Genomic DNA, 113,305 nt, shown 5'->3' with positions numbered 1-113,305 from the left:
GGTCCCGGGCTGCTCGAAAGGCAGTGACGGCCGGTCGGTCGTGACTCCCTGCTCCGGGCGGCCGCTGTGGGATCCATTGCGTCATATGTACGCAGTGGTAGGGAATCCTAACGAGTTCTTGATGCCTGTCCCCCTATCGGAGTCCCGCTGTTGAGCAGGTGGCGCGGCTTACGCTCGCGCCGTGTTCAACGTGACAGCGATTCTCAAGCGGCTGGTCATCGGCCGGGCCATGCGCAGTGAGGAGCTGGGCGAGACGCTGCTGCCCAAGCGCCTCGCCCTGCCGATCTTCGCTTCCGACCCGCTGTCCTCGGTGGCTTATGCCACCCAGGAGATCCTGCTGGTGCTCACCCTCGGCGGGCTGGCCTATCTGCATTTCACGCCGTGGATCGCGGCCGCGGTCGTCGCGCTGATGACGGTGGTGGTGCTCTCCTACCGCCAGGTCGTGCACGCCTACCCGAGCGGCGGCGGATCGTACGAAGTCGCCTCGACGAACCTGGGCCCCTCCGCCGGCCTGGTGGTCGCCGCCTCGCTGCTGGTCGACTACGTGATGACCGTGGCCGTCTCGGTCGCCTCCGGGGTCGATAACGTCATCTCGGCCGTGCCCGCCCTGGTCGACCATCGGGTGTTGATGGCGCTCATCTTCGTCGCACTCCTGACCGCGATGAACCTGCGCGGCGTGCGTGAATCCGGCCAGACGTTCGCCGCTCCGACGTATCTGTTCATCGGCGGCGTGCTGATCATGGTCGGCACCGGCCTGCTCCGCTACCTGCTCGGCGACGCACCGGTGGCCGAGAGCGCTGCGTACGGCATCAAGCCGGAGCCCGGGGACGCGAACCTGGCGGGACTGGCCCTGGTGATGCTCGTCCTGCGCGCGTTCTCCAGCGGCTGTACGGCGCTGACCGGTGTGGAGGCGATCTCCAACGGTGTGCCGGCGTTCCGCAAGCCCAAGTCACACAACGCGGCGGCCACCCTGGCCGCGATGGGCATTATCGCCATCACCATGTTCGTCGGCGTCACCACCCTCGCCATCGTCGCCAAGGTGCACATCACCGACGATGCCTGCCGGCTCACCGGTCTGACCGGCGACTGCTCCTCGTACACCCAGCGCACCGTCATCGCCCAGCTCGCGGCCTCCGTCTTCGGCGGCGAGACCAGCGTCGGCTTCTACTTCATCCAGGCAGCCACCGCCCTGGTCCTGATCCTCGCCGCGAACACCGCCTTCAACGGCTTCCCGCTGCTCGCCTCGATCCTCGCCCAGCACCGCTATCTGCCGCGCCAGTTGCACAACCGCGGCGACCGGCTCGCCTTCTCCAACGGAATCCTGGCCCTGGCGATTGTGGCCGGTCTGTTGCTGTGGGCGTACAAGGCGGATGTCACCAGCCTCATCCACCTCTACATCCTGGGCGTGTTCACCTCCTTCACGCTCTCCCAGACCGGCATGGTCCGGCACTGGAACCGTGAACTGCGCACCGAGCCCGACCCCGCCACGCGCCGTCGGCACCAGGTGGCCAGGATCATCAACGCCACCGGCGCGGTCATCACCTGCCTCGTCCTGGTGATCGTGCTGGCCACCAAGTTCACCCAGGGCGCCTGGCTGGCGGTGCTCGCCGCGATCATCCTGTTCGTGATGATGCGGGGCATCCGACGTCACTACGACGCCATCGCGGCCGAACTGGCGGTCACCGACCCGCGCAGCGAGATGAAGCCGCCCTCCCGCGTGGTGGCCATCGTGCTGGTCTCCACCATCCACAAGCCCACCCTGCGGGCGCTGGCCTACGCCCGCGCCTTCAGGCCGGACCGCCTGGAAGCACTCACCGTCGCGGTCGACCGAGAGCAGGCCAACGCGCTCCAACGCCAGTGGGAGGACTACGAAATCCCGGTGCCGCTCAAGGTCCTCGACTCCCCGTACCGAGAGATCACACGGTCGGTCATGGAGTACGTCCGTTCCATCCGGCGCGACAGCCCGCGGGACGTCGTCGCGGTCTTCATCCCCGAGTACGTCGTCGGCCACTGGTGGGAGGCCCTGCTGCACAACCAGTCCGCACTGTGGCTCAAGAGCCGCCTGCTCTTCACCCCCGGCGTCATGGTCACCAGCGTTCCCTGGCAGCTCACTTCCTCCGCCCACGCCGACCACCCGGCCGCCCGTGCTCCTGGCTCGGTCCGCCGCGGAGAACCCGTCAAGCCCCACAAGAGCGAAGACATCAGCACACATCAGTAACCGGGCGGGCTTCAGTGACCGGGCCGCACCAGCAACCGGGCGGCTTCAGCAACGGGGCAGGCATCGGCTGAGCGACGTTCGTCGCTGCCGCGTGCGACGAAAGTGGGCCGTGGACGGCGGGGTTCGTTGCTTAGGGTTCGGGCGTGAACGCGTCATCGAAGTTCCGGGCCGGTTGGCAGTGGCTGGCGGCGCCCGAGTTGTGGTCGCGGCGGCGGACCGCCGGCGAGGCGGTGCTCGCGCTGGTGCTCGGCCTCATGGCGGCAGGAACCGAGGAACTGCTGGGCAGCGAGGGGCTGCGGCTGCTCGCCGTGGGAGCGGCGGCCGCGGTGCTGTCGCTGCTGCGGCGGCGGATGCCCGCGCCGGTGCTGGTGGTGACGAGTGCGCTGGCTTCGCTGCTGAACGGCTTCGCCCCGCTGCTGATGGTCGTGGGGTGGTCGGCGGGTCGCAGGATCGTGGGTGCCGGGCGGACGCTGGCGGCGTTCACCATCGCGTACGTCCTCTTTGACGCCATCGCGCTCCTGGACTCCTGGTCGCAGCAGGCACCGATGAGCCTCGTGCTGTTCACCACCCTGTACTTCCTGGCGACGACGGTCGTACCGGGTCTGGCCAGCCGGTACTGGACGCAGCGCAGGACCCTGCTGCATGCGCTGCAGCAGCGCAATGCCCAGCTGCTGCGTGAGCACGCGATGGTGGCCGGGCAGGCGCGGCTGCGTGAGCGGCAGCGGATCGCGCAGGACATGCACGACAGCCTCGGCCACCAGCTGGCGCTGATATCCGTGCACACCGGGGCGCTGGAGGTGGACCCCGAGCTGACGCTGCGGCAGCGGGAGGTGGTCGGGGTGCTGCGGGGCGCCTCGGTGACCGCGATGCATGAGCTGCGTGAGGTCGTCGGAATTCTGCGGGACGGGGTCGAAGGGCCCGCGCCGGTGGACGAGTCGGGGCGGTCCGCGCGCGGGACGGCCGGGATCGAGGGGCTCGTCGAGGCGGCGCGGGTGGCGGGGAACACGGTGGAGCTGCGGCGTACGGGCGAGGTGCGGCCGCTCGCCGCGGCGGCCGACCATGCGGCGTACCGCATTGTGCAGGAGGCGCTGACCAATGCGTACAAGCACGCTCCCGGCGCGCCGATCGGTGTGGAGCTGCGGTACGAGCCGGACTCGTTCGTCGTCGAGATCATCAATGGGGCGGCTGGGGGCGTGGCGCCGGGCGAGGTGGTCAGCGGCGGGCAGGGGCTGACCGGGCTGCGTGAGCGGGCCCGGCTGGTCGGCGGCATGGTGCATGCGGGGCCGGCTCACGGCGGGGGTTTCCGGGTGGCGGGGGTGCTGCCGTACGGGGTGGTGGAGGCGGCGCCGTTCGTCGCCGCGGAGGACGACTTCCGCCAGCAGTCGCCGATGGCCGCTCTCGGGAACGGTGCTCCGGTCATGGACTGGAGTGTCTCCGAGCGGGAGCTGGCGATGGCCGGCCGCGACCGGAGCAGGGGCGGCGGGTGGGCGCTGGGGTGCGGAATCGCGCTGGCGGCCCTGGTGGTGCTGGTGGTTGCCGGTATCTTCGGGCTGTTCTTCCTGGTGGGGGCGGCAAACAAGGGGATGATCGACCCGGAGGAGTACGAGCGAGTGCAGATCGGGGCGGACGAGGACGAGGTTCGCGACCAGCTGCCGAGCGGGGACACGATCGCGACGACCGGGCTGGCCGGGACGGGTCCGAAGGAGCCGGCGGGCTCTGAGTGCCTGGTGCTGATGTCCTCGGAGGTGGGGGACAACTTCGACACCGAGCCGGTGTTCCGGTTCTGCTTCAAGGGCGGCAAGCTGATCGAGAAGCAGACCTACGAGGTCAGCCGGTAGGCGGGGCGAGGCGCAGAGAGGCGCAGCGAGGCGCAGCGAGGCGCGGTGTGGAAGTGGGGGTGGATGTGACGGGGTCGCCGATACGGGTCGTCGTCGCTGATGACGAGCCGCTGATCAGGGCCGGGATCCGGATGATCCTCACCTCGGACCGCGGGATCGAGGTTGTGGCGGAGGCGGCGAACGGCCGTGAGGCGATCGATCTGGCCCGTTCGCACAGCGCCGATGTGGTGCTGCTCGACATCCAGATGCCGGTGATGGACGGGCTCACCGCGCTGGGGGAGCTGCGCAGGGCTCTCCCCGCGGCGCGGGTGATCGTACTGACGACCTTCGGTGAGCGGGAGAACGTACTGCGGGCGCTGGAGTGCGGGGGCGCGGGGTTTCTGCTGAAGGACACGGCGCCCGCGGAATTGATCCGAGCGGTACGGGCGGCGGCTGCGGGCGATGCCTATCTCTCCCCCGGCGCGACCCGGCATGTGGTGGACCAGCTGGCCTCGGGGCGGGCGGCGGCGCGCGGTGAGGAGGCACGGGCGCGGGTGGCAGGGTTGAGCGGGCGTGAGCGGGAGGTGCTGGCGCTGCTCGGGGAGGGACTGTCCAACGCTGACGCCGGTCGGCGGCTGCATATGAGCGAGGCCACGGTGAAGACGTACGTGAGCCGGATCCTGGCGAAGCTGGAGTGCGAGAACCGGGTGCAGGCGGCGCTGCTGGCGCGCGACGCGGGGCTGTGAGACTGGCTCGCGAAGGGGTACGGGGGCGGTGAGCGCTGGCTCGCGACGCGGTACGGGGCGGTGAGCCGGGGATGCCGATCAGGGGACGCTGATCGCCGGAGGCTCATCGCCGGATGCCGATCGGGCGCTCGTGAACGACGTTTCACGTGGAACATGCGTGTTCGCCGCTTCACGCGAAACGCCCGCGGAGGTGTATCCGTCCATCCCCCGCGGGCGCGCGTGTTCGGTCTGCGTGATCAGGCGGCGAGGCGCGCGGCCAGGTCCTTGCCCTTCTGGGCGGCCTCGTCCAGTGCCTTGGTGCGGGACGCGTCGGCGAGCGGTATGAGCTCGGCCATCTCCGGCCTGGAGCGAGCCAAAGTCAGCTCGGGGACGATGAAGTCGACCTCGGCACCGAGCATGCCGGTGAACACCTTCTCCAGGTAGTTCTGGACGAACTCGAAGTCCTCGCGCGGGGTACCGGGGGCGTATGAGCCGCCGCGGCTGGCGACGATGGTCACCGGGGTGCCGGCCACCGGGCCGTCGGGGACGCCCGCGTTGTGACCCACGACGATCACCTGGTCGAGCCATGCCTTGAGGGTCGACGGGATCGTGAAGTTGTACATCGGTGCGCCGATCAGAACGGCGTCTGCCGCGTTGAGCTCGGCGGCGAGCTCGGCGCGCAGTGCGTCGTCGACGCCCGCTGAGGCGGCGGCGAAGTCCAGGTGGGGCACGGGGGCGGCGGCGAGGTCACGGTAGACGACCTTGCCGTCGGGGTGCTGCTCCTGCCAGGCCTGGACGAAGGCTGCGGTGGTGTCGCGGGAGGCCGAGCCCTGGGGGAAGACGGCGGAGTCGAGATGCAGCAGCGTGGCCATGAGGTGCTCCAGGGGGTGCGTGTCACTGAAATTCCGTATGTACCTATGGATAGCATAGTCACTTATTTTTTGTAAGTCCCTTGTGCTGGCGCAGTACTCTGGGGGTATGGCTGAACGGGGCATGGCTGAACACAGCGAGGAAGCGTGCAAGAAGGTCGATGGGGGCATCACCCGCGTCTTCGAGCTGCTCGGCAAGCGCTGGACCGGGCCGATCGTCTCCGTGCTGATGCAGCACGCGGTGCATTTCGCGGAGCTGAGGCGGGCCATTCCGGGCATCAGTGAGCGCATGCTCTCGGACCGGCTGACCGAGCTGGGGGCGGCGGGGCTGGTTGTGCGGGAGGTCGACGAAGGGCCGCCGCTGAGGGTCGCGTACCGGCTGACCGAGGCCGGGGCTGCGATGGAGCCCGCGCTCAAGGAGCTGGCGCTGTGGGCGGAGACGCATCTGGGGCACACCGGCAAGAGCGGCTGCTGAGCCCGATCGGAGCTGCTCCCCACGTTGTCCACAGGGGGAGACGGCTGTCGGCCGGCAGCGGTACGGTCTTTGGCAGTTGATGTTGAAGTTGATGTCGTACGACGACGGGGGAGGCAGCGCTTCATGAGCGAGGCTGAGGCGGTGACGCCGGTGCAGCAACCGGAGTCGGGCGGTGTCGGGGCCGATGGCGGCAACGGGCGCATTCCGATGGTGGCCGGCTTTGCGCGGCGTACGGCGGCGGGGCCGGCCGGCGCTCCAAGTGCTGTGCAGTCGCCGAAGGAGAAGGGCAAGGCGCTGCGGGACCGGATCCCGCGGTCCTCGCACGACTCGCTGGTGCTCGCCGTGGAGCGGCCCGGCGCGATCCAGGCCGTCGAGGAGTCCAGCCGGGGCCGGGTGCCGGAGCTCACACCGATACGGGTGGGGCGGATGGCCGCCACGCCCTTCGCCTTTCTGCGCGGCTCGGCCGGGCTGATGGCCCATGACCTGGTGGGCACGCCGGTCACCGGGGTGAGCGCGCAGATCTGCGGTGATGCGCACGCGGCGAACTTCGGGCTGTACGGCGACGCGCGCGGCCGCCTCGTCATGGATCTGAACGACTTCGACGAGACCGTCGTCGGCCCGTGGGAGTGGGACCTCAAGCGGCTCGCGGTCTCACTGGTGCTGGCAGGGCGTGTGGCGGGTGCGGACGAAACCGTCTGCCGGGCGGCAGCGTTCGACGCTGTGGGCGCGTACCGGCGCACCATGCGGCTGCTGGCGAAGCTGCCGGCGCTCGACGCGTGGAACGCCATCGCCGACGAGGAGCTCGTTTCCCACACGGACGCGCGGGATCTGCTCGGCACCCTGGAGCGGGTCTCGGCGAAGGCTCGTAACAACACGAGTGCGCGCTTCGCCGCCAAGGCGACGGAGGAGTGCGGCGACGGCGGACGGCGCTTCGTGGACGCGCCACCGGTGCTGAGGCGGGTGCCGGACGCGGAGGCGGCGGCTGTTGCCTCCGCACTCGCGGAGTACCTGGCCACCGTGTCGGAGGACCGGCAGCCGCTGCTCGCGCGCTACACGGTTCATGACGTGGCCTTCCGGGTGGTGGGGACCGGGAGCGTCGGCACCAGGTCGTATGTGGTGCTGCTGCTCGACCACCGGGGAGAGGCACTGGTGCTCCAGGTGAAGGAGGCGCGGGCCTCGGCACTGCTGCCCTATCTGACGGCCGCCGGGTTCGCGGTCGCGGATGTGGAGCACGAGGGGCGCCGGGTGGTGCTCGGCCAGAAGCGGATGCAGGTGGTCAGCGACATCCTGCTGGGCTGGACGACGGTGGACGGACGGCCGTTCCAGGTACGGCAGTTCAGGAACCGCAAGGGCAGTGTGGACCCGGCGGCGCTCGCGCCGGACCAGGTCGACGACTACGGGCGGATGACCGGCGCGCTGCTCGCCAGGGCGCATGCGCACAGTGCCGACCCGCGGCTGATCGCCGGGTACTGCGGCAAGAACGAGGAGCTCGACGAGGCGGTGGCCGGCTTCGCCATGACCTACGCGGACCGTACGGAAGCGGACCACGAGGAGCTCCTGGCGGCGGTCAAGAACGGTCGGATAGCCGCTGAGCTGGGGGTGTGACGGGGTGCTCCGCCGCGCCCGTAGGCTGGACGGGTGACCCAGGATGCACCCGGGGGGCCGACGACCCGGAACGACGAAGAGCAGGACGCGCAGACGCGGCCCGAGGCCCGGCTGGCGAAAGCGGTGCGCGCGGCCGAGCAGGCGCTGATCGAGTTCGAGATCGCACTGGAGACGTTCCGGGTGGAGGTGGAGAACTTCTCCCGGCTGCATCACCAGAGGCTCGGTCCGATGTATGCGCGCCTGGACGAGCTGGACGCCCAGATCGCGGAGGCCCGGGCCGCCGCCACCGGCGACCCGGAGGATCTGCGCAAGGCGCAGGAGGCGCGGGCCATGGTGATGCCCATGCCCGGCGTCGACGAGCTCTTCCACGACTGGATGGATTCCGACGGCCTGTCCCCCGAGGCTGCCGCGATGCTGAACGATCAGCCCGTACGGGCGCCGAAGCGGGTGCGGCCGAGCGAGGAGGCACGCAAGCTCTACCGCGAGCTGGCGCGCAAGGCGCATCCGGATCTGGCCCAGGACGAGACGGAGCGGGCGCGGCGTGATGAGTTCATCACGCGGGTGAACGCCGCATACGCGCTCGGGGACGCGGCGATGCTGAAGGAGCTGGCCGAGGAGTGGGCGGCCGGGCCCGTGCCTCCGGAGCAGCAACTCAGCGAGAGTGAGGAGCTCTACGCCCGGCTCGAGTGGCTGTCGCAGCGCAAGGAGCTGCTGACCGCGGTCGCCCAGGAGCTGGAAGAGAGCGCGATCGGCGCCATGCTGCGGATGGCGCCGGACGACCCTGACCGGCTGCTGGAGGACATCGCCGAGCAGCTGCTGGCACAGGTCGCCGAGCGTGAGGCGGAACTGTCCGGACTGGTGGAGTAGGTTGCCTGAGGCTTTCCAGAAAGCCTCAGGACCCTGCAGCGTACGTACGAGAGAAGGCATGACCCATGAATTTCGCCCCGCTGCCCTCGGTGGACGTCGCGGCGGTACCGTCCGGCGGTCTGGTGCTGGACGTCCGGGAGAACGACGAGTGGGCGGCCGGGCACGTCGAAGGCGCGCTGCACGTCCCCATGAGCGACTTCGTGGCCCGCTTCGGTGACGTGACCGAGGCGGTTGCCGACGGCCGCCGGGCGTATGTGATGTGCCGCGTCGGCGGCCGGTCCGCGCAGGTCACGCAGTATCTGGTGCAGCAGGGCATTGACGCCGTGAACATCGACGGCGGCATGCTCGCCTGGGAGGGCGCCGGACGCCCGATGGTCACTGACAACGGCGGCCCGGCTTCCGTCCTCTGAGGTTCCCAGCTCGTACGCCGGTGAGCCGCTAGCCGAGGGGGTGGGCGGCCAGCAGGTCGCCGAGGGCCTCCTCATGAGCCGCGGCCGGACCGAGCGAGAGCTCGAGCTGCTTGGCCCATGCGTGGTAGCGGTGCAGTGGATAGTCGGTGTCCGCGCCGAAGCCGCCGTGCAGATGCTGAGCGGTCTGGACGACACGGCGTACGCCCTCCGAGGCCCAGATCTTCGCCACCGCGACATCGCCGGCCACAGGCAGCGGGCCGCCGACCCCCGGGCCATGGGGCGACGGGGTCAATCTCCAGGCCGCCTGCCAGAGGGTCGCTTCCATCGAGCGGAGATCTATATAGCGGTCGGCTGCCTGGACGGCGACGGCCTGGAACGTCGCGACCGGGAAGCCGAACTGCTCGCGCTTGCCGGTGTATGCACTCGTCATGGAGAGCACGCCCTCGCCGAGTCCGAGCGCGAGTGCGCAGGTCCCGGTGGCGAGGAGCTGGCGCAGCCATTCCCAGGCGCCCTCGGCGTCGATCAGTTCGCTGCTGTCGATCCGCACGAAGTCCAGGCTGACCTCGGCAAAGCGCTCGCCGCTGGTGGAGATCTGCTCGGCGAGAGCGAGGCCTTCCCGGTCCCGGGGGACCAGGGCGAACACGGCATGGCCTTCACCGGTGTGTGCCGGCACGGCGATCCGGTCCGCGGACTGCGCCCAGGGCACGCCTGTCTGCACGCCGTCGAGGACCCAGCCGTCCCTGTGCTCGCTGTCCCGGCGTGCGGTGACGGCGAGCTCGGCGGGGTCATGGCCGGTGCGGCCGTTGGCGCCGACGGTGAGCACCAGCTCGCCGCGGCCGATCCGGGGGAGTATCTCGTCGCTCAACTCCGCCCTGCCGTAACGCTCTACGGCCATGGCGACCGCGCTCGTCTCCAGCAACGGCACCCGTGCCAGCACCTTCGCGGACTCCCGCAGCACCAGGCAGAGCGCTATGGGGTCCAGGCCGGCCCCGCCGTGTTCCGGCGACAGAACCAGACTCAGCAGATCGGTGTCCGCGAGCTTGGCCCACAGAGGCCTGTCGAATTCCTCGGCCACCGCGCCCGGAGTGAGCGCGGGGCTCGGCACTCCGTCCGGCGCGACGCCCGAGAAGACCGCCTTGGCTGCCTCGACGGCCGCCTGCTGCTCCTCGGTGAAGGTGAAGTCCACTGCCTGTCCTCCCATGCACCGGCGCTGCCCGAATCCCTACCTGACGGACCGTCAAGATAGAACACGTTCTTGAAAAAGAACACAGCCCGGAAAAGGACAGGGCCTCGAAGTGAACGACAGCGAGGTCAGAGGCTCAGTGATTGTCGGTGGTCGTCAGCGGTCGAAGTCCAACTCCACTTCCGGTGTGGCCGGATGGGACTGGCAGGCCAGTACATAGCCCGCGTCGGTCTCCTCCGGCTCCAGCGCGAAATTGCGGTCCATGCGCACCTCGCCCGAAACCAGGAAGGCTCGGCAAGTGCCGCAGACCCCGCCCTTGCACGCGTACGGCGCGTCCGAGCGGCTGCGCAGCACTGTCTCCAGCAGCGATTCGCCTTCCTGTACCGGCCACTTGCCGGACCGGCCGTCGAGGGTGGCGGTGAGTGAGGCGCGGGCCGGGGCGGTCACCGACGCCGGAGCGGGCGCCGAGCCGTCGTCGACATGGAAGATCTCCTCGTGGATACGGCTCCGGTCCACGCCGAGCCCGCGCAGCGCGCGCTCGGCGCCCTGGACCAGGCCGAACGGGCCGCACAGGAACCAGCCGTCCACATCCGCCACCGGAAGCAGGGCCGGCAGCAGCCCGGTCAGCCGCTCCTGATCCAGCCGTCCGGACGGCAGACCTGACTGCTGTTCCTCCCGGGAAAGCACAGTGACCAGCTGAAAGCGGTCCGGGAAGCGGTCCTTCAGATCGGCGACCTCATCCAGGAACATTGTGGACGCCGCGGTGCGGTCGCTTCGTATCAGACAGAACCGCGCCTCCGGCTCCCGCGCCAGCAGCGTCGCCGCCATCGACAGCACCGGGGTGATGCCGCTGCCGCCGACGACCGCGGCGAAGTGCCCGGGACGCGGCGCGAGGAGGAACCTGCCCATCGGGGGCATCACCTCGACGGTGTCGCCCACGACGAGCTCCTTGAGCGCATACGTCGAGAACTCGCCGCCGTCGACCAGCCGGATGCCCACGCGCAGTACCGGATCACTGCCGGCCGGGGCGGCCGGAGCGCAGATCGAGTACGTACGACGGATCTCCTGGCCCTGCACGAGCCTGCGCAGGGCGAGATGCTGACCGGGGGTGTGGCGGAAGGTCTCCCGCAGCTCGGGCGGCACCTGGAGAGTGACAGCGACCGAGTCGTCCGTGAGCTGTTCGACCTCGCTGACCCGGAGCGGATGGAACATCTACAACTCCTTGAAGTGGTCGAAGGGTTCGCGGCAGGCGACACAGCGGCGCAGTGCCTTGCAGGCGGTGGAGGAGAACCTGCTGAGCAGCTCGGTGTCGGTCGATCCGCAGTGTGGGCAGCGCACGGAGAGAGTGAGCGGCACCGGTCCCTCCGCCGCGTGTGAGCGGGGTGGGGCTATTCCGAACTCGGCGAGCTTGCGCCGTCCTTCTGCGCTGATGTCGTCCGTGGACCAGGCCGGGGAGAGGACCTTGATCACCGAAACATCCGGTATCCCGTGGCTGTGCAACACCTGCTCGATGTCCGAGGTCATGGCCTCGATCGCCGGGCAGCCGGTGTACGTGGGGGTCAGCTCGACCTCTACCCTGCCGGGTCCGAGGATCTGGACTGCGCGGAGCACGCCGAGCTCCTCCAGTGTCAGCACCGGCAGCTCCGGGTCGGGCACGGAGCCGGCGAGCCTGCGCAGCTCGGCCTCGAGCCGCGTATCGGTCCCGGTGGGGGGCCTGGTTGTGGTCCCGGTCGAGGTTGCGGTTGTGGCCCCTGTCGCGGTCCCGGTCTCAGCTGTGGTCATCTCGGTCACCATGACGCCCCCGGATGGCTGCGATGCAGATGCTGCATCTCGGCAAGCATCCGCCCGAAGGACTCGGTGTGCAGACCCTGCCGTCCCGCGCCCGCCGACCATCCGCCGGACCGCGGCCCGTCGGGCACGGTGAGTGTCGCGCGCTCCAGGACCGCGGTGACGGTCTCGAGCCAGCTGTCCTGCAACGACTGCCAGTCGATGTCCAGCCCGTCGACCGGCTGGAACATCTCGCCGGTGAACCGCCACAGCGCGTCGCACGCCCGCTGCATCCGCTCATGGCTCTCGTCGGTGCCGTCACCGAGCCGCTCGGTCCAGTGCTCGGCGTGGTCCTGGTGGTACGCGACCTCCTTGACCGCCTTCGCCGCGAGCCCGGCGAACTCACTGTCCCCGGTCGCCAGCCGTCCATACAGCAGGCGCTGGTAGACGGAGAAGTAGAGCTGGCGGGCGATGGTGTGTGCGAAGTCGCCGTTCGGCTGCTCGACCAGCTGGAGATTGCGGAATGCCCGCTCCTCGCGCAGATATGCCAGCTCGTCCTCGTCCCCGACGAGGGAGAGCAGCACCCGCGCCTGGCCCAGCAGGTCCAGCGCGATATTGGCGAGTGCGACATCCTCCTCCAGCACGGGCGCATGGCCCGCCCACTCCCCCAGCCGGTGCGAGAGCACCAGCGCGTCGTCGCCGAGAGCGAGTGCCGCGGCATTCACCGTCGTGGTCACAGGTGCTTCACCCCTTCCGGGATCTCGTAGAAGGTCGGGTGCCGGTAGGGCTTGTCGCCGGCCGGCTCGAAGAACGAGTCCTTCTCGTCCGGCGAGGAGGCCGTGATCTCCGTGGACGGCACCACCCAGATCGAGACGCCTTCGTTCCGCCGGGTGTAGAGATCGCGGGCGTTGCGCAGGGCCATCTCCGCGTCCGGGGCGTGCAGGCTTCCCGCGTGGGTGTGGGACAGCCCCCTGCGTGAGCGGACAAAGACCTCCCACAGCGGCCAGTCGGTCGAGCTGTTCATGCCGTCGCCTCCCCGGGCTTCACGTGCTGTGCTTGGTGCTTCGTGGCGTACGCCGCGGCCGCGTCCCGGACCCAGGCGCCCTCTTCGTGCGCCTGGCGGCGCTGGGTGATCCGCTGTTCGTTGCAGGGCCCGTTGCCCTTGAGGACTTCCTGGAACTCGGCCCAGTCGATCGCGCCGAAGTCGTGGTGTCCCCGCTCCTCGTTCCACCGCAGATCGGGGTCGGGGAGGGTGAGGCCCAGGGCTTCGGCCTGCGGGACGCAGATGTCGACGAAGCGCTGGCGCAGCTCGTCGTTGGAGTGCCGCTTGATCTTCCACGCCATGGACTGCGTCGAATGCGCCGACTCGTCGTCCGGCGGGCCGAACATCATCAGTGACGGCCACCACCAGCGGTCCACCGCGTCCTGCGCCATCTCGTGCTGCGCGGGCGTCCCGCGGGAGAGGGTGAGCAGCAGCTCGTACCCCTGCCGCTGGTGGAAGGACTCCTCCTTGCAGATCCGGACCATGGCGCGGGCGTACGGGCCGTAGGAGCAGCGGCAGAGCGGCACCTGGTTGGTGATCGCCGCGCCGTCCACCAGCCACCCGATCGCGCCGACATCGGCCCAGGTCAGCGTGGGGTAGTTGAAGATCGAGGAGTATCTCTGGCGGCCGGCGTGGAGCTTGTCGAGCAGCTCCTCGCGGCTCGTGCCCAGCGTTTCGGCGGCGCTGTACAGGTACAGCCCGTGGCCCGCTTCGTCCTGCACCTTGGCCATCAGGATCGCCTTGCGACGAAGCGAGGGCGCCCGGGTGATCCAGTTCGCCTCGGGCTGCATTCCGATGATCTCGGAGTGGGCGTGCTGCGCCATCTGGCGCACCAGCGTGGCCCGGTACGCGTCCGGCATCCAGTCGCGTGGCTCGATGCGCTCGTCGGCGGCCACGGCGGCGTCAAAAACCGCCTCGTACGTATCCGCAGTCACTGCCGTCATCCGGGCCCCCTACCGACCGATCGTTCGGTTCATTGGCTTCAATGGTGAGTCGACGGCCCGTAGGGTGTCAACCCTGTGGATAACTGAGGTGGACCGATGGGGATCGGGGCGGGATGGACTCCTACGAGGACGAGGACGTCGAACGCGCCAGGAGCCTGAGCTCCGGGCCGCCGCCCGGAGACGCTCCCGAGCCCGCTGACCAGCCCGAATCCCTGACCGAGCCGGAGTCCGACCCCGAGCCGGACTCCGACCCCGAGCCGGAGTCCGACCCCGAGCCTGGGCCGCAGCCCCGGTACGAGTCCCAGCCCCAGTTCGAGTCCGAGCCCGAGAGCGCCCACACGAGTGGCATGGCGGCGCTCTCCCTCCCCTACCAGGTGGCCGCCGCCGTCTCGCTCGCGATCATCGGCGCCCTCGCCTGCGTCCACCTGGCCATGGTGTTTCTGCACGTCGCCCCTTCCAACACCGTGACCAAGCAGTACGGCGAGGCGGTCGACGGCTGGGTCTATCCCGAGTTCGAGCAGAACTGGAAGCTCTTCGCCCCCAATCCGCTCCAGCAGAACGTCGCCGTGCAGGTCAGGGCCGAGTTCACCGTTTCCGACGGCAGCCGCAGGAGCAGCGACTGGATCGACCTCACCGACGAGGACGGCGAGGCGATCCGCGGCAACATCCTCCCCAGCCATGTCCAGCAGAACGAGCTGCGCCGGGCCTGGGACTTCTACGTCAATGCGCACGACAGCGAGAACCGCCCCAACGGTCTGCGCGGCCAGCTCTCCGAGAGCTATGTCCGCCGCATCGTGATGCAGCGACTGGATGCGCACGATCTGGGCGGCCCCGTCGAGCGGATCCAGCTCAGGTCCTCGACCCGCTCGGTCAAGGCCCCGGAGTGGAGCGACGAGAAGATAGACACCCGCCCCGTCCACCGGGTCCTGCCCTGGTGGACGGTGACTGCCGCTGATCTCCCCGGGGGAGTCCGTAACGGTCGTACGGAGGCGGGCGCGTGAACAAAACCGTCGACGGCCGGCTCGCTCGCACCGTCCAGCGCGTCACCTCCACCGCCCTCGGTCCGTACCAGAGCGCGACCATACGGATCGGCTTCGCCGCCGGCTGGCTGCTCTTCCTCCTGCGCGAGCTGCCCAACCGCCATGAGATGTACGGGCCCAACGGTCCGTGGAGCTGGGAGATGTCGCGGCAGCTCATCGCGGGCAATGAAGCCTTCACCGCGCTCATGTGGTCGGACAACACTCTCTGGTTCGAGATCGTGTACGGCGTCGCTGTGCTGTCCAGCGTGCTGCTGATGCTCGGCTGGCGTACCCGCACCATGTCCGTGCTCTTCATGATCGGCGTACTGTCACTGCAGAACCGTTCCATCTTCATGGGCGACGGCGGCGACAACGTCATCCATCTGATGGCGATCTATCTTGTTCTGACGCGCTGCGGACAGGTCTGGTCCCTGGACGCACGCCGAGCCGCCCGGGCAGCAGCGGCGGCAGTCCCGGGCCTGCCGCCCCGCGACCGGTTCGGCCCCGCGCTCTGGGTGGTGCTGGGATTCGGCCTGGTCATCGCCACCTTCCTGAACCAGACCGGCTCCTTGGTACTGCTGCTTCTCTGGGGACTGTGGGTGGTGCAGGGGCTCTGGTGGATGGTGAGCCGGTACGCCCCGTCCGGCGAGCCGCGAACCCTGCTGGACGTTCTCGCCAACCTCGCGCACAACGCCGCGCTCGTCGTGATCATGGCCGAGGTCTGTCTGATCTATGCGACGGCCGGCTGGTACAAGATCCAGGGCTCGCGCTGGCAGGACGGCACCGCGCTCTACTACCCGCTCAAGCTCGACTACTTCACGCCGTGGCCGGCCCTGTCCGACCTTCTGGCCTCGAGCGGCGTGATGGTGATGGTGCTGACGTACGGCACGGTCATCGTGCAGGTCGCCTTCCCCTTCACGCTCTTCAACCGGCGCGTCAAGAACATCCTGCTGGCGGCCATGATGATGGAGCACGCCGCGATCGCCGTGCTGCTCGGACTGCCGTTCTTCTCGCTCGCGATGATCGCCGCCGACGCGGTCTTCCTGCCGACCGCCTTCCTGGTCTGGCTCGGCGGCCGGGCCGTGCGGGGGCGGGACCGGCTGTTCTCTCGGGTGGACGTGACGCCGCGGCAGCGGCAGGGAAGCCAGGAGCAGCCCCGTACGCTCGTTGGGTGAGTACCACCGAAGAACCGATTCAGTACGACGAGGCCGCCTTCTTCCCGGGCAAGCAGAGCGTCCCCGACGAGGTCGGCGTCGGGCCGCACCCGAGGCCGTGGCCGCAGGACGCGCGGTATGACCCCGAGCTACTGGCCGAGGGCGACCGGCGCAACGTTGTCGACGAGTACCGGTACTGGACGCGCGAGGCAATCGTCGCCGACCTGGACACACGGCGGCACGACTTCCATGTGGCCGTGGAGAACTGGGGTCACGACTTCAACATCGGTTCTGTGGTGCGTACCGCCAACGCCTTCCTGGCGAGGGAGATCCACATCGTCGGCCGGCGACGCTGGAACCGGCGCGGGGCCATGGTCACCGACCGGTACCAGCATGTGCGGCACCACCCGGACACCGAGTCGCTGACCGCCTGGGCGGCGGCCAAGGGTCTGCCGATCATCGGGATCGACAATCTGCCGGGGTCGGTGCCGCTGGAGCGGACCGAGCTGCCACGGCGGTGTGTGCTGCTCTTCGGACAGGAGGGGCCCGGGCTGACGGAGGAGGCGCGCAAGCACGCGGCGATGGTGTGCTCGATCGCTCAGTTCGGCTCGACCCGCTCGATCAACGCGGGCGCGGCGGCGGCGATCGCGATGCATGCGTGGGTGCAGCGGTACGCGGAGATCCCGTCACCGTAGGGGCATGTGTGAGCGGAGGCGAGGCGGTGCCCCGTACCCGTCCTACCGGGTCACCGCCTGTCCTGCCGTCACGCTCGCCGTCACGCCTGGCGGCGGACCTCCACCACACGGAATCGGTTCGAGACGAAAGCTCCGTCACACAGTGCCGCGTTCGCCGCCGGGTTGCCGCCCGAGCCGTGGAAGTCGGAGAACGCCGCGGTCTGGTTGACGTACACCCCGCCCGTCAGATTCAGCGAGAGCTGAGCCGACTCCTCCAGGCAGATGTCCTCGATCGCGCGCTCCGTCTCCTCCGAGGTGGTGTACGCGCCGACCGTCATCGCGCCCTTGTCGCGGACCGTGCGCCGCATCAGCTCCAGCGCGTCCGCCGTCGAGTCCACGGCGACCGCGAACGACACCGGGCCGAAGCACTCCGACAGATACACCGATTCGGCGTCCGGCTTGGCGCCGTCGAGCTTGACCACGACCGGCGTACGGACGACGGCATCCGGGAAGTCGGGGTTGGTGATCTTCCGTGAGGGCAGAGCCACTTCGCCCAGTCCGGAGGCCGCCTCCAGGCGCCCCTTCACATCAGGGTTGACCAGCGCACCCAGCAGGGCGTTCGCCCGGGCGTCGTCGCCGAGCAGGCCGCCCACCGAGGCCGCGATATCGGCGACCACCTCGTCGTACGACTTGGGTCCGACGTCCGTCGTGATGCCGTCCCTCGGGATGAGGAGGTTCTGCGGGGTGGTGCACATCTGGCCGCTGTACAGCGACAGCGAGAAGGCCAGGTTGGAGAGCATCCCCTTGTAGTTGTCGGTGGAGTCGATGACGACGGTGTTGACGCCGGCCTTCTCGGTGTAGACCTGCGCCTGGCGGGCATTGGCCTCCAGCCAGTCGCCGAACCCGGTCGACCCCGTGTAGTCGATGATCTTGATCTCGGGGCGTACCGCGAGGGTCTTGGCGATCCCCTCGCCCGGACGCTCGGCGGCCAGGCAGACCAGGTTCGGATCGAACCCCGCTTCGGAGAGCACCTCGCGGGCCACGCGCACCGTGAGCGCGAGCGGCAGCACGGCGCGGGGGTGCGGCTTGACCAGGACAGGGTTGCCGGTGGCCAGGGAGGCGAACAGCCCCGGATAGCCGTTCCACGTCGGGAAGGTGTTGCAGCCGATCAGCAGGGAGATGCCGCGCCCCGCGGTGGTGAAGGTCTTCCGCAGCTCCAGGGGGTCGCGCTTGCCCTGCGGCTTGGACCACTCGGCGGCGGCCGGCGTGCGGGTCTGCTCCGCGTAGGCGTAGGCGACGGCCTCGAGGCCGCGGTCCTGGGCGTGCGGGCCGCCCGCCTGGAAGGCCATCATGAAGGCCTGGCCGCTGGTGTGCATCACCGCGTGCGCGAATTCATGGGTGCGGGCGCTGATGCGGGACAGGATCTCCACGCAGACCACAGCCCGCGTCTCGGGGCCGGCCTCGCGCCAGGCGCCCATGCCCGCGCGCATCGCGGGCAGCAGTACATCCAGGTCCGGGTGCGGATACTCGATGCCCAACTTCGGTCCGTACGGCGAGACTTCGCCGCCCGTCCAGTCGTCCGTGCCCGGCTGGTCCAGCTCGAAGCGGGAGCCGCGAAGGGCCTCGAAGGCCGCGAGCCCGTCGGCCGGCGCGCTGTCGCCGTACGCCTTGGGGTGCTCGGGATGCGGGGACCAGTACGCGCGGGTGCGGATCGCTTCGAGGGCCTGGTCGAGCGTGGGCCGGTGGGTCTCGGTCAGCTGCATGAAGGACCAACTCCTCGTCGAGCTGGGCAGGGAAGGATTGACAGAGTTAGAGTAACCGAACGATCGGTCGGTACAAGGGGGCCTGTCAAACCTGTGGACAACTCATCGGGGAGGATCACTCCCATGACCGCCATCGAGCCCATCGACGCCATCGACAAGAGCCGTACCGTCGCCGTCGTCGGCACCGGCACCATGGGGCAGGGCATTGCCCAGGTCGCCCTTGTCGCCGGCCATCCCGTACGTCTCTACGACGCCGTTCCCGGACGGGCGGGCCAGGCCGCGGAAGCCATCGGTGCGCGCCTCGACCGACTGGTCGAGAAGGGCCGGATGGACGCCATCGAGCGCGACGCCGCCCGCGGGCGGCTGCAGCCGGCCGCCGATCTTGCCGAGCTCGCCGACGCGGCGCTCGTCGTCGAGGCGGTCCTCGAGCAGCTCGCGGTCAAGCAGGAGCTGTTCGCGGCGCTGGAGAAGATCGTCGCTGACGACTGCCTGCTCGCCACCAACACCTCCTCGCTCTCCGTCACGGCCGTCGCGGGCGCTCTGGAGCGCCCCGGCCGCTTCGTCGGACTGCACTTCTTCAATCCGGCGCCCCTGCTCCCCCTCGTCGAGGTCGTCAGCGGCCATGCGACCGCGGAGGGGGCGGCCACGCGCGCGTGGGCGACGGCAGCGGCCTGGGGCAAGACTCCGGTGCGCTGTGCCGACACCCCCGGTTTCATCGTGAACCGCGTCGCCCGCCCCTTCTACGCGGAAGCCTTCGCGGTGTACGAGGAGCAGGGCGCCGATCCGGCCACCATCGACGCGGTGCTCAGAGAGTCCGGCGGCTTCAGAATGGGCCCCTTCGAGCTCACCGATCTGATCGGCCAGGACGTCAACGAGGCCGTCACACGTTCCGTCTGGGAGTCCTTCTTCCACAGCCCCAAGTTCCTCCCTTCCCTCGCGCAGCGCCGTCTTGTCGAGTCGCGCCGCCTGGGCCGGAAGTCTGGCCACGGCTGGTTCTCGCACGCGCAAGAGGCGACGAAGCCCGCGCCGCACACCGCGGAGCCGGCGGACGCCCCCGAGTCCGTCGTGGTCGAGGGTGATCTGGGACCCGCCGGGGAGCTGATCGCCATGATCAGGGAAGCGGGCATCACGGTGCGGCACGAGGACGACGACAAGGGAACGCGGCTGGTCCTGCCCGGCGGAGGCCAGCTGGTCCTCGCCGACGGCCAGACGTCCGCCGAATTCCGCGATGTCGTCTACTTCGATCTGGCACTCGACTACCGGTCCGCGACCCGGATCGCCCTGTCCGCCGCCGACAGTGTCGAGGAGCAAACGCTCAAACAGGCGACCGGCCTCTTCCAGGCGCTCGGCAAGCAGGTCAGCGTCATCGGTGACATACCGGGCATGATCGTCGCCCGTACCGTCGCGATGCTCGGCGACCTGGCGCTGGACGCGGTCGCCAAGGGGGTCGCGACCAGGGAGGACATCGACACGGCGATGCGCCTCGGGGTCAACTACCCCCTGGGGCCGGTCGAATGGAACGAAAGACTCGGACGTGACTGGGCGTGGGAACTGCTCGGCAACCTTCATGAGAGCGTGCCGACCGGACGCTACGCCCGGTCCCTCGCGCTCCATCAGTGGTCGTACGAGACCTCACAGGAGGACGCCTCATGACCACCGCCAAGCGCGATACGTACACCCCCGAGACGCTGCTGACCGTCGCCGTCCGGATCTTCAACGAGCGCGGGTACGACGGCACGTCCATGGAGCACCTCTCCAAGGCGGCCGGCATCTCCAAGTCCTCGATCTACCACCATGTCGCGGGCAAGGAGGAGCTGCTGCGCCGTGCGGTCAGCCGGGCGCTCGACTCGCTCTTCGCGATCCTTGACGAGCCGGGCGCCGTACGGGGACGGGCCATCGAGCGGGTCGAGTATGTGACCCGGCGCACCGTGGAGGTGCTGATGGCCGAGCTGCCCTATGTGACGCTGCTGCTGCGCGTACGGGGCAACACAAAGACCGAGCGGTGGGCGATGGAGCGGCGCCGCGAGTTCGACCAGCGGGTTGCCGATCTGCTCAAGGCTGCCGCGGCGGACGGTGATCTCCGCGCGGACATGGACATCCGGCTGGCGACCCGGCTGCTCTTCGGCATGGTGAACTCCCTGGTGGAGTGGTACCGGCCGCATGCGGGTGGCGGCTATGACGGCGATCAGGTCGCCGAGGCGGTCGTACGACTGGCCTTCGACGGGCTGCGGACGGGCTCCTAGAGCCGACTGGGCCGGCGCGGGGCCGACTGGGCCGACTGGAGCCACGGCTCATTGAGCCGACCGGGCCCACTGAACCGACCGATCCCCAGCCGGGCCTACAGGAGCGGCTCGGCGTCCGGGGGCGGCTCCGCGATCCGCCCGGGGCCCGGATCGAGATCCGTCTCCTCGAAGACCAGCAGCGTGCGCGTGGACAGCACTTCCGGGATGGACTGGAGCCTGGTCAGGACGAGCTCGCGCAGCGTGCGGTTGTCCGGGGTGTGCACCAACAGGAGTACGTCGAAGTCTCCGCTGACCAGCGCGATATGGGTGGCGCCGGGCAGCGCCTGCAACTGCTCGCGCACCGTGCGCCAGGAGTTCTGCACGATCTTGAGCGTGATGTAGGCGGAGGCACCCTGACCTGCCCGTTCATGGTTGACGCGGGCGCTGAAGCCGCGGATCACACCGTCGTCGATGAGCCTGTTGATACGGGCGTAGGCATTCGCGCGGGAGACATGGACCCGTTCAGCCACGGAGCGGATCGAGGCGCGACCGTCCGATTGCAGGATGCGCAGGATGTCTCGGTCGATGGCGTCGAGCGGTCGCGCTGGAGGGGTCTGCTCCGCGCGGTCACCACCCTCGGCCATTTGTTCAGCTGCCATATCCCCCCGCCTCCCTGGCATGGACGACCTGTCTCCATCTCAGGCTGTGGAGAACCGTTTGTCCACAGGCTGAAGGCGCCTGTAGCCAAAATGCGTCCACGACCGAACAATCGGTAGGTGAGGCGCGACACACTCGCGCCACTTCGTCATTGCTTTCGTCATTGCTTTCGTCGTCGCTCCCACGAGGAGGTGCTCGCGTTGAGAAAGAGCAGCATGACGGTCCAAGAGCTGCCCGGTGCCGCTGACGCCTACCGGCCCACCCCGCCCCCGGCGTGGAAGCCCCGGACCGACCCCGCACCACTGCTCCCGGACCCGGAGCCGTACCGCGTGCTCGGCACGGACGCCGCAGCCGGTGCCGACCCCGAGCTGCTGCTGCGGCTGTACGCGCAGCTGGTGCGCGGCCGCAGGTACAACGTCCAGGCGACCGCCCTGACGAAGCAGGGCCGACTGGCCGTCTACCCGTCGAGCACCGGGCAGGAGGCGTGCGAGGTGGCGGCTGCGCTGGCGCTGGAGGAGCGGGACTGGCTCTTCCCCAGCTACCGCGACACCCTCGCGGCCGTGGCGCGCGGCCTCGACCCCGTACAGGCGCTGACGCTGCTGCGCGGCGACTGGCACACCGGATACGACCCGCGTGAGCACCGCATAGCGCCCCTGTGCACGCCCCTCGCCACGCAGCTGCCGCACGCCGTGGGCCTGGCGCACGCCGCCCGGCTCAAGGGCGACGACGTCGTCGCGCTCGCCATGGTCGGCGACGGCGGCACCAGCGAGGGCGACTTCCACGAGGCGCTGAACTTCGCCGCCGTATGGCGGGCCCCCGTCGTCTTCCTCGTCCAGAACAACGGCTTCGCCATCTCGGTCCCGCTGGCCAAGCAGACCGCGGCCCCTTCGCTGGCCCACAAGGCCGTGGGGTACGGAATGCCCGGCCGGCTCGTCGACGGCAACGACGCGGCCGCGGTGCACGAGGTGCTCGGTGAGGCCGTGGCGCGGGCCAGGCGCGGTGGCGGTCCGACGCTGATCGAGGCCGTGACGTACCGCATCGACGCCCATACGAACGCCGACGACGCGACCCGCTACCGGGGCGAGAGCGAGGTCGAGACCTGGCGTGCGCACGATCCGATCCGGCTGCTGGAGCGGGAGTTGACGGAGCGAGGGCTGCTCGACGAGGACGGCATACGGGCGGCTGCCGAGGCGGCCGAGACGATGGCCGCGGATCTGCGCGAGCGGATGAACGCAGACCCGGTGCTCGACCCGATGGACCTTTTCGAGCATGTCTACGCCGAGCAGACGAGCCAGCTGCGGGAGCAGTCGGCACAGCTGCGGGCCGAGCTGGACGCGGAGGGAGAGGCGCGATGACCACGGCCGCGGTGAAGCCCGCTTCCATGGCTCAGGCCCTGCAGCGCGCGATGCGCGACGCGATGGCCGAGGACCCGACCGTTCATGTGCTGGGGGAGGACGTCGGCACGCTCGGCGGGGTCTTCCGGGTCACGGACGGGCTCGCCAAAGAGTTCGGCGAGGACCGCTGTACCGACACCCCGCTCGCGGAGGCGGGCATCCTTGGCACCGCTGTCGGCATGGCGATGTACGGGCTGCGGCCGGTCGTCGAGATGCAGTTCGACGCCTTCGCCTATCCGGCGTTCGAGCAGCTGATCAGCCATGTGGCGCGGATGCGGAACCGCACCCGGGGCGGGATGCCGCTGCCGATCACCGTGCGCGTGCCGTACGGCGGCGGAATCGGCGGCGTCGAGCACCACAGCGACTCGTCCGAGGCGTACTACATGGCGACTCCGGGGCTCCATGTCGTCACGCCGTCTACGGTCGACGACGCGTACGGGCTGCTGCGGGCCGCGATCGCCTCCGACGACCCGGTGGTCTTCCTGGAGCCGAAGCGGCTGTACTGGTCGAAGGCGCAGTGGTCGCCGGAAGCGCCGTCCATGGTCGAACCGATAGGCCGGGCCGTCGTCCGGCGTCCCGGGCGCAGCGCCACGCTCATCACGTACGGGCCGTCCGTGCCGGTCTGCATGGAGGCGGCGGAGGCCGCCGCGGCCGAGGGCTGGGACCTGGAAGTCGTCGATCTGCGCTCGCTGGTGCCCTTCGACGACGAGACTGTCTGCGCGTCCGTGCGGCGCACGGGCCGGGCGGTCGTCGTCCACGAGGCCACCGGCTTCGGCGGTCCCGGAGGGGAGATCGCCGCGCGGGTGACGGAGCGCTGCTTCCACCATCTGGAGGCGCCGGTGCTGCGGGTCGCGGGGTTCGACATTCCGTATCCGCCGCCGATGCTCGAACGGCATCATCTGCCGGGAGTGGACCGAGTGCTGGACGCGGTGGCGCGGCTGCAGTGGGAGGCGGGGAGCTGATGGCCCAGGTGCTCGAATTCAAGCTCCCCGACCTCGGGGAGGGGCTGACCGAGGCGGAGATCGTCCGCTGGCTGGTGGCCGTGGGCGATGTCGTCGCGATCGACCAGCCGGTCGTCGAGGTCGAGACGGCCAAGGCGATGGTGGAGGTGCCGTGCCCGTACGGGGGTGTGGTGACCGCGCGCTTCGGCGAGGAGGGCACGGAACTGCCGGTCGGGGCGCCCCTGCTGACAGTCGCGGTCGGTGCGATGGAATCGAACGGATCCGCGGGAGCTTCGGGCTCGTCCGACTCCTCGGGATCCGCCGGCGAATCGTCCGGCAATGTGCTGGTCGGCTATGGGACGGGGGCGCCGGCTGCGCGCAGGCGCCGTATCCGGCCTGCCGCGCCGACTGCCGCCGCGCCTGTCACAGCTCCGGCGGCCGCCTCGGCTCCGGCGCCTGTTCAGGCGCCTGTTGAGGCGCCCGTCGAGGCTCCGGTGCCCGTTGGGGACGTGACGCAGGGCGGGCCCGTGCCCGTCATCTCGCCGCTCGTCCGCAGGCTCGCCCGTGAACACGGTCTCGATCTGCGCCGGTTGACCGGGTCGGGGCCGGACGGTCTGATCCTGCGTGCCGATGTCGAGCACGCCATGCGGGCCGCCGATACGACTGCCGCGCCGGAGCCCGCCGTGGCCGCCACCGCGGCCGCCTCCGGAACGCGCGGTGAGCGTGTACCGCTGCGTGGCATCCGCGGAGTCGTGGCCGACAAGCTGTCCCGCAGCCGGCGCGAGATACCGGACGCCACCTGCTGGGTCGACGCTGACGCGACCGAGCTGATGGCCGCGCGGGCCTCGATGAACGCCGCGGGCGGTCCGAAGATCTCGCTTCTGGCGCTGCTCGCCCGGATCTGTACCGCCGCGCTCGCCCGCCACCCGGAGCTCAACTCCACAGTGGACATGGAGGCCAGGGAGATTGTGCGCCTGCCCGAGGTGCACCTCGGGTTCGCGGCGCAGACCGAGCGAGGCCTGGTCGTCCCCGTCGTACGGGATGCGCACAGCCGCTCGGCCGAGTCGCTGACCGCGGAGTTCGGGCGTCTGACGGATGCTGCCAGGGACGGGACGCTGACTCCGGCGGATCTGACCGGCGGGACGTTCACGCTGAACAACTACGGGGTCTTCGGCGTCGACGGCTCCACGCCGATCATCAATCACCCGGAGGCGGCCATGCTCGGCGTCGGCCGGATCGTGCCGAAGCCATGGGTGCACCAGGGCGAGCTGGCTGTCCGCCAGGTCGTCCAGCTGTCGCTGACCTTCGACCACCGGGTCTGCGACGGCGGCACGGCAGGCGGTTTCCTGCGGTATGTGGCCGACTGCGTGGAGCATCCGGCGGTGCTGCTGCGCAGCCTGTAGATCCACCGGACGGTCCACCCCGTCCACATACCAAGAGAGATCCAAACGGGGCTCCCCGCCCAAGCGATCGCGGCCCATACTTCAGGGATGACCGCGTATGACGCCATCGTGCTCGCCGGAGGTGCCGCGAAGCGGCTGGGCGGGGCCGACAAGCCTGCGGTGAGCGTGGGTGGGCGGGCCCTGCTCGACCGTGTGCTCGGGGTGTGCCGCGACGCGGGGCGCACCGTTGTCGTCGGGGGACGCCGGGTCACCGCGCGCCCCGTGGTCTGGGCGCGCGAGGAGCCCCCGGGCGGTGGGCCGCTCGCCGCGCTGGACGCCGGCGTGCGGCAGATCGGGGCACCGGCCGTCCTGGTGCTCTCCGCCGATCTGCCGTTCCTGGGGGAGCGGACGGTACGGCAGTTGATCGACGTCCTCGACACGAGCGGGCGGGAGGCGGCCCTGCTCACCGATCCCGGCGGCCGTGACCAGCCTCTCGTCGCGGCGTACCGCACCGAACCGCTGCGCCGTGAACTCGCGCTCCTCGCCACCGAGCACGGGAGTCTGGCCGGGCTGCCATTGCGTCTGCTGACGCAGGAATTGGACCTCGCCCGGATCGCCGCGGAGCCGCTCGCCTCCTTTGACTGCGACACCTGGGAGGACATCTCCGCAGCCCGGGCCCGTATCAGGGAGCATGGGAACGTGCTGGACGAATGGATCACCGCAGTCAAGGACGAACTCGGCATCGAACTCGACGTCGACACCGGCGTCCTGCTCGACCTCGCCCGGGACGCCGCGCATGGCGTCGCGCGTCCCGCCGCACCGCTCACCACCTTCCTGGTGGGCTACGCAGCCGCCAGGGCGGGCGGCGGCCCGGAGGCGGTCGCCCAGGCCGCCCGCAAGGCCGCCGCGCTGGCCGCGCGCTGGGCCGGCGAGGCCGATCAGGCCACCCCTGGTACCGCGGCCGGTCCGGCCGCCTCCGGAGGGAAGCCCGACAAGCCCCCCAAGAACGACGAGGCCGACGCCGGATGACCGGTCAGGACCACGAGGTCGACGCCGCTGACGGAACCGTGGACGAGCCCGATGCGGACGGCGTCGAGGAAGCCCTCGCGCTCGTCGGCCGCCGGACCCGGCAGAAGTCGGTGCCCGCCCCCGGCACGACCCGGCACCGTGCCGCCCCCTGGCCCGACGCCCGCGGTCTCGCCGCCCGCCTCGGACGGGCCGCTCCGCCGCGTACCCAGCGCGTGCCTCTCGATCAGGCCCTCGGCCGGGTTCTCGCCGAGCCGCTCACCGCGCTCTGCGATCTGCCCCCCTTCGACACCTCCGCAATGGACGGCTGGGTCGTCGCGGGGCCCGGTCCATGGACCGTTCAGGGCGACGGCTCGATCCTCGCCGGGCACGCCGACGCCCCGCCGCTCCCCGACGGAGCGGCCGTACGGATCGCCACCGGCGCCCGTATTCCGCCCGAGGCCACTGCGGTAATCCGCACCGAGCACTCCCGTACCGACACGGACAAGGGCCAGCTGTACGCCGAGCGCGAGGTGGTCCCCGGTCAGGACATCCGGCCGCGTGGACAGGAGTGTCGCTCCGGCGACCAACTGCTGCCTGCCGCATCCCTGGTGACCCCGGCGGTGCTCGGCCTCGCCGCGGCCGCCGGCTACGACGAGCTGCTCACGGTCCCCCGGCCCCGCGTCGAGGTCCTTGTCCTCGGCGATGAGCTCCTCACCGCCGGACTCCCCCACGATGGCCTGATCCGCGATGCCCTGGGGCCAATGATCGGTCCCTGGCTGCGCGCTCTCGGTGTCGAGGTCATCGCCACGCGCCGCCTCGGTGACGACGCCGAAGCCCTCCATGAGGCCGTCACCACCTCCGATGCCGACCTCCTCCTGACCACCGGTGGCACGGCTGCGGGTCCGGTCGACCATGTCCACCCGGTGCTGCGGAAGGCGGGTGCGGAGCTGCTGGTCGACGGAGTCGCCGTACGCCCAGGCCATCCGATGCTGCTGGCCCGGCTCGCCCCCGACCCGCACCGGCCGGACGGATCCCGGGACAGATATCTGGTGGGCCTGCCCGGCAATCCACTCGCTGCCGTCTCCGGACTCCTCACCCTCGCCGAGCCGCTGTTGCGTGCGCTCGCGGCCCGGCCCGCCCCTGCCCCGTATCGCGCCCCCGTACGTGACGAGGTGCACGGGCACCCGTACGACACCCGCCTTGTGCCCTTCGTCCACCGCGCCGACCAGCTGGTCCCGCTGCACTACAACGGACCGGCCATGCTGCGCGGTATCGCCGCCGCCGATGGTCTTGTCGTCGTGCCGCCGGGCGGCGCGCGTGCCGGTGACGAGCTGGAGGTCCTCGATCTGCCCTGGGCGCCATCGAACGCCCAGGATGGGTGTTTCACGTGAAACTTCCCGGTCGAGACGCCATTGCCCGCGATACCGACGAGCACCTGGTCACCAGCCGGGTGAAACACAAGAAACGCCTGGTCAGCGGTTCTACTGGGTACGGGTCACCGTGATCAGCCGATCGCCGGGCCGGAGCGTCGCGGCGTCTGGGTGGTCGTAGCCCAGAATCTCGTTCCTGCGCACGACAGCGACAACGAGGTCCTTGCACTCGCGGGGTGATCGGCCCGTCTCTTCGTTGGTCACCGGCCGCTCTGACAAATCAAGTCCGGTGCCATAGGTCATCAGCTCCTCCAGCACCGTGCCCACGTAGGGCTTGCCAGTGGAGAGCCCGAGCAGCCGTCCGGCCGAACTGGAGCTGGTTACCACGGCATCCGCACCACTCTGTTTGATCAGCGGTACGTTCTCGTCTTCCCGGACAGCCGTGACGATGGCGGCTCGCCTGTTGAGCTGTCTCGCGGTGAGCGTGACCAATGTGGCGGTGTCGTCCCGCTGGGGAGCGATGATCACTTGTGCGGCGCGCGGCAACTCTGCTTGCAGCAGTGTTTCGGAGCGGGTCGCGTCCCCATGGATGGCCACGAAGCCGTCACTGCTGGCGGCGTCCACCGCCTTCCGCTGAGGGTCGATGATGACGATCTTGCCTTTGGGGGTTCCCTGGCCCAGCAGCGTTGCGATGGCATGACGGCCCTTGGTGCCGTAGCCGACGACGACCACGTGGTCCTGGGTGCGGCCCTTCCAACGGTGAACACGAGCCTGCTGCCGCGTTCGTTCGGTGAGCACTTCGAGTGTGGTGCCCACCAAGATGATCAGGAAGAGCACACGCAACGGGGTGATGAGCAGGATGTTGGTCAGGCGTGCGCTGTCGCTGTGCGGAACGATGTCGCCGTATCCGGTGGTGGAGAGGGTGACCGTCGCGTAGTAAAAGGCGTCGAGGAGATCGACCGAGTTGTTGGCATTGTCGTGGTAGCCGTCGCGATCGACGTAGACGATGGCCACGGTCGCCAGCAGTACACCCAGGGCCATGGTGAGGCGTCGAAGGACTTGCTGAAGTGGAGGCACCACGCTCAGAACCGGCATGACGACGGTGCGGGCAGCGTCGGCGTCGACGCGGTCCCCCGACCGGGTGCCGGACCAGAGGGACTGGAGAACCGAGACTCTTCTCGTCTTGGTCGACTGCGTCTCGTCCTTCATGACCGGCCCTCGCGCGCAGTGATCCGCTCATTCAGCATGCCGACCATGCTCCCGTACCGAACCGGCGAATGGTGTGCAGCGGGAGGCTTGATCTGGGCTCGTCACTGCATGGCAAGTTGACCGCCGAGCACGCATGCGGTGAAGCAGCCCGCGCCAGGCGCACGCCCCACGTCCGGTCGGCCCGCGGCGAAAGCGATGGGCTGTGAATCCCGCACGACAGGGTCTTCGGGAATATCGTCGACGGTGCGGCCGGCGCCTCGGGTGCCGTACTCACGCTCCGGCTCGACCATGGCTGCGGGGTGTGGCATCAGTACCGCAATGCGTTGCGGACCTCGGCGGTCACCGTGCTGTTCAGGTCCCGGTTACTTTGGGCGGTGGCGTGGGCCGTGCCGCCCGCGGCGACCTGGGGGACCTCGAGGACGACCACATCGACCAGGTTTCCTGACTGGTCCTTGTAATTGACCACGATGGTGTAGCGCCTCGGCTTCGAGTCGTGGTTGGCGACGTTCACCGGGACCTCCGCCCGGCCGTTGGAGCCGGTCGCGATGCTGCCGAGGGTGACGTCCGCCTTGGCGTTCAATCCGCCCTTCACCTTTGCCAGCGCAGACGACGCAGCCGCCTCGGCGGAAGCGACCGCAGAGGTCGCCGCCGACGCTGCCGCAGTTCTGGCCGCGGTGGCAAGGGCGGACGCCTTCGACCTCGCGGCAGAGGCCGCCGCCGACGCGGGGGAGCTTGGAGACTCGTTCGACGAACAGCCGGTCAGTCCGGCCCAGCTGAGCATGACGGCCACCCAAGCAGCAGTGCATCGGTTGACCTGGCGTTCCATGGCTTCTCCCGACTCGACGGCACTTTCCCGTCCAGCGTCGGCTGTCCCCGCCCGCCGCACCAGCCACGCACGGCACCCGGGTGACGTCGACAGACAGTCGACAGGATCGCCGCCGGTAACGGCCCCCTGCCGAGTGAGGCCCGGACCGCCCCAGCAGGCCTTCGCAGCCTGCGTCACCCGCAAGGGCGCTCCGCACCTTGGCCTGTGTGGTGTCGGTACCGTCGTCCCCATCCGTACCGGGGCCATCGTCGGGCTCGAAGGAAAGCCGTACGAGACCGGCTCAGTTCTGGCCTCCAAGATCGCCTCAATGTGCCCGCTTCACGAGATCATCGGGCATGCTCTTAGGCTACTTTCGGAACACCGCTGGAGGCTTCGCTTGCGTGAGCACACGGTCATCGTCGGCTTCGGCACCAAGGGGCGGTCCGCGATTCAGACGCTGACCGCGACAGGCCTGAAGAAGTCCCAGATCATCGTCGTCGACCCCAGCGCCAAGGTGATCGAGGCCGCCAATGCCGAGGGCCTTGTGGGGGTGATCGGCGACGCGACCCGCAGCGATGTGCTGATCCGCGCCGAGGTTCAGAAGGCCGGGCAGATCGTCATCGCGACACAGCGCGACGACACTGCGGTTCTGGTCGCGCTGACTGCGCGCCAACTCAACCGGGGCGCGAAGATCGTCGCCGCGGTCCGCGAGGAGGAGAACGCGCCGTTGCTGCGCCAGTCCGGCGCGGATGCGGTGATCACCAGCGCGAGCGCGGCCGGTCGGCTGCTGGGCCTGTCCGTGCTCAGCCCCAGCGCGGGCACGGTGATGGAGGACCTGATCCAGCAGGGCAGCGGCCTCGACCTCATCGAACGGCCGGTGATAAAGGCCGAGGTGGGCCGCAGTGTGCGGGAGGCCGACGATCTGGTGGTGAGCGTGCTGCGCGGGCACCGGCTGATCGGCTACGACGACCCGGCGGCGAGTCCGCTGCAGCTGACGGATCGCCTGATCACGATCGTGCGTGCGTCGAAGGTCCAGCCCCTCAACCCGCCTGAGTAGGCCCACTCCGGAGTAGCCTCGCGGCCATGCATGCGATCACGATTCCCGAACCTGGCGGTCCCGAGGCGCTTGTGTGGGCCGAGGTGCCCGATCCCGTACCCGGCGAGGGAGAAGTCCTCGTCGAGGTCGTTGCGAGCGCCGTCAATCGAGCCGATCTGCTGCAGCGGCAGGGCTTCTACGACCCGCCGCCCGACTCGTCCCCGTACCCCGGCCTCGAGTGCTCGGGCCGGATCTCGGCGCTCGGGCCGGGTGTCTCGGGGTGGGCCGTGGGCGACGAGGTGTGTGCGTTGCTGGCAGGCGGCGGTTATGCGGAGAAGGTCGCCGTGCCGGCGGGTCAGCTGCTGCCGGTGCCGGAGGGGCTGGATCTTGTCACGGCCGCGGCGCTGCCCGAAGTGACGGCCACGGTGTGGTCGAACGTGTTCATGATCGCGCACTTGCGGCCGGGTGAGACGTTGCTGGTCCATGGTGGTGCGAGCGGTATCGGCACGATGGCGATCCAGCTCGCCAAGGCGGTGGGCGCGCGGGTGGCGGTCACCGCGGGCGGGCCCGAGAAGCTGGCGCGCTGTGCGGAGCTGGGCGCGGACATCCTGATCGACTACCGCGAGCAGGACTTCGTGGAGGAGCTGCGGAAGGCGACGGACGGGGCGGGCGCGGACGTCATCCTCGACATCGTCGGCGCGAAGTATCTGGACCGGAATGTGAAGGCGCTGGCGGTCAACGGCCGCCTTGCCGTGATCGGCCTGCAGGGTGGCGTCAAGGGCGAGCTGAACCTGGCGATGCTGCTCGGCAAGAGGGCCGCCATCGCGGCGACGATGCTGCGGGGCCGCCCGCTCGGTGAGAAGGCGTCGATCATGGCGGCTGTACGGGAGCATGTGTGGCCGCTGATCGAGGGGGGCCTGGTCCATCCGGTGGTGGACCGCATGGTTCCGCTGCCGGACGCGGCGGAGGCGCATCGGGTGCTGGAGTCGGGCGCGAATGTCGGCAAGGTGCTGCTGGTGGCGCCTACGGCGGGCTGACCCGACTCGCCCTTGGGTGTGGGGGGTAACGAAGCACCCCCCACACCCCTGAGCGTCGTGCAACAGCAGCCTCAGACCCCGTCAGGCTGGGCGACCCTACAAATACGGCCCCGAGCGGATTGCGCCGTGGGGACCCTCCTCGTCGGCCTCGTGGGAGGCGCCGGGCGGGAGGGCGCGGCGCATCTGCTCGAGTTGGGCGCGGGCCGCCATCTGCTGCGCGAACAGCGCCGTCTGGATTCCGTGGAAGAGACCCTCAAGCCAGCCCACCAACTGGGCCTGTGCAATGCGCAGTTCGGCCTCGGAGGGGATCGCCTCGTCGGTGAAGGGGAGGCTGAGGCGCTCGAGTTCCTCAACAAGCTCCGGTGCCAGGCCGTCCTCCAGCTCCTTCACCGAGCTGGCGTGGATCTCCTTGAGCCGGACCCGGCTCGCCTCGTCCAGAGGTGCTGCCCTGACTTCCTCCAGCAGCTGCTTGATCATGCTTCCGATGCGCATGACCTTCGCAGGCTGTTCGACCATCTCTGTCACCGGGACCTCGCGCGACTCGTCGTCACCGTCACCGCCGCCGAGTGCCATCCCGTCCTGTCCCACAACGAGGACGTGGGGGCTCTCCTGCGACCGTTCATTCCTCGGCATCTCCATGCTGCCATTCTCTCGCATCGTTGCCTCACCACACGGTGTGCCCCCGTACGAGGGTGATCCACCCTCGTACGGGGGCACAAAACCCCAGGTTGTACCGGTCAGGTCGCCTCGCGGCGGGACAGCGCCCCGCGGGAGCGGGTGACCACTGCCGCCAGGAGCGCGGCGCCCAGCGGAACGGCGATGAGCAGCGCGGCCAGGGTCGCCCAGGGCACGATGATCGGTACATACGGCGTCGAATTGAACGAGCCGAAGCCCTGGTCCAGCGCCTGCTCGTAGAACTTCATCTGCTGGCGCTTCTCGGTGAGCCGCAGCCCGACCGCCGGGAGCACGCCCGCCGCCGAGCCCAGCAGCACACCCATCGCAGCCACCACACCGCACTGGAACCCGCTGAGCGTCCTGCGGACCCGCGGCGGCGCGCCGACCGCGGCGAGCGTCTTCAGATCGGCCTCGGCATCCGCTTGGGCGAGGCCCGTGGCGATACCGGCCGCACCGATGGTGATCAGTCCGGCGAAGACGGTCAGCGCCAGCAGGATGATGCTGTTCTCGCTGGTGTAGCCCTCCTCGACATACAGGTTGATGTCGGAGCCGGTCTTGTCGAGCTCTCCGTCCAGCCGCTGGCGCTGCTCACTGCTCGGCATCTTGTCGGTGGAGTAGTACGCGCCGAGCGGGACGGTGGTCATACCGGAGGCCTTGGCCGCGGCAGTCGGCACGATCATCGAGACACCGTACGAGGTGGGCTCACCGGCGACCTGGTGCGCGGTGAACGTCTTGATCTCGCCGGGTGCCTCCTTGCCCTTCTCCGCGGCCGCGTCGGCCTTCTTGGTGTCGGTGATCAGACGGATGCTGATCTTTCCCTTGGTGTCGAGGTTGCGCTTGTCGAACGAGAGGATCTGTCCGGCAGCCAGTGCCTTCCCGGCCGCCGCGTCCTCGATTCCGAGCACCTTCAGCAGCTTCGCGTCGCCGACCAGCACACCGCTGTCGGCGTAGATGGAGCCCCCGCCCGAGTTCTCCTTGCAGCGCCAGTCCTGGCTGAGCTTGCGGCGTTCGGCCTTGCTGAACTTCGTCGAAGGGTCCTCGTTCGGCTTGGCCGGGTCGGTCATCCACAGCGGGCACTGGTTGGCCTTGGGCACGACGACCTCATAGCGGCCGCAGCCCTCTGCACCGCCGTACATCGAGCAGTTGGACTTCCCGACGGAGATACGGTCCACATCGGCCCGTACGTCGATCGGCAGCATCTTCTGCACGGTGGCGCGCACCGCAGGCACGTCCCGCCCGCCGGCCTCGTCGAGCATCACGGAGACCACCCCGTGGGGCAGGCGCGCGACGTACTGGGCCCTGCCCTCGGCGTCGCTGCTCGCGGCGTAGGTCGCCACGGCCACCGTGCCCGCGACGGCGGCCAGCACCGCGGCCACGGCGGGAGCCGTACGGCCCCGGTTGCGTACCGCGTCACGCAGCGCCAGGCGCGGCGAGAGCGGAAGGATGCGTCCGGTCCGGCCGAACAGGCCCACCAGGGCGGGGGTCAGCGCGACCACGCCCAGTTCGGCGATGGCGCTGCCGCCCGCGACGACGATGGACTCGTCGGTCATCGTCGACCCGTAGAGCGCGATCGCAGCGCCCAGGCCGACCGCGATCAGCCCGATCACCGGGAGCACCCGGCTGCTCTTGCGTACACCGCGACGGCCGGTGAGCGAGGCGAGCACGCTCTGCCGGGAGGAGGTGACGGCCGGGACGATCGCGGCCATCAGGCCCGTGAACACGGCGAGCAGCCCGATGCCGAGCAGCTCCAGCGGCCGTACGTCGAAGCTGCCGAAGCGCTTGCCCAGGTAGTCCTCGAGCAGTGGCTGCAGCGCGAAGGTGAGGAGCAGACCGAGGATGGTGCCGACGACGGCCGCGGCGAAACCGATCACCAGACCGCCGGCGAGGACGATGGCACGGATATGGCGCCGGTCACCGCCGTTGGCGCCGACCAGACCGAGCTGGCGGCGCGAGCGCCGGGCGCCGACCGCGAAGGCGGGCCCTGCCAGCAGACAGATCTCCAGCATCGCGAGGCCGACGACGGTGCCGACGGCCGCGAGGGCCGCGGCCTTGGCGGCCGTGCTCTCCTCGTAGTTGCCCCAGCCTTCTTGCTGGTAGATCGGGATCTCGGACCTGGCCGGCGGGTCGAGAGCGACGGCGCGTGAATTGACCGTCACGCCCTTGGCGTTGGCCTGCTTGACCATGTTCCACGTGAAACCACCGGAGATGCGCACCAGCTGCGTAGTGCTCGCTTCGGTACCGGGCAGCCCGGCCTTTTCGAGAGCCTTGTCGAGCGGGGTGAGCAGCGCGCCGGGCAGCGCGTTGACCTGGTCGGTCTCCAGCGCGTCAGGGAGTTCGTATGCACCGACGATCTTGTACTCGCGGTCGAGCCCGCGCGCTGTGAGCGTGGAGCCCACCTTCAGACCGCTGGACTCCAGGAAGTGCGTGGTCGCGGCGACCTCGTCGGCCTTCTGCGGGAGCCGGCCGTGGTCGACGACCATGATGCCTTGGCCATCGGGTCGGAGGACTTCAACTCGCGGATCTCGGTGTTCAGCAGACCGTGCGTGGTGCGCAGCTTGCCCGAACCCTGCGAGTCCGTCAGGGACTTGGCGCCGGCAGGCAGTGCCTTGGTGATATCGGTCTTGCCCTCGGGCCACGGCTTGTTGTCGAAGTTCCCCACCGGCGTGGAGCTGTTGGCGTCCGGTGTCTGCATGATGGCCAGACCGCCCATGCCTGGATCTGTCAGCCGTGCGTCGGCCGCCCCCAGCGAACGCTCAAGGCTCTGCTCGGTGGAGAGCTCGGCGCTGCGCAGAGTCAGATCCGCGGCGCTCACGCCGAGGATGGGAAGGGCGATCATCGCCAGGACGAGGAAGCTGCGGCCCTTGGAGCGCCAGGCGTCGCGGCGGGCGATACGGATCGCGGCCCGCCAGGAGTGATACCAGGTCATCACAGTTCTGCCGCCTGGCCGGAGAGCAGCGAGTCGGCCTGGCTGCGGATGGTCTGGTCGACTACGGCGCCGTCGCGCAGGAAGACCACGCGGTCCGCCCAGGCCGCGAAGCGCGGTTCGTGGGTGACGAGAATGCCGGCCGCGCCACCGTCGCAGCGCGAGCGCAGCAGGGCGAGAACGGACTCGCCGGTCTCGGAGTCCAGTGCGCCGGTCGGCTCGTCGGCGAGGACAAGACGCCGCTCGCCGACCAGGGCGCGAGCGATGGCCACCCGCTGCTGCTGACCGCCCGACATCTCGTCCGGGAAGCGGTCGGCGAGATGGCCGAGGTCCATCTCCTCCAGGGCGGCGACGGCCTCGGTACGGGCCTTGCGTGCGGAGATCCCGTCGAGTTCGCGCGGCAGGGCGACATTCTCGGCGGCGGTGAGGGCCGGGATGAGGTTGTAGTCCTGGAAGACGTAGCCGATGCTGCGGCGGCGCAGGGCGGCGAGCGTCTTGCGGTCGGCGGTGGTGATGTCGGTGTTCTCGACGATCACCCGTCCCGAGGTGGGCGCGTCGAGGCCGCCCGCGATGGTGAGCAGCGTGGACTTGCCGGAGCCCGACGGGCCCATGACGGCGACGAGTTCGCCGGGAAAGACATCGAGGTTGATGCCGCGCAGGGCATGCACCTCGGTGGCGCCGCTGCCGTGGACGCGGGTCAGTTGCTGGAGTTGCAGCACTGGCTGCTGTGACGGCTGTGACTGGTGGTCGGACATAAAGGGTCCCCCCTGGACGGATGGCGTTCGTACGAGCGGATGTACGGAGACTTGGTGGCCGGTGGCCGGTGGCCCGGAGATGAGCGGGAAGCCGTGGGAAGCTCGGGTGGGCTACGTCGGCGGTGCGGGCCGCGCGTGCGCCGGAAACGTGGGCTGCGTCGAGGACGCGGGGTGCGGCGGAGATACGGAATGCGGCGGAGATCCGGGGTGCGGCGGGGGCGAGATCAGGGAAGCGGTCGTCGTGTGCCCGGCTGCCCGCTCGGCCGCCGCCGAGAGGCGGATCAACCGCACCTCGCAATGGTCGAGCCAGCGCGCCTCGGCTTCGGTCTGGAAGATCAGCTGCTCCAGGACGAGCAGCCAGGCCACGTCGTCACGCTCCTGCGAGCCCCCGCTCTCGATGGCGGCGAGGGCCTGCGCCTTGAGCCGGGTGTAGTCCTGCATCGCCTTCACGGTGTGATGGCGCTGGGACTGGATGACGGCACGGATGTCCACGCCGGGCGCACCGACCGCCATCGCGAGCTTGATGGCCAGCTCGTCACGGGGCGGACTGCTGCGGTCCACGGGCGTCTCGAACCAGCTCTTCAGCTCGGCGCGCCCGGCATCGGTGATGACGTACAGCGCATGGCCGGCGTCGTCCTCGCCGTCCTGGGCGACCATGCCGTCGCGCTCCAGGCGGTTGAGGGTCGTATAGACCTGCCCGACGTTGAGCGGCCAGGTGGCACCGGTGCGCGACTCGAACTCCGTACGGAGCTGGGAGCCGTAGCGAGGACCGGGCTCCAGGAGGGCGAGAAGCCCGTGGCGGATCGACATACTCAGTATGTATACCGAGTATGGCGGACTCGGCAACCATCGAGAGACGGAGTCTGTGCGTCCGTCTTGAGGGGGACATGATGATCAGCGGCGCCTCAATCGCACGCCCAGGAAGCCGATTCCGAGCCCCATGAGCGTCATCCCGGCCCCCAGTGACAGCGGCGAGATCTGGTGCCCGACGACCTCGGGGACGGCCTGTGGGGCCTGCTGATGTGCGGCGGCGGGGACGGAAGGGGTCGGAGTGGGGATCGGGGAGTCCTGGGGATCCTCCTGCTCCTCCGTCCGGAGTTCCTCATCCTCCGTGGGAGGGGGCTCGGACGCGGACAGCCGCGTGTCGGACGGAGCGGAATGGGACGCGGACGCTGCGTCGGACGGCGTACGGTGCGGCCGGTCCGGGTGGTCCTGGCGGTCGGGATGGTCGGGATGGTCGGGATGGTCGGGGCGGTCCGGCAGGTCCGGGCTCTCCGACTCACTCGGGCTCGTGCTCCTGGGAGACCGCCCGGGCCGCGGACGCCCCTCCCCGGCATGCCGCCCCGCGAGGGACGCCGAGACGTCGGGCCTGGCCGTCGGGGTGCGGTCGGGGGACTCGGACTCCTCGTCGGCGTACGCGTGGGGCATGGCCAGCAGCAGGAGCGACGCGACCGTGATCGCGCACTGTGTGCGGAGCCTTGGAGTCACCGGGTGACCCCCCTCCCGTGCCGAGTCGCCGAGATATCGGACTCAGCGTCACATGGCATGACACTTCCGGCATCTCGGGGCAGGAGAACGGGGAACGGCCCGGCACGCGGAGCGCGTGCCGGGCCGTTCCCGGAAACGGGCCGTTCCCGGAAAGCGGAGCGGGTCGGGCTAGCCGGCCTTGCCCGTGGAGATCGTGATCTCGAACTCCTGGCTCTTCGGTACGACAGCCTCGCCGGAGCTCGGGTACTGCAGGATGACGGCGTCCTTGGGGTACTGAGGGTTGTTCTCCTCGGTCACCTTCCAGGTCCAGCCGGCGGCCCGCAGGCAGTCCTTGACCGAGAGGAGGTCCTTGTAGAGGAGATTGGGGGCCTGGACCTTCGCCGGGTCATTGCCGTCTTCCGTGGCGTTGGAGCACTCCGTCGCCTCGATGGTCCGCGTACGGTCCGGGGCCAGGGCCCCGGCCTCCGCCGACTGGCTCGCGCTCGGGTCGTCGCCCGTGTTGTCGCCGCCACCCGGGTCGTCCTTGTTCAGGGCGAGCGCCGTGATCAGACCTCCGATCGCCAGCAGCGCCACCACGATGGCGCCCACGATGACCGGCATGTTCCGCTTGCCGCCACCACTGCCGCCCGAAGCCGTCGTCGGCTGCGGCGAGAGGGTGTACGGAGGCGGCGTCGAGGACACCGGGGCAGGCGCCTGGTACGCCGATACCGGGGGTGGCGTCTGATACGCCGACGCCGGGGCGGGCGTCTGTGGGTACCCGTACTGCGGCGTGGGAGCCGGCGCCGGCGTAGGAGTCGGCGGCCCGTACGGACCCGGCTGGTACGGCGTCTGCACGCTCTGCGGCGCCGGAGTCGACTGGTCCAGCGGCGGGAAGACCGCGGAGCCGACGCCCGCGCCACTGCTCGCCGGGGCGCCACCGATGATCACCGGTGCGCCCGTCTGCCCGGCACTCGCCACCCGCGCGCACTCGTCGCGCATCGCCGCGGCGCTCGGGAAACGCTCGTTCGGGTTCTTCTTCAGCGCCCGTGCGACCAGCGCGTCCATCGCCGGAGTGACGGAGCGGTTGATCGTCGACGGGGCGACCGGCTCTTCCTGTACATGCGCGTACGCGATCGCCAGCGGTGAGTCCGCGTCGAACGGGATTCGCCCGGTCAGCAGCTGGAACAGCATGATGCCGACCGAGTACAGGTCGGACCGCGCGTCGACGCCGCGTCCCAGCGCCTGCTCCGGCGACAGATACTGCGGTGTTCCGACCACCATGCCGGTCTGCGTCATCGAGGTGACGCCCGACTGCATGGCGCGCGCGATGCCGAAGTCCATCACCTTGACGATGCCGCGCTTGGTCATCATCACGTTGCCGGGCTTGATGTCGCGGTGGACCAGGCCCATTTCATGGCTGGTCTCCAGCGCGGCCAGCACATCGGCCGTCACCTTCAGCGCCTTGTCCGCCGGCATCGCGCCGTACTGCTGGATGTCCGCCTGCAGTACGGATCCCAGCGGCCGGCCCTCGACGTACTCCATGACGATGTACGGCATCAGCGCGCCGTCGAGCTCGTCCTCGCCGGTGTCGAAGACCGACACGATATTGGTGTGCGACAGCTTGGCGACGGCCTGCGCCTCGCGCCGGAAGCGCTCGCGGAAGGACTGCTCGCGACCCAGCTCCGTGTGCAGCGTCTTGATGGCGACCTGGCGGTCCAGCGCGGAGTCGTACGCCAGATAAACGGAGGCCATGCCGCCTTCGCCGAGCAGGTCGCGTAGCTGATACCGGCCGCCCGCTACGGAACCACCCGCGTAGCGGCCCTGTGCGCCGTCCTGGCTCATGACTGTGCATCCCCCTCGGCGCGAAGGCGCGGTGGCACGCGATGGCTCGCGTCGCTCGCTGATCTCTGCGCTGTGCTGTGTGATTTATGCCGCGTGATCCGTGTCCCGGATCGGTATTCCGTGATCCGTATTACGGGGCAAGTCTGCCCGAGGGGCCCGGCACGTCAAGCCAGGTGCCCGTTCCGTGACCGTACGCACAAGAAGCGTCTCGGAAGCGTTACAGGAAGAGCATGGAATTTGCCTGCCCGCAGGGGCAGCAGGTTTGATGGCCGGTCCATCTCGAATCGGGCCCGTCGCGCAAAGGCTGTAGCGTGACGTGGCACAGCACCCCGAGGACCACAGCGAACCCCCGCACGCAGAGTACGCACGCGGACAGATACGACGGCGAGGACTGATGGCACCCGAACCCGAAGCAGGCGGCGGCGGAGTGCCGGATGCGGCGGACTCCTGGGGCATCGGCGGAGTGGTCGGCGACGGCCGCTACCGCCTGACGCACCGTCTCGGACGCGGCGGTATGGCCGAGGTGTTCGCGGCGGAGGACGTACGGCTGGGTCGCACTGTCGCGGTCAAGCTGCTCCGCTCCGACCTCGCCGAGGACCCGGTCTCCAAGGCCCGCTTCACGCGTGAGGCGCAGTCGGTCGCCGGCCTCAACCACCATGCGGTGGTTGCCGTGTACGACTCCGGCGAGGATGCGGTGGGCGGTCAGACCGTCCCGTACATCGTGATGGAGCTGGTCGAGGGGCGCACCATCCGCGATCTGCTCCTCAACGCCGAGGCTCCGCCGCCCGAGCAGGCGCTGATCATAGTCTCCGGAGTACTCGAGGCACTCGCGTACTCGCACCAGCACGGCATCGTGCACCGCGACATCAAGCCGGCCAACGTCATCATCACCAACTCCGGTGCGGTGAAGGTGATGGACTTCGGTATCGCGCGAGCCCTGCACGGCGCTCAGTCGACGATGACCCAGACCGGCATGGTCATGGGTACGCCGCAGTACCTCTCCCCCGAGCAGGCGCTGGGCAAGGCCGTCGACCACCGCTCCGATCTGTACGCCACGGGCTGTCTGCTCTACGAACTGCTCGCGCTGCGACCCCCGTTCACCGGCGAGACCCCGCTCTCGGTGGTCTACCAGCACGTCCAGGACATCCCGTTGCCGCCGTCCGAGGTCTCGGACGTGGTGCCGCCGGAGCTCGACGGACTGGTCATGCGCTCGCTCGCGAAGGACCCGGACGACCGGTTCCAGAGCGCGGAAGAGATGCGCGGCATGGTCCAGTACGGACTGCAGATGCTGGAGCAGCAGGGCAGCCACACGGGCAGCTGGAACACCGGTCCGGTCGATATGCACGACGGCGCCATCACCCCGGCGATGGGGATGACGGGGCCGACGGTGATCGGCCATCCCGTGCACGGCGAGACGTCGCAGAGTCCGATCCTGCCGCCGATGAACCCGAACGACGGCGGATACGACGGCGGTCACCGGGACGGTCGCGGCGGCAAACGCGGCGGCCGCGCAAAGGCGTGGCTGTTCGCCGTGCTCGCGGTGCTGGCGATCGCGGGGGGCATCGCCTTCGCGGTGGACAAGGCGAACCACAGCACCGACAACCAGAAGCACGGCACGACGGTCACCCCGACTCCGTCCAAGTCGCAGGACTCGCCGACCCCGTCCGATGAGCAGACCGAGCAGAGCGAGGAGCCGGACACCTCCACGGGCGGCAATCAGGAGCCGAGCTGGGAGCCCTCCTACAGCGATTCGTTCACGCCGACCGATCCGGGGACGCCGACCGACGATCCGACGACGGCCGATCCGACCGATCCGACCGACCAGCCGACCGACCAGCCGACCGAGCCGACGGACGAGCCGAGCTCGCCCGGCAGCACAACGGGCAGCGGCGGCGATCCGGGTGGGACGCCGGGCGGCCAGGCAGGCGCCCCGGGCGGCAGCGGCGGCTGACGCGGCCCAAGACGCCACGCCGTACGCCCCGTTGACCTCGCTCGCCCCGTTGACGTCGTGCACATCCGCGACCCCGACGTCGTTCACGTCCGCGAGCTCGTTCACGCCGTTCACGCCGCTCATCCCGCGAAGGCTTCGCACACCGCCTCGTACTCTCTCGTCCACCACACCGCCAGGGCCGACGCCGCAGGAAACTGCGGGTCGGCCCTTCGGTCGTGCAGCTGGTAGCGCCAGCGCAGTATCCAGAAGTCGTTGAGCCGTTCCCACCACACCCGGTGCACCGCGGCCGCGAGCTCCGCCGCGTCCGCCCCGGCCGCTCGCCGGTAGGCCTGTGCATACGCCCGTACCTTCGTCAGTTCCAGCTCCCCCGCCGGTTGGACGAAGAAGATGGCTGCGGCCCGTACCGCCTCCTCGGCGCGCGGCTGCACCCCCAGCCGGTCCCAGTCGACGATCGCGGCCGGCTCGCCGCCCCGGTAGAGCAGATTCAGCGGGTGGAAGTCGCCGTGCACCCAGCCCCCGGCGGACGCCGGCGGCGGCCTGCGGTCGGCATGGAGCTCCAGCAGCGCCCGCCGCTCGAGGAGCCGCCGCTCGGCGAGCGCGTCGAAAGCGTCCCGGGGCCGGGCCGCGCGCGCCAGCGCCAGCAGCTCGTCGATCAGCGTGAAGGTCTCCTCGGGATCGGCGCTCTCGTACTCCCGCCGCTCTGTGGAGTCCACCGCCATGACCTGTTCCAGACAGGTGTGGACGAGTCCGAGGAGCGAGCCGAGCCGCGTCGACTGGACGGCCGTCAGCTGCGTCCCGTCGCGGTGTCGTCCGTCGATCCAGGGGTGCAGGGCGTAACACCGTCCGCCGATCACCGCGACCGTGTCGCCGTGCGCGTCCTCGACCGGCGGTGCGACCGGTACGCCGAGGGCCTCGAGCCGCTGGGTGGCGCGGTGCTGGCGGGCGATGGACTCGCGGTCGCCGTCGAGGTGGTGCTTGAGGAAGTAGGAGCCACGGGTGGTGGCGAGCCGGTAGCCGCGGTTGAGCAGGCCCTGGGTGACGGGCTCGCAGGAGAGCGGTTCGCCCGTGTCCTGGTAGCGGCGCAGAAGTGCACCGACGGGTGGGGCAGTTGCAGATGAGCGCGGCACCCGCCAGATGGTAGATCACGCAGCGTGGCCGAGTGACGGCTCTTCGGGATAATCCCGCCCACGTACGATCACGAACTGCAGTTCGAGCTGCGGCTACCCCGGCGACTTCATGGCTATCGAGAGCAAATAGGGTGATTTTTCCAGCTTCGCGAGCGAAAGAGGACTCATCCATCTACTCTTCCCGTGCCCGGGGTCTGCGGGATAACGTGCCGGTGTTCCGGCGGCCTGCAAGGCTGTGACCAGTGGTTGTTCCCGCATTTCTCGATTTACTTGGAAATCCAAGCAAAATCGCAGGTCAAATGGGGTTTCGCAGTAATGCGACACACTGGGTAACGTGCCTTTGGCAGGGCGCTCGCCGGGGCACCTGTCACGCCTGATCCCGGCCGAGCGGCACCCACCCCGTGCACGGGTACGGATACCAGGCGAGCCGCACTGGCTCCCGGCGGACCCCGGGGGCCGGACCGACGGAGGAGCACGCACGTGACCGTGGAGAGCACTGCCGCGCGCAAACCGCGACGCAGCACCAAGCGCGTCAGCGCCGCGCAAAAGCCGCAGAGTTCCGAGCCCCAGCTCGTACAGCTGCTGACGCCCGAGGGTGAGCGCGTCGAGCACCCCGAGTACGAGATCGACCTGACCCCGGACGAGCTGCGCGGGCTGTACCGGGACATGGTCCTGACCCGTCGCTTCGACGCCGAGGCCACCGCTCTTCAGCGCCAGGGCGAGCTCGGACTGTGGGCGTCGTTGCTGGGCCAGGAGGCCGCACAGATCGGCTCCGGCCGGGCGCTCCGCGACGACGACTATGTCTTCCCGACCTACCGCGAGCACGGCGTCGCCTGGTGCCGCGGGGTCGACCCGACCAATCTGCTCGGCATGTTCCGCGGGGTGAACCACGGCGGCTGGGATCCGAACACCAACAACTTCCACCTGTATACGATCGTGATCGGCTCGCAGACGCTGCACGCCACCGGCTACGCGATGGGCGTGGCCAAGGACGGCGCGGACTCCGCCGTCATCGCCTACTTCGGCGACGGCGCGTCCAGCCAGGGCGATGTCGCCGAATCGTTCACCTTCTCGGCGGTCTACAACGCCCCGGTCGTGTTCTTCTGCCAGAACAACCAGTGGGCGATCTCCGAGCCGACGGAGAAGCAGACCCGCGTGCCGCTCTACCAGCGCGCGCAGGGCTACGGCTTCCCCGGCGTCCGTGTCGACGGCAATGACGTACTCGCCTGCCTGGCCGTGACCCGCTCCGCGCTGGAGCGGGCCCGCCGGGGCGAGGGCCCGACCCTGGTCGAGGCGTTCACCTACCGGATGGGCGCGCACACCACCTCGGACGACCCGACGAAGTACCGGGCGGACGAGGAGCGTCAGGCCTGGGAGGCCAAGGACCCGATCCTGCGGCTGCGTACGTATCTGGAGAACGCCGGCCATGCCGACGAGGCGTTCTTCACCTCCCTGGACGAGGAGAGCGAGACCCTCGGCAAGCGGGTGCGTGAGGCGGTTCGGGCCATGCCCGACCCCGACCACTTGGCGATCTTCGAGAATGTCTACGCCGACGGGCACGCGCTCGTCGACGAGGAGCGCGCCCAGTTCATCGCGTACCAGGCGTCCTTCGCCGAGGAGGGCAACTAATCATGGCCGTACAGAAGCTCCCGCTCGCGAAGGCGCTCAACGAGTCGCTGCGCAAGGCCCTGGAGACCGACCCCAAGGTCCTGATCATGGGTGAGGACGTCGGCAAGCTCGGCGGCGTCTTCCGGGTCACCGACGGACTGCAGAAGGACTTCGGCGAGGACCGGGTCATCGACACCCCGCTCGCCGAGTCGGGCATCGTCGGCACGGCGATCGGTCTGGCCCTGCGCGGCTACCGGCCCGTCGTGGAGATCCAGTTCGACGGCTTCGTCTTCCCCGCGTACGACCAGATCGTCACGCAGCTGGCGAAGATGCACGCGCGCTCGCTCGGCAAGATCAAGCTGCCGGTCGTCATCCGTATTCCGTACGGCGGCGGCATCGGCGCGGTCGAGCACCACAGCGAGTCCCCCGAGGCGCTCTTCGCGCATGTCGCGGGCCTCAAGGTGATCTCGCCGTCCAACTCCTCCGACGCGTATTGGATGCTCCAGCAGGCGATCCAGAGCGACGACCCGGTCATCTTCTTCGAGCCGAAGCGGCGCTACTGGGACAAGGGCGAGGTCGATGTCGACGCGATCCCCGGTCCGCTGCACAAGGGCCGCGTCATCCGGACCGGATCGGACATCACGCTTGCCGCGTACGGGCCGATGGTGAAGGTCTGTGTCGAGGCGGCCGCCGCGGCTGCCGAGGAGGGCAAGTCGGTGGAGGTCCTCGACCTGCGCTCGATGTCCCCGATCGACTTCGACACCGTCCAGACGTCGGTGGAGAAGACGGGCCGGCTCGTCGTGGTGCACGAGGCCCCGGTCTTCTACGGCTCCGGTGCGGAGATCGCCGCTCGTATCACCGAGCGGTGCTTCTACCACCTGGAGGCCCCGGTGCTGAGGGTCGGCGGCTACCACGCCCCGTATCCACCGGCGCGCCTCGAGGAGGAGTACCTCCCGGGACTTGACCGGGTGCTGGACGCCGTCGACCGCTCGCTCGCGTACTGAGGCCGTGACCATGACTCAAGACACTTCACTTCGCTTCCGCGAGTTCAAGATGCCCGACGTGGGCGAGGGACTCACCGAGGCCGAGATCCTCAAGTGGTACGTCCAGCCCGGTGACACGGTGACGGACGGCCAGGTCGTGTGCGAGGTCGAGACGGCGAAGGCGGCCGTCGAGCTGCCGATCCCGTACGACGGCGTGGTGCACGAGCTGCGCTTCGAGGAGGGCACGACCGTAGACGTCGGCACCTCGATCATCACGATCGATGTGGCGCCGGGCAGCGGTGACGCACCTGCCGAGGCCGTGGTGGAGACACCTGTAGCGCCCGCCGCCGAGGAGGAGGCCGAGCCCAAGGGCCGCCAGCCGGTCCTCGTCGGCTACGGCGTCGCCGAGACGTCCACCAAGCGCCGGCCGCGCAAGCCGGCCGCCGGGCAGGCCGTTCCGGCACAGCCGGCCGCCGAGGCCGCGAGCACGCACTACCCGCAGGCGGCCGCGTCCGCTGCGGTGCAGGGCGAGCTGAACGGCCACGGCGGCACGGCCACCGCGGCCCGCCCGCTCGCCAAGCCGCCGGTCCGCAAGCTCGCCAAGGACCTGGGCATCGACCTGGCGACGGTCACTCCGACCGGTCCCGACGGCATCATCACCCGGGAGGACGTCCACGCGGCGGCCGCTCCGGCCACCGCCCCGGTGCCCGCGCCCGTACAGGCACAGCCCGAGCCGGTCCAGCCGGTGGCGGTCGCGTCTGTCGAGGCCGGTGCTCGGGAGACCCGTATCCCGATCAAGGGCGTACGGAAGGCCATCGCTCAGGCGATGGTCGGCAGCGCCTTCACCGCGCCGCATGTCACGGAGTTCATCACGCTCGACGTGACGCGGACGATGAAGCTCGTCGAGGAGCTCAAGGCCGACAAGGACATGGCGGGGCTGCGGGTCAATCCGCTGCTGCTGATCGCCAAGGCGCTGCTGGTCGCCATCAAGCGCAACCCGCAGGTCAACGCCGCCTGGGACGAGGCCAACCAGGAGATCGTGCTCAAGGGGTACGTCAACCTGGGCATCGCGGCGGCCACACCGCGCGGCCTGATCGTCCCGAACATCAAGGACGCGCACGCCAAGACGCTGCCCGAACTTGCTGCCGCCCTGGGTGAGTTGGTCTCCACGGCCCGCGAGGGCAAGACGACGCCGGCGGCGATGCAGGGCGGCACGGTGACCATCACCAACGTCGGCGTCTTCGGCGTCGACACCGGTACGCCGATCCTGAACCCCGGCGAGTCCGCGATCCTCGCGGTAGGTGCGATCAAGCTCCAGCCGTGGGTCCACAAGGGCAAGGTCAAGCCGCGCCAGGTCACCACGCTCGCGCTCTCCTTCGACCACCGCCTGGTCGACGGCGAGCTGGGCTCCAGGGTGCTGGCGGACGTCGCCGCGATCCTGGAGAACCCGAAGCGGCTGATCACCTGGGCCTGATCCGTCAGGTCTGATCCGTCAGGCACGATCCACAGGTCTGATTCGTCAGGTCTGCTCCGCAGGTCACAAGGCCCGGGCGCGCGACGCCCGGGCCTTTGCCGTGATCGTTCGGGGTGCTCGAAAGAGCAGCCCGAACGGTCCTTGTCGGCGCCCACTCGACTGGGCAGGCTCGGGCGGGGCCGCACACGATGACTGGGGATGGGGGGCACCATGACTTCTGCGCGCCGTTCGGCGTTCTTCGATGCCGACGAGACCGTGATCACGGCCAAGAGCATGTTCGCCTTTCTGCGCCACTGGATGGCTCAGAACGGAGATTCCGGTTCCGGATATGACAGGGTCATGGCGGACATCAGATCGCTGGCCGCGGACAACGTCGACCGCAGCGAGATCAATCGCACCTACTACCGGCTCTTCAAGGGCGTATCGCAGCAGGAACTGGTGGCGGCGGGCCGCGATTGGTACGACGGGTACCGGAACGGGCCCACCGCATTCGTCGGAGCCACGCTCGACGCCCTGGACGGGCATCGCGCGGCCGGGGATCTGATCTGCCTTGTCTCCGGTTCGTTCCGTGCCGTTCTCGAGCCGCTCGCCGAGGAGATCGCGGCGGAAATCATTCTGTGCACCGAGCCCGTGGTCGGCGAGGACGGGCTGCTCACCGGTGAGGTGCACCAACCGATGATCGGCGCGGCGAAGACCGCCGCGGTGGCCGGCGCGATCGCCGCCCACCGCCTCTCACCTGCGGATTGCTATGGATACGGCGACCATCTGTCCGACCTGGGTCTGCTGGAACAGGTCGGTAACCCGCATGTCGTGGATGTCGACCCGGCACTGGTGGCCCTCGCGAAGGAGCGGGGCTGGCCGGTGCTGCCGTCCGCTCCCACGGCTCTGCGGCAACGTGACTGACCGCTGACCGTACCTCGGCAATTCATTTTGAATTAACCCCCGGATTTTTCGCGCCGGGGGTTCTTTCGCTTTCTTTCCGGTTGTGTTGCTGATTTATTACCGGAATCAGCGGACGGGTCATTCGGGTATGCGCATTCGGTCCGATGGTTATGCGGTAAACCTTTTTAGTATCCCTTTCAAATTATCCATGGTGAGCTATATCACATGGGATGGCTGAATCTCGTCGGTATCCTTGACTTGTGCGCGGAGTCGGATGACCGCCGGCGCGCATCAAAGCAACAGGGGGTAGTCTTGTTGGGCGTCTCGGAAATCAAGGAAAGAGAGATCTGTGTACGACGCGTCGTCGTGGCAATCGGGAATGGTCTGCTGCGTTACGGCGTCGAGAGGATGCTTCAACTGCCATCGGAAGTCGAGGTCCGCTCCTTGCCCGGGATCGTCGAAGCGCTTTCTGACGGTCTCGACGAGGGCGACGTACTCATCGCCCTGCTGGGTGAGGTGGACGACGCGATGGCTGCGGAGTTACGCAGGAACGAGGAGCGCGGTGTACGCATCATGCTGCTCATAGAGGACGACGATCTCGTCGACCTGCCCAAGGTGACCGGTATCAGGGCCGGTTTCGTGAAGATCAACGGGATCAATGAGGACACCCTGAACAAGGCTCTGGCTGCTGTTGCCAGGGGTAACGTCCCCATCCCGCCCGAGCTCGCTCAGGATCTGCTGCTGCTCGCGACCAGGCGCAACGACGCTCCGCGGGGCCAGCTGAGGCTGACCCCGCGGGAGCAGGAGGCGCTTGTTCTCATGGTCGAGGGGCTGAGTAACAGGCAAATCGCCCGCAGGCTTCAGATATCCGAGCACGGTGCCAAGCGTCTGGTTGCCAATATTTTGGCAAAGATGGACTGCAACAATCGCACACTCGCTGTTTCAAGGGCGCTCCGCGAAGGCCTCTACGAGCGCTATGTGAAATCCAGGGGAATGAACTGACAAGGCCCTCTACGAGGGAATAGCATAGAAGGCTGAATCGCCCCAGGTCGCTGTCGCCAGGTGGCCCTCGGTGTCAATGCCGAGGGCCACTGGCGAGCTCAGACCGGTCATGACGGATGTGGCAGAGCCATCCGCCTCCACCCGCTTGATCTCGCCGGCGGCACGATCGGTGACATAAACGGAACCTGCTTTGTCGGCTACGATTCCCACGCCCAGCCCGTCGAAGTCGCTGGAGTGGGTTTCCACCGTCCCGTCACGCTTGACGCGGGACAGCACACCACCCTCGTAATTCGACACATAGATCGTGCCGTCGGCCGTCTCGACCACACCCACCGGCGTGCGCAGCCCGTCGGCCACCCTGCTGCTCTTCCCGTCCGGGGAGACGCTCATGAGCTCATTGGTCGCCCGGTTGGTGACCAGCAGGTTCTGCCGGGAGTCGAAGCTGATGCCGGTCGGCGTGTGGAAGCCGGAGGCGAACCTCTCCTTCCTTCCCGCGGCCGTGGCGCGGTAGACGACATCGGCGTTGTAGTCGGCGATGTAGAGCGCGCCCTGCCGGTCGACGGCGAGACCGGCGGGAGCTTCCAGCCCGTCGGCGTAGACAGAGCGCTTTCCGTCGCGGGTGATCCGCTCGACGGTGCCGGCGGACCAGTTGGAAACAAACAGCGAGCCGTCGCGGCCGTAGGCCAGACCGGTCGGCGACGAGAAGCCGGTGTACTTCGCCTTCCCGGCCTTCGCCGCCTTCCCGGCAGGCTTGCCCTTGCCACCGGCGTCGCTGCCACCGGTGTTGCCCGTGCCGCCGGACCCGGTCGGGGGACCGGAGGACACGGAGGACCCCGGTGTCCGCGACGCGCCGCCGGGACCCGCGTCGTCTTCGCTTCCACAGGCTGCCACGGAGGACATCAGCAGGCCGCCCACGAGAAGCTTCGGGAGGAGTGAGGAACGCATGACCACCTCTTGGGGGGAGTGGATGAGTGCGCCGACAGACAACCTACGAGTTGGAGCGCACTTCATCGCAAGTGCCGACCGGAGTACGGACGGTCAACGCCCCTTGCTGCGCACGAAATCGGTCACGGACTGGGCCATGTAGTCGATCTTCTCGTCGGTGAGACCGGGGTGCACGCCGATCCAGAAGCTGTGCTCCGTGATGATGTCGCTGTTGGTCAGATCGCCTGCCACGCGGTAGGTGGTGCCCTGGTACGCCGGGTGCCGGGTCAGATTGCCCGCGAAGACCTGGCGCGTGCCGATGCTCCTCGCCTCGAGGAAAGCCACCAGCTCACGGCGGGTGAACGGCGCGTCCGGCAGCACGGTGAGCACAAAGCCGAACCAGCTCGGCTCGCTGTTCGGCGTGGCGCTCGGCAGCAGCAGACCGGGGACATCCGCCAGCGCGTCGTGCAGCCGCTGCCAGTTGCGCCGGCGGGCCTCGATGAAGACGGGCAGTTTGGCCAGCTGGGTGAGGCCCAGCGCGGCCTGGCTGTCGGTCGCCTTGAGGTTGTAACCCACGTGAGAGTAGATGTACTTGTGGTCATAGCCCTCGGGCAGGGTGCCGAGCTGCCAGCGGAACCGCTTGGCGCATTTGTTGTCCTCGCCGGGCGCGCACCAGCAGTCCCGGCCCCAGTCGCGCAGTGACTCGACGATACGCGCCAGATGCAGGTCGCTCGTGGAGACCACCCCGCCCTCGCCCATGGTGATGTGGTGCGCGGGATAGCAGCTGAGCGTCGACAGATCGCCGAACGTGCCGGTCAGCCGGCCGTCGTACCGAGCGCCCAGCGCATCGCAGTTGTCCTCGACGAGCCACAGCTCGTGCTCCTGGGCCAGCTCGGCGATCTCGCGGGCCGCGTAAGGATTTCCCAGCGTGTGGGCGAGCGAGATCGCCTTGGTCTTCGGGCCGATCGCCGCGGCGATCGTGTCCACGCTCGCGTTGTAGGTACCGAGTTCGGTGTCCACGAACACCGGCACCAGGCCGTTCTGCAGCACCGGGTTGACGGTGGTCGGGAAGCCCGCGGCGACCGTGATCACCTCGTCGCCCGGAACCAGCCGCCGGTCGGCGAGCTGCGGTGACGTCAGTGCGCTGATCGCCAGCAGATTGGCGGACGAGCCGGAGTTCACCAGGTGCGACTTGCGTACGCCGATGGTCTTGGAGAAGCGGCTCTCGAATTCCTGCGCGGACCTGGCCGCGACGATCCGCATCTCGAGCGCGGCCTCGACGAGCGCGACACGGTCCTCGTCGTCGAAGACCGGCCCGGAGGAGTACAGCGGAGTGACACCGGGCACGAACGGCCGGTCCGACTCTTCTGACTGGTGGAACTTGCGTACGGCGTCGAGGAGTTGGGCCTTGGCCTCTTCGCGGCTGTCCGAGCCGGGCGCCGGGCTCTGTACGGGTGCGCTGGTCACACTGGACCCCTTGTCTTCGTCGGGAGAGGGAGAGAAAGCAGGGCCGATCGCGGTCAGCGGCCCTCGGTGTCGAAGGCCGTCTCGAGCAGGCGGACCGTCTCGTCGAGACCGGTGCGCGCGGCGTTCTCGTGCCGCAGCCGCCCCGCGACCTCCCGCAGACCGGGGTCCTCGAGCACGCTGTGCATGGACTCCCTGATGGCCTCGACCGAGGCCTCCTCCGGGTGCAGTACGTGCGCGGCGCCGACCGCCGCGATCCGGTCCGCGTGCTGGTACTGGACGCACATCTGCGGCAGTCCGAGCTGAGGAATGCCGGCGACGGTCGCGGCCATCGCGCTGCCCGCGCCGCCGTGGTGGATGACGGCGGTGCAGGACGGCAGCACCTGCGAGAGCGGCAGAGTGTGGATCAGCCGGGTGCGTGCCGGTCGGTCGCCCAGCTGGTCCAGCTTGATGTGGTCGCCGACTGCGATGATCACATCGATGTCGAAGGCGGTCAGCGCCTGGACCGTGCGCTGGAGCACATTGGCGTGGTCACCGCCGATCGGCGCGTTGCCGAGGGTGACCAGCACCCGCGGCGCCTCGGGCTGCTCGAACAGCCAGTCCGGCATCAGGCCCGCCCCGTTGAAGGGGACGTACCGGCTGGGGACGGCGTTGGCCGGCGGGGTCCGCCACTGCAGTTCCGGCGGGCAGTTGTCGATGATCTTCCAGTGGGTGTGCGCTTCCTCGCCGAGACCCCACTTGCGCCGGACCGGCCGCAGCGCCTCGGCGATCGGCTCGTCGACCGCGGTGTCCGCCAGCAGGCCCCAGCCGTGCAGGACCGTCGGCACGCCGACCAGGTCGGCCGCCAGGGGCGCCGCGTACTCCCAGTCGGTGCACACGATCAGATCGGGCCGCCAGGACTTCGCCAGCGCCACGGTCCGGTCCACGGTGCGCTCGGTGGCCGGCACGTAGTAGTCGATGATGTGGTCGGTCAGCTCCTCGATCGACGAGCCCTGCTGGGCCCTTCGGGTACCGAGGTCGCCGAGCCGGAAGTCCTCGGCGACCGCCACGGACGAGATTCCCGCCTCGGCGGTGAGCCGCGCGAACCTGTCGGGCAGCGCGGCCAGTACCTCGTGACCGGCGTTCCGCAATGCCCACAGCGTCGAAATCATTGGATAGAGATGCCCCTGGTTGGGAGCACTGGTCGCCAGAATTCGCATTGCTCGAACATAAGGAATCAATTTTCCTTCGGTCAACGCCCGCCAATTATCAGTCCCTTGGGTGTAGCCATCTGGTGCGTACCTCACGGGCAGCCCAGAAGCGCCTTGTCGGGCGGACGGTGGCGCTGGCAGGGTCGTCGGCAATCGTCCTCGAATGCTGAACAGGTGAATTCCATGCGCATTCTGGTTACCGGCGGGGCAGGTTTCATTGGTTCGCACTATGTGCGCAGCCTCCTCGGCAACGATCTGCTCGGCCGCGCGGTGGAACGGCTCACCGTGCTCGACAACCTGACCTATGCCGGAGACAAGCGCAATATCGCGCCACATCTGGCCGATCCGCGCCTGACGTTCGTGCACGGCGACATCAGCGATCCGGAAGTGGTCGGCGCCGTCATGGCCGGCCAGGACGTCGTGGTGCACTTCGCCGCCGAATCGCACGTCGACCGGTCCATCGCCGAAGCGTCGGTCTTCGTCCGTACGAACGTGCTCGGCACAGAGGTGCTGCTCAGCGCGGCCCGACGGCATGAGGTCGGCACCTTTGTGCATGTCTCGACCGATGAGGTCTACGGCTCGCTGGAGCGGGGCTCATGGCCCGAGACCGACCCGGTGAACCCCAACTCGCCCTATGCGGCGAGCAAGGCGTCCTCGGACCTCCTGGCCCTCGCGTACCACCGTACGTACGGAATGGACGTACGGATCACGCGCTGCTCCAACAACTACGGCCCGTACCAATTCCCCGAGAAGGTCATCCCGTTGTTCGTGACCAATCTCCTCGAAGGGAAGAAGGTACCGCTCTACGGCGACGGAACGAACGTGCGCGACTGGCTGCATGTCGACGACCACTGCCGCGGTATCCAGCTGGTGCTGGAGAAGGGGCAGCCGGGTGAGATCTACAACATCGGCGGCGGACAGGAGTTGGCCAACATTGAACTGGCCGATCTGCTCCTCGATGCCCTGGGCCACGGCCGGGAAATGATCGAGTACGTCGAGGACCGCAAAGGACACGACCGCCGCTACTCCGTGGACTGGTCGAAGGCGCGCGCGGAAATCGGCTATGAGCCCCGGCACGACTTCTCATCCGGACTCGCCGACACGATCGACTGGTACCGGGAAAACCGCGACTGGTGGACAGCACTGAAGAAAAGGTGAATCGCTGATGCGTGGAATCATCCTGGCGGGCGGCGCCGGCACCCGGCTTCGGCCGCTGACCTCGGTGACATCGAAACAGCTGCTCCCGGTCTACGACAAGCCCATGATCTACTACCCGCTCTCCGTCCTGCTGCTGGCGGGCATCCGCGAGATCCTGATCATCACCACCCCCGAGAGCCGTGAGGACTTCCACCGGCTGCTCGGGGACGGCGAGCGGCTCGGTATCCGGCTCGAGTACGCCCAGCAGGACGAGCCGCGTGGCCTGGCCGACGCATTTCTGCTCGGCCGCCGCTTCATCGGTGACGACCAGGTCTGCCTGGTGCTGGGCGACAACATCTTCCACGGACAGGATCTGCCGACCACCGTCCGCAAGGAGGTCGCGCAGCTCGAGGGGGCGACTCTCTTCGGCTACCAGGTCGACGATCCGCAGCGGTACGGCATCGCGGTACTGGACGAGGAGGGCCGGCTGCTCGACATCGAGGAGAAGCCCGCCGAGCCCAAGTCGGACCTGGCGGTCACCGGCCTCTACCTCTACGACAACGACGTGGTGTCGTACGCGGCGGAGCTGTCGCCCTCCGCGCGCGGCGAACTGGAGATCACCGACATCAACCGGCGCTATGTGGAGCAGGGCAGGGCGCGGCTGGTGAATCTGGGATCCGGTACGGCATGGCTGGACACCGGCACCCACGACAGCCTCTTCGAGGCGGCCGGCTATGTGCATGCCGTGCAGACGCGGCAGGGGGTGCAGATCGCCTGTATCGAGGAGGTCGCCTTCCAGATGGGATTCATCGGCGCCGCCGATGTGGCCAACAGCATCGACACCTATGGGCGTTCGTCGGACTACGGACGCCATCTGGCGCGGCTGCTGGCCTGACGGGACCGCAGGACACAGATGGATGGCCGTCCCCGGGTGCGGGGACGGCCATCTGTCGTGGGGTGGTTCAGAAACTGGTGGTTCAGGAACTGACGCTTCAGGAGCCGGTGGCGTCAGGAGGTGCCGGCTCCTGCCGTGGTGAGCTTCTGCGACAGCAGGTTCAGCACATCGTCGAGGGTGTGCTCGACGGTGATCTCCTCCTCGTCGACCGGGATGGAGAACTCGTTCTCCAGGGCGGTGGCGAACTCCACCAGGGCCAGCGAGTCGAACTCCAGGGACTCCAGCGTCGGGCTGTCCGCCAGCGCGGCGGGCTCGAGGCCGAACGTGGAGACCAGGATTCCGGTCACCCGGCTCTTCAGGTCGCTCATGGGTCACTTCTCCTCATCGGTGGTTGACGTCAAGCGGTGACTGCGGTGACATCCGGCCAGCGCAGCACGGTCGAGGCCCAGGTCAGCCCGCCGCCGAAGGCTGTGAGCAGGACGCCCTGACCCTGCCGGAGAGAGCCGGAGGCGGCGGCGTCGGCGAGCGCGAGCGGGATCGAGGCGGCGGAGGTGTTGCCCACCCGCTCGATCTGGGAGACGAGCCGCTCGTTCGGGATCTCCAGTTCCGCGGCGACGGCGTCGAGGATGCGCTGGTTCGCCTGGTGGGCGACGACGTGATCGAGGGTGTCGGTGGTCCAGCCCGCGCTCGCCAGCACCCGCCGTGCGGACTGCGACATATGGGCCACGGCATTGCGGTAGACCCGCTTGCCCTGCATCTGGAAGTAGTGGTCGGCCCGTTCGACGCTCTGCCGCGGGGCCGAACGCTGCCGGGAACCGCCCGCGGGCACCGTGATCAGATCGGCGAGTGCGCCGTCGCTGCCCAGGTCGTACGGTCCGAGCGCGCCCTCCTCGTCCGCTCTGCCGGCACGGAGCACCACGGCGCCCGCCCCGTCCCCGAACACCGCACGGGTGGTGCGGTCCTGCGGGTCCAGGATGGTCGAGTACGCGTCCGCGCCGATCACCAGCACCCGCTCGGCGATACCGGCGGCGATGAATCCCGAGGCGACGGCGAGGCTGTAGACGAATCCGCTGCACACGGCCGACACATCGAAGGCGGGTACGGGGCCGAGGCCGAGTCGTCCGGCCACATCGGGTGCGGTGGCCGGGCAGGGCCTGTCCGGCGTGGTGGTGGCCACCACCACTGCGTCCACGTCCGAGGCGCCGGCCGACTTCAGGGCGCGCAGGCCCGCTTCGACGGCGAGGTCCGAGGTGGCCATGCCCTCGTCGATCACATGCCGCTGGGCGATGCCCGTACGGCTGCGGATCCATTCGTCGCTGGTGTCCAGTTCGGCGGAGAGCTCATGGTTGGTGACCACTCGGGCCGGCAGCCAGGAACCGATACCGGTGATGACCGCGGCCCTGTGGTGACTTTCCGGTTCTGAAACCATGTCATTCATCCCCTTGTCGAAGCCTCGTCGAAGTCTTCCAAGTGGTGCCGGATATAGGGAATTCCATGGAAGCTTGCTTGCTTCGAAAGTATTCATTGAATTGAGAGATCGTCAACGAGTATCTAGGCGATGCTTGCAGGTCACATCGGGCGGCGTAGCCGATCGGCCACCCCGGTCTGGCAGTTGTGCCGCGGGAATTCAGGAAACTAATGTCCATGACGTACTTCCTGTGCGGTTGTTACGCCGCAATTACCGGGAGAGGAACAGTAGATGAGCACCCACGTCATGGTGGTCGCGGACCGCTTCACAGGCTTTGTGCACTCGGACGACGTCCGCACCATCTCCGGGCTGACCGCGGAGATCAACAAGGGCGTGTTCGACGACGGACAGGGCGAGGTCCTGCTGCACGGCGGCCAGGGCGTCGGCAGCTTCGAGCGCGGTTACCTCCAGCAGGCCATCGACCGGCGCAAACTGACCGACCGGATCCGCTTCACCGGCGAGCAGGTGGAGCCCGAGGGCCGCGATGTAGTGCACAAACACAGCGAGAACAACGTTCTGCTGGCCAACCTCCGCCACGTGGACGGCGCGCGTTACACCGCCGACATCCGGGTGCACGGCGACAACGAACTGCTGCTGGACCACCAGACCGGAGAGCATGTCCAGGGCATGGTCATCGTCGAGGCGGTGCGCCAGCTGTTCGTCGGAGTCTTCGAGTGCGGGTACCGCAACCGCTGGCCGCTCAGCGATTTCTACATCGTCTGGAACTCCATGAACCTGACGTTCGAGAACTTCCTCTTCCCGCTTCCCGCGGAAATACGCTGCACCGTGAACGAGCTTTCGGTCGACAAGCCGGAAAGGCAGCTGGACTTCGCCCTCGATGTGGAGCTGTATCAGAGCGGAAAACTGACGGCTTCCGGTCGGGTCGGCTTCTCCGGATTTCCCAGCCAGAAGATCGCTGTACTCGAGCGCCGCAAGGCCCAGAAGGCGCTCAAGGGTCTCCTTGAGACCAGCGCCTGACCTCTTCACTTCTCACTCCATTTTCCAGGAGGAAATCCTCGTGTCCGCACGCCTGTTGCTCGTGACCGAAGTGCCGGTGCAGAGCGAAGAGATCGACAAGACCGTCGCGGCCTGGACCGCGCACAACGCCGCCTCCGAGCACGCCGGCTCCGTGCTCTACCGCTCGCTCGACGACGCGGGTCTGCTGGTGGAGCTGACTCCGGTCAGTGGCCTCGCGGAGATCGCCGAGCGCGATGCGGCCCAGCGGGAGCTGGCGGCCACCATCGCGCCCGCTCTGGGCGGCGACTTCCGCCGCCAGGTCGTCGAGTTCGTCGAGGCGCCGAAGGACACCGACGAGCCGCTGCCGGCGACTCCGTACATCCAGCTGAGGCATGTCGAGGTCAAGCCTCCGGTGCACGACGCCTACCGGGAGTGGCGGGACCGCACGATCTTCGACGTCGTACGCACACACGACGAGGTCGAGGTCTTCCTCGCCTACCACTCCCTGCTGAGCACCGAGCCCGGAGTGCTGTTCGTCTCCGGATTCTCCGTCGAACCCGACGTCTACCAGGCGGTGTTCACCTCTCCCCGGTACCAGGACATCGTCAAGCAGGCCGGGGACACGTACATCACCGACCGGGGTCTCTACACCCGGATCTACGCCCGCGTCGAGAACTGAGGGGCCGCAACGATGACTGAGCTGAAGGAGACGGACCGCGATGTGGCCGTCGTCAGCGGCGCCACCGGCGGAATCGGCGGCGCGGTTGTGGAGCGGCTGGCCGCGGACGGGGCGCGTGTGGTGCTGCTCGGCCGGGACGCGGCCCGGCTGGAAGCGGCCCGCAAGCGCATCGCCGAGCGGCTCGCCGAGAGTGGCGACGGAACGCACGAGCTCACCGCCGTGGTCCTCGACATCAACGAGACCGCGTCGGTCGAAGAGGGCATCGCCTGGGTGGTGGGGCGCTTCGGCCGGATCGATGTGCTGGTGAACGCCGCGGGCGACGGACCGGTGGCTCCCCTGCTCGAGTCCACCGACGAGCAGTGGAACACCACGGTCAACAGCAAGCTGTTCGGCGCGATACGGCTCACCAGGGCCGTCGCCCGGGCCATGGTGGAGCGCGGAGCGGGCCGGATCGTCTTCATCAACGGCTCGTTCCGCCGCGAGCCCGATCCGCTCTTTGTGATCAACGGAGTCACCAACGCCGGGCTCGGGGGTTTCGCCAAGGCGATCTCCCGCGACCTGGGCAGGAGCGGACTGCGGGTCAACACCGTGGACCCGGGAGCGACCGACACCGATCTGTGGACGCAGACCCTCGCGGACCTCGGCCGGCGCTTCGGCATCAGCCCCGAGCAGGTGGGCGAGGACTTCCTCGGCAAGACGCCGTACGGATCGCTGCCGACGCCCGCCGATGTCGCCGAGGCGGTGGCCTATCTCGTGTCGCCCGGCGCCGCGCAGATCAACGGTGCCTCGATCACCGTCGACGGCGGCGCCTCGGTGGCGCTGTAGGTGGAGGAAGCCGAGATGGTCACCACGGCCCAGACATCCCCCTCCGCTGCCGAGCGTTCCAGGGCGGCGGCCTGGCGCGCGGCCGTCGTCGCCGCGGCCGCGACCTGCTGCGCGGTCTCCACCATCTATATGACGCAGCCGGTCTTCCCCGAGATCGCCGCATCACTGAAGGTCGGCCCGGAGGACGCCCGGTTCGTCTTCACCGTGGCGAGCTTCGCGTACGCCCTGTCGTTCTTTCTCTTCGGGCCGCTCTCCGACCGGTTCAGCAGCAAGGTGCTGGGCGGCAGCGGAGCGCTGACAGTCGCCGCGCTGATCTCCCTTGCGGCGGTGGTGCCCGACTTCAGCGTGTTCGCGCTGCTGCTCGCCGTGGCCGGGATCGCGGCCGCCGCGGTACCGGCCGCGATGATCGCGCTGATGCCGAGGATCGCTCCCGACGGTCTGGTCGGTGTCTTCTTCGGACTGATCATCGGGGCCACGGTCGCCGGCATCACCCTCGGGCGCTCCTTCACCGGCGTCGTCGCAGGGTGGGCCGACTGGCACAAGGCGGTGCTGCTGCTCGCGGTGCTCAATGTGCTGACCGCGGTGCTGCTGCGCCTGCTGCCGACACCGCGCGCGGGCGACCGACGGACCCGCAAGCCGGTGGGGCAGGCGTATCTGGCGGCGCTGCGGATGTTCGGACAGGGGCCCGTGGTGCGGCTGTTCGGGGTCGGGGCGCTGCTGTTCTTCGGCTATCTCGGACTCGTCACGTTTCTGACGTACCGGCTGCAGGGCGCCCCCTTCCACTACAGCGCCGGTGCGATCGGCACAGTGAGCCTGATCGGTCTGACCGGCGTGCTGGGCGCACCGCTCGCCGGACGGCTGAGCAGCCGGATCGCGCCGCGCCAAGTGGTGCTGCTGGGACTCGGCCTGGTGCTGGCCGGTGTCGCCGCGCTCGGGGCGGCGTCGGGCACCGCGCTGCTGGTCGTCGGGATGCTGCTGCTCTTCCTGGGCGTCTTCTCGTGCCAGCCGGCCGTGCTGGTGCTGCTGGCTCAGTCCGTGCCCCAGGAACAGCGCGGCGCCGCCTCGTCCATGTACATGCTCGTCTGTCTGCTCGCGGGCAGCGCCGCCAGCGCCGCGCTCGGCCCGGTGTGGACCGGCGGCGGCTGGGGTGCCGTGGTGGCCACCGGTGCGGGCTCCGTGGGACTCGCGGCCGCACTCGCGGCGCTCGGTTTCCGGGACAACACAGCAGAAGGGAGTGGTTCGCGATGAGCCGTTCGCGCAGCTACCGGCTCAGCCCCACCACCCAGGGGCCGTCGTATCCGCCCAGTGAAATCGTCGACGCCGACGGCGACTTCGTGGTGATCGGAATGATCAACCGGGAGGGGCCCTCGGGCAGTGTCGAACGGTCCTGGGGGTCCGCGATCGTCAGCCCCAAGAGCGATCTGCCGGCGTTCGGCGAGCAGCTCCCGTACACCGTCGTACGCGAGCTGGGCAGCGAACTCGACCCGGCGGACCGGGACATGGTGCTGCATACGCTTCCGCTTCCACTGCCGTGCAACAACTACCCGATGGTCTTCGCACCCGAGCAGCGGCCCGACGCGAACGAGATCGTACGGCCGAGCTATCCGCTCCATCAGGCGCCGATCCCCGATCTGCGGCCCGAGGACGGGCCCAAGGTGACCGAGCCGATCACGCTCGGCCGGTGGGTCCGGGCGGAGGGGGTACTGGAGGTGGAACTCACTCCGGACGGCCGCGGCGCCGTATTCCGGATGGAGTTCGGCGGGCTGGTCCCGAGCAGCCTCTACACCGTGATGTCCCTGCGTCAGCACGACCTGGACCCGGCAGGGCCCACCAGGCCCGGTCCGCTGGGTGTGCCCAATGTCTTCGTCACCGACGAGGACGGCAGCGCGCGTTACCGCGCGACCATGCCGCATCCCTTCCCGGCGCCCGGCACACCGGGAGCGAACCGGATCATCAATGTCGTGGTGCTGTGGATGAGTTATCAGCAGAACTACGGCGGTGCCATCGGCTGGTTCGGTCTGGGCGGCGATATTCATGCCCAGTTGAAACTTCAGAAGCCGGAATTTCACGAATTCGTAACGACGGAATGAATTGAGGTTGGTGGCTGTGCCGTTCATCACTGTGACCACGTGGCCGAATCAGACGGATGAGAAGTGTCAGGAGCTGATCGAGGAGATCACCAAGGTCACACACAAGGTCACCGGAGCACCGCTCGACAAGATAGCGGTGGTCATTCAGGAGATTCCCCAGAATCGCTGGGGCGAGGGTGGGATCATGGCTACGAACCCGGAATTTCCGGAGTTGAGCCGGCGCCGGAACTGAGCCGGCGCAGGTCCTGAACCATGGAACAAGGAGTCATCCAGGCATGGCAGTTGAGTCTCACGACGATGGGAAGGACCGCTACAGCAGGGGGTTGGCAATCCTGCAGCAGCTCGCCGCCGAGGAACGCCCTTCGGTGCTCGACAGCTTCTCCGACATCGCCCCCGACCTCGGTCGGTTCACGGTCGAGTTCCCTTACGGCGATATCTACGCACGGTCCTCACTCACCCTGCGGCAGAGGCAGCTCGCGACGGTGGGCGCCCTGACGGCTCTCGGGCATGCCGCACCGCAGCTGAAGTTCCATATTCACGGAGCGCTCAATATCGGTGTGACGCGGCGCGAGATTGTCGAGGCGATCCTTCATGTCGTGGTGTACGCGGGATTCCCGGCGGCCATCAACGGTCTGAATGTCGCCAAGGCGGTGTTCGCGGAGCGTACGGACGGCAGCGACGAGGCCCCGCACGCCGTCAGCGAGAGCGACGATGCGCCGCGCTATGACCGGGGCTGGGACGCGCTCGCCGAGATCGACGGCGACGCGGGCGAGGCGGTGATCGAGAGCCTCAAGGACATCGCTCCCGATCTCGCCCGCTACATCGTGGAGTTCTCCTTCGGGGACATCTACACACGCGGCGGTCTCGACCTGCATGCCCGTGAGGTGGTGACGATCGCCGCGTGCACCGCGCTGGGTACGGCCCGTCCCCAGCTCAAGGTGCATGTGAACGGGCTGCTCAATGTCGGCGGCACCCAGGACGAGGTCGTGGAGACCATCCTGCAGATGGCTGTCTACGCGGGCTTCCCCGCCGCGATCAACGGCATCACGGCCGCCCGCGAGGTCTTCGCGGAGCGGGCGGCGCATGAGGGCCCGTCCGGCGACTGAGGACACACCGGTTGCCGGACGGGCCCGTCGCCCTAGCTCCGCAGGTTCGGAAACGCGCGGGCGGCCCGCGGCGGTACGGCAAAGGTCGCCCGGCTCCGTACCTCCATCACGGAGTTGATGCCGTTGTTGCGGCGGACCCCGATGTCGCCGTGATGCCCGCGAGCGTCGGCCGCGTTCATCACCGCGCGGGTGGCGTTGAAGTCCTCCATGGTGCGCTGCAGGGACACGAAATGTGTCCCGGGCGCACCATGGTCGAGCGTCGCGAAGTCGCGCCGGTTGATGCGGGGGCGTCCGTACAGCCTGGCGCGGCCGGTGGCCTGCGCATGGCCCACCTGTCCGTGCGCGACGGCCAGCGCCGGGAGCCGGCCCGCGTCGCTCTCCGCGTCGTCCACCAGCTTCTCGGCCTCGTCGGCGCCGATGCCGGGCGCGTACATCCGGGCACTGCGGGTGTCGCGGTCCTGCTCGTACCAGCTGTCGAGGTCGAGCTCGATATAGCTCACATGCATGGTGGTGCCGCCGGCCAGTGGGCCTTCGGGGACGGTGATGCTCTCCTCGGTCGCCTGGTTGCCGCGCAGCCCCGAGTGGAAGCCGAGCAGCAGCGGCGCCTTCGGGGAGAGCCCGCGCTCGGGCAGCCGCTCGGCGGGCAGCCCCCTCCCGACAAAACCGGTGCGTACCTCGCGTATCCGCAGCCGGGCGCGCTGGTCGAGCGGGCCGGGTCCGAAGAGCGCGTCGGTGACCTCCGTGAGGCGGTCCTCGTCGTCGGACGCAAGATGCAGACAGGCGGCGATGTCCTCCAGCTTCGGATTCTCCCAGCGGGCCATGGGGATGGCGCGGGGCACAGGGGAGCGGATGGCGGTGTGCTGCGCGTACCAGCCGAATCCCCAGCCCAGGCAGGTGAGCAGTCCGTCGGGTCCGTGCGGGAAACGCTCCTCCAGGGCGGCGAGCGCACCCTCGAGGCGCTCGGCGTCCGCGGCGGTGGGGTGGTCCACGACGTCGAGCATGAGCAGCCGGTGGAAGCGCGGGGCGAGCGGACGGCCCTCCTCGTCGGTGAGAAAGGTCGATTCCCATGCGTGCTGGGCCTCGGGCAGCTTCATACGAGTTCCTTGTCGGGGTCGGGTCCGGTGTACGCATCGGGCTGGAGGCGGGCGTATGCGGCTGCCCAGTCGGCAGGTGGCGTGCCCGGCTCGCTGAACAGCCCGAAGGTCGTACGGACGGCGCTCCCGCTCTCGATGGCCGCGATCAGTGCCACCGCGATGTCCGCTCGGGAGACCATGCCGTCGGCGTGCGGATCCTGGGTGAGGGTGATGGCGTGCGCACCGGGTGGATCGTCGGTGAGCCAGGTGGGGCGGACGATCGTGTACGGCAGCCCGCTGGCGCGCAGATCCTCTTCGGAGGCGATCCTGGCGGGCAGCTGCGTGGCATCGACCCGGCTCAGCGGGTGAGCCCTGCCATGGCCGACGACGAACGAGCTGACCAGCATGATGCGCGGGGGCGTGGGCAGTTCGGCGGCAGCGGCGAGCAGGGTACGCATGGCCTGCTGGGCGTGCAGCCGGGCATCGCCGCGCTTGGGGACGAGGACGGCGGCGTCGGCGCCGGTGAGCGCCCGGCGGACGGGCCCGACCTCGTCATAGGTGCCGAGTCGGCCTACGTCGTGACCCCTGGCGCCTGCGAGTTCCGCGAAGTGCACCGCGGTGGTGCCGGGCGACATGGTCCCGGCGATGACGAGTCTCATGCCAGCACGGTAGGAGCGGGAAACGGCGCAGGGGAAAGACCGCGCTGGTCTCAACTCATAGGCAGCGGTTATGAATTAACCGCGATCCGTATGCTGGCTCCATGATTCCGGAGGCCAGGCTGCTGCGCTATTTCCTGGCCGTCGCCGAGGAACGGAACTTCACCCGCGCCGCCGAGCAACTGCACATCGCGCAACCGGCGTTGAGCGCGCAGATCCGCCGCCTGGAGTCCCAGCTGGGTGTACGGCTGCTGGAGCGGACCACCCGCGTGGTGCGGCTGACCGAAGCGGGCCGCGCGGTCCAGGAACGTGGCCCGGCCGCGCTGGCGGCGCTCGCCGAGGTCTGGGACGCCGCGCGCCGCGCGGGCCGCGGCGAGCTGGGCCGGATCCGGATCGTCTACAGCGCGAGCACCGGGTACGGCACCGTCCCCTACCTGGTGGAGTCCCTGCACCGGCACCACCCCGACATCGAGGTGAGCGCCGAGATGCTCCGCACGCCCGATATCGGTCGGGCCGTGCTGGAGGGCCGTGCCGATGTCGGTATCGCGCGTACTCCGGAGCCGGCCGAGGGTGTGCGCGTGCGGCCGCTGCGCTGGGAGCGCAGAGGGATCCTGGTCGCCTCGGGCCATCCGCTCGCGGCCGCCGCACCGGTCGTCGACCCGGCGGCGATCGCCGCGTTCCCGGTGCTGGCGCATCCGCGCGAGGCCAACCCGGCCCACTACGACGAGCTGGTCGACCTGTTCCGCCGGGCCGGCGTACGGCCCCGGCTGGTCGAACGGCCGGTGGCCTTCGACCCCACCCAGCGCGTACTGCGCGACGCGGAGACCGTCGCCCTGGTCGGCGAGGCCTCCGCGGACGGACTCGCCCCGTGGCTGCGGTGGCTGCCGCTGGCCGAGCCCCACGACCGGCTGCTGGTTGCGCTCGTGCTGCCGGACCTCGCGCCCCCGTCGGCCGAGCGTTTCGAGCGGGTGGCGCTCGAGGCGGCGGCGGAGGCGGGCTGGCTGCCCGGCTGACACGGTCCGCCGGGTGCGGTCACAACGAGACGCCGACGCGGATCGCGTCGGCGTCTCGGGTGCTGCGGGGCCGGATCAGTCGCGCTGGGTGCCCTTCGGCAGGGTCCGCAGCTCCATGGTCCGCGTGGTGCTGGAACCGAAGCCGAAGTCCAGCAGCTTGCCCGCGTCGGTGAATCGGACGTTGGGGTCGGCTTCGCCGAGGAGGACTCCGACGTAGGTCTTGGTGCCGCGGGTGGCCGCGAAGACCAGGCAGTAGCCCGCCGTCGAGCCGGAGCCGGTCTTGACGCCGACGGCGCCGCTGTAGGAGCCGAGCAGCTTGTTGGTGTTGTACCAGGTGTACGTGCGGGTGCCGCCGGTGCTCGTCGTGGCGGTCGTCTTGTACTGCGTCGCCTTGACGACGTCGCGGAGGGTGGCACTGCTGAAGGCGTGCCGGGCCATCTTCGCGAGGTCGGCCGGGGTCGTGTAGTTGCTGCCGGCCGAGGAGATGCCGTCGAACGAGTCGTACTTGGTGTTCTTCAGGCCGAGCTGGGTGGCCTTCGCGTTCATCTTCCCGATGAACGACTTGGTGCGCGCGGCGGTCGTCGTGCCGGTGCCGAAGGTGTCGGCCAGCGCGTACGCGGCATCACAGCCGGAGGGCAGCATCAGCGCGGACAGCAGCTGACGGACAGTCAGCTTGTCGCCCGTCTTCAGGTCCGCGGTGCTCGCGCCCTCCCGGACGACGTAGTCGCGGTACGCCTGCTTGATGGTCACCTTGCGGTTGAGGTCGACACCGGGGGTGGTGAGGACCACGATCGCCGTCGTGACCTTCGTCGTGCTGGCCATCTGGCGGCGGATGTCGTTGGCCTTGCCGTAGACCGCCTTGCCCGTCGCCTGGTCCAGCAGGAAGCCGCCCTTGGCGTTTATGGCCGGGATCGGCTGCGCCGCCTGGGCGGGCGCGGCGAGGGGGGAGGCCGTCAGCAGCAGGCCTCCCGCAAGGACGACCGTGGCGGCTCTGCGCAGGCCGGTGTGACTGGACATCAAAGGGAACGCTCCGAATCCGCGAATGGGTTGAAAAGGGACCAAAAGAACCCGGGGTGCAAGGAGGGTCTCGATACGAGACACATGAGTACGCCAAAGGGATGTACGCGACGGCACGATAGTTGTGTCCACTTCGTCCGCCCGGGCCCCGTCCTGCATCGTGGACCCGGCTTTCTGATGCACCTGTGTTGTATCTAAGCTGTGCGCATGCCCGCCGCCGCTCCCGCCGCAGAACGCGTCTACACCCACATCAAGCAAGCAGTCCTCGACCGCCGTTACGAGGGCGGCACCCTCCTCACCGAGGGCGAGCTGGCCGACGCGGTCGGCGTCTCGCGCACCCCCGTCCGTGAGGCGCTGCTCAAGCTCGAGGTCGAGGGCCTGATCAAGCTCTATCCGAAGAAGGGCGCACTCGTGCTCGCCGTCTCCGCGCAGGAGATCGCGGATGTGGTGGAGACCCGCCTGCTGGTCGAGGAGCACGCGGCCCGCAAGGCCGTACCGGCGTCGCCGCGGCTGCTCGCCCGGCTCGAAGAGCTCCTTGAGCAGCAGAAGCGGCAGGGCGAGGCGGGCGACCTGGCGGCCGTTGCCGTCACCGACCGCTGTTTCCACGCCGAGATCGTACGCAGCGGAGGCAACGAGATCCTCTCCCGCCTCTACGACCAACTGCGCGACCGCCAGCTGCGGATGGGCGTCGCGGTGATGCACTCCCACCCCGACCGGATCGCCAAGAACGTCGCCGAACACAGCGAGATCCTCGAAGCTCTGCGCGCCGGCGACCCGGACGCGGCAGCCGCGCTCGTGCACCGGCACGTCGGCTGGTTCAGCAATCTGGCGCGGGGCGAGGTCCGATGAGCGCCTCCGCCGTCGCGCTGCCCGGCGATCCACCCGGCGGCCGCCGCGCCGCCGCGGTGTGGGGCATCGGCGTCGCCGTCTACTTCGTCGCCGTCATCTTCCGTACGTCGCTGGGCGTCGCCGGCCTCGACGCCGCCGACCGCTTCGACGTCAATGCCTCCGCACTCTCCACCTTCTCCATCCTTCAGCTGCTGGTCTACGCCGGGATGCAGATACCCGTCGGTCTGATGGTCGACCGCCTGGGCACAAAGAAGGTCCTCACCCTCGGCGTGGTGCTGTTCACCGTCGGGCAGCTGGGCTTCGCGCTCTCACCGTCGTACGGGACGGCACTCGCCTCGCGCGCGCTGCTCGGCTGCGGCGACGCCATGACCTTCATCAGCGTGCTGCGGCTCGGCTCGCGCTGGTTCCCGGCCCGGCGCGGACCGCTGATCGGGCAGGTCGCCGCGCTCTTCGGGATGGCGGGCAACCTTGTCTCGACCGTCGTCATCGCGCGCATGCTGCACGGCCTCGGCTGGACCGCCACCTTCGCGGGCAGCGCGGCAGCCGGACTGGTCGTGCTGGTGCTGCTGTCGCTCTTCCTCAAGGACCACCCGGAGGGCCATGAGCCACCGCCCACCCAGCACGCGGGATCCGCGTTCGTACGGAAGCAGATCGCCGAGTCCTGGCGTGAACCCGGCACTCGTCTCGGCATGTGGGTGCACTTCACCACCCAGTTCCCCGCCATGGTGTTCCTGCTGCTGTGGGGGATGCCGTTCCTGGTCGAGGCACAGGGCCTCTCCCGGGAGACCGCCGGTGAGCTGCTGACGCTGGTGGTGCTCTGCAACATGGTGGTCGGGCTGGTGTACGGGCAGGTGATCGCCCGGCACCACGCGGCACGGGTCCCGCTGGCCCTCGGCACGGTCGGCGCGACCGCGCTGCTGTGGGCGGCCACCATCGCGTACCCCGGTGACCGGGCCCCGATGTGGCTGCTGATCACCCTGTGCACGGTGCTCGGGGCGTGCGGGCCCGCGTCGATGATCGGGTTCGACTTCGCCCGGCCGGCCAATCCGCCTCAGCGGCAGGGGACGGCGTCGGGAATCGTCAACATGGGTGGTTTCGTGGCCTCGATGACGACGCTGCTGGCGGTGGGGGTGCTGCTGGACGCGACCGGCGACAACTACCGGATCGCGTTCTCGTCGGTGTTCGTGCTGGAGACGCTGGGCATCACGCAGATTCTGCGGCTGCGGGCGCGCACGGTACGGCGGGAGCGGGAGCGGCTGGTGGCGAGCCGGGTGGAGGCCGTGCACGTGCCGGTGTGAGCGTGTGAGGGGTGCCCGCCGGACGACGGCGCCCCGCCGACCGCCGACCGGTGAAACCCGACCCTGAAACCCGACCCTGAAACCCGACCCTGAAACTCAACCGCTGAAAACCGACCGGTGAAGGCCGCCCCCGGGCGCGACGCCCGGCGCGCCTACGGCGTAACCGCGAACTCCCGCAGGATCGCCGCCGCCAGTTCGGCGTCACCGTCCACCTTGACCCGGTCCGACACCGCGCTCGCCCGCACCCGGCCGCAGGCCAGCCGGTAGAAGGTCTCCCAGTCCAGCGCGAGGGTCACCACGGGGCCGAGCGAGGGCGCGCCGTCGACCGTGCCGCGGCCGTCCGCGTCCACCCGCACCGTACGGAGGAATTCGAGCGGGCCGTGCACATCGAAGACGACGGCCGAGTTGGCCGGGGCGCCCGCGTCCTTGGCCACCACCTTGGGCAGGGCTTCCAGAAGGCAGTCACGGGCGATGTAGGCGCCGGGGGAGTCGAGGTTGCCCGGCTTGCCCAGCGTCGACCGCAGATCCTGCTCATGCACCCAGGTGTCGAATGCGCGCATCCGGATGGCCAGTTCGAGAGTCTGCTCGGCGCCCAGCGGGGCGCGGACCATGGTGTCGGGGGTGCGGCTCTCATTGCGCAGCTGACGGGCCCGGCGGATGATCGTGTACTCCAGCTCGGAGGTCATCTCCGGCGCCGTGTGGTGCCGGCGCACATCGACCTGCATCTCCATGTAGCGGGCGAACTCGCTCTGCACATGGTAGAGATCACGCGGCAGTGTGTGGATCGGCCGCGGATCGCCGAGCATCTCGCACTCCATGCCGATGACATGCGAGACCAGGTCGCGCACGGACCAGCCGGGGCACGGCGTGGGCCGGTTCCACTCGCCCTCGACGAGCGGCTGCACCAGCTCGGCTATCGATTCAATGGAGTGGGTCCAGGCGTCGGCGTAGGTCTGGAGGCTGGGATGGACGGTCACGGGACCCCTCGGCGGTTCTGCGGTACGCGGGCTGGGCTGCTGACTGCTGGGCTGCGTGGGAGGCTCGGCAGTTAAGTTACGCTGCCGGACGGCAGCCCGGCAGTGCTTTCGTGTGACGATCGTAGGCCCGTGATGACGGCTCGAATGCCAGGACGGTGGTAGTGTGCGCGCCTCCCTCATCCAGATCGCAGTAGACCCGGACGAATCGGTCAATTCCCGCAGACGGCGCGTCGCCTCGCTCGTACGCGACCAGCGGGGTGCCGACCTGGTGGTGCTTCCAGAGTTGTGGCCCGTCGGAGCGTTCGCCTATGAGTCGTTCGCCGACGAGGCCGAATCGCCGGCCGGTGCGACGTACGAGGTGATGGCGAAGGCCGCGAGCGACGCCGGAGTGTGGCTGCACGCGGGCTCCGTCGTCGAGCGCGCCCCGGACGGCACCCTCTACAACACCTCCCTCGTCATCTCCCCCACGGGCGATCTTGTCCGCACATACCGGAAGATCCACCGCTTCGGCTTCGACAAGGGTGAGGCGGTGATGATGGGCGCGGGCGACGAGCTCGTGACCGTCGCGCTGCCCGGGACCGAGTCGTCGCCGGGGCTCACATTGGGCCTCGCGACCTGCTACGACCTGCGTTTCCCGGAGCTGTTCCGGGGCCTGGTGGACGCCGGGGCGCAGGCGCTCGTCGTCCCGGCGGGCTGGCCGGCCCGCCGCCGCGAGCACTGGCGGCTGCTGGCCCGCGCCCGCGCCGTTGAGAACCAGGCGTACGTCCTGGCCTGCGGCACCGCAGGCACCCACGCCGGTGTCGAGCAGGCCGGACACAGCATCGTGGTCGACCCCTGGGGCGAGATCCTCGCCGAGGCGGGCCCGGACGAAGAGGTCCTGAGCGTCGAGCTGGACCCGGCCAAGGTCGGGACGACACGGGAGCAGTTCCCCGTGCTCAAGGACCGCCGACTGGGGCTCGCGGAACCCCGCCGCCCCTAGGCGCCTGTGGCAGGGGTGTTCCCCTACCCGCCCCTTCCCGTAACTGGGGGCAGGTTTCCCGCCCGTCGGGCGGGAAATCCAGCCTCGCTCGCGGGCAAAACGTGAGCCTCGTCGGCGATTGAGGCGCGGGGTCCGGCGCGGAGCCCCGGTCGGCGAGGCCTAGTCGTCGTCGCCCGCTCGCTCCTTCTCCGCCATCTGGATCACGCAGACCGCGACCGCGATCATGAGCGGCGCGTCCGCGTCCTCCCGTACGACGTTCACGGCGTGCGTCTCCCGCACCCGGAACCACTGCCGGGAGATGTGGGCCAGCAGCTCGCCGTCGTACTCGACCGTGAACTCCCGGTCCAGGATCCGTCCGCTGACATCGAGCTCGGTGCCCTCGACGAGCGTCACGCGGTAGTGATTGCGCAGCAGCGACAGCCGCTTCTTGCGGATGGTGGCGAGCGGCTTGTCGTCACGCTCGATGGTCATCGTGTCCCGCAGGCTGAGCAGCTTCTTGCGCAGCGTGATCAGGACCAGCCCGGTCGGATCCTTGAGCTCCAGGGTGTCCCGCAGGCTCAGCGCCTTGCCGTCGACGAGGAAGGCTTGGCGGCCGGCTTCGTCCTCGATCCAGTAGTCCTCGCCGATGGCGAAGATCTTGTCGCGCACGAGGTATTTCATGCCTGGAATGACTACCCCGCGCCGTGCTGTTGGATGGAGGTATGGCTACACGTGCACGCGTTCGGGCCCCCGAGCTGATCGGCAAGGGCGGCTGGCTCAACACAGGCGGAAAGCAGTACACCCTTGCTGACCTGCGAGGACGTATTGTCATTGTTGATTTTTGGACATTTTGCTGTATTAACTGCCTGCATGTCCTGGACGAGCTGCGGGAGCTCGAGGAGAAGCATCGCGACACCGTCGTGATCATCGGGGTCCACTCGCCGAAGTTCGTGCACGAGGCCGAGCACCAGGCCGTCGTCGACGCCGTCGAGCGCTACCAGGTGCACCACCCGGTGCTCGACGACCCCGAGCTCGCCACCTGGAAGCAGTACGCCGTCCGGGCCTGGCCCACGCTCGTCGTCATCGACCCCGAGGGCTATATCGTCGCCCAGCACGCCGGCGAGGGGCATGCCCACGCCATCGAGCAGCTTGTCGAGGAGCTCGAGGCCGAGCACGCCGCGAAGGGAACGCTGCGGCGCGGGGACGGGCCGTATGTCGCGCCCGAGCCGGTCGCCAGCGATCTGCGCTTCCCCGGCAAGGCCCTGCTGCTGCCCTCCGGGAACTTCCTCGTCTCCGACTCGACCCGGAATCAGCTGGTCGAGCTGGAGCCGGACGGTGAGAGCGTCGTACGGCGCATCAGCGGCACCAGCACCAGCACCAGCGGCGGCGGCGGCGAGTTCAACGAGCCGCAGGGCCTCGCGCTGCTGCCCGACGGCCGGGTCGCGGTCGCGGACACCGTGAACCACACCATCCGTGCGTACGACCCGGAAACCGGCGCGGTCGAGACTCTCGCAGGCACCGGCAAGCAGTGGTGGCAGGGCTCGCCGACGAGCGGCCCGGCACTCGATGTCTCGCTCTCCTCGCCGTGGGACGTGGCCTGGTGGGGCGGGCAGCTGTGGATCGCGATGGCGGGCGTCCACCAGCTGTGGACGTACGACCCGGCGGCCGGGACCGTGCAGGTCGCGGCCGGTACCACCAACGAAGGCCTCGTCGACGGGCCGGCGGCCGAGGCGTGGTTCGCGCAGCCGTCCGGGCTCGCGGCGACCGAGGACCGGCTGTGGATCGCCGACTCCGAGACCTCAGCGGTGCGCTGGATCGACCGCGATCTGGTGGTGCACACGGCGGTCGGCACCGGCCTCTTCGACTTCGGGCACCGGGACGGTGCCGCCGGGCAGGCGCTGCTGCAGCACCCGCTGGGTGTCACCGCGCTGCCCGACGGGTCTGTCGCCATCAGCGACACGTACAACCACGCGCTGCGCCGCTTCGACCCCGCGAGCGGCGAAGTGACCACGCTCGCCACCGACCTGCGGGAGCCGAGCGGCGCCGTGCTGGCCGGCGACGACATCGTGGTGGTGGAGTCCGCCAGGCACCGGCTGACCCGGCTGCGGCTGCCGGAGGAGGCGGTACGCGTCGAGGCCGTCGCCCACCGCACCCAGCGCGCCGCCACCGACGTCGCCCCGGGCAGGCTCCGGCTGGACGTGGTCTTCCAGGCCCCGGCCGGCCAGAAGCTCGACACCCGGTACGGCCCTTCGACCCGGCTGCTCGTCTCCTCGACCCCACCCGAGCTGCTGAGGGACGGGGAGGGCACGGGCACCGATCTCTCGCGCGAGCTGGAGATCGACCCGGCGGTGAGCGAGGGCGTACTGCATGTCTCGGCGATGGCGGCGTCCTGTGACGACGACCCCGAGAACGAGTACCCGGCCTGCCATATGCACCAGCAGGACTGGGGTGTCCCGGTGCGGGTGAGCGACGAGGGGACGACGCGGCTGCCGCTCGTACTGGCCGGGATGGACCAGGGGTAGGAACGTGGGCCTGTTCCACCAGGGCGTGTTTTGGAAGTCCCGCCCTAGACGAGTCATTCCGATGTGATTAGTGGTCGCAGGCGGTCAAGGACCGCATGACCGGCTGTTCGGTCTTGTGGTTGTGCCAGATCGCCGCGGCCGGGGCCAGGACGCGTTGCGCGACGCGAACGGCGACACCCTCGAAGGTCCGGCCACTGTGCTGTTCCAGATCGAGCTGGCCCTTGAGGGTGTCGTTCACCGACTCGATCAGCTGCCGCACCGACTTCAGCAGGGACTCGCCCTTGCGGCGTTTCTCCCGCTTGAACGAGGGCCGGAGCAACTCCGCTCCGCGCAGGGCAAGATCGGCCTCGAACTCCTTGGAGGCGAAGCCCTTGTCCGCGATCAACAGCAAACCAGGGCGCCCGGTGACCGCTTCCGGCTCGCGGTCCAGCATCGCCATCAGCACCTCGCGCTCTTCCAGCTTCGGGTTCGCCAGCGACCACAGGATCGGCATACCGGTCGGGGTGCACACCAGATACAGCCGCAAGCCCCAGAAGAAACGGGAGTGGGAGGCGCAGTATCCGTATCCGGCCCAGCCGGCCAGGTCCGACCGCTTCACCGTCGGCCGCGACATGCCGCACGGCACCGGGGTGGAGTCGATGATCCAGTGGTTGTCGAACCAGAAATCGGTGTCTGCCGCGAGGAGCCGTATCGCCTGCTTGATCAGCGGGAGCGCGGCCCGCAGCCGCTTGTTCCAGCCCGGCTGCTTCGGTACGTACGGGAACATCGCGCCCAGGCGGGAGCGGACGAACCGCAGCCACCGGGACTCCGAGGCGAAGCCCAGCATGGACTGGGCAACAGCGAGGCAGACGAGCTCGGAGTCCGTCAACTGCGGCGGACGGCCCAGCCATCGGGTATCGCCGAGCTCGTCGTCGACCTTCACGTACAGCGCGGTGAGCAGGGTGTCCAAGTCCTCATTGTTCACAGAACGATCTTGGACGCCCTCTTGGTTGTTGAGGGGAGAGCATCTCCCCTCAACGCCCTACAGGTTCCCGGCGCCCTCGACGTTGGAGATCATCCTGCGCAGCACCTTGAGCGCGGCCACGTATTCCTCGTCGCTGATGCCGTCGTGGACCACAGCCCGGAGTTCGGTTACCAGCTCGCGCAGCCGTATCCTGGCGGCTTCTCCCGCGTCGGTGAGGTACAGACGGTCTCCGGCGTCGGTCCGTAGCCAGCCGCGGTGGAGCAACTGAGCGACGATGCGGGGGATCTCATGTTGCCCGTCCGCGAGTGACAGCAGCTGGGCGGCTACCTCGTTGCGGCTCGGCGCCGCAGGCCAGTACTTGACGCTGTTGAGTACCCAGTACTGCGGCTGCGTGACGTCGATCCCAGCCATGGCGTCACGCAGATGCCGTGTAACGACCGCGTGAGCCTGACTACTCCAGTAGCCGATGGGCTGGCTGGCCAGCATGTCGTCGGTGGCAGCCGGATTGGCCGGTGCCTGATCGGTGGTGGTGCCAGTCAGAAAGTCCATGATCACGACGCTACATCCGCGCCCCACCTGAACACTGGCGAAGGCCGTATCAACCGACTTTGCGGTGGCGCGGCGCATTTCCTCCAACTCCCGTTCATGCTCCTGGGCGCACCGTCACCATTCGGAATGACTCGTCTAGTGGAACAGGCCCTGCTTCTCGAGCTGCCGCCCTGCCGCGCCGTCCAGACAGCCGGCCACCCACAGCCCGGGGTCGTACGTCGCCTTCAGTCCGCCCCGGCCCTCCGCCCGGAACCGCTCGCACCCGCCGGCCAGCAGGTCCTTCGCCTGCCGGCCGGTCGGGTCGTAGTGCCTGATGCGGTTGCCCTGGATGAAGCCCGCCTCGTACGAGATGTCCTGTGCCCAGGGCGGCCGTTCGTTGTACTGCTGGATCACCAGCCAGCAGGCCGCGAGCAGGACCGCGGCCGCCGAGGCGAACGCGAGGGACAGGGTGCGGCGCGACGGGCCCCGGTGGTGCGTCGCGCCGGCTGTCTGATGACCGAGCAGAACCATGGGCACCACCGTGCCCGGCCGGCCCTTTCCCGGATGTTTCGCGAACAGGCGTCAACACGCCAACACCCGTCCCGGCCGGGTTACTTGACGTCGACGGCGCCCGTGACCTTCGGGTTCATCAGGTGATTCGAGTCCGTGTCGATGTGCAGCGCGAAGATCGTGCCGTCGCCCCGCTCCTTGAAGCTCTTCTTGAACGTGCCGTTGGCCGCGGTCTTCACCTCGCCCAGCAGATACGACTCCTTCGGCTTGCCCTTGGGCGAGAAGAAGATCATCACCTTCCTGCCGCCGTACGCCTTCCAGGCCGGCGCGGCGTGCTGCAGCGTGCCGGAGACGGTGATCGCGCCGCGCTTCTTCACCTTCGGCGTGACCTTGTAGTCCTTGATGCGGGTCTGGATGCGGCTGGCCTTGAGGACCGGGCTCACCGACCCCTGCACATTGGCGGAGCCGGAGTAGACCGCGCGGTAGTAGCCGGACGCCGGTGCGGGGATGTCCGCCAGGAAGTACCTGTCCTTGGTGAGCGTCAGCGTCTTGAGCTTCGCCCAGCCGTCCTTGCCGTTCCTGGACACCTGGATGTCGAGCTTGTTGTGCGGTCGCGGGGCGCCCTGGACGTCCAGCAGACCGGACACGGTCAGCTTTGAGTCGGAGCCGAGCTTGATCTCGAACTGGTCGATGGAGCTGTAGCCGGTGGTGCGGAAGGTGAGCGGGGCGGTCGGCTTGTTGGAGAACCAGTCGCCGTAGCTGACCTTCAGCTGCCGCTTGTCGTCCGCGAAGGGGATCTTCGTCTCGAGGCTGAAACGCCCTTCCTTGTCGGTGACGGCGCTCCCCTCCCACGTCCCCGCCGCGTTCACGACCTCCACATCCGCGTAATTCGTCGTCTTCCAGACGCCGTTGAGCTCGTACTCCACCTTGCCGGTGACCTTGACCGGCGCGCCGAACCTGCCGCTGAACTCGGACTTGTCGAGCGTGACGCGGGCCGGCAGACCCTTGGGCGCGACCTGCAGCAGCTCGCTGGAGAGGTTCCCGTAGTACGCACGGACCGGGCTGGGCTCGGAGTCCGCGATGAACCAGTCGGAGAACCTGCCGTCCGCGTCCGTCCGCACGACCTCGTCGTAGGACCCGTTGTGGATGCGCACGCTCGAATCGGCGACGGGCTTGCTCTCGTGCGTGATGGGCTGCCACTCGGCGAGCCGGCCGCTCGCGGTGACCACCATGTCGTCGACGGTCGGGTTGGGCCGGTCGACCCCGAATTCCTGGAAATACTTCCTGGCCCTGTAGTCGTACGTGCCGACGTCCTTGAGGGTCGTCTCGTCGCCGTCGGACTCCCTGACGATCAGGTCGACGGCGAATACGCCGGTGATCTCGAGCTTGACGTCCTTCTTGGTGATCCAGTCGCCCGTCTTCTTGTCGCCCGATGCGAGCTCGAAGTCATGGACCCATTCGACGGCCACGTTCTCGCCCGGCTTGTGGACGACGGCGCTGATGCCGGTCACGTCGCTGTCGGTCTTCAGGTCGTCGACGAAGAGGCGGCCGAACTGCTTGTCGTGGCCGGAGACTTTGAGGGCGGTCGGCCCCGCAGCGGCGAAGGCGGTGGCGGGCACCGCGAGTACACCCAGTACCACAGAGGTGGACAGGGCAAAGGAAATGCTGCGCTTCACGTGTGCGTCCCCCCGGACGATTCGAGGGGCGCGTGGGAGAGAGAAACAACAAAGTGGTCAATGAGACGCGCCCCGAGCCTCCCATGGTAATCGGGCCCGGGGCGTGTCGGACCATTGGATCTGTCAGTCCGTCAGGAATGACACCAGCGCGTTGGCCAGCAGATACGGGTCATCCGCACCGCACAGCTCACGCGCACTGTGCATCGACAGGATCGCGACGCCGATGTCGACGGTCCGGATGCCGTGGCGGGCGGCGGTGATCGGGCCGATGGTCGTGCCGCACGGCATCGCGTTGTTCGACACGAACGTCTGCCACGGCACGCCCGCCTTCTCGCAGGCCGCGGCGAACACGGCCCGGCCGCTGCCGTCGGTGGCGTACCGCTGGTTCACATTGACCTTGAGGATCGGGCCGCCGTTGACGCGCGGGTGGTGCGTCGGGTCGTGGCGCTCCCCGTAGTTGGGGTGTACGGCGTGGCCGGTGTCGGAGGACAGACACACCGTGCCCGCGAAGGCGCGCGCCTTGTCCTCGTACGTACCACCGCGCGCGAACACCGAACGCTCCAGCACATTGCCGAGCAGCGGGCCGTCGGCGCCGGTGTCCGCCTGGGAGCCGTTCTCCTCGTGGTCGAAGGCGGCGAGCACCGGGATGTACGGAAGCTCCGGCGACGCGGAGACCGCGGCGAGCGCTGCCGTACAGGCGTGCACGGACAGCAGGTTGTCCATCCGCGGTCCGGCGACCAGCTCGCGGTCGCGGCCCAGATAGGCGGGCGCCTCCAGGGCGTGTGTCATCAGGTCCCAGCCGGTGACCTCCCCGGCCGCGAGCCCGAGCTCCTCCTCCAGGAAGGAGATCAGATCGCCCTCGTCGGTGACGTCGCCCAGGCCCCAGATGGGCTGCATGTGCCGCTGCTTGTCGAGTTGCAGACCCTTCTCGTGGATCGAGCGGTCCATGTGGATGGCCAGCTGCGGCACGCGCAGCAGGGGCCGGTCGATGTTGACCAGCCGCGTCGTGCCGTCGCGCAGGGAGAGCCGGCCGGCCAGGCCCAGATCACGGTCGAGCCAGGAGTTCAGCAGCGGGCCGCCGTAGATCTCGACGGCGACCTGACGCCAGCCGTGCGCGCCCATGTCGGGCTGCGGCTTGACGCGCAGATTCGGGGAGTCGGTGTGGGCGCCGACGATCCGGAACGGGGTGTGCGGCGCGGTGCCCTCCGGCACGTACCAGGCGACGATCGCGCCGCCGCGCAGTACGTACTTGCCGCCACTTGTGCCGTCCCAGGCGTCCGTCTCCAGCACCTGCCGGAAGCCGGCCTTCTCCAGGCGCTCGGCGGCGGCGGCCACGGCGTGGTACGGGGTCGGGCCGGCCGAGAGGAAGGACATCAGGTCGTCGGTGTGTCCGCGATCGAAGCGGGAGGGTGTGCTGCTGCTCATGGACTCACCTTAACGAGGGGCGCACGCCGGGTGCGTGGAGATGCGAAGCGGCCCGCCCCGGCAGGGGGCGGGCCGCTTCACACAAGGCGCGGGACGGCTGGGACGGTCAGAACGCCGCCTCGTCCAGCTCCATCAGGGAGTTGTCGACGGTCTCGGCGAGCGCGCGCTCGACCGAGACGCCCGGCAGGATGTTGGCGGCGAAGAACTTCGCGGCCGCGATCTTGCCCTGGTAGAACGGCACATCCTTGGCGGACGCGGTCTCGAGCTTCTCCGCCGCGACGGCCGCGCCGCGCAGCAGCAGGTAGCCGACGACCACATCGCCGGAGGCGAGCAGCAGGCGGGTGGTGTTGAGGCCCACCTTGTAGATGTTCTTGACGTCCTCGCCGGTGGCGATGAGGTCGTTCGTCATCGTGCCGACGATCGCCTCCAGGTCCACCGCGGCCTTGGCGAGCGCGTCGCGGGCCGGGGCCAGCTCCTCGCCGCCGGTGCCGACCGCCAGGAACTTCTTGATCTCCTCGGAGAGGGTGTTCAGCGCCTGGCCCTGGTCGCGGACGATCTTCCGGAAGAAGTAGTCCTGGCCCTGGATGGCCGTGGTGCCCTCGTAGAGGGTGTCGATCTTGGCGTCCCGGATGTACTGCTCGACCGGGTACTCCTGGAGGTAACCCGAGCCGCCGAAGGTCTGCAGCGACTGGGCCAGCTGCTCGTACGACTTCTCGGAGCCGTAGCCCTTCACGATCGGCAGCAGCAGGTCGTTCAGGGCGACGAGGGCCTTGGCGTCCTCGCCCGCGGCCTCCTTGACGGCGATCTCGTCCTGGACCGAGGCGGTGTACAGCACCAGGGCGCGCATGCCCTCGGCGTACGCCTTCTGCGTCATCAGCGAACGGCGCACGTCGGGGTGGTGGGTGATGGTGACCTTGGGCGCGCTCTTGTCCGCGAAGTTCACCAGGTCCTGGCCCTGGACGCGCTCCTTGGCGTACTCCAGCGCGTTGAGGTAGCCGGTCGACAGGGTCGCGATGGCCTTCGTGCCGACCATCATCCGGGCGAACTCGATGATCATGAACATCTGGCGGATGCCGTCGTGCTTGTCGCCGATCAGCCAGCCCTTGGCGGGGTGCTGGTCACCGAAGGTGATCTCGCAGGTGTTGGAGGCCTTGAGGCCCATCTTGTGCTCGACGTTCGTGGCGTACACGCCGTTGCGCTCGCCCAGCTCGCCGGTCTCCCAGTCGAAGTGGAACTTCGGCACGAGGAAGAGCGACAGGCCCTTGGTGCCGGGGCCGTGGCCCTCGGGGCGGGCCAGCACGTAGTGAAGGATGTTCTCCTCCATGTCGTGCTCACCGGAGGTGATGAAGCGCTTCACGCCCTCGATGTGCCAGGAGCCGTCCGCCTGCTCGACGGCCTTGGTGCGGCCGGCGCCGACGTCCGAGCCGGCGTCCGGCTCGGTGAGCACCATGGTGGAGCCCCAGCGCTTCTCGACGGCTATCTCGGCGACCTTCTTCTGCGCCTCGTTGCCCTCCTCGAAGAGGATGCCGGCGAAGGCCGGGCCCGAGGAGTACATCCAGATGGCCGGGTTCGAGCCGAGCAGCAGCTCCGCGTACGACCAGATCAGGGAGCGCGGCGAGGTGGTGCCACCGATCTCCTCGGGCAGGCCGAGGCGCCAGTACTCGGAGTCCATGAAGGCCTGGTAGCTCTTCTTGAAGGACGCCGGGACGGGCGCGGTGTTGGTGGCGGGGTCGAAGACCGGCGGGTTGCGGTCGGCGTCCGCGAAGGACTCGGCCAGCTCGTTCTCGGCGAGGCGGGCGATCTCTTCGAGGATCGACTTGGCGGTGTCGACATCCATCTCCGCGAACGGGCCGGTGCCGTACAGCTTGTCGCGCCCGAGGACCTCGAAGAGGTTGAACTCGATGTCGCGGAGATTCGACTTGTAGTGCCCCATGGCGACGGCTCCGTAAAGATCGGGAGGCGGATTGATCATCCACGTACCAGTAAGTAGCTACGATGATGCTACCCGTCGGTAATAAGAAGCAACCCCTAGTGGGTCATCTGTGACACGGCTCGCTACCGGGCCCTGCCCGAGGATGCCGTGAGATGGCGGCCCGTGTCCCCGGTTCGCGGGCGATCGGCGGGCGATCAGGGGTGCGGTGGCGGGGGTGCGGAGGGTGTCGAGCCCGGGGCGGGACGGGTCACGGGGAGCCGAGTGCCGTGATCGCCGGGCCTTCGCCGGTGCGCTCGAGGCGGGCCGGGTCGCACCGTGTGCCCCGGCCCGGCCCATGGGGCCCGGCCGCCTCGGTACTCTTGCGGACATGTACGGCTACGACCAGAACCCGGGTGCCCAGCAGCAGTACGTGCCCCAGCAGCCCTCCTACGGGGAGCAGCCGCTGTACCCCGAGCCGTCGCCGCCCTCGCTCGCCGACGCCGTGCGGGCCTTCACCACCGCGTCGCTGTCCGCGGAGGACTTCCAGCAGATCTTCGCGACCTCGAAGGTCTACTGCCCGCGCGGTGACAACCCCGGCTTCCTGGCGCTGCACAACACCCAGCAGCCCGTCATCCCGATGTTCACCTCGCTCAAGGAACTGCGCAGATACGCGGGCAAGGAGTCCAAGTACTTCGTGATCACGGGCGCCGAGGTGATCGACCTGCTGCCGACCGGGTACGGCTTCGTGCTCGACATGGAGGGTGATCACCGGATGGTCTTCGACGCGAAGGCCGTGGAGCAGATGGTGGACTTCGCGATGCGGCGGATGTACGGCTGACGGTCCGGTGTGCGGCCGATGTGCCGCTGACGGGTCTGGGTCTCTGGGCGCCCGGGAGGAATTCCTCCCGGGCGTCGCGCGTTCCGGATGACAAGAAGTTCAGTCTTCAACTAAACTGGACGCACAAGGAGGTCCCGTCATGCCTGCAGTGACTGTCGAGAACCCGCTCACCCTGCCGCGCGTCTCCGCGCCGGCCGAGGCCGTGCCGCGCCCCGTGCTTGCCGTGACCACGGCGCCGGGGGGCTTCGAGGGGGAGGGTTTCCCGGTGCGACGCGCGTTCGCCGGGATCAACTACCAGTACCTCGACCCGTTCATCATGATGGACCAGATGGGCGAGGTGGAGTACGCGCCGGGCGAGCCGAAGGGGACGCCGTGGCATCCGCACCGGGGCTTCGAGACGGTCACGTACCTGATCGACGGAACCTTCGTCCACCAGGACAGCAATGGCGGCGGCGGAACCATACAGAACGGCGACACCCAGTGGATGACGGCCGGCTCGGGCCTGCTGCACATCGAGGCGCCGCCGGAGTCGCTGGTCATGTCGGGCGGGCTGTTCCACGGGCTCCAGCTCTGGGTGAACCTGCCGGCGAGCGACAAGATGATGGACCCCAGGTACCAGGACATCCGCGGCGGCCAGGTCCAGCTGCTGACCTCACCGGACGGGGGCGCGCTGCTGCGGGTCATCGCGGGTGAGCTCGACGGGCACGAGGGTCCGGGCATCACGCACACGCCGATCACGATGATCCATGCGACGCTGCGGCCGGGTGCCGAGGTCACGCTGCCGTGGCGCGAGGACTTCAACGGCCTGGCGTATGTGCTTGCGGGGCGCGGTGCGGTGGGTACGGACCGGCGCCCGGTGCACAAGGGCCAGACGGCGGTGTTCGGGGCGGGCGGGTCGCTGACGGTCCGCGCGGACGAGTCCCAGGACTCGAACAGCCCGGACCTGGAGGTCGTACTGCTGGGTGGGCGCCCGATCCGGGAGCCGATGGCGCACTACGGTCCGTTCGTGATGAACAGCCGTGCGGAGCTGCAGCAGGCCATGGACGACTTCCAGGCGGGCCGCCTGGGCACGGTCCCGGTGAACCGCCACTGAGCCCGCGTGGGGCCCGCGCTGCCTCCGGCGGGGGCGCGGGCCGCCGTCCGGGTGCGGGCTCCCGCGCCCCCGGCCCGGTGCGCGGGCCCGCGCCCGGTACGGGCTCCTGTGCCCCCGGGCCCGCATCCCCGGGCCCGGCGCCGTGGGCCCGTGTTACTTCCGGCAGGGCGCGGGCTCCTGCGCCCCTCACGGTTCGCCGGTGTGAACCACCCACCGGAGAGCAACCGACAACGCCCCTGGCCCACCCTCACCACATGACCGGGTGACCCACCCAGGTGGGTCCCCCAGCAGGCCCGTCCCCATGCCCCGTGGTCACGTGGGAGCGTGCAGACTCCGAAGCCGCTTCTGCCGGACGTCGCCCGGCGGGTCGCCGCCTGGTGTGTCGTCGTGCTGCTCGTCAGCGCCGTGGCCGGCGTCGGGATCTGGCTCTGCGCCACACTCAAGGCCGCCGTCACGCCCGTGCTCCTCGCGCTGCTCGCGACCGCTCTTCTCGGGCCCCTGCAGCGGCGGCTCATCAAAGTGAGGGTGAATCGCTCGCTCGCCGCCGCGCTGACCTGTGCCGCCGTCGTCGCCGTCGTCGGCGGGGCCATGTACATCATCGTCACCGCGCTGATCGGGACCGGCGACCAGATCATCTCCGCGCTGCGGCGGGCCGCCAGGGATCTCGCCAAGTACTTCGGGGCCGCCGGGACCTCGCTCGACGACGTCGCCGCCAACTCGAAGGAACTGCTGGGGAAGTTCGGCGGGACCGCCGCGTCCGAGGTGATCAGTGGGCTGAGTGTGGTGGGCGAACTGATCGCCACCGCCGTGCTGGCGCTGCTGTTCAGCTTTTTCTTTCTGCGGGACTCGGACAGGGCCGCGGGCGTTCTGCGGTCCCTCGTGCCCCGTGCGAGCGGGGACGTCGTCGAAGCCATGGCGCGGCGGGCCTTCGAGGCCGTCGAGGGGTTCATGCGCGGGACGACGTTCATCGCGCTCATCGACGCGATCTGTATCACCGTCGGGCTGCTGATCCTGCGCGTCCCCGGCGCCGTCGGGCTCGGCGCGCTGGTCTTCGTCGGGGCGTACATCCCCTACCTCGGCGCCTTCATCTCCGGCGCCGTCGCCGTCCTTGTCGCACTCGCCGACCGCGGATTCGTGATCGCGCTCTGGGCGCTGGGGGTGGTCCTGGCGGTGCAGGTGCTGGAGGGGCATGTGCTCCAGCCGGTGATCCAGAGCCGTATGGTGCGGATGCACCCGGTTGTGGTCATGCTGGCGATCACCGCGGGGGCGACCGTCGCCGGGATTCTCGGGATGCTGCTCGCCGTACCGGTCACCGCCGCCGCGTTCGGCGTGATCGGCGAGCTGCGGACGCGTTACGCGGCCGGGTCGGAGACCGGCTCCGGCACCGCCGACTCGTAGAGCTCGAACCAGATCGACTTGCCCTCGCCCCGCGGATCCACACCCCACGCGTCCGCGAGCATCTCCATCAGGAGCAGGCCCCGGCCCGACGACGCCATCTCGCCCGGCCGCCGCCTGTGCGGCAGCTCGTCACTTGTGTCCGCGACCTCCACGCGCAGCTGCCGTGCCGCATCGCCGCAAGTCACCTCCGCCACCAGCAGCGCATTGCCGTCCGTGTGGACGAGCACATTGGTGACCATCTCGGAGACCATCAGCACGGCGGCGTCGATCTGCTCCTGGTCCTTCCAGTCGTGCAGCAGCTCCCGCACCTGCTGCCTCGCGGTCGCGATCCGCTCCGGCTCGGCCTGCGCCACACTCATCGCCGTGCGCCGCGGGGCCTTTCGCGGCGGCGCCCCGTCCCGGCCGATCAGCAGGACCGCGATGTCGTCCTCACGTCTGTCGGCGAGCGGACCGGTGGTGTGGTGCGAGCCGGGCCCGTGCACGGCCTGTACGAGCGTGTCGGCGAGCTCCTCCAGTGACAGGTCCGTGTGCTGCTCGAGTATCCGGCGCAGCCGCGCCAAGCCCGTGTCGAGATCGTGCCCGCCGGTCTCCAGGAGACCGTCGGTGCAGATCATCATCGTCTCGCCGGGTTCCAGCACCAGCCGCGTCGTCGGATAGTCCGAGTCCGGGTCGATGCCGAGCGGCAGCCCGCCGTCGGTGGGCCGCAGCAGCACCGTGCCGTCGGACGTCCGCACCACGGGCTCGGGATGGCCGGCCCTGGCGATCTCGATACGGCCGGTGGCCGGTTCGACCTCCAGATAGAGGCAGGTCGCGAAGCGCGGGCTGGAGTAGTCGTCGTCCTCGTACGTATCCGCCCCGAAAAAATCATGCAGCCCGTGCAGGAAGCGGGAGGCGCGGGAGAGCACCGCATCCGGCCGGTGCCCCTCGGAGGCGTACGCACGCAGGGCGATCCGCAGCTGGCCCATGAGTCCGGCGGCGCGCACATCGTGGCCCTGGACATCGCCGATGACCAGGGCGATCCGGCCGCCGCCAGGTCCTGCGGCATGGGAGGTGCCCCCGGGCAGCGGGATCATGTCGTACCAGTCGCCGCCGACCTGGAGCCCGCCGCCGGTCGGTATGTACCGCGCGGCCACCGACATCCCGGGGACCTCGGGGCCGAGCACCGGCATCATCGAACGCTGCAGGCCCAGCGCGAGCTCGCGCTCCGACTCGGCGACCCCGGCCCGTGCGAGCGCCTGCGCCAGCATCCGCGCGACCGTCGTCAGCACGGACCGTTCGTCGGGCGTGAAGGCGACCGGGTGCTTGAACGCCGCCATCCAGGCGCCCATGGTGCGTCCGGCGACGATCAGCGGCAGGAACGCCCAGGACTGCCGGCCGAAGCGCTGCGCGAGCGGCCAGGTGGCGGGATAGCGGCGACGGTACTCCGCCGGCGTCGGCAGGTAGCTGGCCCGGCCGGTACGCACCACCTCGGCGGCCGGATATTCGGTGTCCAGTGACATGTCCGTGAACGGATTGTCGTCGCCCGCGTTGTGCCCGTGGTGCCCGATGATCGTGAGCCGGTCGCCCGCCACCCCGAAGACGGCAAGCCCGTCCGGCGAGAAGCCGGGCATGGACAGGGACGCGGCGACCCGCAGCACCTCCGCGGTGGAGCGGGCCTCGGCCAGCGCCCGGCCCGCGTCCAGCAGGAACGCCTCGCGGGAGCGGCGCCAGTCACCGGTGACGGGAGTGTGCGCGGCGGTGCCCGGCTGCGGCTCGGCGACCTCCTGGAGCATGCCGGTCAGTTCGTAGTCGCCTTCGCGGAGGACCGGTTTGGAGCGGCTTCGGACGATACGGAGCACATGTCCGGCCTCGTCGACGACCCGCAGTCTGGCCTCGGCGATGGTCCCTTCGGCGGCCGCGAGACTGACGATTCCGTTGATCTCGTTCCAGTCGACGGGGTGGAAACGGGAGCGCACGATGGACTCGGGGTACTCCCCGGCCTCGGCGGGCAGCTCCAGCAGCCGGGCGGCCTCGGCGTCGAGGGTGACCGTCCCGGATGCGTTCTCCCACCGCCACAGGCCGGTCGCGATCGCGGCCAGGACGTCCTCGGTGCGCATCGCCTCACTTTATTCCGATCTTCACGACGACCAGCTGCCGGGGTCCTGGCATGTGTATGTCAATGAGGCGAACGGAGCCCGGGCGGTAACCTTGACGCGGCCCACCCCTCTCGAATCGCTAAGACTGGATGAACGACGATGCATCGGTACAGGTCCCACACCTGCGGCGAGCTCCGCGCCTCTGACGTCTCCGCCGACGTCCGGCTGAGCGGCTGGCTGCACAATCGCCGAGACCTGGGCGGCATCCTCTTCATCGATCTGCGCGACCACTACGGCATCACGCAGCTTGTCGCCCGGCCCGGCACCCCCGCCTACGAGGCCCTCGACAAGATCAACAAGGAGTCGGTCGTCCGCGTCGACGGCAAGGTCGTCTCGCGCGGCGCCGAGAACATCAACCCCGAGCTGCCCACCGGCGAGGTCGAGGTCGAGGTCTCCTCGGTCGAACTGCTCGGTGCGGCGCAGCAGCTGCCGTTCCAGATCAACACCGACGACGGGGTGGGCGAGGAGCGGCGGCTGGAGTACCGCTTCCTGGACCTGCGCCGCGAGCGCATGCACCGCAACATCATGCTGCGTACGGCCGTCATCTCCGCGATCCGGCACAAGATGACCGCCCTCGGCTTCAACGAGATGGCGACCCCGATCCTGACCGCGACCTCCCCCGAGGGCGCGCGTGACTTCGTGGTGCCGTCCCGGCTGAACCCCGGCAAGTTCTACGCGCTGCCGCAGGCCCCGCAGCAGTTCAAGCAGCTGCTGATGATCTCCGGCTTCGACCGCTACTTCCAGATCGCGCCCTGCTTCCGCGACGAGGACGCCCGCGCCGACCGTTCGCCGGGCGAGTTCTACCAGCTCGATGTCGAGATGAGCTTCGTCGAGCAGGAGGACGTCTTCCAGCCGATCGAGAAGCTGATGACCGAGCTCTTCGAGGAGTTCGGCGGCGGCCGCCACGTCACCTCGCCGTTCCCGCGGATCCCGTTCCGCGAGGCGATGGTGAAGTACGGCAGCGACAAGCCGGACCTGCGCGCCCAGCTGGAGCTCGTCGACATCTCGGACGTCTTCGAGGGCTCGGAGTTCAAGGCCTTCGCGGGCAAGCATGTGCGTGCGCTGCCGGTGCCGGACACGGCCGGCCAGTCGCGGAAGTTCTTCGACGGCCTCGGCGACTTCGCGGTCGAGCACGGCGCGAAGGGCCTGGCCTGGGTGCGCGTCGGCGAGGACGGTTCGCTGACCGGCCCGATCGCGAAGTTCCTCACCGAGGAGAACATCAAGGTCCTCACCGAGCGTCTCTCGCTCGCGCCGGGCCACGCGATCTTCTTCGGCGCGGGTGAGTTCGACGAGGTCTCCAAGATCATGGGCGCGGTTCGCGTCGAGGCCGCCAAGCGTGCCGGCCACTTCGAGGAGGGCGTGTTCCGGTTCTGCTGGATCGTCGACTTCCCGATGTACGAGAAGGACGAGGAGACCGGCAAGATCGACTTCTCGCACAACCCGTTCTCGATGCCGCAGGGCGGCCTCGAGGCCCTGGAGACCCAGGACCCGCTGGACATTCTGGGCTGGCAGTACGACATCGTCTGCAACGGCGTCGAGCTGTCCTCGGGCGCGATCCGTAACCACGAGCCCGAGATCATGTTCAAGGCCTTCGAGATCGCCGGCTACTCCAAGGAGACCGTCGAGCACGAGTTCTCCGGCATGCTCCGCGCCTTCCAGTTCGGCGCCCCGCCGCACGGCGGCATCGCCCCGGGCGTCGACCGCATCGTGATGCTGCTGGCCGACGAGCCGAACATCCGCGAGACGATCGCCTTCCCGCTCAACGGCAACGCGCAGGACCTGATGATGGGCGCGCCGACCGAGCTGGACGAGTCGCGTCTGCGCGAGCTGAACATCGCGCTCCGCAAGCCGGTCGCCAAGTCCGGCGAGTAGTCGACGGAGCGCGTCGTACGCGTCGTACGCGAGTAATGGGGTCCGGGACCGACAGGTTCCGGGCCCCATTCCTGTCTGACAGCGACTCACAGTCGCTTCCCGAGCCCCCGCCAGGTCCGGTCGTCGGCGTCCTGGCCCATGACGGAAACCCAGGGGCCCGCCGGGGAGACGGCACGAGCTGACACGCCCGACTGCAGGGCCATCCGCGGCACCAACGAGTACTCCGCGCTGCTCGAACGGCGTCCCGGTCCTGGACTCCGCGGTCTTTGCCGGCCGCTGTGTCTCCGGCGACGCCTCCCGCGCTCCGGCCGAAACACGACAGATGATCCTATATGTCCGTTTCAATGCCGCCGGGGCCGAGGTCGCTCCCACCCCGCCTCCGAAGCAGCACATCCAGCTCTCGAACTGAAAGGCCCGCACATGTCCCTCCGCACAGGACCGTTCCCGGCGGTCGCGTTTGCCGTCGCCGGTCTGCTGCTCACCGGCTGCGCGGGCGATCCCGGCGACACAGCGCCCGTGGCCGCGAAGAGATCCACGGGCGCCGCCGCCAAGTTGGGCCCCAACGCGCGCTCCGGCGCCCAGGCGCAGCTCTCCCGGGCGCAGGTCATCCCCGCCCTCGGACCGAAGATCCGCGCCGAGATCACCGCGGCGAACAAGCAGGCGGTCGTGGTGGTCGGCGACGACCCCGACTCCAACAAGTCCGTCGTCACGCTCTACGAGCGTGATCCTGTGCGGGGCTGGAAGCCCGTTTCAGAGCCGTGGCCGGCGCACAACGCACTCCTCGGCTGGACCGACGACCATCACACGGCCGACCATCGCTCGCCGATCGGGGTCTTCGGCCTCACGGACGCGGGCGGCATGCTGCCCAACCCGGGAACGAAGCTCCCGTACGACGAGGGGCCCGCCTTCGACGCGCCCGGCACCGGCTTCGAGGGGGAGCCGCTCGAGGGGTCCTTCGACTATGTCGTGGCCATCAACTACAACCGCGAGCCGGGAAACACCCCGCTGGACTGGACCCGGCCGCTCGGCTCGGAGAAGGGCGGCGGCATCTGGATCCACGTCGACCACGGCGGGCCCACGCAGGGCTGTGTCGCGCTGCCGAGGGCCCGGATGAAGGAGCTGCTGAAGTGGCTGGACCCGGCCAAGCGGCCGGTGGTGGTGATGGGTGACCTGACGGGGCTGGGCCGCTGAGGCGTGCGTGCACCGGGGGCTCCGCCGCCCCGAACCCCGGTTGCGGACGGGGCTGAAGTGCGGCCGGGCGGGCGACCGGGGGCAGAAACGGGAAAGGGCGGGCCCGGGGATGATCTCCCGGGCCCGCCCTTCACGCACTACGCCTTCTTCGGCTCCTCCAGACGCGGGAACAGCACCGCGCCCTTCGTCACCGTCGCGCCCGCCGGCAGCTTGCCCCACTCGCCCGCGTGCTGGACCTGCTGGTCCGCGAGGGCGCCCAGCGGGGCATCCGCGCCGAGCGAGTCCCACAGTCGCTGCGAGGTCTCCGGCATGACCGGGTTGAGCAGCACCGCGACCCCGCGCAGCGACTCGGCGGCCGTGTACAGGATCGTCGCGAGGCGGGCCTGGCCCTCCTCGGACCCCGCTGCGTCAGCAGCATCAGAAAATGCAGTCTTGGCGACCTTCCACGGCTCCTGCTCCGTGATGTAGCCGTTGACCTGCTTCACGAAGTCGAAGACAGCCAGGATGCCGCCCTGGAAGTCCAGCTCGTCGCCGATCTTCCGGTCGGCCTCGGCGACCGCCTTGGCCAGGCCCTCCTGGACCGCCTTCTCCGCCTCGCCGGCCGCCGTCGCCTCCGGCAGCACGCCGCCGAAGTACTTGCCGACCATGGCCGCGACGCGCGAGGCGAGGTTGCCGTAGTCGTTGGCGAGCTCCGAGGTGTAGCGGGCGGTGAAGTCTTCCCAGGAGAACGAGCCGTCCTGGCCGAACGCGATCGCGCGCAGGAAGTACCAGCGGTACGCGTCCACGCCGAAGTGCGAGGTGAGATCCTGCGGCTTGATGCCCGTGAGGTTCGACTTCGACATCTTCTCGCCGCCGACCATCAGCCAGCCGTTCGCGGCGACGCGACCCGGCACCGGCAGGCCGTTCGCCATCAGCATCGCCGGCCAGATGATCGCGTGGAAGCGCAGGATGTCCTTGCCGACCAGGTGCACATCGGCGGGGAAGGTCGCTTCGAACTTCGCCGGGTTCTCGTTGTAGCCGACGGCCGTGGCGTAGTTCAGCAGCGCGTCGATCCACACGTAGATCACGTGCTTCTCGTCCCACGGCACCGGGACGCCCCAGTCGAACGTCGAGCGCGAGATGGAGAGGTCCTGCAGGCCCTGCTTGACGAAGTTCACGACCTCGTTGCGCGCGGACTCGGGCTGGATGAAGCCGGGGTTGGCCTCGTAGAACTCCAGCAGCTTCGGTCCGTACTCGCTGAGCTTGAAGAAGTAGTTCTCCTCCTTGAGGATCTCCACCGGCTTCTTGTGGATCGGGCAGAGCTTCTGCCCGGCGAAGTCGCCCTCGCCGTCGATCAGGTCACCGGGGAGCTTGTACTCCTCGCAGCCCACGCAGTACGGGCCTTCGTACCCGCCCTTGTAGATCTCGCCCTTGTCGTACAGATCCTGCACGAACTCCTGCACACGGTCCGTGTGCCGCTTCTCCGTCGTACGGATGAAGTCGTCGTTCGCGATGTTCAGGTGCTCCCAGAGGGGCTTCCAGGCCTCCTCCACGAGCTTGTCGCACCACTCCTGGGGCGTGACGTTGTTCGCCTCGGCAGTACGCATGATCTTCTGACCGTGCTCGTCCGTGCCGGTGAGGTACCACACCTTCTCGCCACGCTGGCGGTGCCAGCGTGTGAGCACGTCGCCTGCGACGGTCGTGTAGGCGTGGCCCAGGTGAGGAGCGTCGTTGACGTAGTAAATGGGGGTCGAGACGTAGTACGCCTTCGCCCCCTGCTTCTCGGATCCAGTGGCCGCCATGGTCGAAATCCTATCGGCCCGCGGAAGGTCCACTCACCTCGATAAGCGGGCGGGCCCGTGGGCGGAGACGTCTGCGAAACATCTCGTCCCGTAAAAAGGCGCATCCTGAGAGGAGAGGCGGGCGCAGCGGGTGCAGGGGGAAGAGCAAGGGGACGGGCGGGGGGACGGCAATATGCGGGTACTGGTCGCCGAGGACGAGGAGGTCCTGGCCGAGCTGGTCTCCACCGGGCTGCGGCGGGCCGGATTCGCCGTCGACACCGTGTACAGCGGTGACGCGGCGCTCGCGTATCTCGGACTGCACGACTACGACGTCGTGGTCCTGGACCGCGATCTGCCGCGGGTGCACGGGGACGAGGTGGCGCGCGAACTGGTCGCCACCGCCTCCCGCACCCGGATCCTGATGCTGACCGCGTCCGCGTCCATGGAGGACCGGGTGGAGGGTCTGGACCTCGGCGCGGACGACTATCTGGGCAAGCCCTTCGAGTTTCCCGAACTTCTCTCGCGGGTGCGCGCGCTGCGGCGGCGCAGCGCGCGGCCGGTGCCGCCGCTGCTGGAGCGGCACGGGGTACGGGTGGACACCGTGCGCAGGACGGCCGAGCGGGACGGGCGGGATCTCGATCTGTCGCCGAAGGAGTTCTCCGTACTGCAGATCCTGCTGGAGGCGGACGGGGCGACGGTCTCGGCGGAAGAGCTGCTGGAGCGCGCCTGGGACGCCCACACGGATCCGTTCACGGGCGCGGTCCGGGTCTGTATGAGCAAGCTGCGGGCCAAGCTCGGGGAGCCGGCCCTGATCCGTACGGTGCAGGGTGTGGGGTACGGGCTGTGAGCGACGCACGCGAGGCGGCCGGGGACGTCAGCTCTGGGGGAGAACGGAACAGCGCGGCGATCGGTCCCGGCTCGACGATCCGTACGCGGATCGCGCTCGTCTACGGCGCCGTCTTCCTGGTCCTCGGCGGCTGTCTGCTGGGGATCGTGAATCTGCTCTCCCGCGCCGGTACGGAGAACGAGGTCGCGGCGATCAGGCAGCGCGCCGTTCCCGCGCTGCCGGTGACGGACGTGCGCGGGGCGACCGTCTACCAGCTGACCGACAGCGTTCGGGACGCGGCGGGGCAGCAGATGCTGATCTGGTCGGTGTTCGCGCTGCTGGGGACGGCGCTGTGCGCGGTCGTGGTGGGGTGGTGGACGGCGGGGCGGGTGCTGCGGCCCGTGCACGCGATGACGGCGAAGGCGCGGCGGCTGTCGGAGCGGACGCTGCACGAGCGGATCGGGGCGAGTGGTCCCGACGACGAGCTGAAGGAGCTCGGCGACACGCTGGACGCGCTGCTGGCGCGGCTGGAGAAGGCGTTCGACAGCCAGCGGAGGTTCATCGCGAACGCCTCGCACGAGCTGCGGACGCCGCTGGCGACGCAGCGCACGGCGATCCAGGTGGGCCTCGACGAGTCCGCCTCGGCGCAGGAGCTGGCCCGCACGAAGACGGTGTTGCTCGACAACAACCGGCGCAGTGAGCGGCTCATCGAGGGGCTGCTCATGCTGGCGCGGAGCGAGCGGGGGCTGGCGGAGCGGGAGGACGTCGACCTGGGGGAGGTCGTGGCGGAGGAGGCGGCGCGGCACGAGGTGAAGGCGGCGGTGTCCTCGGGCGGAGCGGGCGGGGCGGCCGGGGCGGCCGGAGCGGGCGGGGTCGTACGGGGGAACCGGATGCTGCTGGCGCAGCTGGCGGGCAACCTGCTGGCCAACGCCGTCGCGTACAACGTGCCGTCCGGGACGGTCGATGTGTCCGTCGAGGACGGGGTACTGACGGTGCGGAACACCGGTCCCGTCATCGCGGAGGCGGACGTCCCGGCGCTCTTCGAGCCCTTCCGGCGGGGCGAGGGCCGCGACCGGATGGGGCCGGGGGCGGGGCTGGGGCTGTCGATCGTACGGTCGATAGCGGAGGCCCACGGCGGCACGGTGACGGCCGAGCCGGGCCCTGAGGGCGGCCTGGCCGTCACCGTGACGCTGCCGACGCGCTAGTCGCGCCAGGTGGCGAGGAGCCCCTGGTAGAGGTCGGCGTCGGGGAGCTCGCGGGGTGCGGGCCCGGCGTGGAAGAACGAGGCGTTCTCGGACTGGAGCTTGCGGAGGTAGTCGAAGGCCTTCGCGTCGTGCTCGCCGAACGCGACGAACTGCCAGAAGACCGGCTTGTCGGCGGCCTCGGCGAGGGCGGCGGTGGCGGCCGTCTTGGACTCGGGCGCGCCATCGGTCTGGAAGATCACGAACGCGGGTGCGTCGGTGTCCGCCTTGGCGTGCAGGGCGAGGACCTCTTCCACGGCGAGGTGGTAGTTCGTACGCCCCATCCGGCCGAGAGAGCCGTGGAGCTCGTCGACCCTTCCTTCGTACGCGTCGAGCGTGAGCTCACCGGTGCCGTCGATCTCGGTCGAGAAGAAGACGACGCTGACGGTGGCGTCGCCGTTCAGGTGCGCGGCGAGCGCGAGAGCCTGCTCCCCGAGCCGCTGTGCGCTGCCGTCCTTGTAGTACGGCCGCATGGACCCGGACCGGTCCAGCACGAGATACACCCGCGCCCGGGCCCCGGCGAGTCCCTGCTTCTTGAGCACGGCACCGGCGGCCTTGTACGCCTCGACGAGTTCGGGGGCGCGGGCCTTGACCTGGGCGAGGGAGCGGGCGGGTGCGGATGCCTTCGGGGAGTTGCTGGAGTCGGGCACGGTGTCCGCCTGCGCCGCGGCGTCGGCGGTCGCGGCGACGGGCTCCGGGGCGACGGCGGCCTTGTCGTCCGCCGGGGCCTTGGCGGGCTCCGCCGCCGCGGGCTCGGTCGGAGTCTTGGCGCCGGCCTTGGACTTGACGGCGGTCGCCGCCTTCGGCGCGCCGGAGGGCACTTCCGCCTTCGGTGCAAGCGCGGTCGCGGCGGCGGGCTCCGCCGTGGCGGGAGCCTTGTCGTTCGCCGGGGCCTTGGCGGGCTCCGTCGCTTCGGGCTCGGCCGGAGCCTCTGCCTGTGCGACGGGCTCGGTCGCCGTTGCCGGCTCGGCCGGAGTCTTGGTGCCGGCCTTGGGCTCGACGGCAGCCGCCGCCTTCGGCGCAGGCGCGGTCGCGGCGGCGGCCTTGTCGTCTGCCGGAGCCTTGGCGTCGTCCGCCTCGGGCTCGGCCGGCGCGGCTGCCTCCGGCGCCGTTTCGGCTTCCGGCCCTGCGGAAGCCGAGGTGTCCTCGGCGGCTGCGGGCTCGTTGTCGGCCTCGGGAGCAGCTGCCGCCACGGGCCCGGCGGGAGCCGGGATCTCCGCGGCTGCGCTCTTCGCCGGGGCTCCAGCAGGGGCCTCGATCTCCCGCTCCGCCGGAGCGGTCTCCGCCTCTGCGGATGCGGGAGCCGCGGCCTCCACGGCCCGGGCCTTGGCGTCGTCCGCCTCGGGCTCGGTCGGCGCGGCTGCCTCCGGCGCCGTCTCGGCTTCCGGCTCTGCGGGAGCCGCGGCCTCCGCGCCTGCGGCCTCGGCCTGCGGCTCGCTGACGGGCTCCGTCGCCGCGACAGGCTCGGCGGCCGACTCCGCCGCGGTGGTCGCCGATTCCGACTCCGCCGGAGCGCCCTCCGCCTCGGCAGACGCGGGCTCAGCCGCGGGCTCCGGCTCGGCAGCCGCCGGTACCGGCGGCTGTTCCGGAGCGGACTGGGCCGGGACCGGCGCACGGCCCCGCGAGGACTGGTTGTCGAAGGCCGCCGAGACCAGGTCCGCCGCGCGCTCCGCCGGCGACGGGGCCGGCACCGTCGCGGTGGCCGGTTCCGTACGCTCGGTCTGGGGCGGGACGGAGGCTGTCGTCGACTCGTTACGCTCCGAACGGTCGCGTCCAAACACCTTGCGCAGCAAGCTCCGAATGCCCATGGGCGAGGCCTTTCGCATGAGTTGAGTGCGGTGATTGTCCGCGCTTGGGCCGGGGGTCCACGGGGTGTCCTGGCCAGGGCGGACACGTAAGGTTAGCCGCCGCCCGCGGCGATCTACGGCAGGGGCGGCTCAGCGCTCCGAGTCCACCGCCAACGCCGCCCGCCCGGCCCCGCCCGACCGCCCAACCGCGCCTCGGCCGCGTCGGATTCATCCCCCGTTCACCCCACGGCTGCCGCACTGCACGCATGTGCACCTAACGTCACGGCCGGACATATTCCGACACCATGTCGGCGCAGGGTGCGCCGTAGGAGGACGAAGTGCGCAAACTGCTGCCGCTGTTGAACACCAACCCCCACGCGGGCGGGCGTTCCGCTCTCACCTGCCGCTACCGCTGCGGCGACGCCTGTTTCCACGAGGTGCCGAACACCAGCGACAACGAGTATGTCGGCGATGTCATAGCGAGCGCGCTCTCGAGACGTTCGATGATGCGCGCCGCCGCCGTCGTGACCGTCGCCGCTGCCGCCGGCACCGCGACCGTCATCGGGACGGGTGGCGGGGCCCAGGCCACCGCCGCGCCCCTCGGGGCCGACGACCGCCTCGGGAACGGACACGGCTCCAGGACCGACGGCGCCCGCGGTCTCCGCTTCGCCGCTGTTGCGCCCAACAAGGACGACCAGGTCACCGTCCCCGACGGCTACTCCCAGAACGTCGTCATCCGCTGGGGCGAGCCGATCCTCCGCGGCGCCCCCGCCTTCGACGCCGACAAGCAGACCGCCAAGGCGCAGGCGGGCCAGTTCGGCTACAACAACGACTTCCTGAGCCTGCTCCCCCTCCGCGGCGAGCGCGGTCGCCAGGTCCTCGTCGCCAACCACGAGTACACCGACGAGATCCTGATGTTCCGGGGCTACGACCCGCAGAACCCGACCCGCGAGCAGGTCGAGATCGCCTGGGCCGCGCACGGCCTGTCCGTCGTCGTGGTCCAGGAGGAGCACCGCAGCGGCAAGCTCACCCCGGTCACCCGCCACCCGCTCAACCGCCGCCTCACCGCGACCAGCGAGTTCAAGGTCACCGGCCCGGCCGCCGGCAGCCCCCTGCTGCGTACGAGCGCCGACCGGACCGGCACCAAGGTGTTCGGCACGCTCAACAACTGCGCCGGCGGCACCACGCCGTGGGGCACCACGCTGCACGGCGAGGAGAACTTCAACCAGTACTTCGCCAACGGGTCGAGCGCCACGGACAAGCGGTACGGCATCGCAGCCGGCGCCACCGAGCGCAAGTGGGAGCGTTTCGACAGGCGCTTCGACGTGGCGCAGGAGCCCAACGAGCCGCACCGCTTCGGCTGGGTCGTCGAGCTCGATCCGTACGACCCCGACTTCACGCCCCGCAAGCGCACCGCGCTGGGCCGCTTCAAGCACGAGGCCGCGCAGCCGCGGCTGACCGACGACGGCCGCCCCGTCGTCTACATGGGTGACGACGAGCGCTTCGACTACTTCTACAAGTTCGTGTCGTCGAAGCGGATGAAGAAGGGTTCGAGTCGGGCCGCGCGCGAGCACAACCTCACCCTGCTCGACGAGGGCACGCTCTATGTGGCCAAGCTGACCGGCGACAGCCCGGCCGCGGAGATCGACGGCACCGGCAAGCTGCCGAACGATGGCGAGTTCGACGGCAACGGTCAGTGGATTCCGCTGGCCACCGGCGACACGTCCCATGTTCCCGGGATGACCGCCGAGGAGGTGTACGTCTTCACCCGCCTCGCCGGCGACAAGGTGGGCGCCACCAAGATGGACCGCCCCGAGGACGTCGAGCCGTCCCCGCGCACCGGCCGTGTCTACATCGCGCTGACCAACAACGTCGACCGCGGCAAGCCCGGCAAGGCCGCCGCTGACGAGGCCAACCCGCGCAACCTCAACAAGCACGGTCAGATCCTGGAGCTCGCCGAGCACTGGGACGACCCGGCCGGCGACAGTTTCTCCTGGCGGCTCTTCCTGGTCGCGGGCGACCCGAACGACCCCGCCACCTACTTCTCGGGCTTCCCGAAGGAGAAGGTCAGCCCCATCTCCTGCCCGGACAATGTCGCGTTCGACCCGCACGGCAATCTGTGGATCTCCACGGACGGCAACCAACTGGGCTCCCACGACGGCCTGTTCGCCGTCGCGACCCGGGGCGAGCGGCGCGGTGAGCTCAAGCAGTTCCTGACCGTGCCGACCGGCGCCGAGACCTGTGGACCGCTCGTCCAGGACCGTCGTGTCCTGGTCGCGGTCCAGCACCCGGGCGAGGTCGACGGTGCGTCGGTCGAGAAGCCCGCGAGCGTATGGCCCGACGGACCGGGAAAGATCGTCCGTCCGTCGGTCGTCGCCGTCTGGCGCAAGGACGGCCGGGACATCGGCGTCTGACCGGCCCGGAACGTGATCACGAGGTGGTGCGCACCTGTGCGCGCCACCTCGTGCTGCCTTACCCCTCGGCTTCACCCCCGGCTGTCACCCCCCGCCCGGCTTCCACCCCACGGGCGGCCGTCAGTGCACGCCCGCCCCGCGCCGGAACCGGGTGAACTGCTCCTCCGCGTCTCCCGTGTACGACCACGGCACCCGCGCCGCCCGCCTCCCGAGTAGTTCGAACAGCTGCTGGGCCTCGTCGTTCAGCCCCGCATAACAGGCCGCGTGCGTCAGGTAGTTCAGCTCACCGATCTCCTCCGCCGCCGCCGGGCCCGGTGCCCGCCCGACGATCCAGCGGTCCCAGGTGCGCCGTACCTCCGTCACCGCCAGCTCGTGGTGCCAGTGCCGCCCGAAGTCCCGCACCGGCGCCCGGCCGCGCGCGCCCTCGGCGACATAGCGGTACTCCTCCACCCGCGCGATCTGCACCAGTACCGGCAGCGGCGACCCGGGAGGCGCCGCGCCCGCCGCGTCCCTGGCGAAGTCGTACATCGTGCCGTGCGTGCCGTGCCAGCGTGCCGAGTAGTAGCGCAGCAGCTGCACATGGCCCTCGATGTTGTACGGGTCGCGGCGGCGCAACTCGTCCCACCAGCCCCGCAGTTCGCGCCGCTGAATGCCCTCCTCGTACAGCCGCGCCACCGTCAGCAGCGACACCCACGGCATCGGGTCGGCCGGGCGGGCGTCGGCCGCGCCCAGGCAGGCCATCACCGCCACATCGAGCCGTGCGTGGTCGAGACCGGCACCGCGGCCCTGCTCGATCGCGTGGTGAAAGACCCGTACGACCTCCGTCGCCGCCCGCAGCACCGCCACGTCCGGGTCGCCGGGCTCCGCCGCCCGCCAGTTCTCCACGGCCGATGAGTCGGCCGCCGCGTGTGCGAGCAGCCGCAGCCGGTGCGTACGCAGCGGCCAGTCGTCGCCGGTGGCGCGCAGCAGGTCACGTACGCCCTGCCAGCGGCCGATGACCATGTCGTGCAGGGCCTCGGTGAGGGGGCGGTCCCCGAACGCGGGGTCGAAATCGGGGACGAAGCGGCGGCGTGCGGCCATCTGCGGCACTTCCCTACTGCTCAGAAGTCCGTGGCCAGCGACTTGTCGGCGTGGTCGGGGTGCCGGGAGGCGGAGTTGGCGTAACTCTCCTGTGTCTCCATCGCCAGCGCCGCGTCCAGCCGGGCGGGACGGTAGTACGCACTGCCCTGCCGCCAGTACACGATCATCGGCACCAGACCGACGGCGAGACCACCGAGGCCGATCCCTGTCGACGCCGCGCTCAGCTCGCCCAGCGACTCGAAGAAGATCCAGAGCATGAAGAGCGCGCCGAGCAGCGGCCAGGCGCCGCCGAGGACGAAGTCCCGTACCGACGTCAGCAGTGTTCTGCGGTACGCGACGACGGCCGCGATTCCCGCAAGACCGTAGTAGAACGCGATTTGCAGGCCGATCGCGGCGACGGCAGCGGCCAGTACATCGCCGACCGAGCCGAGCGCGGTGGAGGCCACGAACATCGCGAGCGCCACCGCTCCGACGACGGCGATCGCCACCCACGGGGTGTTCCACCGGTGGTGCACCGTGCCGAGCGCGGCCGGCATGGAACGGTCCCTGCCCATCGCGAACAGCGAGCGCGTGACCTGGATCAGAGTGGTCTCGAGCGTGGCGACTGTGGACAACAGCACCGCCACGACCAGCAGTTTCCCGCCGATGCCCGGCCAGATCGCGTCGCCGAGCGCGCCCAGCACATTGGAGCCGCCGGCCCGGATGTCCTCGGCGGTCAGGGTCACGTTCACCGCGACCGTGTACGCCTCGAAGAGGAGGAAGACGACGCCGACTCCGACAAGCGCCGCGAGACCGGCCGTACGGCGGCTGTTGCGGGTCTCCTCGCTGAGGTTGCTGGTGACGTCCCAGCCCCAGTAGTAGAAGGTCGCGATCAGCGCGCCCGACGCGAAGCCGGAGGCTCCGTCGAAGTGTGAGAAGCCGAGCCAGGACCAGTCGAAGGCGGCCGCGGTCCCGTTGTGCAGCAGCGCGGCGAGGATGAAGAACAGCAGGATCGCCAGTTCGACGCCGGACATCAGCAGCTGCGCGCGTACGGTCAGCCGCGCGCCGCCCAGGACGACCAGCAGCATCGCCAGGAACCAGGCCGCGCCGACGGCTGTCGCGAGGACTGTGTTCTCGGCGAGGGACGGATCGAAGAGCGCGATCGTCATCGCGCCGGCCGGCAGCGAACCGGCCACCATGAATATCGTCGCGGAGACGACCAGCGCCCAGCCGGACAGAAACCCGAGGAAGGGGTGGAGGGTGCGGCCCACCCAGGAGTAGCTGGCGCCGGCGTTGATGTCGATCCGGCCGAGCCTGCGGAAGGCCAGGACGATGCCGAGCATCGGTATGGCGCAGTACAGCAGCGCGGCCGGTCCGGCGAGACCGACGGAGGCGACGAGTACGGCGGTGGTGGCGGCGATCGAGTAGGCGGGAGCGCTGCCCGCGACGGCCATCACGATGGTGTCGAACGTGTTGAGGACGTTGGGCTGAAGCCCTCTGCCGGAGCTGCTGCGCATGGAATTCTCCGAATACCCATGGGGGGAATGCCCTTGTGCCGCACGACATATGTCGGCAGGTAAGAAACGAACGCCCGCTCCGGAGTGAAGGCCTCCGGAATGGGAGAACGTGCGCATCGTAGTCGGATGTGCGCGGTGCGGTGAGGGGGTGGGGCTGCCCCCACCACAAGAGGCTGGGTGACGTCATGGGCCGGTGCTCTCGCGCTCCGTAGCGTCAAAGCCATGGACATGCTGAGGCTCGCGCTCCGCACGCTGCGGTTCCGGAAAGGTGGCTTCCTCGCCACCTTCGTCGCGCTCTTCTTCGGAACGGCGATCGTGCTGGCCTGCGGAGGACTGCTGGAGACCGGCATCCGCAACAACGTCCCGCCGGAGCGGCTGGCCGGTGCCTCGCTGGTCGTGGTCGGCGACCGGTCGTACGAACTGCACCCCGGCGACCCGGAGAAGAAGAGCGAGCGGGTCGTCCTGGCGGAGAGGGTGCCGCTGGACGCCGCGCTGGCCGGGAAGGTGCGGGGTGTCGCGGGTGTGGAGCGGGTGGTCGGGGATGTGACGTTCGCGGCGACGGTGCTGGACGGTGCCGCGGGGCCGCCGGCGCAGGGACGCGGCCGGGCGCAGGGGCATGGCTGGGGGTCGGCGGGGCTGGCTCCGTACGCGCTGGAGCGGGGGAGCGCGCCGGTGGGGGCGAGGCAGGTCGTGCTGGACGCGGCGACAGCGGCGAAGTCCGGCGCGGGCGTGGGGGATTCGGTCCGGATCGCGGCGCGGGGGGAGACGGCGTCGTACCAGGTCAGCGGGGTCGCGCGGGCGCGGGGGGCGGCGGGGCAGCGGGCGGTGTTCTTCTCGGACGGGGAGGCGGTGCGGCTGGCGGGAGCGGATGTCGGCTCGGCGGCCGGAGCGCCTACGTCGGAGGGCGGGGGCGCCCGGCACTTCGACGCGCTCGCGGTCGTCGCGCGGCCGGATGCGGCGCTGCCCCAGGTCAAGGCTGACGTGAGCCGGGTGCTGGCCGGGTCCCCGGTCACGGTCCTCTCCGGTGACGACCGCGGCTTCGCCGAGTACCCCACCGCCATGGAGCGGCGCGACGACCTGATCTCGCTCTCCGCCGTGTTCGGCGGGATGGCCGTCATGGTCGCCCTCTTCGTCACCGCGGGCACCATGGCACTCTCCGCCGCCCAACGGCGCCGCGAACTCGCCCTGATGCGGGCCATCGGCGCGACCCCGCGCCAGCTGCGGCGGATGCTCGTCGCCGAGACCCTGGTCATCGCGGTCGCCGCCGCGCTGCTCGCCTGGCTGCCCGGGCAGTGGCTGGGCGAGGCACTGTTCGAGCGGCTCGCGGCGAGCGGGGTCACGGCGGAGGCGGTGGAGTTCAGCCAGGGCTGGATCCCACTCGCCGCTGCGGGCGGCGCGGTCCTGGTGACCGCGGTCGGCGCGGGCCTGATCGGGGCCCGGCGCGCGGTGCGGACCCGGCCGACCGAGGCGCTGGCCGACGCCGCACTGCAGCAGCGCTGGGTCTCCACGATCCGGCTGCTGTTCGCGGTCCTCTTCCTCGGCGGCGCGACCGCTCTCGCCATCGTCACCTGGACGGTGATGGAGGGCCCCGCCGCGGCGAGCACCGCGGGCCCCACGGTCATCTGCGCGGCCATCGGCCTGGCCCTGATCGCGCCCGCCCTGACCAAGGTGTGCGCCGTGCTGCTGCACTGGCCGGTGAGCGCGCTGACCGGCACCTCGGGTCGGCTGGCGATGCTCAACTCCCGGGCCCGTACGGTCCAGGTCGCCGCGTCCGTCACCCCGGTGATGCTCGCGGTCGGCGTCGCCACGGCCAATCTGTACGTCCAGACCACCTCGGCCGACCTCGTGGAACGGGCCTTCAACGAGAATCTGCGCGCGGACGCGGTGCTGACCTCCGCGTCAGGGACGCTCGCGCCCTCGCTGGTGGACCAGGTCCGGGCGCTGCCCGGGATCGCCGCGGCGAGCGCGTACGTCACCAGTACCGGGTTCATCGAGCGGGGCGACGGAAGGGGCGCGGAGACCGGCGAGGACGGACTGCCGCTGCAGGGCGTGAGTGCGGCGGGCGCGGCCGGGACGAGCGCGGCGACGGTGACCGCGGGCAGCCTCGGCGCACTGCGCGGCGACGCGGTCGCGCTGCCCGAGGGCGCGGGCCACAAGGTGGGCGAGACGCTGACGCTGCGGCTCGGCGACAACAACACGGCGCGGGTGCGGGTCGTCGCCACGTACCGGCCGAAGGCGGGCTCCGAGGCGGCGCTGCTGCCGGCCGAGCTGCTGGCTCCGCACACGACGGGCGGCCTGCCGCAGCAGATCCTCGTACGGGCGGAGCCGGGCGCGGACGTGACCGGCATTCTCGGTCAACTGGCGGCCCGCACGCCTGGGTTGACGGTCGCGGACCGCGATGCGCTGATCGCCGCGCACGCGGAGGACACCAGGACCCAGGCGTGGATCAACTATCTGATGGTCGGCATGATCGTCGCGTACACCGCGATCTCGGTGGTGAACAGCCTGGCGACCGCGACGGGCGGCCGACGCCGGGAGTTCGGCCTCCAGCGGCTGACGGGGGCGACGCGGGCGCAGGTCATGCGGATGCTGACGGTCGAGGGCGTGGTGGTCGCGGTGATCGGGGTGGTGCTGGGCACGGTGGCCGCGGCAACGACTCTCGTGCCCTTCGCGCACGCGGCAGCGGACAGCTGGCTGCCGTCCGGACCGCTGTGGATCTACGGCACGGTGGCGGGCACGGCGCTGACGCTGGCGCTTTCGGCGACGCTGGTCCCGGCGTGGCGGGCGCTGAAGGTATTGCCGGTGCGGGCGGCGCGGGCGGAATCGTAGAGTCGGTACATGGCTGCAGAGGTTTCGGACGAGGGCACCGTACGGGTCGACGCGTGGATCTGGTCGGTCCGGCTCACGAAGACCCGCTCCCAGGCGGCGTCGGCGTGCCGGGCCGGCCATGTCCGCGTGAACGGTGAACGGGTGAAGCCGGCGCACCTGCTGCGCTCCGGTGACCAGGTGCGGCTGTTCCACGCGGGCCGGGAGCGGCTGGTGGTCGTCTCGAAGATCATCCGCAAGCGGGTGGGCCCACCGGTGGCGGCCCAGTGCTACGTGGACAACAGCCCGCCGCCACCGCCGAGGGAGTTCGTGGCGCCGGTGGCGGTACGGGAGAGGGGCGCGGGCCGCCCGACAAAGCGAGACCGCCGCGAAATGGAACGCCTCCAGGGCGGGCTCCCGAAGCCGTAGGGGGCGCGGGGCGCGTGTGCTTCTTGCTCGAGCCCGGGGCGCGGGTTCTTGTCGAGTGCGGGTTGCCTCCGGCGGGGTGCGGGTTCTTGTCGGGTGCGGGATCCGGTGCCCCTCCGGGCTCGACTCCTCGGGGTCGGCGGCGTACAGGCTCTTGGTGCGTGACCCCGGTTTTGCCGCCAATCCCCTGTGGGGACGACCCTGCACGGCCCCTCCCCACCCGAACGACACGGGTGCGGCCCGCCGCGGGGGTACAGCGGTTCGCCGGAGGAAACCACCCACCGGACAGCAACCATCAACGCCCCCGGCCCACGCTCACCACATGACCGAGCAACTGCCCTGACGCCGAATCGCCATCAGGCGCTGGTGAGGACCTCCCAGGCGGCCCGGGCGTCTTCGCCGCGGCCATCGAGATCTTGCCAGTGCGGAGACGTGCCGCTCAGCTTCCTCGCAACTTGATTCAGCCGCTTGCGGTCCTTCGGCGTGATGGCCTCCGCCAGAGCAAACGGATCCTCCACAAGGCTGCACAGGAAAGCGAGGTCCCGGACGTGTCGCTCCGGTTCCCTGTTGTCGACGGCAGCGCCGACGGCCTTGCCGACGATGGCACCGAGGAGATCCGGGCGAGGTACATGCTGCTGCCTGCTGTCGTAGGTAACCGGCACCAACTCAGTGCGCGTCAAAGCCTGCGATGCACCCGGCGCGGGGAAAGCACGGCCCTGGCCGCTCGTGGTCACGTCCGCCGCCGGCCCCAACCCTTCAGGGACCAGTACGTCCACGGATGCGGCGGGAGCGGCGAGATCGATGGCAACTTCCGTCCCCGGTTTCACGTAACGGTGCATCAGACCGTTCGGCCCCGGGTCCCCTGCCGGAACCAGGCCGAGATTCGTGAGGGCACGCACCATCCGGCGCATCCCACGCGGGTCGGCGCGGACATCGACGACGGTGTCGATGTCCGTGGAGACGCGTGGAGACGGCCGGCCGCGTTGAAGGCCGTGCAGCATCACCATCTGGCCGCCGACCAGCGTCCACGGGGCATCGACCGCGTCTGCGAGATCCAGCAGAAGCCGCCACAGTTCATCGGCCGCGCCCGCCAGGGGTGGCAGTTCGACGGGATCGATGTCCAGCCGCGGTACACCGTGCATCACTGCTCGTCTCCTTCAAGGGCGGGGAACCGGGCATCCAGCACGCTCGAGTACAGCCTGCGAGCGGTACGGCGCGAGCGCTCGTCGCTCGCGTCCCACAGGTCCAGAGCGACCGCTGCCCGCCCAGGGCCATCGTCGAACGGCCAGACTTCTTGCGGCACTTTCACCACGGCGTTCGCCTCTCGGCGGGGCACCTGGCGAAGTGCCAGCTTCCGCATTGCCCTGGCCGCGGCGTCCTGCCGCAGATAGACCTCCACCTGCCCGGGATCCACGATGTCCTGTCCTGGCGCCGACGCCCCCGCGGGCACTGCGCCCTCGAAGGCGAGCAACCTCGGCAGTGCGGCTGGGTGCCCTCGCAGCCACAACACTTCATTGCGCCGTCGCACCCAATGGCCGACCTGAGCGATTGACGGCCGTGCGCGCAGCCGTGCGCGCAGCCGGGAGCGTTCGGATGCCTTGAGCCATGGAGCGCGCCCGTCGTCGAGGAGGTCAAGGAGTCCCCAGGCCACCCGGCCGGCCATGGGCCTTCCGGCGGGCCGGTCCTGCCCCCACTCGTCCACATCCGCCGACAGCACCACCCACCGTCCACCGATGAGCCGAGCGGGCAGATCCCCGTCGTGAATCAGTGCGAGGACCCGCTGGCGGGACACACCGAGGCTCGCGGCGGCCTCGGAAACCGAAAATTCGATCACCGTGCCACCCTCCTTGACATTTTCATTGTCGATCGACAACAGATGAGCGAAGCGCTTGGCTCTAATGTTGCCGAGTGACAATAAAAGAGTCAACTTCTATGCGGTCATGTGGTGAGTGTGAGCCCGACCCCGAGGAGTTGAGCCCGGAGGCCCGGGCCCCGCGGCGAAACAAATCCCCGCACCCGACCCGGCCCGCTAACGTCCCCCCATGCCCCAGCCGCGCCTGCCCGCGCTCCTCGCGCCCGTGCCCCGTACCAGCACCGCCGTGCTGCTCGCCAAGGTCGCTGCCTGGCGTGGCCTCGACGTGGTCGCCGTGCCGCCCGAGCGCGGTGAGCGGGACCTGCACTGGTACGGCGGGCCGCTCGCCGCCGCTCGGGTCACGGGACGGCTCGGCGTCGGGCTGCTCGAGCCGCACGACGACTGGCTCAGCACACTTCCGTACGAACTCACCCGCCGCCGCATCGAGTTGACGACCCTCGCCGAGGCCTGGCAGCTGCAGGCGCCCGCCTTCGTCAAGCCGCCGTCCGACAAGTCCGTGCCCGCCGCGGTGTACGCGGACGGTACGCGGCTGCCCAAGGACGGCGACCGGATCGGGCCGGAGACGCCCGTACTCGTCAGCGAAGTCGTGGAGTTCGCCGCCGAGTACCGGCTGTTCGTGCTCGACGGCCAGGTCCGCACCGGCAGTCGGTATGCCGTCCACGGGCGGCTGGACCCCGCGCCTCTCGACCCCGCAGCGCGGGACTTCGCCGGCGAGCTGCTGCGGCAGAGCGCACACACCCTGCCCAGCGCCGTCGTCGTCGACACAGGACGGCTCGACGACGGCCGGTGGGCTGTTGTCGAGGCCAATATGCCGTGGTTCGCGCAGAGTTACGCGGCCGAGCCCGGCCATGTGCTCGACGTCGTCCTACGCGCCTCCGGACCCCGCGCCCGCATCAGTGCACACGACCGAGCCTTTCTGCGCTGAACCGCGCGAACTCGTGCGCGTCGTGCGACGAGAAGATCCGGATCAGCCTCGGGTCGGCACGCCGCAGCTCCCGCAGCCGCTCCAGTTGCGTCAGCCGCTCGGAGTGGTTCTCCGCGACCAGCCGCTGATGCAGCGCCGTCGCGCGCGGGCAGCGAGGCCGGCGCTGGTCGATCTCGCCGTGGAAGAAGTACGCGTCGCCCGCGTGCAGCAGCCACCGCGCCGGCTCCTGCACGGCCACCGCGCAGTGCCCCCGGGTGTGCCCCGGCAGCGGCACCATCAGGATGTCCGGCGAGCGCAGCACCCGTGCCGCGGCGAAGCCGTGCCAGTTGGAGTCCGCCGTGTCGTGGACGACCCACTGCGGACCGTGCGCCCACTGCGCCGGGACATAGCGGCTGGAGTCGAGACGTGTCTCGCGGCGCATCGCCGCCCGGTACTCGTCGGCCATCACATGGACCCGCGCGTGGGGGAAGTCCGCGAGACCTCCGGCGTGGTCCTGGTCGAGATGGGTGATGACGATGTCCTGTACGTCGTACGGGTCGTAGCCCAGCGCCCGGATCTGGTGGACCGCCGTACGCGAGAGATCCAGCGTCGGCCGCATGGTCCGCCGGAAGAACGGCCCGAGCCGCCGCGGGTCCGAGACATCCGCGGCGCCCAGACCCGTGTCGACCAGCACGAGGCCGCTGCCCGTCACCACCAGCAGGCAGTGGGCGACCAGTGGGGCGCCGCCGACCGGGTGCATCGGGGCGCAGTCGAGGTGGTGGACGATGGGCTGAGACATGCGAGGCTCCGGCTACGCGGGGAGGGGAAGGGTCGTCGCGAGGCCGAGCTGGGTGAGGATCGTCGCGGTGTCGAAGCAGACGCGCTCGCAGGCCAGTTGCTCGTCCTCGAAGAGGGACATCGCCGGTGTCCGTCAGCGTAAAGCGCGTCCGGCGGGCGGGAAGCCGTACAGCTCGCCGTTGTGCCCGTCGAAGACCTGGCCGGTGGCGAGGATCGCGTACCGCGGATGACCGAAGGCCCTCGGTGTGTCGCCGACCTCGTGCCGGTTCTCGCTCTCCCTGTGCTCGAGGACGAGAGCCTCACGCGCTTCCTTCGTCATCTTGCGGGCGCCCCCCAGGCCGGATATCCCGTACTTACGCCGTAAGTACGGGACCGAGCGAAGCACTTACGCTGTAAGTCGTCAAGGAGTGCGGCAAGAGTCCGCGAAACCCACTCAGGAGCCCCCCGATGTCTGACGGAAGAACCCGTCAACAACCCATGGAGCGCGGTACATCGGCCCACCGGCCGTCGTCCCGCGAGCCGTTGTCCCGTGAACGGATCGTCAGCGCCGCGCTCCGGATCATCGACAACGAGGGTGTGGACGCGCTCTCCATGCGCCGGATCGCCGCCACCCTGGGCGTCCAGGCGATGTCGCTCTACAACCATGTGGGCGGCAAGTCGGACGTCCTCGACGGGGTCACGGAGTTCATCACCACGGACATGCAGCTGTCCCGGCGGTCCCCCGGCGACTGGGAGGAGGGCATCCGCTCGGTCGCGTACGCCTTCCGTCGCTCGTCACTGCGTCACCCGCGCGCCTGCGAGCTGGTGCTCACCCGCCAGCTCTCGTCCCCCGGAGCGCTCCCGACCATCAACTGCTCTCTCTCCGTCCTGCTCGACCACGGCTTCGACGAGGCAGCCGCCGTGCATGCCCTGCGGCTGCTCATCGCCTTCCAGGTCGGCTCACTGCTGCGGGAGTTCCATTCGCCCGGCTTCAAGGGGGAGGACGAGTCGGTCGTACGGGAGCGCGCGGCGTATCTCGAGGGCTCGGGCTTCGCGGCGGTGGCGAAGCTCGCGCCGAAGCTGGCGGTGATCGACCACGAGGCGGAGTTCACCTTCGGGCTCGAGCTGCTGATCAACGCGCTGCGCCAGTACGCCCCCGAGCAGCCCACGAAGCTCGAGCAGTCCAGGAAGTCCGAGCAGCCCAGGAAGCCGGAGCGACCCGAGGTCCCCAGGTGACGTGCGGCGAATCGCCGCGACAGCCGCAACAAAGTCGCCGAGACTGACGTCCTTACCAGTGGAGTGACTCGACCGTCGGAACATCCCGCGCCCGGAGGCCGGTTTGGACAGCGCCATCTCGACGGCGGCTCCGGCCGCCGAGCCGGACGCCCCCTTCCGCCCCTCCGGCGCACGGCGCGCCGCCGCCTGGCTGGCGACCCTGCTGCTGATCGTTCCGAGCGTGGTGGCCGGCTGCCGCGTCGCGGACACCGACGGCATCACCCCGGTGCCGCAGCTGCTCGCCTTCCTGCCCTGGCTGCTGCTGCCGGCCGGGGCCGCCCTGCTGCCGGCCCTCCTCGCGCGGTGGCGCACCGGCATGGTCTGGGCGGCCGCGGTGCTCGTCGTCACCGGCTGGTTCGTCAGGCCGTACGACACCGGGCTGACCGACGATCCGCCGGGGCCCGTCGTCGCCCGCCTCGAAGTGCTCACGTCCAACGTCGAGTTCGGCAACGCCACCGAGGGACTGCTGGCCGCCGTCCGCCGCGAGCGGCCCGACCTGGTGTTCATCCAGGAATGCGATCCCAGCTGCACGGACGCGCTCGCGGCGAGGGTCTCCCGCGGCGACTATCCGTACCGCAAGGTCGTCGAGGGCTACGCGGCCAGTGGCTCGGCCATCCTCAGCAAGCTCCCGCTGCGCGCCGCTCCGGGCGTCGACGGCACGCTCGCCATGCCCGGTGCGGTCGCCGTCGTCGGCGACCGCACCGTGAACCTCCAGCTCGCCCACCCGCTGCCGCCCATCCCCAGCGGCGTCGCCGACTGGCAGCGGGAGCTCGGCCTGCTGCGTACGTACGCCGCCGGGGTGAAGGGACGGCCGGCCCTCGTCGCCGGTGACTTCAACGCCACCCAGGACCACGCCGCCTTCCGCCGGATCCTCGACGCCGGAGATCTGCGCGACAGCGCCACCCTCGCGGGCGCCGCCCGCACCCCGTCCTGGCCGTCCGCCGTCCGCCGGCCGCTGGGCGCCCAGATCGACCATGTGCTGATCAGCGAGGACTTCTCGGTGCGCAAGGCCCGCTTCCTGGACCTGGCCGACACCGACCACCGGTCGCTGCTCGTCCAGCTCGAACTGCACGACGTGCGCTGACCGGCCGCCCGGGTGAGAGTGGGGACGTGGATGATACCGGGGGGCCGTCCATCAGGAGGCGTTCCCGATGCGCGCTGTCGCCGTCAAGGCGTTCAAGGCCGAGCCCGAACTGATCCAGGTTCCCAAGCCGGAGCCCGGCGTGGGCGAGGTGCTGGTGAAGGTCGAGTACGCGGCGCTCAACCCGTACGACTGGCAGGCCGCCGACGGAATGCTTCAGGGCCGGGCAGCGCATGTGTTCCCGCTGGTCATGGGCGTGGACTTCGCGGGCAAGGTGGATGTCGTGGGCCCCGGCGACAGCCGCTTCCGGGTGGGCGACGCCGTCTTCGGGCAGGCCGCGCGCCCGCCCGTCGGGACCGGGACGTACGCGGAGTACGTGACCATGCCGCAGGACGCCCCCATCGCCTTCGTACCGGACGGACTGCCGCTGAAGACCGCGGCGCTGCTGCCCACCTCCGGGATGACCGCCGCGCAGATCCTTGAGGCGGCGGGCGTAGGGGTCGGGCAGAGCCTGCTGGTCGTCGGCGCGGCGGGCGGCGTCGGCAGCTATCTGACGCAATTGGCCGCGGCGGGTGGCGTACGGGTGCTGGCGGCTGTGCGCGGCGACGAACAGCGGCGGATGAGCGCGCTCGGTGCCACCGTCACCGTCGACACCACCGCGCACGATCTGGCGGCCGCGGTACGGGACGCGAGTCCGGACGGCGTCGACGCCCTGGTCGACCTGGTCTCCGGCGACCCGGCCTCCTTCGCCGCGAACGCCGCCTTCGTACGTCCCGGAGGCCGGGCCCTCACCACTCGTTTCGCCGCCGGACCCGCGCGGCTCCCGGCTGGTGTCGAGGGCGCCGACTTCCGGCTGAACGCCTCGGCGGCGCTGCTCGACATCCTCGCCGCGGCAGTCGCCGACGGTTCACTGAAGGCACCGGTCGACGCCGAATTCCCGCTCGAGAAGGCTCCGGAAGCGCTCGCGCAGAGCCGGGCGGGCGGCGCGCGCGGCAAGACCGTCTTCGTCCTCTGAGACTCGTCCTCCGAGAGCAGGTGTCATGGACAACGACCAGATATTCGGCAACATCACCGCACTCGTCGCGGAGGAACGCTCGCTGCGCGAGCGCTCCGGCCGGCAGCTCGGTCTCGACGCCGACGAACAGGCCAGGCTGAACGCCGTCGAGGTCCAGCTCGACCAGTGCTGGGACCTGTTGCGTCAGCGCCGCGCCAAATCGGAGTTCGGCGACGACCCGGACACGGCCAGGGTCCGGCCCGCCGACGAGGTGGAGGACTACCGCGGCTGACCACCCGGCCCGGCCGCCGTCGGAGGCCCGGTCACCGTGCGGAGGAGTTGCGCCGGACGGCCTCTTCGGGGTCTTTTGATGACCATGGGCGAAGACAAGGGCGGGACGGGGACGCGGGCGGGCCGGCTGACGCCGCCCGACTGGCTGCTGAAGGGCCTGCTGCCGCAGACCGCGCCCATACCCTGGGCCGCCGTCGCCCGCGCCGCCGTCGCGCTGTCCGCGCCGCTCGCGGTCGGGCTCGCCGCCGGGCAGCCCATGTACGGCGCGGTGGTGTCGATGGGCGCACTCTCGGGCGTCATCGGCGACACCGCCGACTCCTACCGGATGCGTATCTTCAACATCGCCGTCCCGCAGCTCTTCGGCGCGGTCGGTGTCACCCTCGGCACCCTCGTGTACGGAGAGGGCTGGCTCGCGGTTGTCGCGCTGACCTTCGTCGCGCTGGTCTCCGGGATGATCTCGTCGATCGGCGCGGTGGCGTCCGTGTCCGGGCTGCTGCTTCTGATCAACGCGGTGGTGGGGGCCGGGCTGCCGATGCCGGAGCCGTGGTGGAAGCCCCCGCTGCTGCTGAGCCTCGGCGGGCTCTTCGTCCTTGTACTGACGCTGCTGGCCTGGCCGTTGCGCGGCCGGGAGCCGGAACGGGCCGCCGTCGCCGCGGCCTACGAAAGCGTCGCCGAACTCTTCGCGACGGCGGGCACCGCGGCGTACGACGAAAAGCGCCAGGCCGTCACCCAGTCACTCAACACCTCCTACGACCTGATCCTTGCCCGCCGGGCCCGGGACCACGGGCGCAGCAGCCCGATGGTCCGGCTGCTCGCCCAGCTCAATGCGCTCATCCCGCTGGTCGAGGGCGGCGCGGCGGCGCACCGGTACGGCCGGGCCTCCCGGCGGCCCGAAATCGCCGCCGCCGTACGGGATTTGGCGGACGCGGTCGCCGAGGGCCGCAGCGAGGCGCCGGAGCTGGTGCTGCCCGAGCCGGAGGGTCCGGCCGACCGCGCCGTCGACGCCGCGCTGCGGTACGCGGCCGCCGTCGTGCACAAGGCCGACCCCGACCCGTACAACGTGGACGACCGGCTGGGCCGGCCCGCGGCGCTGCGCGTCCGGGCCCGGCGTGCGGCCCGCAATGTGCTGCTCTCCGAGCCGTCCTGGCGGTACGGGCTGCGGCTCGCGCTCTGCATCGGGCTGGCCCAGTCCCTGGTGTCCCTGGTGCCCGTGTCCCGCTCGTACTGGGTCGGGCTCACCGTCACCTTCGTCCTCAAGCCGGACTTCGGCTCGGTCTTCTCCCGCGCGGTGCTGCGCGCGCTCGGCACGGCGGTGGGCCTGGTCACCGCGGCGGCGGTGCTCTCGCAGGTGCCGCGCGGCTGGTGGGACGTACCGGTGATGATGGTGCTCGCGGCGCTCATCCCCGCGTTCTCCGTGAAGGGGTACGCCTTCCAGACGGCGGCCATCACACCCGTGATCCTGCTGCTCTCCGACGTCCTCAACCACCAGGGTTTCAACCTCGTCGTGCCGCGCCTGCTGGACAGCCTCATCGGCTGCGCGATCGTGCTGGTGGCGGGCTATCTGCTCTGGCCGGAGAGCTGGCACACCCGGATCGGCGACCGGCTGGCGACGGCGGTGGAGGACACCGCGCGCTATGTGGGGCGCGCGTTCGGGGCGGACGAGGATCAGGGGGAGAGGGTGCGCAGGCGCCGCCGGATCTATCGCGATCTGTCGTCCGTACGGTCGGAGTTCCAGCGGGCCCTGACCGAACCGCCGCCGGTGGGGGCGCGGGCGGCGGCGTGGTGGCCGCTGGTCGTCGCGGTCGAGCGGATCGTGGACGCGACGACGGCGGCGCGGGTCCGGGTCGACCACGGGGCGGAGCCGCCGACGTCGGTCGAGGTGGCGGCCATCGAGCATCAGCTGCAGGAGCTGTCGGAGGGGCTGCGGTCGAACGTGGTCCTGGTGGAGGTGCGGGCGGAACTGGAGGGCGACGAGCAGGGGGTGCTGGCGCCGCTGCGTCAGGAGGTGAAGGCGGCAAGGGCGATCGCCTCACCCGAGCGGCCCGTCTGACCCGGGGCCAGGGCCTGGGGCCGGCCCCTTGAGCGTCGCCGACACCCTCTTGCCGGGTCCGGTCCGTGCGGCGGACCCAGCCGTCTGCCAACGCGGCGACCAGAGCCGGCCCATGCCCGGTCTCGTCGTGGAGCGCGGCTGCCCAACACGGCGACGGCGTTCCCGCTGCGGACGACATCATCCTGCTCGGCAGTCCCGGCACCGGCACCGGCACCGGCACCGGCGCCGACAAGCCCGGCGCCGGGGGCGCGATCAGAGGGCTGCCAGCACCTCGCCGGCCGCCCGCTCGCCCGAGCGCACGGCCCCCTCCATCAGCCCGTGCATCAGCGTTGCCGTCTCCGTGCTCGCCCAGTGGATCCGGCCCACCGGCCGGCGCAGTGCCGGGCCGTAGTTGGTCAGCACGCCCGTGGGGAAGTAGCCCACCATCCCGCCCAGCGACCACGGCTCGGCGGACCAGTCGGTTTCCAAGTAGCCACTGGGGGTGTGAGCCTGCGGGCCGAACCGCTCGGCGAGCGCGTTCAGCCACACGTCCCGCCGCTCCTTGGGTTCCAGGCGGCCCAACTGCACGGCGCCGGGTCCGAACGCGTAGCTGCTGAGCACCCCCGGCCGGCCCGAGCGCGGCGTCTGGTCGATGGTGACCGTGACCGGTGACTGGGGTGCCAGCGTCTGTCCCGACAGGTGCTGCTCCCGCCAGAACGGCTCCGGGTATGTCGTGAGCACCCGGATGATCGCGCCGGGCGCCAGCCGCTGCCGCAGATGGCTGTGGTCGGGGGGCAGCGGCGGGTCGAAGGCGATCCGGCCGGCCAGCACGGGCGGGGTCGCCACGATCACCCGCCGCGCCCGCACGGTGAGCGCGTCGGAGTGGACCTGCACATCGGTGCCGTTGTACGTGATCTGCCGGACCGGGGACGACAGGTGCACCGCCTCACCCAGCCGCTCGGCGATCCGCCGGGCCAGCTCCGGCGCCCCGCCGTCCACCAGGTGGGTCTCGGTCTTCCGGCTGTCGGTGTAGTAGTTGAAGCTGCCGCCGCCACGGGCCAGGACCAGCGCCCCCAGCAGCGAGACTTCCGCCGGATCGGCGCAGAACAGCAGGCTCATCGCTGACGTGAGAAGGGCGCGGGCCTTGTCCGACGGCACGTTGTGCGGCTGGGAGATCCACTCCCCGAGCGTGCGGGCGTCCAGCCTGCGGGCGCCCCGGGCCTGCCAGGGGGCGTCGGCCGGAAGCCGCCGCGCCATCTGGTTCAGGCGCATGAACGCGAGGCCCAGAGAGGCGACCGCCACCGGTCCGATCTTGGGGATCAACCCCCGGTAGCGGTGGTTGATGCCATTCAGGCGCAGGACCTGCTCCCCCTGCTCGTACTGGGGGTACACCTCCATGCCCAGCTCCCGGCAGAGCTGGAACATCCGGTCCTGGCCCTTGCCCAGCCAGGTGCCGCCCGCCGAGACGACCGTGCCGTCCGGCATCTCCCGGTTCCACACTCGCCCACCGACCCGGTCCCGGGCCTCGAGCACCACCACGTCGCGGCCGGCGTGTGCCAGTTCCCGCGCGGCGGCCAGACCGGCGAAACCCGCACCCACCACGCACACGTCCGCTTCCAGGCGTTCCATGGCTCACCTCCAGCGTGCAGTTTTCCCGCCCGCGGCCTGTCGCGCCCGGCGAGGTCACCCATCCGAGGAGCAGCCCGGCGGGCCCGATGGGCTCAGGCCGCTCAGGCCGCACAGGCCGCTCAGGCCGCCCGTGCCGCTCGGGCGGGGCGGCGGCGGTCCGCCAGCCAGGCCGCCAGCGCCAGCGCGAGCCCGGCCGCCAGGACCCACCACGCCGTCGTGCGCAGCGTCGCCGTCAGCGCGTCGTACACCGCGGCCGCCGCCGGGCGGTCCACATCCGGCGGCAGATCGTCGAGGGCGAGCCCGCGCCAGACCGAGACCGCGATGCGCAGCAGCACCGCGCCCGCCGCGAGCGCGAGGCCGAGTCCGACGAGAGCGCGCATTCTGCGTACGGCGAGAAGCACCCCGCCCGCCGCGATCAGCACCGTCGCCACCGCCAGCCACGGCCCGGCGATCCGCAGCTCGTGGAAGACGTCGCGCACCGTGCCGAGCTTGCCCGACTCCAGGATCGTGATCCGGGTGTGCTCGACGGGGATCTGGTCCACGAACGGCACGTTCTCGTCGGCGAGCTGCTGCTTCACCCGCTCGGTGACGGGTGCCAGATCGATGCTGACCGCACTGTCGCCGCCCTCGGCCAGAGCGTCTTCGACGGCGGTGTGGGCGGCGCGGTTGACGGTGTTCCAGACGGTCTTGAAGGCGGCGGTGCCGGCGAAGGAGAGCACGGCGTCCCGCACCAGGCTCTCGACGCCCTCCTGGAACGGGCCGGCTTCGATCCGCTTCTTGACCTCGTCGGTGATCCGGACGGCGACGGCGTTCTGCACACGGGAGTCCGAGGCGAGCGGCTCCATCGTGGCGACGTAGCTGTCGGTGTCGCCGATCTCCCGGTCGACCCAGACGGCGAGCGCGCTCAGCGGAGTCAGGACGGCGACGAGGACGATCAGCAGCGCTGACGCCGTTGAGAGGAAGCTCCGCACTCCTCAAGGGAACGCGGGCGGCGGCGCGGGCGCGAGCGGTGCGCCGCCGACCGGGGGCCGGAGGTTCAGCGCCTTCCGGCCCGGTCTGCCGAATGGGCCCGCCGGCCCGGTCCGCCGAATCCGGGGCGGTCTTCCGACTTGCCAGGCGACAGGTGCGGGTGTGCTCTGAGAGGAGGACGCGGGGGACGAGAGGGAAGGAGCTCTCTGCCATGGCCGCACATGCAGCGGTGCCCGCACGGCACCACGGTTCTCTCGGCTGGGCGATGCCCGCCACCCTGGGCGTGGTCTACGGCTTCTACGCGGCGTTCGTCCATCGCAACGGCGGGGCCATCACGGGCGGTGACGTCCTACTCGGCGTGGTCGCCGGCGTGGCCTTCGCGGCGCTCGCGTACACGCTGGGCAGGTTCCAGCACTCGCTCCCGCGCGAACTGCGCGCAGCCGCGTACGGGGCGCTGTGCGCCGCGTCGATGGGCTACCTGATCAGCCTCGCCGGGGGGAGTGTGCTCAGGTCGTCGGCCATCGCGCTGGCGATCGGCGCGGGGGTGGCCGTCACCGCCTTCTACATCTTCTACGAGCGGGAGTAGGACCGGGCAGAACCCCTCGTAGCCGTCCTCTTACCCCCGTCCTTCCTGTGTGCGCCGCGCGGCCGCCGACTCAGATCCGGCGGCCCCGCGGCGGGGGGGTGGTGTGTTACCGGGGTGTAGTTATAAAAAATAAGATCCCA

101 protein-coding genes and 2 pseudogenes (1 of these 103 cut by a window edge) are annotated in these 113,305 nt (G+C 69.8%); 57 read left to right on the top strand and 46 right to left on the bottom strand.

Going from position 1 to position 113,305, the window contains the following annotated elements; all coding sequences use genetic code 11:
* From ACFWDI_RS16645 to ACFWDI_RS16630, 4 genes are all read left to right on the top strand, one after another.
* Window position 1, top strand: a 1-nt sliver of a protein-coding gene (locus ACFWDI_RS16645) for a D-cysteine desulfhydrase family protein (protein ID WP_385304595.1). Its footprint begins 986 nt before the window's first position; just 1 of its 987 coding nucleotides falls inside the window; the start codon falls outside the window, past its left edge; only part of the stop codon is in view: it crosses the left edge, with 1 base visible at window position 1.
* A 180-nt stretch (window positions 2-181) separates the two neighbouring features.
* A complete protein-coding gene (locus tag ACFWDI_RS16640; protein ID WP_385304593.1) occupies window positions 182-2,218 on the top strand; it encodes an APC family permease in 2,037 nt (678 codons plus the stop codon).
* A gap of 143 nt (window positions 2,219-2,361) precedes the next feature.
* Window positions 2,362-4,056, top strand: coding sequence for a sensor histidine kinase (locus ACFWDI_RS16635; RefSeq protein ID WP_385304591.1), 1,695 nt, complete (start codon window positions 2,362-2,364; stop codon window positions 4,054-4,056).
* Window positions 4,057-4,121: 65 nt separating this feature from the next.
* On the top strand, window positions 4,122-4,781 hold the full coding sequence (locus ACFWDI_RS16630; RefSeq protein WP_327328406.1) for a response regulator transcription factor: 660 nt from the start codon (window positions 4,122-4,124) through the stop codon (window positions 4,779-4,781).
* 236 nt (window positions 4,782-5,017) lie between these two features.
* Here the strand turns inward: ACFWDI_RS16630 and ACFWDI_RS16625 are convergent, their stop codons facing one another.
* Complete coding sequence (locus tag ACFWDI_RS16625; RefSeq protein WP_385304589.1) at window positions 5,018-5,632, bottom strand: FMN-dependent NADH-azoreductase; 615 nt, start codon at window positions 5,630-5,632, stop codon at window positions 5,018-5,020.
* A 121-nt stretch (window positions 5,633-5,753) separates the two neighbouring features.
* On the opposite strand from ACFWDI_RS16625, the gene ACFWDI_RS16620 reads away from it, so the two are divergent.
* From ACFWDI_RS16620 to ACFWDI_RS16605, 4 genes are all read left to right on the top strand, one after another.
* Window positions 5,754-6,104: a helix-turn-helix domain-containing protein gene (locus ACFWDI_RS16620; RefSeq protein ID WP_327328407.1), complete on the top strand. Its 351-nt coding sequence runs from the start codon at window positions 5,754-5,756 to the stop codon at window positions 6,102-6,104.
* Window positions 6,105-6,227: 123 nt separating this feature from the next.
* The gene (locus ACFWDI_RS16615; protein ID WP_385304587.1) at window positions 6,228-7,709 is read left to right on the top strand and encodes a DUF2252 domain-containing protein; all 1,482 of its coding nucleotides are present in this window, start codon (window positions 6,228-6,230) and stop codon (window positions 7,707-7,709) included.
* Window positions 7,710-7,742: 33 nt separating this feature from the next.
* Entirely contained in the window at window positions 7,743-8,576 is an 834-nt protein-coding gene (locus ACFWDI_RS16610) for a hypothetical protein (protein ID WP_385304585.1), read from the top strand.
* Window positions 8,577-8,641: 65 nt separating this feature from the next.
* Window positions 8,642-8,986: a rhodanese-like domain-containing protein gene (locus tag ACFWDI_RS16605; RefSeq protein ID WP_385304584.1), complete on the top strand. Its 345-nt coding sequence runs from the start codon at window positions 8,642-8,644 to the stop codon at window positions 8,984-8,986.
* A gap of 28 nt (window positions 8,987-9,014) precedes the next feature.
* Here ACFWDI_RS16605 and ACFWDI_RS16600 read toward each other — a convergent pair whose 3' ends face one another.
* The 6 genes from ACFWDI_RS16600 to paaA all read right to left on the bottom strand — a co-directional run bounded on the left by ACFWDI_RS16600 (window position 9,015) and on the right by paaA (window position 13,922).
* Window positions 9,015-10,172: an acyl-CoA dehydrogenase family protein gene (locus tag ACFWDI_RS16600; protein WP_385304720.1), complete on the bottom strand. Its 1,158-nt coding sequence runs from the start codon at window positions 10,170-10,172 to the stop codon at window positions 9,015-9,017.
* Window positions 10,173-10,325: 153 nt separating this feature from the next.
* Complete coding sequence (locus ACFWDI_RS16595) at window positions 10,326-11,381, bottom strand: 2Fe-2S iron-sulfur cluster-binding protein (protein ID WP_327324849.1); 1,056 nt, start codon at window positions 11,379-11,381, stop codon at window positions 10,326-10,328.
* Window positions 11,382-11,951 (bottom strand): 1,2-phenylacetyl-CoA epoxidase subunit PaaD, encoded by a 570-nt coding sequence (paaD, locus tag ACFWDI_RS16590; RefSeq protein WP_385304582.1) that lies wholly within the window; start codon window positions 11,949-11,951, stop codon window positions 11,382-11,384. It abuts the gene before it with no gap.
* A gap of 5 nt (window positions 11,952-11,956) precedes the next feature.
* Window positions 11,957-12,673: a 1,2-phenylacetyl-CoA epoxidase subunit PaaC gene (paaC, locus tag ACFWDI_RS16585; protein ID WP_385304580.1), complete on the bottom strand. Its 717-nt coding sequence runs from the start codon at window positions 12,671-12,673 to the stop codon at window positions 11,957-11,959.
* Window positions 12,670-12,960: a 1,2-phenylacetyl-CoA epoxidase subunit PaaB gene (gene paaB, locus ACFWDI_RS16580; RefSeq protein WP_385304578.1), complete on the bottom strand. Its 291-nt coding sequence runs from the start codon at window positions 12,958-12,960 to the stop codon at window positions 12,670-12,672. The genes paaC and paaB overlap by 4 nt, the downstream gene beginning before the upstream one ends.
* Window positions 12,957-13,922, bottom strand: a complete 966-nt coding sequence (gene paaA, locus ACFWDI_RS16575) for a 1,2-phenylacetyl-CoA epoxidase subunit PaaA (RefSeq protein WP_385304576.1) — start codon at window positions 13,920-13,922, stop codon at window positions 12,957-12,959. Before paaA ends, paaB begins: the two co-directional genes overlap by 4 nt.
* 113 nt (window positions 13,923-14,035) lie before the next feature.
* On the opposite strand from paaA, the gene ACFWDI_RS16570 reads away from it, so the two are divergent.
* The 3 genes from ACFWDI_RS16570 to ACFWDI_RS16560 are packed head-to-tail and all read left to right on the top strand — an operon-like array spanning window position 14,036 to window position 16,790.
* Window positions 14,036-14,923, top strand: a complete 888-nt coding sequence (locus ACFWDI_RS16570) for a DUF5819 family protein (RefSeq protein WP_385304574.1) — start codon at window positions 14,036-14,038, stop codon at window positions 14,921-14,923.
* Complete coding sequence (locus tag ACFWDI_RS16565; RefSeq protein ID WP_385304573.1) at window positions 14,920-16,116, top strand: HTTM domain-containing protein; 1,197 nt, start codon at window positions 14,920-14,922, stop codon at window positions 16,114-16,116. Before ACFWDI_RS16570 ends, ACFWDI_RS16565 begins: the two co-directional genes overlap by 4 nt.
* The gene (locus ACFWDI_RS16560; RefSeq protein ID WP_385304571.1) at window positions 16,113-16,790 is read left to right on the top strand and encodes a TrmH family RNA methyltransferase; all 678 of its coding nucleotides are present in this window, start codon (window positions 16,113-16,115) and stop codon (window positions 16,788-16,790) included. Before ACFWDI_RS16565 ends, ACFWDI_RS16560 begins: the two co-directional genes overlap by 4 nt.
* An 80-nt stretch (window positions 16,791-16,870) precedes the next feature.
* Here ACFWDI_RS16560 and paaN read toward each other — a convergent pair whose 3' ends face one another.
* Window positions 16,871-18,532 carry a phenylacetic acid degradation protein PaaN gene (gene paaN / locus ACFWDI_RS16555; RefSeq protein ID WP_385304570.1) on the bottom strand — a complete coding sequence of 554 codons (1,662 nt, stop codon included), beginning with the start codon at window positions 18,530-18,532 and terminating at the stop codon, window positions 16,871-16,873.
* 141 nt (window positions 18,533-18,673) lie between these two features.
* On the opposite strand from paaN, the gene ACFWDI_RS16550 reads away from it, so the two are divergent.
* Both ACFWDI_RS16550 and ACFWDI_RS16545 read left to right on the top strand, forming a co-directional pair.
* Window positions 18,674-20,185, top strand: a complete 1,512-nt coding sequence (locus tag ACFWDI_RS16550) for a 3-hydroxyacyl-CoA dehydrogenase (protein WP_385304717.1) — start codon at window positions 18,674-18,676, stop codon at window positions 20,183-20,185.
* Entirely contained in the window at window positions 20,182-20,775 is a 594-nt protein-coding gene (locus tag ACFWDI_RS16545; RefSeq protein ID WP_327324856.1) for a TetR/AcrR family transcriptional regulator, read from the top strand. Before ACFWDI_RS16550 ends, ACFWDI_RS16545 begins: the two co-directional genes overlap by 4 nt.
* A 95-nt stretch (window positions 20,776-20,870) precedes the next feature.
* Here the strand turns inward: ACFWDI_RS16545 and ACFWDI_RS16540 are convergent, their stop codons facing one another.
* Entirely contained in the window at window positions 20,871-21,398 is a 528-nt protein-coding gene (locus ACFWDI_RS16540) for an Lrp/AsnC family transcriptional regulator (protein WP_385304714.1), read from the bottom strand.
* A 228-nt stretch (window positions 21,399-21,626) separates the two neighbouring features.
* On the opposite strand from ACFWDI_RS16540, the gene pdhA (ACFWDI_RS16535) reads away from it, so the two are divergent.
* The 5 genes from pdhA (ACFWDI_RS16535) (at window position 21,627) to ACFWDI_RS16515 (ending at window position 27,527) form a co-directional block, all read left to right on the top strand.
* The gene (gene pdhA / locus ACFWDI_RS16535) at window positions 21,627-22,766 is read left to right on the top strand and encodes a pyruvate dehydrogenase (acetyl-transferring) E1 component subunit alpha (protein ID WP_327324857.1); all 1,140 of its coding nucleotides are present in this window, start codon (window positions 21,627-21,629) and stop codon (window positions 22,764-22,766) included.
* Window positions 22,763-23,767 carry an alpha-ketoacid dehydrogenase subunit beta gene (locus ACFWDI_RS16530; RefSeq protein WP_385304568.1) on the top strand — a complete coding sequence of 335 codons (1,005 nt, stop codon included), beginning with the start codon at window positions 22,763-22,765 and terminating at the stop codon, window positions 23,765-23,767. Before pdhA (ACFWDI_RS16535) ends, ACFWDI_RS16530 begins: the two co-directional genes overlap by 4 nt.
* Window positions 23,767-25,149 carry a dihydrolipoamide acetyltransferase family protein gene (locus ACFWDI_RS16525; protein WP_385304567.1) on the top strand — a complete coding sequence of 461 codons (1,383 nt, stop codon included), beginning with the start codon at window positions 23,767-23,769 and terminating at the stop codon, window positions 25,147-25,149. The genes ACFWDI_RS16530 and ACFWDI_RS16525 overlap by 1 nt, the downstream gene beginning before the upstream one ends.
* 87 nt (window positions 25,150-25,236) lie before the next feature.
* Window positions 25,237-26,157 carry an NTP transferase domain-containing protein gene (locus ACFWDI_RS16520; protein ID WP_385304566.1) on the top strand — a complete coding sequence of 307 codons (921 nt, stop codon included), beginning with the start codon at window positions 25,237-25,239 and terminating at the stop codon, window positions 26,155-26,157.
* The gene (locus tag ACFWDI_RS16515; protein ID WP_385304564.1) at window positions 26,154-27,527 is read left to right on the top strand and encodes a molybdopterin molybdotransferase MoeA; all 1,374 of its coding nucleotides are present in this window, start codon (window positions 26,154-26,156) and stop codon (window positions 27,525-27,527) included. The genes ACFWDI_RS16520 and ACFWDI_RS16515 overlap by 4 nt, the downstream gene beginning before the upstream one ends.
* Window positions 27,528-27,617: 90 nt before the next feature.
* Here the strand turns inward: ACFWDI_RS16515 and ACFWDI_RS16510 are convergent, their stop codons facing one another.
* The 3 genes from ACFWDI_RS16510 to ACFWDI_RS16500 form a co-directional block, all read right to left on the bottom strand.
* Window positions 27,618-28,601 carry a potassium channel family protein gene (locus tag ACFWDI_RS16510; protein ID WP_385304711.1) on the bottom strand — a complete coding sequence of 328 codons (984 nt, stop codon included), beginning with the start codon at window positions 28,599-28,601 and terminating at the stop codon, window positions 27,618-27,620.
* 215 nt (window positions 28,602-28,816) lie between these two features.
* Window positions 28,817-29,023: a hypothetical protein gene (locus ACFWDI_RS16505; RefSeq protein ID WP_385304563.1), complete on the bottom strand. Its 207-nt coding sequence runs from the start codon at window positions 29,021-29,023 to the stop codon at window positions 28,817-28,819.
* Window positions 29,023-29,307 carry a hypothetical protein gene (locus tag ACFWDI_RS16500; protein WP_385304726.1) on the bottom strand — a complete coding sequence of 95 codons (285 nt, stop codon included), beginning with the start codon at window positions 29,305-29,307 and terminating at the stop codon, window positions 29,023-29,025. Before ACFWDI_RS16500 ends, ACFWDI_RS16505 begins: the two co-directional genes overlap by 1 nt.
* Window positions 29,308-29,899: 592 nt before the next feature.
* Between ACFWDI_RS16500 and ACFWDI_RS16495 the strand changes: the two are divergent.
* Window positions 29,900-30,577 (top strand): annotated as a pseudogene (locus ACFWDI_RS16495) (potassium channel family protein); the annotation flags it as partial.
* Between the two features lie 26 nt (window positions 30,578-30,603).
* Window positions 30,604-31,593 (top strand): NAD(P)H-quinone oxidoreductase, encoded by a 990-nt coding sequence (locus ACFWDI_RS16490; protein WP_385304561.1) that lies wholly within the window; start codon window positions 30,604-30,606, stop codon window positions 31,591-31,593.
* Between the two features lie 96 nt (window positions 31,594-31,689).
* On the opposite strand, the gene ACFWDI_RS16485 is transcribed toward ACFWDI_RS16490, so the two are convergent.
* From ACFWDI_RS16485 to ACFWDI_RS16460, 6 genes and pseudogenes are all read right to left on the bottom strand, one after another.
* On the bottom strand, window positions 31,690-32,232 hold the full coding sequence (locus ACFWDI_RS16485) for a bacterial proteasome activator family protein (protein WP_327324866.1): 543 nt from the start codon (window positions 32,230-32,232) through the stop codon (window positions 31,690-31,692).
* A 98-nt stretch (window positions 32,233-32,330) separates the two neighbouring features.
* Window positions 32,331-35,197 (bottom strand): annotated as a pseudogene (locus ACFWDI_RS16480) (FtsX-like permease family protein).
* On the bottom strand, window positions 35,194-35,946 hold the full coding sequence (locus ACFWDI_RS16475) for an ABC transporter ATP-binding protein (RefSeq protein ID WP_385304558.1): 753 nt from the start codon (window positions 35,944-35,946) through the stop codon (window positions 35,194-35,196). Before ACFWDI_RS16475 ends, ACFWDI_RS16480 begins: the two are co-directional and overlap by 4 nt.
* A gap of 111 nt (window positions 35,947-36,057) precedes the next feature.
* Window positions 36,058-36,756 (bottom strand): PadR family transcriptional regulator, encoded by a 699-nt coding sequence (locus ACFWDI_RS16470; RefSeq protein WP_385304555.1) that lies wholly within the window; start codon window positions 36,754-36,756, stop codon window positions 36,058-36,060.
* Between the two features lie 84 nt (window positions 36,757-36,840).
* Window positions 36,841-37,434 carry a hypothetical protein gene (locus tag ACFWDI_RS16465; RefSeq protein ID WP_385304553.1) on the bottom strand — a complete coding sequence of 198 codons (594 nt, stop codon included), beginning with the start codon at window positions 37,432-37,434 and terminating at the stop codon, window positions 36,841-36,843.
* 168 nt (window positions 37,435-37,602) lie between these two features.
* Complete coding sequence (locus tag ACFWDI_RS16460; protein ID WP_385304551.1) at window positions 37,603-39,255, bottom strand: protein kinase; 1,653 nt, start codon at window positions 39,253-39,255, stop codon at window positions 37,603-37,605.
* A gap of 394 nt (window positions 39,256-39,649) precedes the next feature.
* On the opposite strand from ACFWDI_RS16460, the gene ACFWDI_RS16455 reads away from it, so the two are divergent.
* On the top strand, window positions 39,650-41,206 hold the full coding sequence (locus ACFWDI_RS16455; protein ID WP_385304549.1) for a protein kinase: 1,557 nt from the start codon (window positions 39,650-39,652) through the stop codon (window positions 41,204-41,206).
* Between the two features lie 119 nt (window positions 41,207-41,325).
* Here ACFWDI_RS16455 and ACFWDI_RS16450 read toward each other — a convergent pair whose 3' ends face one another.
* A complete protein-coding gene (locus ACFWDI_RS16450) occupies window positions 41,326-42,333 on the bottom strand; it encodes a phosphotransferase (RefSeq protein ID WP_385304548.1) in 1,008 nt (335 codons plus the stop codon).
* Between the two features lie 480 nt (window positions 42,334-42,813).
* Between ACFWDI_RS16450 and pdhA (ACFWDI_RS16445) the strand changes: the two genes are divergently transcribed.
* From pdhA (ACFWDI_RS16445) to ACFWDI_RS16425, 5 genes are all read left to right on the top strand, one after another.
* Window positions 42,814-43,962, top strand: a complete 1,149-nt coding sequence (pdhA, locus tag ACFWDI_RS16445; RefSeq protein ID WP_385304546.1) for a pyruvate dehydrogenase (acetyl-transferring) E1 component subunit alpha — start codon at window positions 42,814-42,816, stop codon at window positions 43,960-43,962.
* Window positions 43,963-43,964: 2 nt separating this feature from the next.
* Entirely contained in the window at window positions 43,965-44,945 is a 981-nt protein-coding gene (locus ACFWDI_RS16440; RefSeq protein WP_385304544.1) for an alpha-ketoacid dehydrogenase subunit beta, read from the top strand.
* Window positions 44,946-44,955: 10 nt separating this feature from the next.
* The gene (locus ACFWDI_RS16435; RefSeq protein WP_385304709.1) at window positions 44,956-46,398 is read left to right on the top strand and encodes a dihydrolipoamide acetyltransferase family protein; all 1,443 of its coding nucleotides are present in this window, start codon (window positions 44,956-44,958) and stop codon (window positions 46,396-46,398) included.
* Window positions 46,399-46,608: 210 nt separating this feature from the next.
* The gene (locus ACFWDI_RS16430) at window positions 46,609-47,301 is read left to right on the top strand and encodes an HAD family hydrolase (RefSeq protein ID WP_385304542.1); all 693 of its coding nucleotides are present in this window, start codon (window positions 46,609-46,611) and stop codon (window positions 47,299-47,301) included.
* A gap of 204 nt (window positions 47,302-47,505) precedes the next feature.
* On the top strand, window positions 47,506-48,282 hold the full coding sequence (locus ACFWDI_RS16425) for a LuxR C-terminal-related transcriptional regulator (RefSeq protein WP_385304541.1): 777 nt from the start codon (window positions 47,506-47,508) through the stop codon (window positions 48,280-48,282).
* Window positions 48,283-48,291: 9 nt separating this feature from the next.
* Here ACFWDI_RS16425 and ACFWDI_RS16420 read toward each other — a convergent pair whose 3' ends face one another.
* The 3 genes from ACFWDI_RS16420 to ACFWDI_RS16410 form a co-directional block, all read right to left on the bottom strand.
* On the bottom strand, window positions 48,292-49,227 hold the full coding sequence (locus ACFWDI_RS16420) for a serine/threonine protein kinase (protein WP_385304539.1): 936 nt from the start codon (window positions 49,225-49,227) through the stop codon (window positions 48,292-48,294).
* Between the two features lie 93 nt (window positions 49,228-49,320).
* The gene (rfbH, locus tag ACFWDI_RS16415; RefSeq protein WP_385304537.1) at window positions 49,321-50,673 is read right to left on the bottom strand and encodes a lipopolysaccharide biosynthesis protein RfbH; all 1,353 of its coding nucleotides are present in this window, start codon (window positions 50,671-50,673) and stop codon (window positions 49,321-49,323) included.
* Between the two features lie 53 nt (window positions 50,674-50,726).
* Window positions 50,727-51,869: a nucleotide disphospho-sugar-binding domain-containing protein gene (locus ACFWDI_RS16410; RefSeq protein ID WP_385304535.1), complete on the bottom strand. Its 1,143-nt coding sequence runs from the start codon at window positions 51,867-51,869 to the stop codon at window positions 50,727-50,729.
* Between the two features lie 174 nt (window positions 51,870-52,043).
* On the opposite strand from ACFWDI_RS16410, the gene rfbB reads away from it, so the two are divergent.
* Both rfbB and rfbA read left to right on the top strand, forming a co-directional pair.
* Entirely contained in the window at window positions 52,044-53,018 is a 975-nt protein-coding gene (gene rfbB / locus ACFWDI_RS16405; RefSeq protein ID WP_385304534.1) for a dTDP-glucose 4,6-dehydratase, read from the top strand.
* A gap of 7 nt (window positions 53,019-53,025) precedes the next feature.
* Entirely contained in the window at window positions 53,026-53,892 is an 867-nt protein-coding gene (gene rfbA / locus ACFWDI_RS16400) for a glucose-1-phosphate thymidylyltransferase RfbA (RefSeq protein ID WP_327324883.1), read from the top strand.
* Window positions 53,893-54,005: 113 nt separating this feature from the next.
* Here rfbA and ACFWDI_RS16395 read toward each other — a convergent pair whose 3' ends face one another.
* Window positions 54,006-54,260, bottom strand: coding sequence for an acyl carrier protein (locus ACFWDI_RS16395; RefSeq protein ID WP_327324884.1), 255 nt, complete (start codon window positions 54,258-54,260; stop codon window positions 54,006-54,008).
* Between the two features lie 29 nt (window positions 54,261-54,289).
* A complete protein-coding gene (locus ACFWDI_RS16390; protein ID WP_385304532.1) occupies window positions 54,290-55,321 on the bottom strand; it encodes a beta-ketoacyl-ACP synthase III in 1,032 nt (343 codons plus the stop codon).
* 270 nt (window positions 55,322-55,591) lie between these two features.
* Between ACFWDI_RS16390 and ACFWDI_RS16385 the strand changes: the two genes are divergently transcribed.
* The 7 genes from ACFWDI_RS16385 to ACFWDI_RS16355 are packed head-to-tail and all read left to right on the top strand — an operon-like array spanning window position 55,592 to window position 61,017.
* Window positions 55,592-56,338 (top strand): AfsA-related hotdog domain-containing protein, encoded by a 747-nt coding sequence (locus ACFWDI_RS16385; protein ID WP_385304530.1) that lies wholly within the window; start codon window positions 55,592-55,594, stop codon window positions 56,336-56,338.
* 40 nt (window positions 56,339-56,378) lie between these two features.
* Window positions 56,379-56,996: a hypothetical protein gene (locus ACFWDI_RS16380; RefSeq protein ID WP_385304529.1), complete on the top strand. Its 618-nt coding sequence runs from the start codon at window positions 56,379-56,381 to the stop codon at window positions 56,994-56,996.
* Window positions 56,997-57,008: 12 nt separating this feature from the next.
* Window positions 57,009-57,821, top strand: coding sequence for an SDR family NAD(P)-dependent oxidoreductase (locus tag ACFWDI_RS16375; RefSeq protein ID WP_385304528.1), 813 nt, complete (start codon window positions 57,009-57,011; stop codon window positions 57,819-57,821).
* A 15-nt stretch (window positions 57,822-57,836) separates the two neighbouring features.
* On the top strand, window positions 57,837-59,069 hold the full coding sequence (locus ACFWDI_RS16370) for an MFS transporter (protein WP_385304527.1): 1,233 nt from the start codon (window positions 57,837-57,839) through the stop codon (window positions 59,067-59,069).
* A complete protein-coding gene (locus tag ACFWDI_RS16365) occupies window positions 59,066-59,911 on the top strand; it encodes a hypothetical protein (protein WP_385304526.1) in 846 nt (281 codons plus the stop codon). The genes ACFWDI_RS16370 and ACFWDI_RS16365 overlap by 4 nt, the downstream gene beginning before the upstream one ends.
* 16 nt (window positions 59,912-59,927) lie before the next feature.
* The gene (locus ACFWDI_RS16360; protein ID WP_385304524.1) at window positions 59,928-60,143 is read left to right on the top strand and encodes a 4-oxalocrotonate tautomerase family protein; all 216 of its coding nucleotides are present in this window, start codon (window positions 59,928-59,930) and stop codon (window positions 60,141-60,143) included.
* A 43-nt stretch (window positions 60,144-60,186) separates the two neighbouring features.
* Window positions 60,187-61,017 carry a carboxymuconolactone decarboxylase family protein gene (locus ACFWDI_RS16355; protein ID WP_385304521.1) on the top strand — a complete coding sequence of 277 codons (831 nt, stop codon included), beginning with the start codon at window positions 60,187-60,189 and terminating at the stop codon, window positions 61,015-61,017.
* 32 nt (window positions 61,018-61,049) lie between these two features.
* Here ACFWDI_RS16355 and ACFWDI_RS16350 read toward each other — a convergent pair whose 3' ends face one another.
* Window positions 61,050-62,111: a hypothetical protein gene (locus tag ACFWDI_RS16350; RefSeq protein ID WP_385304519.1), complete on the bottom strand. Its 1,062-nt coding sequence runs from the start codon at window positions 62,109-62,111 to the stop codon at window positions 61,050-61,052.
* Entirely contained in the window at window positions 62,108-62,749 is a 642-nt protein-coding gene (locus ACFWDI_RS16345) for an NAD(P)-binding oxidoreductase (protein ID WP_327324894.1), read from the bottom strand. The genes ACFWDI_RS16350 and ACFWDI_RS16345 overlap by 4 nt, the downstream gene beginning before the upstream one ends.
* Window positions 62,750-62,850: 101 nt before the next feature.
* Here ACFWDI_RS16345 and ACFWDI_RS16340 point away from each other — a divergent pair, with 101 nt between their 5' ends.
* Entirely contained in the window at window positions 62,851-63,759 is a 909-nt protein-coding gene (locus ACFWDI_RS16340; RefSeq protein WP_385304516.1) for a LysR family transcriptional regulator, read from the top strand.
* Between the two features lie 75 nt (window positions 63,760-63,834).
* Here ACFWDI_RS16340 and ACFWDI_RS16335 read toward each other — a convergent pair whose 3' ends face one another.
* Window positions 63,835-64,776, bottom strand: a complete 942-nt coding sequence (locus ACFWDI_RS16335) for a D-alanyl-D-alanine carboxypeptidase family protein (protein WP_385304515.1) — start codon at window positions 64,774-64,776, stop codon at window positions 63,835-63,837.
* Between the two features lie 207 nt (window positions 64,777-64,983).
* Here ACFWDI_RS16335 and ACFWDI_RS16330 point away from each other — a divergent pair, with 207 nt between their 5' ends.
* Window positions 64,984-65,625 (top strand): GntR family transcriptional regulator, encoded by a 642-nt coding sequence (locus tag ACFWDI_RS16330; RefSeq protein ID WP_327324897.1) that lies wholly within the window; start codon window positions 64,984-64,986, stop codon window positions 65,623-65,625.
* On the top strand, window positions 65,622-66,923 hold the full coding sequence (locus ACFWDI_RS16325) for a nitrate/nitrite transporter (protein ID WP_385304511.1): 1,302 nt from the start codon (window positions 65,622-65,624) through the stop codon (window positions 66,921-66,923). The genes ACFWDI_RS16330 and ACFWDI_RS16325 overlap by 4 nt, the downstream gene beginning before the upstream one ends.
* A 152-nt stretch (window positions 66,924-67,075) precedes the next feature.
* Here the strand turns inward: ACFWDI_RS16325 and ACFWDI_RS16320 are convergent, their stop codons facing one another.
* Window positions 67,076-67,900 (bottom strand): maleylpyruvate isomerase family mycothiol-dependent enzyme, encoded by an 825-nt coding sequence (locus ACFWDI_RS16320; RefSeq protein ID WP_385304510.1) that lies wholly within the window; start codon window positions 67,898-67,900, stop codon window positions 67,076-67,078.
* 163 nt (window positions 67,901-68,063) lie between these two features.
* Here ACFWDI_RS16320 and ACFWDI_RS16315 point away from each other — a divergent pair, with 163 nt between their 5' ends.
* The gene (locus ACFWDI_RS16315; RefSeq protein ID WP_385304507.1) at window positions 68,064-68,879 is read left to right on the top strand and encodes a carbon-nitrogen family hydrolase; all 816 of its coding nucleotides are present in this window, start codon (window positions 68,064-68,066) and stop codon (window positions 68,877-68,879) included.
* Between the two features lie 159 nt (window positions 68,880-69,038).
* On the opposite strand, the gene ACFWDI_RS16310 is transcribed toward ACFWDI_RS16315, so the two are convergent.
* Entirely contained in the window at window positions 69,039-69,539 is a 501-nt protein-coding gene (locus ACFWDI_RS16310; RefSeq protein WP_385304505.1) for an LURP-one-related/scramblase family protein, read from the bottom strand.
* A 41-nt stretch (window positions 69,540-69,580) separates the two neighbouring features.
* Between ACFWDI_RS16310 and ACFWDI_RS16305 the strand changes: the two genes are divergently transcribed.
* The gene (locus ACFWDI_RS16305) at window positions 69,581-71,380 is read left to right on the top strand and encodes an NHL domain-containing thioredoxin family protein (RefSeq protein WP_385304502.1); all 1,800 of its coding nucleotides are present in this window, start codon (window positions 69,581-69,583) and stop codon (window positions 71,378-71,380) included.
* Window positions 71,381-71,447: 67 nt separating this feature from the next.
* Here the strand turns inward: ACFWDI_RS16305 and ACFWDI_RS16300 are convergent, their stop codons facing one another.
* From ACFWDI_RS16300 to ACFWDI_RS16275, 6 genes are all read right to left on the bottom strand, one after another.
* Complete coding sequence (locus ACFWDI_RS16300) at window positions 71,448-72,344, bottom strand: IS982 family transposase (protein ID WP_385304499.1); 897 nt, start codon at window positions 72,342-72,344, stop codon at window positions 71,448-71,450.
* A gap of 57 nt (window positions 72,345-72,401) precedes the next feature.
* On the bottom strand, window positions 72,402-72,893 hold the full coding sequence (locus tag ACFWDI_RS16295; RefSeq protein WP_385304706.1) for a MarR family winged helix-turn-helix transcriptional regulator: 492 nt from the start codon (window positions 72,891-72,893) through the stop codon (window positions 72,402-72,404).
* A gap of 135 nt (window positions 72,894-73,028) precedes the next feature.
* A complete protein-coding gene (locus ACFWDI_RS16290; RefSeq protein WP_385304497.1) occupies window positions 73,029-73,403 on the bottom strand; it encodes a hypothetical protein in 375 nt (124 codons plus the stop codon).
* An 80-nt stretch (window positions 73,404-73,483) separates the two neighbouring features.
* On the bottom strand, window positions 73,484-75,058 hold the full coding sequence (locus ACFWDI_RS16285; protein WP_385304495.1) for a hypothetical protein: 1,575 nt from the start codon (window positions 75,056-75,058) through the stop codon (window positions 73,484-73,486).
* A 123-nt stretch (window positions 75,059-75,181) separates the two neighbouring features.
* The gene (locus ACFWDI_RS16280; RefSeq protein WP_385304494.1) at window positions 75,182-76,483 is read right to left on the bottom strand and encodes a M18 family aminopeptidase; all 1,302 of its coding nucleotides are present in this window, start codon (window positions 76,481-76,483) and stop codon (window positions 75,182-75,184) included.
* A 106-nt stretch (window positions 76,484-76,589) separates the two neighbouring features.
* A complete protein-coding gene (locus tag ACFWDI_RS16275) occupies window positions 76,590-78,416 on the bottom strand; it encodes an acyl-CoA dehydrogenase (RefSeq protein WP_385304703.1) in 1,827 nt (608 codons plus the stop codon).
* A gap of 367 nt (window positions 78,417-78,783) precedes the next feature.
* Here ACFWDI_RS16275 and ACFWDI_RS16270 point away from each other — a divergent pair, with 367 nt between their 5' ends.
* The 3 genes from ACFWDI_RS16270 to ACFWDI_RS16260 all read left to right on the top strand — a co-directional run bounded on the left by ACFWDI_RS16270 (window position 78,784) and on the right by ACFWDI_RS16260 (window position 81,724).
* A complete protein-coding gene (locus ACFWDI_RS16270) occupies window positions 78,784-79,233 on the top strand; it encodes an SseB family protein (RefSeq protein ID WP_326651263.1) in 450 nt (149 codons plus the stop codon).
* Window positions 79,234-79,372: 139 nt separating this feature from the next.
* Window positions 79,373-80,326 (top strand): pirin family protein, encoded by a 954-nt coding sequence (locus ACFWDI_RS16265; protein ID WP_327324906.1) that lies wholly within the window; start codon window positions 79,373-79,375, stop codon window positions 80,324-80,326.
* 324 nt (window positions 80,327-80,650) lie between these two features.
* A complete protein-coding gene (locus ACFWDI_RS16260) occupies window positions 80,651-81,724 on the top strand; it encodes an AI-2E family transporter (protein WP_385304491.1) in 1,074 nt (357 codons plus the stop codon).
* Here the strand turns inward: ACFWDI_RS16260 and ACFWDI_RS16255 are convergent.
* Window positions 81,679-83,820, bottom strand: a complete 2,142-nt coding sequence (locus tag ACFWDI_RS16255; protein ID WP_385304489.1) for a SpoIIE family protein phosphatase — start codon at window positions 83,818-83,820, stop codon at window positions 81,679-81,681. The two genes, ACFWDI_RS16260 and ACFWDI_RS16255, sit on opposite strands and share 46 nt — an antisense overlap.
* Before the next feature lie 138 nt (window positions 83,821-83,958).
* On the opposite strand from ACFWDI_RS16255, the gene aspS reads away from it, so the two are divergent.
* Window positions 83,959-85,731 (top strand): aspartate--tRNA ligase, encoded by a 1,773-nt coding sequence (aspS, locus tag ACFWDI_RS16250; protein ID WP_385304487.1) that lies wholly within the window; start codon window positions 83,959-83,961, stop codon window positions 85,729-85,731.
* 420 nt (window positions 85,732-86,151) lie between these two features.
* Window positions 86,152-86,922 (top strand): L,D-transpeptidase family protein, encoded by a 771-nt coding sequence (locus ACFWDI_RS16245; protein WP_385304486.1) that lies wholly within the window; start codon window positions 86,152-86,154, stop codon window positions 86,920-86,922.
* 137 nt (window positions 86,923-87,059) lie between these two features.
* Here ACFWDI_RS16245 and metG read toward each other — a convergent pair whose 3' ends face one another.
* Complete coding sequence (gene metG, locus ACFWDI_RS16240; protein ID WP_385304484.1) at window positions 87,060-88,703, bottom strand: methionine--tRNA ligase; 1,644 nt, start codon at window positions 88,701-88,703, stop codon at window positions 87,060-87,062.
* 172 nt (window positions 88,704-88,875) lie between these two features.
* Between metG and ACFWDI_RS16235 the strand changes: the two genes are divergently transcribed.
* Window positions 88,876-89,529, top strand: coding sequence for a response regulator transcription factor (locus ACFWDI_RS16235; RefSeq protein ID WP_385304482.1), 654 nt, complete (start codon window positions 88,876-88,878; stop codon window positions 89,527-89,529).
* Window positions 89,526-90,713, top strand: coding sequence for a sensor histidine kinase (locus tag ACFWDI_RS16230; protein ID WP_385304480.1), 1,188 nt, complete (start codon window positions 89,526-89,528; stop codon window positions 90,711-90,713). Before ACFWDI_RS16235 ends, ACFWDI_RS16230 begins: the two co-directional genes overlap by 4 nt.
* On the opposite strand, the gene ACFWDI_RS16225 is transcribed toward ACFWDI_RS16230, so the two are convergent.
* A complete protein-coding gene (locus ACFWDI_RS16225) occupies window positions 90,710-92,557 on the bottom strand; it encodes a VWA domain-containing protein (protein ID WP_385304477.1) in 1,848 nt (615 codons plus the stop codon). The two genes, ACFWDI_RS16230 and ACFWDI_RS16225, sit on opposite strands and share 4 nt — an antisense overlap.
* A 317-nt stretch (window positions 92,558-92,874) precedes the next feature.
* Between ACFWDI_RS16225 and ACFWDI_RS16220 the strand changes: the two genes are divergently transcribed.
* On the top strand, window positions 92,875-94,950 hold the full coding sequence (locus ACFWDI_RS16220; protein ID WP_385304474.1) for a PhoX family protein: 2,076 nt from the start codon (window positions 92,875-92,877) through the stop codon (window positions 94,948-94,950).
* A gap of 120 nt (window positions 94,951-95,070) precedes the next feature.
* On the opposite strand, the gene ACFWDI_RS16215 is transcribed toward ACFWDI_RS16220, so the two are convergent.
* Window positions 95,071-96,030, bottom strand: coding sequence for a hypothetical protein (locus ACFWDI_RS16215; protein ID WP_385304471.1), 960 nt, complete (start codon window positions 96,028-96,030; stop codon window positions 95,071-95,073).
* A 20-nt stretch (window positions 96,031-96,050) separates the two neighbouring features.
* A complete protein-coding gene (locus tag ACFWDI_RS16210) occupies window positions 96,051-97,526 on the bottom strand; it encodes an APC family permease (protein WP_385304468.1) in 1,476 nt (491 codons plus the stop codon).
* A 222-nt stretch (window positions 97,527-97,748) separates the two neighbouring features.
* Between ACFWDI_RS16210 and ACFWDI_RS16205 the strand changes: the two genes are divergently transcribed.
* Together ACFWDI_RS16205 and ACFWDI_RS16200 are read left to right on the top strand one after the other, a co-directional pair.
* A complete protein-coding gene (locus tag ACFWDI_RS16205) occupies window positions 97,749-100,355 on the top strand; it encodes an FtsX-like permease family protein (RefSeq protein ID WP_385304465.1) in 2,607 nt (868 codons plus the stop codon).
* Between the two features lie 9 nt (window positions 100,356-100,364).
* Complete coding sequence (locus ACFWDI_RS16200) at window positions 100,365-100,760, top strand: RNA-binding S4 domain-containing protein (protein WP_385304463.1); 396 nt, start codon at window positions 100,365-100,367, stop codon at window positions 100,758-100,760.
* A 353-nt stretch (window positions 100,761-101,113) separates the two neighbouring features.
* On the opposite strand, the gene ACFWDI_RS16195 is transcribed toward ACFWDI_RS16200, so the two are convergent.
* Entirely contained in the window at window positions 101,114-101,899 is a 786-nt protein-coding gene (locus ACFWDI_RS16195) for a hypothetical protein (protein ID WP_385304461.1), read from the bottom strand.
* Window positions 101,899-102,591: a helix-turn-helix domain-containing protein gene (locus ACFWDI_RS16190; protein WP_385304458.1), complete on the bottom strand. Its 693-nt coding sequence runs from the start codon at window positions 102,589-102,591 to the stop codon at window positions 101,899-101,901. Before ACFWDI_RS16190 ends, ACFWDI_RS16195 begins: the two co-directional genes overlap by 1 nt.
* A gap of 208 nt (window positions 102,592-102,799) precedes the next feature.
* On the opposite strand from ACFWDI_RS16190, the gene ACFWDI_RS16185 reads away from it, so the two are divergent.
* Window positions 102,800-103,555 carry an ATP-grasp domain-containing protein gene (locus ACFWDI_RS16185; RefSeq protein WP_385304454.1) on the top strand — a complete coding sequence of 252 codons (756 nt, stop codon included), beginning with the start codon at window positions 102,800-102,802 and terminating at the stop codon, window positions 103,553-103,555.
* Here ACFWDI_RS16185 and ACFWDI_RS16180 read toward each other — a convergent pair.
* Both ACFWDI_RS16180 and ACFWDI_RS16175 read right to left on the bottom strand, forming a co-directional pair.
* Window positions 103,524-104,333 carry an MBL fold metallo-hydrolase gene (locus tag ACFWDI_RS16180; RefSeq protein WP_385304453.1) on the bottom strand — a complete coding sequence of 270 codons (810 nt, stop codon included), beginning with the start codon at window positions 104,331-104,333 and terminating at the stop codon, window positions 103,524-103,526. The genes ACFWDI_RS16185 and ACFWDI_RS16180 overlap by 32 nt on opposite strands.
* Before the next feature lie 132 nt (window positions 104,334-104,465).
* Window positions 104,466-104,651 (bottom strand): hypothetical protein, encoded by a 186-nt coding sequence (locus ACFWDI_RS16175; RefSeq protein ID WP_385304451.1) that lies wholly within the window; start codon window positions 104,649-104,651, stop codon window positions 104,466-104,468.
* A 128-nt stretch (window positions 104,652-104,779) separates the two neighbouring features.
* Here ACFWDI_RS16175 and ACFWDI_RS16170 point away from each other — a divergent pair, with 128 nt between their 5' ends.
* The 5 genes from ACFWDI_RS16170 to ACFWDI_RS16150 all read left to right on the top strand — a co-directional run bounded on the left by ACFWDI_RS16170 (window position 104,780) and on the right by ACFWDI_RS16150 (window position 110,002).
* A complete protein-coding gene (locus tag ACFWDI_RS16170; protein ID WP_385304448.1) occupies window positions 104,780-105,547 on the top strand; it encodes a TetR/AcrR family transcriptional regulator C-terminal domain-containing protein in 768 nt (255 codons plus the stop codon).
* A gap of 103 nt (window positions 105,548-105,650) precedes the next feature.
* Entirely contained in the window at window positions 105,651-106,670 is a 1,020-nt protein-coding gene (locus tag ACFWDI_RS16165) for an endonuclease/exonuclease/phosphatase family protein (protein WP_385304446.1), read from the top strand.
* A gap of 67 nt (window positions 106,671-106,737) precedes the next feature.
* Window positions 106,738-107,682, top strand: coding sequence for an NADP-dependent oxidoreductase (locus ACFWDI_RS16160; protein WP_385304444.1), 945 nt, complete (start codon window positions 106,738-106,740; stop codon window positions 107,680-107,682).
* Between the two features lie 25 nt (window positions 107,683-107,707).
* Window positions 107,708-107,953 (top strand): DUF2630 family protein, encoded by a 246-nt coding sequence (locus tag ACFWDI_RS16155; RefSeq protein WP_385304442.1) that lies wholly within the window; start codon window positions 107,708-107,710, stop codon window positions 107,951-107,953.
* 78 nt (window positions 107,954-108,031) lie between these two features.
* Window positions 108,032-110,002, top strand: coding sequence for an FUSC family protein (locus ACFWDI_RS16150; protein ID WP_385304441.1), 1,971 nt, complete (start codon window positions 108,032-108,034; stop codon window positions 110,000-110,002).
* Window positions 110,003-110,254: 252 nt separating this feature from the next.
* Here the strand turns inward: ACFWDI_RS16150 and ACFWDI_RS16145 are convergent, their stop codons facing one another.
* On the bottom strand, window positions 110,255-111,610 hold the full coding sequence (locus ACFWDI_RS16145; RefSeq protein WP_385304440.1) for a flavin monoamine oxidase family protein: 1,356 nt from the start codon (window positions 111,608-111,610) through the stop codon (window positions 110,255-110,257).
* A gap of 119 nt (window positions 111,611-111,729) precedes the next feature.
* Entirely contained in the window at window positions 111,730-112,581 is an 852-nt protein-coding gene (locus ACFWDI_RS16140; protein WP_385304438.1) for a hypothetical protein, read from the bottom strand.
* A gap of 209 nt (window positions 112,582-112,790) precedes the next feature.
* Between ACFWDI_RS16140 and ACFWDI_RS16135 the strand changes: the two genes are divergently transcribed.
* Window positions 112,791-113,165 (top strand): hypothetical protein, encoded by a 375-nt coding sequence (locus ACFWDI_RS16135; protein WP_385304435.1) that lies wholly within the window; start codon window positions 112,791-112,793, stop codon window positions 113,163-113,165.
* The last annotated feature ends 140 nt before the right edge of the window (window positions 113,166-113,305 follow it).

This window comes from Streptomyces sp. NPDC060064 (assembly GCF_042736455.1).
Classification (GTDB): Bacteria; Actinomycetota; Actinomycetes; order Streptomycetales; family Streptomycetaceae; genus Streptomyces.
This window is presented reverse-complemented; position numbering and strand designations above follow the sequence as displayed.

Bases quoted from the DNA above. Each gene is read 5' to 3' on its own strand.
- ACFWDI_RS16625 (WP_385304589.1), bottom strand. From the start codon at position 5,632: ATGGCCACGCTGCTGCATCTCGACTCCGCCGTCTTCCCCCAGGGCTCG.
- ACFWDI_RS16620 (WP_327328407.1), top strand. From the start codon at position 5,754: ATGGCTGAACACAGCGAGGAAGCGTGCAAGAAGGTCGATGGGGGCATC.
- ACFWDI_RS16615 (WP_385304587.1), top strand. From the start codon at position 6,228: ATGAGCGAGGCTGAGGCGGTGACGCCGGTGCAGCAACCGGAGTCGGGC.
- ACFWDI_RS16605 (WP_385304584.1), top strand. From the start codon at position 8,642: ATGAATTTCGCCCCGCTGCCCTCGGTGGACGTCGCGGCGGTACCGTCC.
- ACFWDI_RS16595 (WP_327324849.1), bottom strand. From the start codon at position 11,381: ATGTTCCATCCGCTCCGGGTCAGCGAGGTCGAACAGCTCACGGACGAC.
- paaD (WP_385304582.1), bottom strand. From the start codon at position 11,951: ATGACCACAGCTGAGACCGGGACCGCGACAGGGGCCACAACCGCAACC.
- paaB (WP_385304578.1), bottom strand. From the start codon at position 12,960: ATGAACAGCTCGACCGACTGGCCGCTGTGGGAGGTCTTTGTCCGCTCA.
- paaA (WP_385304576.1), bottom strand. From the start codon at position 13,922: ATGACGGCAGTGACTGCGGATACGTACGAGGCGGTTTTTGACGCCGCC.
- ACFWDI_RS16570 (WP_385304574.1), top strand. From the start codon at position 14,036: ATGGACTCCTACGAGGACGAGGACGTCGAACGCGCCAGGAGCCTGAGC.
- paaN (WP_385304570.1), bottom strand. From the start codon at position 18,532: ATGCAGCTGACCGAGACCCACCGGCCCACGCTCGACCAGGCCCTCGAA.
- ACFWDI_RS16545 (WP_327324856.1), top strand. From the start codon at position 20,182: ATGACCACCGCCAAGCGCGATACGTACACCCCCGAGACGCTGCTGACC.
- ACFWDI_RS16540 (WP_385304714.1), bottom strand. From the start codon at position 21,398: ATGGCCGAGGGTGGTGACCGCGCGGAGCAGACCCCTCCAGCGCGACCG.
- pdhA (WP_327324857.1), top strand. From the start codon at position 21,627: ATGACGGTCCAAGAGCTGCCCGGTGCCGCTGACGCCTACCGGCCCACC.
- ACFWDI_RS16530 (WP_385304568.1), top strand. From the start codon at position 22,763: ATGACCACGGCCGCGGTGAAGCCCGCTTCCATGGCTCAGGCCCTGCAG.
- ACFWDI_RS16525 (WP_385304567.1), top strand. From the start codon at position 23,767: ATGGCCCAGGTGCTCGAATTCAAGCTCCCCGACCTCGGGGAGGGGCTG.
- ACFWDI_RS16520 (WP_385304566.1), top strand. From the start codon at position 25,237: ATGACCGCGTATGACGCCATCGTGCTCGCCGGAGGTGCCGCGAAGCGG.
- ACFWDI_RS16515 (WP_385304564.1), top strand. From the start codon at position 26,154: ATGACCGGTCAGGACCACGAGGTCGACGCCGCTGACGGAACCGTGGAC.
- ACFWDI_RS16510 (WP_385304711.1), bottom strand. From the start codon at position 28,601: ATGCCGGTTCTGAGCGTGGTGCCTCCACTTCAGCAAGTCCTTCGACGC.
- ACFWDI_RS16505 (WP_385304563.1), bottom strand. From the start codon at position 29,023: ATGCCACACCCCGCAGCCATGGTCGAGCCGGAGCGTGAGTACGGCACC.
- ACFWDI_RS16490 (WP_385304561.1), top strand. From the start codon at position 30,604: ATGCATGCGATCACGATTCCCGAACCTGGCGGTCCCGAGGCGCTTGTG.
- ACFWDI_RS16485 (WP_327324866.1), bottom strand. From the start codon at position 32,232: ATGGAGATGCCGAGGAATGAACGGTCGCAGGAGAGCCCCCACGTCCTC.
- ACFWDI_RS16475 (WP_385304558.1), bottom strand. From the start codon at position 35,946: ATGTCCGACCACCAGTCACAGCCGTCACAGCAGCCAGTGCTGCAACTC.
- ACFWDI_RS16470 (WP_385304555.1), bottom strand. From the start codon at position 36,756: ATGTCGATCCGCCACGGGCTTCTCGCCCTCCTGGAGCCCGGTCCTCGC.
- ACFWDI_RS16460 (WP_385304551.1), bottom strand. From the start codon at position 39,255: ATGAGCCAGGACGGCGCACAGGGCCGCTACGCGGGTGGTTCCGTAGCG.
- ACFWDI_RS16455 (WP_385304549.1), top strand. From the start codon at position 39,650: ATGGCACCCGAACCCGAAGCAGGCGGCGGCGGAGTGCCGGATGCGGCG.
- ACFWDI_RS16440 (WP_385304544.1), top strand. From the start codon at position 43,965: ATGGCCGTACAGAAGCTCCCGCTCGCGAAGGCGCTCAACGAGTCGCTG.
- ACFWDI_RS16435 (WP_385304709.1), top strand. From the start codon at position 44,956: ATGACTCAAGACACTTCACTTCGCTTCCGCGAGTTCAAGATGCCCGAC.
- ACFWDI_RS16430 (WP_385304542.1), top strand. From the start codon at position 46,609: ATGACTTCTGCGCGCCGTTCGGCGTTCTTCGATGCCGACGAGACCGTG.
- ACFWDI_RS16425 (WP_385304541.1), top strand. From the start codon at position 47,506: ATGGGATGGCTGAATCTCGTCGGTATCCTTGACTTGTGCGCGGAGTCG.
- ACFWDI_RS16420 (WP_385304539.1), bottom strand. From the start codon at position 49,227: ATGCGTTCCTCACTCCTCCCGAAGCTTCTCGTGGGCGGCCTGCTGATG.
- ACFWDI_RS16410 (WP_385304535.1), bottom strand. From the start codon at position 51,869: ATGCGAATTCTGGCGACCAGTGCTCCCAACCAGGGGCATCTCTATCCA.
- rfbB (WP_385304534.1), top strand. From the start codon at position 52,044: ATGCGCATTCTGGTTACCGGCGGGGCAGGTTTCATTGGTTCGCACTAT.
- rfbA (WP_327324883.1), top strand. From the start codon at position 53,026: ATGCGTGGAATCATCCTGGCGGGCGGCGCCGGCACCCGGCTTCGGCCG.
- ACFWDI_RS16395 (WP_327324884.1), bottom strand. From the start codon at position 54,260: ATGAGCGACCTGAAGAGCCGGGTGACCGGAATCCTGGTCTCCACGTTC.
- ACFWDI_RS16390 (WP_385304532.1), bottom strand. From the start codon at position 55,321: ATGGTTTCAGAACCGGAAAGTCACCACAGGGCCGCGGTCATCACCGGT.
- ACFWDI_RS16385 (WP_385304530.1), top strand. From the start codon at position 55,592: ATGAGCACCCACGTCATGGTGGTCGCGGACCGCTTCACAGGCTTTGTG.
- ACFWDI_RS16375 (WP_385304528.1), top strand. From the start codon at position 57,009: ATGACTGAGCTGAAGGAGACGGACCGCGATGTGGCCGTCGTCAGCGGC.
- ACFWDI_RS16370 (WP_385304527.1), top strand. From the start codon at position 57,837: ATGGTCACCACGGCCCAGACATCCCCCTCCGCTGCCGAGCGTTCCAGG.
- ACFWDI_RS16365 (WP_385304526.1), top strand. From the start codon at position 59,066: ATGAGCCGTTCGCGCAGCTACCGGCTCAGCCCCACCACCCAGGGGCCG.
- ACFWDI_RS16355 (WP_385304521.1), top strand. From the start codon at position 60,187: ATGGCAGTTGAGTCTCACGACGATGGGAAGGACCGCTACAGCAGGGGG.
- ACFWDI_RS16350 (WP_385304519.1), bottom strand. From the start codon at position 62,111: ATGAAGCTGCCCGAGGCCCAGCACGCATGGGAATCGACCTTTCTCACC.
- ACFWDI_RS16345 (WP_327324894.1), bottom strand. From the start codon at position 62,749: ATGAGACTCGTCATCGCCGGGACCATGTCGCCCGGCACCACCGCGGTG.
- ACFWDI_RS16340 (WP_385304516.1), top strand. From the start codon at position 62,851: ATGATTCCGGAGGCCAGGCTGCTGCGCTATTTCCTGGCCGTCGCCGAG.
- ACFWDI_RS16335 (WP_385304515.1), bottom strand. From the start codon at position 64,776: ATGTCCAGTCACACCGGCCTGCGCAGAGCCGCCACGGTCGTCCTTGCG.
- ACFWDI_RS16330 (WP_327324897.1), top strand. From the start codon at position 64,984: ATGCCCGCCGCCGCTCCCGCCGCAGAACGCGTCTACACCCACATCAAG.
- ACFWDI_RS16325 (WP_385304511.1), top strand. From the start codon at position 65,622: ATGAGCGCCTCCGCCGTCGCGCTGCCCGGCGATCCACCCGGCGGCCGC.
- ACFWDI_RS16310 (WP_385304505.1), bottom strand. From the start codon at position 69,539: ATGAAATACCTCGTGCGCGACAAGATCTTCGCCATCGGCGAGGACTAC.
- ACFWDI_RS16305 (WP_385304502.1), top strand. From the start codon at position 69,581: ATGGCTACACGTGCACGCGTTCGGGCCCCCGAGCTGATCGGCAAGGGC.
- ACFWDI_RS16295 (WP_385304706.1), bottom strand. From the start codon at position 72,893: ATGGACTTTCTGACTGGCACCACCACCGATCAGGCACCGGCCAATCCG.
- ACFWDI_RS16290 (WP_385304497.1), bottom strand. From the start codon at position 73,403: ATGGTTCTGCTCGGTCATCAGACAGCCGGCGCGACGCACCACCGGGGC.
- ACFWDI_RS16280 (WP_385304494.1), bottom strand. From the start codon at position 76,483: ATGAGCAGCAGCACACCCTCCCGCTTCGATCGCGGACACACCGACGAC.
- ACFWDI_RS16275 (WP_385304703.1), bottom strand. From the start codon at position 78,416: ATGGGGCACTACAAGTCGAATCTCCGCGACATCGAGTTCAACCTCTTC.
- ACFWDI_RS16270 (WP_326651263.1), top strand. From the start codon at position 78,784: ATGTACGGCTACGACCAGAACCCGGGTGCCCAGCAGCAGTACGTGCCC.
- ACFWDI_RS16265 (WP_327324906.1), top strand. From the start codon at position 79,373: ATGCCTGCAGTGACTGTCGAGAACCCGCTCACCCTGCCGCGCGTCTCC.
- ACFWDI_RS16255 (WP_385304489.1), bottom strand. From the start codon at position 83,820: ATGCGCACCGAGGACGTCCTGGCCGCGATCGCGACCGGCCTGTGGCGG.
- aspS (WP_385304487.1), top strand. From the start codon at position 83,959: ATGCATCGGTACAGGTCCCACACCTGCGGCGAGCTCCGCGCCTCTGAC.
- ACFWDI_RS16245 (WP_385304486.1), top strand. From the start codon at position 86,152: ATGTCCCTCCGCACAGGACCGTTCCCGGCGGTCGCGTTTGCCGTCGCC.
- metG (WP_385304484.1), bottom strand. From the start codon at position 88,703: ATGGCGGCCACTGGATCCGAGAAGCAGGGGGCGAAGGCGTACTACGTC.
- ACFWDI_RS16235 (WP_385304482.1), top strand. From the start codon at position 88,876: ATGCGGGTACTGGTCGCCGAGGACGAGGAGGTCCTGGCCGAGCTGGTC.
- ACFWDI_RS16225 (WP_385304477.1), bottom strand. From the start codon at position 92,557: ATGGGCATTCGGAGCTTGCTGCGCAAGGTGTTTGGACGCGACCGTTCG.
- ACFWDI_RS16215 (WP_385304471.1), bottom strand. From the start codon at position 96,030: ATGGCCGCACGCCGCCGCTTCGTCCCCGATTTCGACCCCGCGTTCGGG.
- ACFWDI_RS16210 (WP_385304468.1), bottom strand. From the start codon at position 97,526: ATGCGCAGCAGCTCCGGCAGAGGGCTTCAGCCCAACGTCCTCAACACG.
- ACFWDI_RS16205 (WP_385304465.1), top strand. From the start codon at position 97,749: ATGGACATGCTGAGGCTCGCGCTCCGCACGCTGCGGTTCCGGAAAGGT.
- ACFWDI_RS16200 (WP_385304463.1), top strand. From the start codon at position 100,365: ATGGCTGCAGAGGTTTCGGACGAGGGCACCGTACGGGTCGACGCGTGG.
- ACFWDI_RS16195 (WP_385304461.1), bottom strand. From the start codon at position 101,899: ATGCACGGTGTACCGCGGCTGGACATCGATCCCGTCGAACTGCCACCC.
- ACFWDI_RS16185 (WP_385304454.1), top strand. From the start codon at position 102,800: ATGCCCCAGCCGCGCCTGCCCGCGCTCCTCGCGCCCGTGCCCCGTACC.
- ACFWDI_RS16180 (WP_385304453.1), bottom strand. From the start codon at position 104,333: ATGTCTCAGCCCATCGTCCACCACCTCGACTGCGCCCCGATGCACCCG.
- ACFWDI_RS16175 (WP_385304451.1), bottom strand. From the start codon at position 104,651: ATGACGAAGGAAGCGCGTGAGGCTCTCGTCCTCGAGCACAGGGAGAGC.
- ACFWDI_RS16170 (WP_385304448.1), top strand. From the start codon at position 104,780: ATGTCTGACGGAAGAACCCGTCAACAACCCATGGAGCGCGGTACATCG.
- ACFWDI_RS16160 (WP_385304444.1), top strand. From the start codon at position 106,738: ATGCGCGCTGTCGCCGTCAAGGCGTTCAAGGCCGAGCCCGAACTGATC.
- ACFWDI_RS16155 (WP_385304442.1), top strand. From the start codon at position 107,708: ATGGACAACGACCAGATATTCGGCAACATCACCGCACTCGTCGCGGAG.
- ACFWDI_RS16150 (WP_385304441.1), top strand. From the start codon at position 108,032: ATGACCATGGGCGAAGACAAGGGCGGGACGGGGACGCGGGCGGGCCGG.
- ACFWDI_RS16145 (WP_385304440.1), bottom strand. From the start codon at position 111,610: ATGGAACGCCTGGAAGCGGACGTGTGCGTGGTGGGTGCGGGTTTCGCC.
- ACFWDI_RS16135 (WP_385304435.1), top strand. From the start codon at position 112,791: ATGGCCGCACATGCAGCGGTGCCCGCACGGCACCACGGTTCTCTCGGC.